The sequence below is a fragment of the Bacillus sp. FSL R12-0074 genome (assembly GCF_038005725.1).
GTDB classification, from domain to species: domain Bacteria; phylum Bacillota; class Bacilli; order Bacillales; family Bacillaceae_G; genus Bacillus_A; species Bacillus_A mycoides.
The window spans coordinates 3693809-3809151 of record NZ_JBBOTR010000001.1; the positions used below are offsets into that span (position 1 = coordinate 3693809).

General features: G+C 36.5%; 118 protein-coding genes, 2 pseudogenes and 1 riboswitch (2 of these 121 running past the window's edge). Of the genes and pseudogenes, 11 read left to right on the plus strand and 109 right to left on the minus strand.

The features are described 5' to 3' along the window. The 18 genes and pseudogenes from NSS97_RS19060 to spoVFB form a co-directional block, all read right to left on the minus strand. Positions 1 to 66, minus strand: the 5' portion of a protein-coding gene (locus tag NSS97_RS19060) for a DUF3388 domain-containing protein (RefSeq protein ID WP_000574107.1). The gene continues 720 nt to the left of window position 1, outside the view; the window shows 66 of its 786 coding nt (coding positions 1–66); it begins with the start codon at positions 64 to 66; its stop codon lies off the left edge, out of view. 139 nt (positions 67 to 205) lie between these two features. Then, the gene (locus NSS97_RS19065) at positions 206 to 454 is read right to left on the minus strand and encodes a DUF3243 domain-containing protein (protein ID WP_000114449.1); all 249 of its coding nucleotides are present in this window, start codon (positions 452 to 454) and stop codon (positions 206 to 208) included. Positions 455 to 530: 76 nt separating this feature from the next. After that, positions 531 to 1244, minus strand: coding sequence for an elongation factor P 5-aminopentanone reductase (ymfI, locus tag NSS97_RS19070; protein ID WP_002014593.1), 714 nt, complete (start codon positions 1242 to 1244; stop codon positions 531 to 533). A 117-nt stretch (positions 1245 to 1361) separates the two neighbouring features. Then, on the minus strand, positions 1362 to 2648 hold the full coding sequence (yfmH, locus tag NSS97_RS19075) for an EF-P 5-aminopentanol modification-associated protein YfmH (RefSeq protein WP_044442924.1): 1287 nt from the start codon (positions 2646 to 2648) through the stop codon (positions 1362 to 1364). Further along, complete coding sequence (gene yfmF / locus NSS97_RS19080) at positions 2649 to 3923, minus strand: EF-P 5-aminopentanol modification-associated protein YfmF (protein ID WP_044442922.1); 1275 nt, start codon at positions 3921 to 3923, stop codon at positions 2649 to 2651. Positions 3924 to 4133: 210 nt separating this feature from the next. Then, positions 4134 to 5093, minus strand: coding sequence for an ABC transporter permease (locus NSS97_RS19085; protein WP_002066758.1), 960 nt, complete (start codon positions 5091 to 5093; stop codon positions 4134 to 4136). Next, a complete protein-coding gene (locus NSS97_RS19090) occupies positions 5094 to 6152 on the minus strand; it encodes an ABC transporter permease (RefSeq protein ID WP_044442920.1) in 1059 nt (352 codons plus the stop codon). Continuing rightward, entirely contained in the window at positions 6145 to 7677 is a 1533-nt protein-coding gene (locus NSS97_RS19095) for an ABC transporter ATP-binding protein (protein WP_002128712.1), read from the minus strand. The genes NSS97_RS19090 and NSS97_RS19095 overlap by 8 nt, the downstream gene beginning before the upstream one ends. A 108-nt stretch (positions 7678 to 7785) precedes the next feature. Next, complete coding sequence (locus NSS97_RS19100) at positions 7786 to 8862, minus strand: BMP family lipoprotein (protein WP_044442918.1); 1077 nt, start codon at positions 8860 to 8862, stop codon at positions 7786 to 7788. Between the two features lie 90 nt (positions 8863 to 8952). Further along, positions 8953 to 9678, minus strand: coding sequence for a GntR family transcriptional regulator (locus NSS97_RS19105; RefSeq protein WP_002088063.1), 726 nt, complete (start codon positions 9676 to 9678; stop codon positions 8953 to 8955). 234 nt (positions 9679 to 9912) lie between these two features. Continuing rightward, positions 9913 to 10014, minus strand: a riboswitch (purine riboswitch). A 203-nt stretch (positions 10015 to 10217) separates the two neighbouring features. After that, entirely contained in the window at positions 10218 to 12602 is a 2385-nt protein-coding gene (locus tag NSS97_RS19110; protein WP_002014584.1) for a DNA translocase FtsK, read from the minus strand. Between the two features lie 214 nt (positions 12603 to 12816). Next, complete coding sequence (locus tag NSS97_RS19115) at positions 12817 to 13020, minus strand: YlzJ-like family protein (protein WP_002088064.1); 204 nt, start codon at positions 13018 to 13020, stop codon at positions 12817 to 12819. Then, entirely contained in the window at positions 13017 to 13766 is a 750-nt protein-coding gene (tepA, locus tag NSS97_RS19120; protein WP_002014582.1) for a translocation-enhancing protein TepA, read from the minus strand. The genes NSS97_RS19115 and tepA overlap by 4 nt, the downstream gene beginning before the upstream one ends. Positions 13767 to 13868: 102 nt before the next feature. Next, positions 13869 to 15539 (minus strand): ribonuclease J, encoded by a 1671-nt coding sequence (locus tag NSS97_RS19125; protein ID WP_341113801.1) that lies wholly within the window; start codon positions 15537 to 15539, stop codon positions 13869 to 13871. Positions 15540 to 16147: 608 nt separating this feature from the next. Further along, complete coding sequence (gene dapA, locus NSS97_RS19130) at positions 16148 to 17026, minus strand: 4-hydroxy-tetrahydrodipicolinate synthase (protein WP_002014579.1); 879 nt, start codon at positions 17024 to 17026, stop codon at positions 16148 to 16150. A gap of 11 nt (positions 17027 to 17037) precedes the next feature. Next, the gene (dapG, locus tag NSS97_RS19135; protein WP_002137918.1) at positions 17038 to 18270 is read right to left on the minus strand and encodes an aspartate kinase; all 1233 of its coding nucleotides are present in this window, start codon (positions 18268 to 18270) and stop codon (positions 17038 to 17040) included. Positions 18271 to 18293: 23 nt separating this feature from the next. Beyond that, positions 18294 to 19340 carry an aspartate-semialdehyde dehydrogenase gene (gene asd / locus NSS97_RS19140; RefSeq protein ID WP_002014577.1) on the minus strand — a complete coding sequence of 349 codons (1047 nt, stop codon included), beginning with the start codon at positions 19338 to 19340 and terminating at the stop codon, positions 18294 to 18296. Between the two features lie 149 nt (positions 19341 to 19489). Then, positions 19490 to 19678, minus strand: a pseudogene (gene spoVFB, locus NSS97_RS19145) (dipicolinate synthase subunit B); the annotation flags it as partial. Between the two features lie 363 nt (positions 19679 to 20041). Here spoVFB and NSS97_RS19150 point away from each other — a divergent pair. Genes NSS97_RS19150 through NSS97_RS19165 form a run of 4 tightly spaced genes read left to right on the plus strand, consistent with a single transcriptional unit; the run spans position 20042 to position 22869 of the window. Continuing rightward, positions 20042 to 20317, plus strand: coding sequence for a TIGR04197 family type VII secretion effector (locus NSS97_RS19150; RefSeq protein ID WP_107886455.1), 276 nt, complete (start codon positions 20042 to 20044; stop codon positions 20315 to 20317). A 40-nt stretch (positions 20318 to 20357) separates the two neighbouring features. Next, positions 20358 to 20720 (plus strand): DUF3958 family protein, encoded by a 363-nt coding sequence (locus NSS97_RS19155; protein ID WP_000076133.1) that lies wholly within the window; start codon positions 20358 to 20360, stop codon positions 20718 to 20720. After that, positions 20717 to 22366, plus strand: coding sequence for a zincin-like metallopeptidase toxin domain-containing protein (locus NSS97_RS19160; protein WP_107886454.1), 1650 nt, complete (start codon positions 20717 to 20719; stop codon positions 22364 to 22366). Before NSS97_RS19155 ends, NSS97_RS19160 begins: the two co-directional genes overlap by 4 nt. Positions 22367 to 22380: 14 nt before the next feature. After that, a complete protein-coding gene (locus NSS97_RS19165) occupies positions 22381 to 22869 on the plus strand; it encodes a hypothetical protein (RefSeq protein WP_107886453.1) in 489 nt (162 codons plus the stop codon). 309 nt (positions 22870 to 23178) lie between these two features. Here NSS97_RS19165 and NSS97_RS19170 read toward each other — a convergent pair whose 3' ends face one another. From NSS97_RS19170 to NSS97_RS19265, 20 genes are all read right to left on the minus strand, one after another. Then, complete coding sequence (locus NSS97_RS19170) at positions 23179 to 24201, minus strand: GH25 family lysozyme (RefSeq protein ID WP_107886451.1); 1023 nt, start codon at positions 24199 to 24201, stop codon at positions 23179 to 23181. Between the two features lie 26 nt (positions 24202 to 24227). Further along, positions 24228 to 24626 carry a phage holin family protein gene (locus tag NSS97_RS19175; RefSeq protein ID WP_107886450.1) on the minus strand — a complete coding sequence of 133 codons (399 nt, stop codon included), beginning with the start codon at positions 24624 to 24626 and terminating at the stop codon, positions 24228 to 24230. Positions 24627 to 24642: 16 nt separating this feature from the next. Further along, a complete protein-coding gene (locus NSS97_RS19180; RefSeq protein ID WP_107886449.1) occupies positions 24643 to 25797 on the minus strand; it encodes a BppU family phage baseplate upper protein in 1155 nt (384 codons plus the stop codon). Then, positions 25794 to 28247 carry a phage tail spike protein gene (locus NSS97_RS19185; protein ID WP_107886448.1) on the minus strand — a complete coding sequence of 818 codons (2454 nt, stop codon included), beginning with the start codon at positions 28245 to 28247 and terminating at the stop codon, positions 25794 to 25796. The genes NSS97_RS19180 and NSS97_RS19185 overlap by 4 nt, the downstream gene beginning before the upstream one ends. Continuing rightward, positions 28244 to 28927: a phage tail protein gene (locus NSS97_RS19190; protein ID WP_107886447.1), complete on the minus strand. Its 684-nt coding sequence runs from the start codon at positions 28925 to 28927 to the stop codon at positions 28244 to 28246. Before NSS97_RS19190 ends, NSS97_RS19185 begins: the two co-directional genes overlap by 4 nt. 1 nt (position 28928) lies before the next feature. After that, positions 28929 to 32219: a phage tail tape measure protein gene (locus tag NSS97_RS19195; RefSeq protein ID WP_341113813.1), complete on the minus strand. Its 3291-nt coding sequence runs from the start codon at positions 32217 to 32219 to the stop codon at positions 28929 to 28931. A 16-nt stretch (positions 32220 to 32235) separates the two neighbouring features. Next, entirely contained in the window at positions 32236 to 32373 is a 138-nt protein-coding gene (locus NSS97_RS19200; protein ID WP_165927696.1) for a hypothetical protein, read from the minus strand. An 89-nt stretch (positions 32374 to 32462) separates the two neighbouring features. Next, complete coding sequence (locus tag NSS97_RS19205) at positions 32463 to 32849, minus strand: hypothetical protein (RefSeq protein WP_107886445.1); 387 nt, start codon at positions 32847 to 32849, stop codon at positions 32463 to 32465. Positions 32850 to 32860: 11 nt separating this feature from the next. Beyond that, positions 32861 to 33496 carry a major tail protein gene (locus NSS97_RS19210; protein WP_107886444.1) on the minus strand — a complete coding sequence of 212 codons (636 nt, stop codon included), beginning with the start codon at positions 33494 to 33496 and terminating at the stop codon, positions 32861 to 32863. A gap of 11 nt (positions 33497 to 33507) precedes the next feature. Then, a complete protein-coding gene (locus tag NSS97_RS19215) occupies positions 33508 to 33885 on the minus strand; it encodes an HK97 gp10 family phage protein (protein ID WP_107886443.1) in 378 nt (125 codons plus the stop codon). Continuing rightward, entirely contained in the window at positions 33885 to 34214 is a 330-nt protein-coding gene (locus NSS97_RS19220) for a hypothetical protein (protein ID WP_107886442.1), read from the minus strand. The genes NSS97_RS19215 and NSS97_RS19220 overlap by 1 nt, the downstream gene beginning before the upstream one ends. Next, positions 34204 to 34536, minus strand: coding sequence for a hypothetical protein (locus NSS97_RS19225; protein ID WP_131929457.1), 333 nt, complete (start codon positions 34534 to 34536; stop codon positions 34204 to 34206). Before NSS97_RS19225 ends, NSS97_RS19220 begins: the two co-directional genes overlap by 11 nt. Beyond that, positions 34514 to 34774 carry a head-tail connector protein gene (locus NSS97_RS19230; RefSeq protein WP_078175350.1) on the minus strand — a complete coding sequence of 87 codons (261 nt, stop codon included), beginning with the start codon at positions 34772 to 34774 and terminating at the stop codon, positions 34514 to 34516. The genes NSS97_RS19225 and NSS97_RS19230 overlap by 23 nt, the downstream gene beginning before the upstream one ends. 1 nt (position 34775) lies before the next feature. After that, entirely contained in the window at positions 34776 to 36077 is a 1302-nt protein-coding gene (locus NSS97_RS19235) for a phage major capsid protein (RefSeq protein WP_107886439.1), read from the minus strand. Between the two features lies 1 nt (position 36078). Beyond that, positions 36079 to 36660 carry an HK97 family phage prohead protease gene (locus tag NSS97_RS19240; RefSeq protein WP_131929455.1) on the minus strand — a complete coding sequence of 194 codons (582 nt, stop codon included), beginning with the start codon at positions 36658 to 36660 and terminating at the stop codon, positions 36079 to 36081. Further along, a complete protein-coding gene (locus NSS97_RS19245) occupies positions 36650 to 37834 on the minus strand; it encodes a phage portal protein (protein WP_078175353.1) in 1185 nt (394 codons plus the stop codon). The genes NSS97_RS19240 and NSS97_RS19245 overlap by 11 nt, the downstream gene beginning before the upstream one ends. 15 nt (positions 37835 to 37849) lie before the next feature. Further along, entirely contained in the window at positions 37850 to 39574 is a 1725-nt protein-coding gene (locus tag NSS97_RS19250; protein WP_341113822.1) for a terminase large subunit, read from the minus strand. Beyond that, on the minus strand, positions 39571 to 39996 hold the full coding sequence (locus tag NSS97_RS19255; RefSeq protein ID WP_131929453.1) for a P27 family phage terminase small subunit: 426 nt from the start codon (positions 39994 to 39996) through the stop codon (positions 39571 to 39573). The genes NSS97_RS19250 and NSS97_RS19255 overlap by 4 nt, the downstream gene beginning before the upstream one ends. Positions 39997 to 40078: 82 nt before the next feature. Then, a complete protein-coding gene (locus NSS97_RS19260) occupies positions 40079 to 40474 on the minus strand; it encodes an HNH endonuclease (protein ID WP_002192675.1) in 396 nt (131 codons plus the stop codon). Continuing rightward, positions 40471 to 40791 carry a hypothetical protein gene (locus NSS97_RS19265; protein ID WP_002192674.1) on the minus strand — a complete coding sequence of 107 codons (321 nt, stop codon included), beginning with the start codon at positions 40789 to 40791 and terminating at the stop codon, positions 40471 to 40473. Before NSS97_RS19265 ends, NSS97_RS19260 begins: the two co-directional genes overlap by 4 nt. Before the next feature lie 137 nt (positions 40792 to 40928). Here NSS97_RS19265 and NSS97_RS19270 point away from each other — a divergent pair, with 137 nt between their 5' ends. Beyond that, complete coding sequence (locus tag NSS97_RS19270; RefSeq protein WP_341113827.1) at positions 40929 to 41357, plus strand: hypothetical protein; 429 nt, start codon at positions 40929 to 40931, stop codon at positions 41355 to 41357. Between the two features lie 242 nt (positions 41358 to 41599). Here NSS97_RS19270 and NSS97_RS19275 read toward each other — a convergent pair whose 3' ends face one another. The 6 genes from NSS97_RS19275 to NSS97_RS19300 form a co-directional block, all read right to left on the minus strand. Continuing rightward, complete coding sequence (locus NSS97_RS19275) at positions 41600 to 41809, minus strand: hypothetical protein (protein WP_002192671.1); 210 nt, start codon at positions 41807 to 41809, stop codon at positions 41600 to 41602. 75 nt (positions 41810 to 41884) lie between these two features. Further along, positions 41885 to 42268, minus strand: coding sequence for a DUF3942 family protein (locus tag NSS97_RS19280; protein WP_002192670.1), 384 nt, complete (start codon positions 42266 to 42268; stop codon positions 41885 to 41887). Between the two features lie 462 nt (positions 42269 to 42730). Continuing rightward, a complete protein-coding gene (locus NSS97_RS19285) occupies positions 42731 to 43684 on the minus strand; it encodes a nucleoside 2-deoxyribosyltransferase (RefSeq protein WP_002192669.1) in 954 nt (317 codons plus the stop codon). Positions 43685 to 43878: 194 nt separating this feature from the next. Then, positions 43879 to 44421, minus strand: coding sequence for a site-specific integrase (locus NSS97_RS19290; protein WP_070146852.1), 543 nt, complete (start codon positions 44419 to 44421; stop codon positions 43879 to 43881). Then, positions 44418 to 44903, minus strand: coding sequence for an ArpU family phage packaging/lysis transcriptional regulator (locus NSS97_RS19295; RefSeq protein ID WP_002192665.1), 486 nt, complete (start codon positions 44901 to 44903; stop codon positions 44418 to 44420). The genes NSS97_RS19290 and NSS97_RS19295 overlap by 4 nt, the downstream gene beginning before the upstream one ends. A gap of 260 nt (positions 44904 to 45163) precedes the next feature. Next, the gene (locus tag NSS97_RS19300; protein ID WP_078175358.1) at positions 45164 to 45922 is read right to left on the minus strand and encodes a phage antirepressor KilAC domain-containing protein; all 759 of its coding nucleotides are present in this window, start codon (positions 45920 to 45922) and stop codon (positions 45164 to 45166) included. Between the two features lie 1385 nt (positions 45923 to 47307). Between NSS97_RS19300 and NSS97_RS19305 the strand changes: the two genes are divergently transcribed. Further along, the gene (locus NSS97_RS19305) at positions 47308 to 47667 is read left to right on the plus strand and encodes an FtsB family cell division protein (RefSeq protein WP_002142892.1); all 360 of its coding nucleotides are present in this window, start codon (positions 47308 to 47310) and stop codon (positions 47665 to 47667) included. Between the two features lie 335 nt (positions 47668 to 48002). Here the strand turns inward: NSS97_RS19305 and NSS97_RS19310 are convergent, their stop codons facing one another. The 10 genes from NSS97_RS19310 to NSS97_RS19355 form a co-directional block, all read right to left on the minus strand. Beyond that, a complete protein-coding gene (locus NSS97_RS19310) occupies positions 48003 to 48194 on the minus strand; it encodes a DUF3954 domain-containing protein (protein ID WP_002192662.1) in 192 nt (63 codons plus the stop codon). A gap of 69 nt (positions 48195 to 48263) precedes the next feature. Next, on the minus strand, positions 48264 to 48626 hold the full coding sequence (locus NSS97_RS19315; RefSeq protein WP_002192661.1) for a hypothetical protein: 363 nt from the start codon (positions 48624 to 48626) through the stop codon (positions 48264 to 48266). Then, complete coding sequence (locus tag NSS97_RS19320; protein WP_002128777.1) at positions 48601 to 48789, minus strand: hypothetical protein; 189 nt, start codon at positions 48787 to 48789, stop codon at positions 48601 to 48603. The genes NSS97_RS19315 and NSS97_RS19320 overlap by 26 nt, the downstream gene beginning before the upstream one ends. Positions 48790 to 48791: 2 nt before the next feature. Next, complete coding sequence (gene dnaB / locus NSS97_RS19325; protein WP_002192660.1) at positions 48792 to 50114, minus strand: replicative DNA helicase; 1323 nt, start codon at positions 50112 to 50114, stop codon at positions 48792 to 48794. Beyond that, entirely contained in the window at positions 50111 to 51061 is a 951-nt protein-coding gene (locus NSS97_RS19330; RefSeq protein ID WP_002192659.1) for a DnaD domain-containing protein, read from the minus strand. The genes dnaB and NSS97_RS19330 overlap by 4 nt, the downstream gene beginning before the upstream one ends. A gap of 278 nt (positions 51062 to 51339) precedes the next feature. Beyond that, positions 51340 to 51624, minus strand: coding sequence for a hypothetical protein (locus NSS97_RS19335; protein WP_002192657.1), 285 nt, complete (start codon positions 51622 to 51624; stop codon positions 51340 to 51342). A gap of 183 nt (positions 51625 to 51807) precedes the next feature. After that, the gene (locus NSS97_RS19340; RefSeq protein WP_107886435.1) at positions 51808 to 52029 is read right to left on the minus strand and encodes an RNA polymerase subunit sigma; all 222 of its coding nucleotides are present in this window, start codon (positions 52027 to 52029) and stop codon (positions 51808 to 51810) included. Positions 52030 to 52043: 14 nt separating this feature from the next. Continuing rightward, the gene (locus tag NSS97_RS19345) at positions 52044 to 52631 is read right to left on the minus strand and encodes a sporulation sigma factor-processing peptidase (RefSeq protein ID WP_107886434.1); all 588 of its coding nucleotides are present in this window, start codon (positions 52629 to 52631) and stop codon (positions 52044 to 52046) included. Positions 52632 to 52721: 90 nt separating this feature from the next. After that, the gene (locus NSS97_RS19350) at positions 52722 to 52970 is read right to left on the minus strand and encodes a hypothetical protein (RefSeq protein ID WP_107886433.1); all 249 of its coding nucleotides are present in this window, start codon (positions 52968 to 52970) and stop codon (positions 52722 to 52724) included. Positions 52971 to 53002: 32 nt separating this feature from the next. Next, positions 53003 to 53194 (minus strand): helix-turn-helix transcriptional regulator, encoded by a 192-nt coding sequence (locus tag NSS97_RS19355; RefSeq protein ID WP_107886432.1) that lies wholly within the window; start codon positions 53192 to 53194, stop codon positions 53003 to 53005. Between the two features lie 171 nt (positions 53195 to 53365). On the opposite strand from NSS97_RS19355, the gene NSS97_RS19360 reads away from it, so the two are divergent. The 5 genes from NSS97_RS19360 to NSS97_RS19380 all read left to right on the plus strand — a co-directional run bounded on the left by NSS97_RS19360 (position 53366) and on the right by NSS97_RS19380 (position 56905). Beyond that, positions 53366 to 53803 (plus strand): helix-turn-helix domain-containing protein, encoded by a 438-nt coding sequence (locus tag NSS97_RS19360; RefSeq protein WP_002088140.1) that lies wholly within the window; start codon positions 53366 to 53368, stop codon positions 53801 to 53803. A 12-nt stretch (positions 53804 to 53815) separates the two neighbouring features. Then, positions 53816 to 54244: an ImmA/IrrE family metallo-endopeptidase gene (locus tag NSS97_RS19365; protein WP_341113846.1), complete on the plus strand. Its 429-nt coding sequence runs from the start codon at positions 53816 to 53818 to the stop codon at positions 54242 to 54244. Positions 54245 to 54431: 187 nt separating this feature from the next. Further along, on the plus strand, positions 54432 to 54617 hold the full coding sequence (locus tag NSS97_RS19370) for a hypothetical protein (RefSeq protein ID WP_341113847.1): 186 nt from the start codon (positions 54432 to 54434) through the stop codon (positions 54615 to 54617). 32 nt (positions 54618 to 54649) lie between these two features. Beyond that, a complete protein-coding gene (locus NSS97_RS19375; protein WP_341113849.1) occupies positions 54650 to 55243 on the plus strand; it encodes a hypothetical protein in 594 nt (197 codons plus the stop codon). 114 nt (positions 55244 to 55357) lie between these two features. Next, positions 55358 to 56905, plus strand: coding sequence for a recombinase family protein (locus NSS97_RS19380; protein ID WP_107886429.1), 1548 nt, complete (start codon positions 55358 to 55360; stop codon positions 56903 to 56905). Between the two features lie 32 nt (positions 56906 to 56937). Here NSS97_RS19380 and dpaB read toward each other — a convergent pair. The 55 genes and pseudogenes from dpaB to NSS97_RS19655 all read right to left on the minus strand — a co-directional run. Then, positions 56938 to 57363: pseudogene (dpaB, locus tag NSS97_RS19385) on the minus strand (dipicolinate synthase subunit B); the annotation flags it as partial. After that, a complete protein-coding gene (gene dpaA, locus NSS97_RS19390; RefSeq protein ID WP_002128797.1) occupies positions 57360 to 58262 on the minus strand; it encodes a dipicolinic acid synthetase subunit A in 903 nt (300 codons plus the stop codon). The pseudogene dpaB and the gene dpaA, both read right to left, overlap by 4 nt. Before the next feature lie 172 nt (positions 58263 to 58434). Then, positions 58435 to 58683, minus strand: coding sequence for a YlmC/YmxH family sporulation protein (locus NSS97_RS19395; RefSeq protein WP_002014571.1), 249 nt, complete (start codon positions 58681 to 58683; stop codon positions 58435 to 58437). Between the two features lie 135 nt (positions 58684 to 58818). Continuing rightward, positions 58819 to 60060, minus strand: coding sequence for an insulinase family protein (locus NSS97_RS19400; RefSeq protein ID WP_107886428.1), 1242 nt, complete (start codon positions 60058 to 60060; stop codon positions 58819 to 58821). Between the two features lie 86 nt (positions 60061 to 60146). Continuing rightward, complete coding sequence (locus tag NSS97_RS19405) at positions 60147 to 61046, minus strand: polysaccharide deacetylase family protein (protein ID WP_002033683.1); 900 nt, start codon at positions 61044 to 61046, stop codon at positions 60147 to 60149. Between the two features lie 154 nt (positions 61047 to 61200). Beyond that, positions 61201 to 63354: a polyribonucleotide nucleotidyltransferase gene (pnp, locus tag NSS97_RS19410; RefSeq protein ID WP_002033682.1), complete on the minus strand. Its 2154-nt coding sequence runs from the start codon at positions 63352 to 63354 to the stop codon at positions 61201 to 61203. A 161-nt stretch (positions 63355 to 63515) separates the two neighbouring features. Beyond that, positions 63516 to 63785, minus strand: a complete 270-nt coding sequence (rpsO, locus tag NSS97_RS19415) for a 30S ribosomal protein S15 (RefSeq protein WP_001229392.1) — start codon at positions 63783 to 63785, stop codon at positions 63516 to 63518. 100 nt (positions 63786 to 63885) lie between these two features. Continuing rightward, entirely contained in the window at positions 63886 to 64857 is a 972-nt protein-coding gene (gene ribF / locus NSS97_RS19420; protein WP_002128800.1) for a bifunctional riboflavin kinase/FAD synthetase, read from the minus strand. Positions 64858 to 64900: 43 nt separating this feature from the next. Then, positions 64901 to 65824 carry a tRNA pseudouridine(55) synthase TruB gene (truB, locus tag NSS97_RS19425; protein ID WP_002033681.1) on the minus strand — a complete coding sequence of 308 codons (924 nt, stop codon included), beginning with the start codon at positions 65822 to 65824 and terminating at the stop codon, positions 64901 to 64903. A gap of 90 nt (positions 65825 to 65914) precedes the next feature. Further along, the gene (gene rbfA / locus NSS97_RS19430; protein ID WP_000776437.1) at positions 65915 to 66271 is read right to left on the minus strand and encodes a 30S ribosome-binding factor RbfA; all 357 of its coding nucleotides are present in this window, start codon (positions 66269 to 66271) and stop codon (positions 65915 to 65917) included. A gap of 15 nt (positions 66272 to 66286) precedes the next feature. After that, positions 66287 to 66568 (minus strand): DUF503 domain-containing protein, encoded by a 282-nt coding sequence (locus NSS97_RS19435; RefSeq protein WP_002088157.1) that lies wholly within the window; start codon positions 66566 to 66568, stop codon positions 66287 to 66289. Next, positions 66565 to 68631 carry a translation initiation factor IF-2 gene (gene infB / locus NSS97_RS19440; protein WP_002014558.1) on the minus strand — a complete coding sequence of 689 codons (2067 nt, stop codon included), beginning with the start codon at positions 68629 to 68631 and terminating at the stop codon, positions 66565 to 66567. The genes NSS97_RS19435 and infB overlap by 4 nt, the downstream gene beginning before the upstream one ends. A gap of 4 nt (positions 68632 to 68635) precedes the next feature. Beyond that, positions 68636 to 68947, minus strand: a complete 312-nt coding sequence (locus NSS97_RS19445; protein ID WP_002111365.1) for a YlxQ family RNA-binding protein — start codon at positions 68945 to 68947, stop codon at positions 68636 to 68638. Then, positions 68948 to 69220: an RNase P modulator RnpM gene (gene rnpM / locus NSS97_RS19450; protein ID WP_002088161.1), complete on the minus strand. Its 273-nt coding sequence runs from the start codon at positions 69218 to 69220 to the stop codon at positions 68948 to 68950. A gap of 11 nt (positions 69221 to 69231) precedes the next feature. Next, positions 69232 to 70338: a transcription termination factor NusA gene (gene nusA / locus NSS97_RS19455; protein WP_002014554.1), complete on the minus strand. Its 1107-nt coding sequence runs from the start codon at positions 70336 to 70338 to the stop codon at positions 69232 to 69234. Between the two features lie 17 nt (positions 70339 to 70355). Continuing rightward, complete coding sequence (gene rimP, locus NSS97_RS19460; RefSeq protein WP_002088165.1) at positions 70356 to 70826, minus strand: ribosome maturation factor RimP; 471 nt, start codon at positions 70824 to 70826, stop codon at positions 70356 to 70358. A 333-nt stretch (positions 70827 to 71159) separates the two neighbouring features. Continuing rightward, entirely contained in the window at positions 71160 to 75461 is a 4302-nt protein-coding gene (locus tag NSS97_RS19465) for a PolC-type DNA polymerase III (protein WP_341113852.1), read from the minus strand. 124 nt (positions 75462 to 75585) lie between these two features. Continuing rightward, complete coding sequence (locus NSS97_RS19470; protein WP_002142912.1) at positions 75586 to 77286, minus strand: proline--tRNA ligase; 1701 nt, start codon at positions 77284 to 77286, stop codon at positions 75586 to 75588. Positions 77287 to 77395: 109 nt separating this feature from the next. Further along, entirely contained in the window at positions 77396 to 78652 is a 1257-nt protein-coding gene (rseP, locus tag NSS97_RS19475) for an RIP metalloprotease RseP (RefSeq protein ID WP_002088169.1), read from the minus strand. Between the two features lie 17 nt (positions 78653 to 78669). Then, on the minus strand, positions 78670 to 79812 hold the full coding sequence (gene dxr / locus NSS97_RS19480) for a 1-deoxy-D-xylulose-5-phosphate reductoisomerase (protein WP_341113854.1): 1143 nt from the start codon (positions 79810 to 79812) through the stop codon (positions 78670 to 78672). A gap of 23 nt (positions 79813 to 79835) precedes the next feature. Beyond that, a complete protein-coding gene (gene cdsA, locus NSS97_RS19485; protein ID WP_002088171.1) occupies positions 79836 to 80627 on the minus strand; it encodes a phosphatidate cytidylyltransferase in 792 nt (263 codons plus the stop codon). A gap of 17 nt (positions 80628 to 80644) precedes the next feature. After that, entirely contained in the window at positions 80645 to 81421 is a 777-nt protein-coding gene (locus tag NSS97_RS19490; RefSeq protein ID WP_002014545.1) for an isoprenyl transferase, read from the minus strand. Between the two features lie 85 nt (positions 81422 to 81506). Beyond that, a complete protein-coding gene (gene frr / locus NSS97_RS19495) occupies positions 81507 to 82064 on the minus strand; it encodes a ribosome recycling factor (protein ID WP_000531506.1) in 558 nt (185 codons plus the stop codon). A 3-nt stretch (positions 82065 to 82067) separates the two neighbouring features. Further along, positions 82068 to 82790: a UMP kinase gene (gene pyrH / locus NSS97_RS19500; protein ID WP_002014544.1), complete on the minus strand. Its 723-nt coding sequence runs from the start codon at positions 82788 to 82790 to the stop codon at positions 82068 to 82070. Positions 82791 to 82856: 66 nt separating this feature from the next. Then, a complete protein-coding gene (tsf, locus tag NSS97_RS19505; RefSeq protein ID WP_002088177.1) occupies positions 82857 to 83744 on the minus strand; it encodes a translation elongation factor Ts in 888 nt (295 codons plus the stop codon). Between the two features lie 103 nt (positions 83745 to 83847). Continuing rightward, entirely contained in the window at positions 83848 to 84549 is a 702-nt protein-coding gene (gene rpsB / locus NSS97_RS19510; RefSeq protein ID WP_002088178.1) for a 30S ribosomal protein S2, read from the minus strand. Between the two features lie 354 nt (positions 84550 to 84903). Further along, positions 84904 to 85683, minus strand: a complete 780-nt coding sequence (codY, locus tag NSS97_RS19515; protein ID WP_002014541.1) for a GTP-sensing pleiotropic transcriptional regulator CodY — start codon at positions 85681 to 85683, stop codon at positions 84904 to 84906. A gap of 77 nt (positions 85684 to 85760) precedes the next feature. Next, positions 85761 to 87152 (minus strand): ATP-dependent protease ATPase subunit HslU, encoded by a 1392-nt coding sequence (hslU, locus tag NSS97_RS19520; RefSeq protein WP_002014539.1) that lies wholly within the window; start codon positions 87150 to 87152, stop codon positions 85761 to 85763. Positions 87153 to 87174: 22 nt separating this feature from the next. After that, positions 87175 to 87717, minus strand: a complete 543-nt coding sequence (hslV, locus tag NSS97_RS19525) for an ATP-dependent protease proteolytic subunit HslV (protein ID WP_002014538.1) — start codon at positions 87715 to 87717, stop codon at positions 87175 to 87177. A 42-nt stretch (positions 87718 to 87759) separates the two neighbouring features. Further along, a complete protein-coding gene (gene xerC / locus NSS97_RS19530) occupies positions 87760 to 88659 on the minus strand; it encodes a tyrosine recombinase XerC (protein ID WP_078175468.1) in 900 nt (299 codons plus the stop codon). A gap of 71 nt (positions 88660 to 88730) precedes the next feature. Next, the gene (gene trmFO / locus NSS97_RS19535; RefSeq protein ID WP_044442894.1) at positions 88731 to 90035 is read right to left on the minus strand and encodes an FADH(2)-oxidizing methylenetetrahydrofolate--tRNA-(uracil(54)-C(5))-methyltransferase TrmFO; all 1305 of its coding nucleotides are present in this window, start codon (positions 90033 to 90035) and stop codon (positions 88731 to 88733) included. A gap of 48 nt (positions 90036 to 90083) precedes the next feature. Continuing rightward, positions 90084 to 92162 carry a type I DNA topoisomerase gene (topA, locus tag NSS97_RS19540; RefSeq protein WP_002088184.1) on the minus strand — a complete coding sequence of 693 codons (2079 nt, stop codon included), beginning with the start codon at positions 92160 to 92162 and terminating at the stop codon, positions 90084 to 90086. Between the two features lie 144 nt (positions 92163 to 92306). Beyond that, positions 92307 to 93176 (minus strand): DNA-processing protein DprA, encoded by an 870-nt coding sequence (gene dprA / locus NSS97_RS19545; RefSeq protein WP_107886426.1) that lies wholly within the window; start codon positions 93174 to 93176, stop codon positions 92307 to 92309. Positions 93177 to 93264: 88 nt separating this feature from the next. Beyond that, the gene (gene sucD, locus NSS97_RS19550; RefSeq protein WP_000115186.1) at positions 93265 to 94167 is read right to left on the minus strand and encodes a succinate--CoA ligase subunit alpha; all 903 of its coding nucleotides are present in this window, start codon (positions 94165 to 94167) and stop codon (positions 93265 to 93267) included. 19 nt (positions 94168 to 94186) lie between these two features. Further along, positions 94187 to 95347 (minus strand): ADP-forming succinate--CoA ligase subunit beta, encoded by a 1161-nt coding sequence (sucC, locus tag NSS97_RS19555; protein ID WP_002014529.1) that lies wholly within the window; start codon positions 95345 to 95347, stop codon positions 94187 to 94189. Positions 95348 to 95540: 193 nt separating this feature from the next. After that, a complete protein-coding gene (locus NSS97_RS19560; protein WP_044442890.1) occupies positions 95541 to 96314 on the minus strand; it encodes a ribonuclease HII in 774 nt (257 codons plus the stop codon). 55 nt (positions 96315 to 96369) lie between these two features. After that, positions 96370 to 97260, minus strand: a complete 891-nt coding sequence (gene ylqF / locus NSS97_RS19565; RefSeq protein ID WP_341113860.1) for a ribosome biogenesis GTPase YlqF — start codon at positions 97258 to 97260, stop codon at positions 96370 to 96372. Between the two features lie 20 nt (positions 97261 to 97280). Further along, positions 97281 to 97832, minus strand: a complete 552-nt coding sequence (gene lepB, locus NSS97_RS19570) for a signal peptidase I (protein ID WP_002066791.1) — start codon at positions 97830 to 97832, stop codon at positions 97281 to 97283. A 100-nt stretch (positions 97833 to 97932) separates the two neighbouring features. Next, positions 97933 to 98277 (minus strand): 50S ribosomal protein L19, encoded by a 345-nt coding sequence (rplS, locus tag NSS97_RS19575; protein WP_002014524.1) that lies wholly within the window; start codon positions 98275 to 98277, stop codon positions 97933 to 97935. A 146-nt stretch (positions 98278 to 98423) separates the two neighbouring features. Further along, positions 98424 to 99158 carry a tRNA (guanosine(37)-N1)-methyltransferase TrmD gene (gene trmD, locus NSS97_RS19580; protein WP_002014522.1) on the minus strand — a complete coding sequence of 245 codons (735 nt, stop codon included), beginning with the start codon at positions 99156 to 99158 and terminating at the stop codon, positions 98424 to 98426. Then, on the minus strand, positions 99158 to 99673 hold the full coding sequence (gene rimM, locus NSS97_RS19585) for a ribosome maturation factor RimM (RefSeq protein ID WP_002014521.1): 516 nt from the start codon (positions 99671 to 99673) through the stop codon (positions 99158 to 99160). The genes trmD and rimM overlap by 1 nt, the downstream gene beginning before the upstream one ends. Before the next feature lie 121 nt (positions 99674 to 99794). Next, positions 99795 to 100022 carry a KH domain-containing protein gene (locus NSS97_RS19590; protein WP_002088196.1) on the minus strand — a complete coding sequence of 76 codons (228 nt, stop codon included), beginning with the start codon at positions 100020 to 100022 and terminating at the stop codon, positions 99795 to 99797. Positions 100023 to 100036: 14 nt separating this feature from the next. Beyond that, positions 100037 to 100309, minus strand: coding sequence for a 30S ribosomal protein S16 (rpsP, locus tag NSS97_RS19595; protein ID WP_000268751.1), 273 nt, complete (start codon positions 100307 to 100309; stop codon positions 100037 to 100039). Positions 100310 to 100409: 100 nt separating this feature from the next. Beyond that, entirely contained in the window at positions 100410 to 101759 is a 1350-nt protein-coding gene (ffh, locus tag NSS97_RS19600) for a signal recognition particle protein (protein ID WP_002014519.1), read from the minus strand. Between the two features lie 12 nt (positions 101760 to 101771). Then, entirely contained in the window at positions 101772 to 102104 is a 333-nt protein-coding gene (locus tag NSS97_RS19605; RefSeq protein ID WP_000891061.1) for a putative DNA-binding protein, read from the minus strand. Between the two features lie 132 nt (positions 102105 to 102236). Next, complete coding sequence (gene ftsY, locus NSS97_RS19610; protein ID WP_002088200.1) at positions 102237 to 103226, minus strand: signal recognition particle-docking protein FtsY; 990 nt, start codon at positions 103224 to 103226, stop codon at positions 102237 to 102239. A gap of 14 nt (positions 103227 to 103240) precedes the next feature. Then, positions 103241 to 106810 (minus strand): chromosome segregation protein SMC, encoded by a 3570-nt coding sequence (gene smc, locus NSS97_RS19615; RefSeq protein ID WP_002014517.1) that lies wholly within the window; start codon positions 106808 to 106810, stop codon positions 103241 to 103243. Between the two features lie 148 nt (positions 106811 to 106958). Continuing rightward, on the minus strand, positions 106959 to 107696 hold the full coding sequence (gene rncS, locus NSS97_RS19620; protein WP_002033792.1) for a ribonuclease III: 738 nt from the start codon (positions 107694 to 107696) through the stop codon (positions 106959 to 106961). A gap of 58 nt (positions 107697 to 107754) precedes the next feature. Continuing rightward, the gene (gene acpP / locus NSS97_RS19625) at positions 107755 to 107988 is read right to left on the minus strand and encodes an acyl carrier protein (protein ID WP_002014515.1); all 234 of its coding nucleotides are present in this window, start codon (positions 107986 to 107988) and stop codon (positions 107755 to 107757) included. Positions 107989 to 108057: 69 nt separating this feature from the next. Beyond that, the gene (gene fabG, locus NSS97_RS19630; protein ID WP_002014514.1) at positions 108058 to 108798 is read right to left on the minus strand and encodes a 3-oxoacyl-[acyl-carrier-protein] reductase; all 741 of its coding nucleotides are present in this window, start codon (positions 108796 to 108798) and stop codon (positions 108058 to 108060) included. Continuing rightward, positions 108798 to 109742, minus strand: coding sequence for an ACP S-malonyltransferase (gene fabD, locus NSS97_RS19635; RefSeq protein ID WP_002128825.1), 945 nt, complete (start codon positions 109740 to 109742; stop codon positions 108798 to 108800). Before fabD ends, fabG begins: the two co-directional genes overlap by 1 nt. 14 nt (positions 109743 to 109756) lie before the next feature. Next, entirely contained in the window at positions 109757 to 110749 is a 993-nt protein-coding gene (plsX, locus tag NSS97_RS19640; RefSeq protein WP_002128828.1) for a phosphate acyltransferase PlsX, read from the minus strand. Further along, entirely contained in the window at positions 110746 to 111339 is a 594-nt protein-coding gene (gene fapR, locus NSS97_RS19645; RefSeq protein WP_000747354.1) for a transcription factor FapR, read from the minus strand. The genes plsX and fapR overlap by 4 nt, the downstream gene beginning before the upstream one ends. An 88-nt stretch (positions 111340 to 111427) precedes the next feature. Next, a complete protein-coding gene (gene recG / locus NSS97_RS19650) occupies positions 111428 to 113476 on the minus strand; it encodes an ATP-dependent DNA helicase RecG (protein ID WP_016100712.1) in 2049 nt (682 codons plus the stop codon). A gap of 424 nt (positions 113477 to 113900) precedes the next feature. Beyond that, positions 113901 to 115343, minus strand: the 3' portion of a protein-coding gene (locus NSS97_RS19655; protein ID WP_002066784.1) for a DAK2 domain-containing protein. Its footprint extends 234 nt past the window's final position; the window shows 1443 of its 1677 coding nt (coding positions 235–1677); its start codon lies beyond the right edge, outside the window; the stop codon is at positions 113901 to 113903.

Here is a 115343-nt window from a genome sequence, read left to right on the forward strand (position 1 = left end):
AGAAACGTCACCAAGTAAGCCAGGTCGGTTTTTATGTATTTCATATTCAAAATACCATTCAATCATCCAAGATCACTCCCCTACGCTTACTTTACACCTACGTACTATATTATATGATTTCGCCTTAATAGGGAAGCTAAATGTATAATCTATTCCTCCTAATTACTATACAAAAAAAGTAGAGAGGAGAAGCTCCTCTCTACTTTTACTTATGTTGTACAAACTTCACCATTAAATTTGCAATTGTATGTTGCTCTTGTTCATCAGCAACTTTCCAAAGCTCAGACAATAATTTTTCTTGATCGTTGCGCGCTTCTACTTCATTTGCTAAATAATCACCAACACGAAATGCCATATCTGATACGGCACCACCATCAAGCCCTTTTCCCCCCGCTTGTTCTAAACGTTCTCCTAAAAAGCTCTTCCACTGATCAAAATTATCTAACACTGACATGTTTAAGCACCTCACTATTTTAGTAATAGAATCATGCTTAATTTGTACAATTTCTTGTTTTTTATGTAAGAATTTTTTAGCAATGCCAACCGCCATTCACTCCGATAATTTGCCCCGTAATATAAGAAGCTCCTGGCGAAACGAGGAAGGAGACTGTTTTTGCTACCTCTTCGGGTAGTCCTATTCTACCTAATGGAATATCTTCAGCAATTTCATTTTTATCATCTTCTGAAAATACATTTAACATTTCTGTTTCGATCGCACCTGGCGCTACCGCATTAACGCGCAATCCACTTAGAGAAACTTCTTTCGCTAAAGCCTTCACATATGAATTTTGTGCACCTTTCACCATTGAGTACAGCACCTCACAAGACGCTCCTATTTGCCCCCAAATGGATGAAATAACAACAACATTACCACTTCTCCGCCCGATCATCGGTGGAAGCGCCATCGATAAAAGTCTATATACACTCTTCACTTGAAGCTCCACCATATAATCTAATTCTTCATTCGTAACATCTGTTACTAATCCAAATATACTCTTTCCAGCTGCGTATACAATAACATCAATAGGATGTTCGATTTGTCCCCACAATTTCTCTGCTCCATCGATAGAAGCTAAATTTGCTTGCACAGGAATCACTGCATCAAACTCCTTTTGTAACCCCCTTATCTTCTCTTCGCTTTTATTGTAATGAATATAGACTGTATAACCATCCTCGATTAACTGCTTCGAAATAGCAGAGCCAATCCCTCCGCTTCCTCCAGTTACTAATGCATACTTTTTCATAAATTCCCTCTCTTATCTTTTTATGTATAAATAAATAATACCCTCATCTTACCATTTGGCAATAACCAAACGTTAGATGAGGGATATAGATACTGCGTTTTTTATTCACATATTACTTCATTTTTTTGGTAACACTTGGCAGACACTCATTTTCTCTTCAATTAATAATGTTTTTGCTGCTTGTTGTAGGTCTTGAACAGTTAATCCTTCTAACACTGTAAGAGCATCAAATAAACTAGATTCATTAAACGCATATCGTGTAAACTGATTTGCAATATATTCAGGTGAATTCAACGATCGTAAAAATCCACCAATTTTCTTTTTCTTCACCCTTTCCAGCGCAGTCTCATCTAACTGATCATAATTCGTTTGTAGTAAAATACCTTTTAATCGCTCTGCCAATTCATCAGGGTGCTTCGTATCTCCACCAACCATTGCAAAACCGAAGTTATTTTCTTCTGTATAGTCATACGAGAACGAATCATCAATAAGACCTTCATTATATAAAGATTCGTAATGAACTGACCCTTTTCCAAATAAATAATCTAAAAGTAATGTAAGTGCAATTTCTTGTTTTAACAGAGCTTGCCCTTTTTCTTTTAAATTCGTTGCCTTAATACCAACTAAACATTTTGGAGTTTGAACAGGCATTGAAATAATCTTTTTCTTTTCATTTACTTCTTCTGGTTCCTCTTCAAAAGAGCGAACGATTTCTGGTTGATTTTCGTAATCTTTTTTCGCTTGATTTTCACGAACTAAATCCATTGTTTTTTCAGGATCAATCGCTCCAACAACAAATAATAACATGTTGCTCGGATGGTAAAAAGTCTCATAACATTCATACAGTAGGTCTTTTGTAATCTTACTAATAGAATCAATCGTCCCTGCAATATCAATTTTAATTGGATGTTTCACAAACAAACTATCGATTAACCCAAAGTATAAACGCCAGTCTGGGTTATCTTGGTACATTTGAATTTCTTGACCGATAATACCTTTTTCTTTTTCAACCGTTTTTTCAGAGAAATACGGTTCTTGTACAAAGTCTAACAACGTATTTAAATTTCTCTCTACATTTGATGTACAGGAAAAGAGATAAGCGGTTCTTGTAAAAGATGTAAAAGCGTTCGCTGAAGCACCTTGTTTACTAAACAATTGAAACGCGTCATGATCCTCTTTTTCAAACAATTTATGCTCAAGGAAATGAGCAATTCCATCTGGTACACGAGTCATGTCTTCTTTTCCAAGCGGTACAAATGTATTATCAACAGAACCGTACTTCGTCGTAAATGTTGCAAATGTTTTGTTGAAGCCTTGTTTCGGTAAGATATATACGTCTAATCCATTCGGAAGTTTTTCATAATATAGCGTCTCTTTTAATTGCTCATACACAATTTTCTCCATTTATTCTCCCTCCGTTCCATGTAAAAAGTAAATTGTATCTAGTTCAATATTATTAGCAACTTTCACAATCTCTTCTTTCGTCACGCTTTCTATGCCCGTTAGCCATTCTTCAACTGGACGCGTACGCTCTGAAATCACCCCGTGATAAAGCATTTCAACAAAACCACGTGGTGTATCAATTGCCTCTAAGATTTGATTTTGAATTACACTTTTCGTTTGCTGAATCTCTTCCTCTGAAAAATCACCACTTTGCATTGCTTTCATCTGTTCTTTAATAATTTCAACAGCTTTTTCAAAGTTCTTCGCTTCAATTCCAGACATAACAAAGAGCAAACCTTTATGACTTTCAAATCTCGATGCTGCATAGTACGCTAAACTATTTTTTTCACGGACATTTACGAATAACTTCGAATGAGAAAACCCTCCAAATAATCCGTTAAACAATTGTAATGCAAAATAATCTTCATCTTTATACGTAATGAATGTGCGATAGCCGATATTTAATTTACTTTGCTTTAGTTCTTGTTTTTCAACAATTTCTTTTTCTTCATTATTTCGTTTATGAAGAAGTACATTTCTCTCTTTCATAGCGCGAGGTGAAATCGAAAAATACTTATTTACAAGCTCCACAGCATCTTCTGAAATATCACCAATGATATATAAATCCATCTCATCTTCAGCTAACACTTTTTGATAATATTGATACAAACTTTCATTTGTAATAGAAGCAACACTTTCTTTTTTCCCATTTGCACTTAAGCGATATGGTTCTACTTTGCACATTTCTGCAATTAAACGCTCGTTTGCATAACGCATTTTATCATCATAAGTAGCTTCAATTCGTTGCAAGAGTGCTCGTTTCTCACTTTCTACAATAGAAGCTAAAAAACCGTCCCCTTCTGTTGCTGGATGTAAAACAATATCAGATAACATAGAAAGCGCTTTTTCAAATAACGGTGGTGCATCGCGTAAATATGATTCATTTGCAATGTCTACATAAATAGAGATGATATGGTCTTCCCCTTTTTTACTTACATCTACCGCTAAAGAAGATCCATATAATTCTTCTAAATATTGACGAAGACGAATTACAGAAGGCAGTTTTTCTGTCGCACTTTGCAATACGTATGGCAATAAGGCACGCTCTGTCACCGTCTCCTCATTTAAAGGTGCTTTAAAACGAAATACAAAGGTATTTGTTTTATATTTATCAGTCGGAATAATATGTACTCGCAAGCCACCTAATTCATGCAGTTGCTGTTCCATTAGTTTCATTAATAGCCCTCCTTTACGTATGTAGGAATATTCCTCTTCAATATACAGTTTTTAGAAATAAAAAATCAACTTTTCTTCCTTATTATGCTTACATTTGAGTCTTTCTAAAAACTTTAATATGTAAGGAACATAGTAAAATTCCGTATTAAATATATTCTATGTAAAAAAGCCCGCACTAATGTGCGAGCTTTTTTTATACTTTCTAAATACTCATCGTTTTCCTTTTTCATAAGGCGTTCCTAATGCTTTCGGAGCTTCAGATCGGCCTACAAAACCAACGAGTGCTAATATTGTAAATACATACGGTAATATCGTTAAGAATACACTTGGAATTTCTTTTAATATAGGAATTGTACCACCTGTTATCCCAAGTGATTGAGCAAATCCGAAGAACAGCGCTGCTCCAAGAGCACCAAGTGGATTCCATTTACCAAAGATCATAGCTGCTAGTGCTAAGAAACCTTGTCCAGTAATTGTAGCACCTGAGAAGTTACCAGAAATCGACATTGCGAAGACCGCACCACCCACTCCTGCAAACATTCCAGATATACAAACTGCAATATAACGCATTTTATATACATTAATCCCCATCGTATCTGCTGCCATTGGATGTTCACCAACAGCACGAAGACGAAGACCGAACGGTGTTTTATAAATAATGTACCAAACAACAAATGCTAAAATAATGGCAATATACGATGTTAACGGTACATTTGAGAAAAAGATTTTCCCGATTACCGGAATATCCGAAAGTCCTGGAACATCGATTTTTTCAATTCGGTATTGAATAAAATCAGTCTGTCCTTTACCAAAGATTTTCTTAATCGCAAATACTGTTAAACCGAGAGCCAAAAAGTTAATCGCTACCCCGCTTACTACTTGATCCGCGCGGAATGTAATGGACGCTACTGCGTGAAGAAGTGCAAATAACCCACTACCAATAGCTGCAAATAATAGTGCAATCCAAGGAGTCATTGCTCCCCACGTATCACCCATTAATAACGTTGTAACGATACCAGTAAATGCACCAAATAACATTAAACCTTCTAAGGCTATATTTACAACCCCAGAACGTTCACTGAACACTCCACCTAACGCCGTAAAAATAAGTGGCGCTGCCGTATATAACGTACCAGTCACAAGAATGGCTAAAATATCTATAAAGCTCATTTATTTCTCCTCCTTGCTCATGCGTGTAAGTGCCCAGCGTAAAACATAACTGCAAGCAACAAAGAAAATAATACATGCGATAATAACATTAATTAACTCAGAAGGTACATCTGCTTCAAAATTCATTTGCGGGGCTGCACTTTTCAAACCACCGAACAGTAAAGCCGATAATAATATACCAAACGGATTATTTCCTCCAAGAAGAGCTACCGCAATCCCATCGAATCCAATACCAGTAAACGATGTCATTGCCGTCATACTTTGGAATGTTCCTAGACCTTCCATTGCCCCACCAATTCCAGCAAAAGCGCCAGCAATTGTCATTGATAATACAACATTACGAGAGACTTTCATCCCTGCATATTGCGATGCATTTTGGTTAAAACCAACCGATTTCAACTCATATCCTAACGTAGTTCTATCTAATACGAACCACATTACAATAGCAATTAAAATAGCTACAACAATTCCCCAGTGCAAACGAGATCCATCTGTCAGTGAAGATAGCCAATCAGAAGCTAATGAAGCACTCGCTTGTACATCATAAGATTTCTCATTACCTTCATGTATAAAACGTTTAATAAGATCATACGTAACATAAAGTGCAATGTAGTTCATCATAATTGTGACAATTACTTCATTTACTTTAAGCTTTCCTTTTAAATATCCAGGTATAAATCCCCATAAACCACCGGCAATCGCGGCTACTAAAATAGATAACGGAATATGCAAAAATGCTGGTAACGATACTGCATATCCAAACCAGACAGCGGCAAGCCATCCAACTAATAATTGTCCTTCTACCCCAATATTAAAGAGACCTGTACGAAACGCAAATGCAACAGACAGACCAGCTAACACGAGTGGAATCATCGTACGTAGCGTCTCACCGATAGCCTGCGGATTTCCAACCATTCCTTCCCAAAGCGCTGCATACCCAACAATTGGATCATATCCACTAACTAACATTACAATGGCACCAACAAGTAAACCAAAAATAACGGATAATACAGGAACTAAAATGTTAATTGTTCGCTCCGTTAAAAATTTTTTAGCCATTTGTATTCACCTTCTCTTTCTCCGTTCCGCCAGCCATCAACAAACCAAGCTGTTGTTCATTTGTTTCTTTCGCATCGACAATTGCTACAATTTTACCTTCATATATAACAGCAACTCGATCACTTACATTTAAAATTTCATCCAGTTCTAGCGATAGAAGTAATACTGCTTTCCCATTATCTCTCTGCTCGATTAATTTTTTATGAATAAATTCAATCGCACCTACATCTAAACCACGTGTTGGCTGTGCTGCAATTAATAAATCTGGATTACGATCTACTTCACGTGCAATGATAGCTTTCTGCTGATTTCCACCTGATAGAGCACGCGCTAATGTTTGTTCGCTAGGCGTACGTACATCAAACTGTTCAATAAGCGCCTTTGCTTTCTCTGTGATTTTGCTAAAATTTAAAATCCCCTTCTTTGAAAATGGATTTTTATAGTATGTTTGCAAAACTATATTGTCTTTAACAGAAAAATCAAGAACTAGCCCGTGTTTATGACGGTCTTCTGGAATATGACCAATTCCTTCCTCTGTAATTCTTCGAACAGGCCAATTCGTTATTTCTTTTCCTTTAATTGCAATAGAACCTGACTCAACTTTTCGTAAACCAGTAATCGCCTCTATTAATTCACTTTGACCATTTCCATCAATCCCTGCAATACCAACGATTTCTCCTGCACGAACAGTTAAGTCAAGGCCTTTTACAGCAGGTAATTGGCGTGCATCATGAACGACAAGATTCGCAACAGACAGAACCTCCTCTTTCGGTTTGGCCCCTATTTTTTCTGTTTTAAAATTCACTTGACGTCCGACCATTAATTCTGCAAGTTTATGTTCATCCATTTTCGCAACGTCAACTGTACCAATTCCTTTACCTTTACGAATAATTGTGCAACGATCGCAAACTTCCATAATTTCTTTTAATTTATGTGTAATAAGAATGATAGATTTTCCTTCTTGCACAAGCTTTTTCATAATTTGAATCAACTCATGAATTTCTTGAGGAGTTAACACTGCAGTCGGTTCATCGAATATTAAAATCTCCGCACCACGATAAAGCGTCTTTAATATTTCAACCCTTTGCTGCATCCCAACCGAAATATCTTCAATCTTTGCATTTGGATCAACAGCTAAACCGTACTGTTCAGATAATTGTTTAATTTCTTTTGCAGCCTCTTCAACAGCTATTTTCCCTTTTCTCTTCGGCTCATTTCCAAGAATGATATTCTCTGTAACTGTAAAATTATGAACAAGCATAAAGTGCTGATGGACCATCCCAATTCCAAGGTCATTTGCTATATTCGGATTTGTAATTTTTACAGGGGTTCCTTTAATTTTAATTTCGCCCTGTTCTGGTTGATACAAACCGAACAGTACATTCATCAACGTTGATTTCCCTGCACCATTTTCTCCAAGTAAAGCGTGTATCTCTCCCTGTTTTACTTGCAGCGTAATATCGTCATTCGCTACAATACCTGGGAATACTTTTGTAATATTGTTCATCTCAATTACGTATTCCATTTTGTTCCTCCTTCTAGCAGGGAACACTCCCCAATTACACTCTATTAAAAGTATTTTTATATATACAAAGGTTAGTTCTAAGAACTAACCTTTGCTATTTCTCTATCATTATTTCTTTAGAGAAGCTTCATATGCTTTATATTCTTCGTCAGTTGCAGGTACTTTAATTTCACCAGCAGTGATTTTCTTCTCAAACTCTTCTATTTTTGTTAAAATTTCTGGGTTTACTTTTTTCACATTATCAGTTGTTTTCGCGATACCAACGCCATCATCTTTTAAGCCGAACTCTTCTACTTTACCGCCTTTTAACTTACCATCTTTCGCTTCTTGCGCTACTTTTGCTACTGCAACATCAACACGTTTTACCATTGAAGTTAAAGTTACGTTTTCAGGCATGCCTTCTTGATTTTGGTCACGGTCAACACCGATTACCCAAACATTTTCACCTTTTTTCTTACGGTTTTTCGCTTCTGTGAATACACCGTTACCAGTTGCACCTGAAGCATGGTAAATTACGTCAACGCCTTGACCGTACATTGCTGAAGCTAATACAGATCCTTTTTCTGGCTTATCAAATGCATCAGCATATTGTGATACAATTTCGATATTTGGATTTACTGCTTTTGCACCAGCTTTAAAACCTGATTCGAATTTTGTAATTAATGGACTCTTCACACCACCAACAAAACCAACTTTATTTGATTTTGTTGTCATCGCTGCTACAGCTCCAACTAGGAATGAACCTTCATGGTCTTTAAATGTAATACTTGTTACGTTTGGCTTCTTTACAACAGTATCTACAATCGCAAATTGCTCTTTTGGATACTGTTCAGCCACCTTTTCAATTGATTTTTCCATTAAGTATCCAATACCAAATGTTGTGTTATAATTATCTTTCGCAAATTTCGTTAAATTTGGAATGTAATCAGCATCTTTACTTGATTGAAGGTAACGATATCCTTCATTTTTCTTTAAATCGTTGTCTTTACCGAATTTTGTTAAACCTTCCCAAGCTGATTGGTTAAATGATTTGTCATCAACGCCCCCAACATCTGTAACCATACCAACCTTAAACTCTTTATCCCCTTTTTTGTCACTGTCCGCTTTATCCGAGTTACCACATGCACCTAACACTGTACTTGCTGCTAACGTTAACGATAATAAAAGACCTGTTTTTTTCTTCATACTAGAAACCCCTCCTGAAATGTTTTGTCTAATGATTCATACGCTGCTGTCCCTTACTTCTTGCTGTCACCTCCCTAAAAAGGAACTTCCCTACATACGTTTTCTTAATACGTGGAAGCTAAACTTATCAGCTCTAAAGTAATTAATAGAATATAAGATTGGCTCATCATTTTGATCATAGTGCATTTGTTTTAAAACTAGCAGTGCCGTTTCAGGTTCACATTCTAAAATCGGTGAAATTTTCGGGTGATAACCAATCGGTTCAATGTGAGCAACTGCGTATGTGATACGCTTGTGCGTATTATTATGTATTACTGTAAGCAGCGATTCCTCATTGTATCCCGATAAATCTGGTAATATCTCTTTTGCCAGTTTATCAATGCAATATACAACTGGTTCCCCATCCGCTGTACGAACACGTTCAATCATTACTGCGCTAAAAGCATCTTCACAATTAAATTTCTCTTTTTCTTCTTCTGTTAAAGTTGTTGTAGATGATGATAAAAAGATTGTTCCTGGTGTTTTCCCCACACTAGAAATCATATCTGTAATACTAGAAAGTTGCTCTATTCCAGAAGAAAATAACGGCTTCGCATTTACAAATGTCCCTACACCATGTCTACGAATAACAACATTTTCTTCTTCTAAAATACGTAGTGCTTCCCTTAAAGTTGCCCTACTTACACCAAGTTCTTTCGCTAGATCAAACTCTGAAGGTAACTTTTGTTTTTCTTTGTAAGCCCCATCTTTAATTTTTCCTTTGATGTGATCAATCACCCGCAAATATAGGTGACGACTATCGGATTTTACTGACATAAGACTCCCCCCGCATTTCAATTATTCGACCTCTGATGTAAGACTTCTTTTCTCTTTTTTCAACTTACAACATAGTATAAATTACTAAATACTAAAAATAAGCGTAATTGTCGAATAAATATTAATAATTTTTCAAGATGAAATTTTCACACTTTATTCCATAAAAAAAACTTTGTACCATAAACATTTCTCATATAGAGAAAAAGTTCGGCACAAAGATTCCTTACATCCTTTGTTACACACTTTTCCCCTCATAGTCTAGCAATTCATGGTTGCCAGGTAGAAACTTATGGACCTTATCTCCAAGATTATATGAGGCAGTGATTCTTTTCGAAGTAATCTTACCACTTGCTCCCATATGTGTCAACAGAATTCAACATTTTTCTACATTAAATATCGAACGTTTTGAAAACCAAAACGATAAGCATTCGTATTCTAAAGGACCATTAAAGATGTAAGCCCTTTCTTCGTCAATGACTATAGTATATAACAAAAACAGCATATAAAAAAGCCTAATTGTAAAAACAATTAGGCTTTTTTTAAGAACTTTTTTCTTGCACATCTTTAATGAGTACTCCCCTTGGTTTACTACCTTCATAAGGACCTACTACACCATTCATTTCCATGGCATCAATTAAACGAGCTGCTCGCGTATATCCTACTCTAAATCTACGTTGTAACATAGAAACAGATGCTGTTTGCATTTCTACTACAAGCTGAACCGCTTCATCGTATAATTCATCTTCTACTTCCTGCTTTGTTTCAGGAACATCTTGTGGAATCATATCCTCTTGATATTGCGCTTTTTGCTGGGCAATAACAGATTCTACGACTCTCTCAACTTCATCATCTGATAAAAACGCCCCTTGTACACGAACAGGTTTCGATGCACCAATTGGTATGAATAACATATCTCCACGACCTAGCAACTTTTCTGCACCACCACCGTCAAGAATCGTTCGAGAATCTATTTGGGAAGATACAGCAAATGCAATACGCGATGGAATATTCGCTTTAATAACACCTGTGATAACATCAACTGACGGGCGCTGAGTTGCAATAATTAAATGAATACCAGCAGCACGTGCCATTTGCGCTAAACGCATAATCGCATCTTCTACATCCGAAGAAGCAACCATCATTAAATCAGCTAACTCGTCCACAATTACTACAATATATGGTAATTCAGGTTGTTTCGCTTCCGATTGGCTATTATGTTCTTTAATATAATCATTATATCCTTCAATGTTACGCGTACCGCTATGCGCGAATAATTCATAACGACGCTCCATTTCACTCACAACTTTCTTCAAAGCCTGTGATGCTTTTTTCGGATCAGTTACGACTGGTGTTAATAAGTGCGGAACACCGTTATATACATTTAACTCTACCATTTTCGGATCAATCATCATTAATTTTACTTCATGCGGTTTTGCACGCATTAAAATACTTACAATAATTCCATTAATACATACACTCTTTCCACTACCAGTCGCACCAGCTACTAATAAATGGGGCATTTTATTTAAACGTGCCAATACAGCCTCTCCTGTAACATCACGTCCAAGACCGATTAATAACTTCTCTTCTGGGTGGTTATTCGCCTTTGAATCAAGAACTTCTCTCAGCGTTACCATAGAAACTTCTGAATTCGGAACCTCAATCCCTACAGCTGATTTCCCGGGAATAGGTGCTTCAATACGAATGTCTTTCGCTGCTAAAGCAAGCGCTAAATCATCACTTAAACTAACAATTTTACTTACCTTTACTCCCATATCAGGATACACTTCATATTTCGTAACTGCAGGACCTCTATGTACTTTTGTTACTTTCGCTTTCACACCAAAACTTTGGAATGTACGTTCCAATTTACGAGCATTTTCATAAATTTCCGCATTTTCATTTGTAACTTGCTTATTTTGGGGAAACTTTAATATATCCAGCGAAGGAAGCTTATAATCTTTATTTTCCACATTAGAAAATTGCATAGGAGGTGCTTTCGTTTCACCTTCTAGCGATTCAACGATTTTTTCTCCTCGTTTCTTGTGAGGTTGTTCTTCTGGCGCAGGCGGAACTGCCTCTTCAATAAACGGAGGAGTGATTAAATCATTTTCTTCTATCTGCTTTTCCGTCTCTTCACGTACTGGATAATTCTCAGTAAAATTCGAAATAATTGGTGGACCAATTTCTATTTCTTCTACTGGCTCAATAGCTTCTTCTTGTTCAGCAACACGTTCACGCCTCTTGCTTCTTGTTGTTTTTTTCTTTTCAGTTTGCTCGGCGACCCTTTGAGATTTCCAATCTTTATAATCCCCTTGCATTACTTGAAACTGACTTCTAAGAATTCTCCCTACCGGAGCAAGTACTTCTCCAATATGTTTATTTGTTATACAAAGTATTCCAAGAATAACTAAAATAATTCCAATGATATATGCCCCTACTTCGTCAAATAAGAAGTAGCACGTTGCGAACATCAGTGCACCGAACATACCACCACCTAAATGAACACTATCCGGGCCCTTTTTCATTTCAAGGAAGAAGTAATCTTTTGTACTAACAATTACAGAAGTATTTTGCACAGCTCCATCTTTCGTAAGCAGGTTAAATAATGTAATATGACTAAACATTAATATTGCTAGTACAATTAAATAAACACCTATTAGCCGTTTATTTAAAAGGTTGGGCCATCCCCGCTTTATTACAAACGCAACAGATAAAGCTATTACACCTAACACACCAATTATGTACCACTCACCAAAGAAGAAGCGAAAAAATAACACAAACGATTTCCCTACAACACCTAGCTGTAAAATCGTAATAATCGAAAGTGCAAAAAGAGTCAACCCGACGATTTCATAATACAAAGTTGGCTTTATCGTACGTCTTGCCTTAGCCTTCGTCCCTCTTTGCTTTTGTTTTGCCATTTCTTCACCTCGTGTTCTAAAAATTAAGTACAACTTTCTTATAAAAAAGCTCTACTTACATGTCTTTCTCTCTATTTTTCAGGTCTTTATATCTTCTATTTTTACACTTCTTGTAAAATGTTAAATAAACAGAAGAAAGCAGCCTACTCATGGCTGCTCAACCGTCTTGTTTTTTATATTATACCATAGCTCCTAAACAAAATCCTTCTTTTTGCTAAAAGGTAATTTTCTGTCCAGGCTCAAACTCTAGGTAGTGAGACGGATTCGTACTTAATACACGTACAATAGAGTAACATTGATTATCCTCCTCAGAAACCACTAATTCCACGCCATTTATATTCACAACTTTTTGGCTTTCGCATTGTGAATAATCGGCCGGATACACAAGTTGCTCTGGCATAATTGTATATAAAATCATTGTAGCATTGTCCCTTCTGTACTATTATCCTTGCGTTCATCAATTAATTCGTTTAATTTTCGAAGTGCGCTACCAATACCACCGACACCATCTATAAGACCATATTTCACTGCATCTCCACCTATTACATTCGTCCCAATATCTCGCGTCAAATTCCCTTTTGCAAACATAAGCTCTTTAAAACGATCTTCCGTTACTTTCGAATGCTTTGTCACAAATCGAATGACTCTTTCTTGCATTTTATCCAAATACTCAAATGTTTGTGGCACACCTATAACAAGACCTGTTAAACGAATCGGATGAATTGTCATCGTCGCTGTTTCGGCAATAAATGAATAATCAGTTGAGACCGCAATCGGTACACCGATTGAATGCCCTCCTCCTAAAACAAGAGATACAGTTGGTTTTGAAAGCGAAGCCACCATTTCAGAAATCGCTAATCCAGCTTCAACGTCACCCCCAACTGTATTTAATATTAACAGTAAACCTTCAATTTTTGGATTTTGTTCAATCGCGACAATTTGCGGAATGATGTGTTCATATTTTGTTGTTTTATTTTGTGGTGGCAACTGAATATGACCTTCCACCTGCCCAACAATTGTTAAGCAATGAATACGCGATTCATTCATTTGTGGTACATTTGTCTGTCCAAGTTGCTGAATTTTCTCCACTATAGAAGCCTCTTTTGGAACTTCTTTCGGCTCAGCTTCTTTTTCTTCATTTGTATAACGATCACGTTCTGTCATATCGCATCCCCTTTCACTCGTATATAACTATTATTTCTTAAGTTATGAATTTCATTCGATAGGGTTAAAAAAGAAAAAGATCACCTGTAAAGGTGACCTTCTTTATACTTCCATAATAATCGGTAAAATCATTGGCTTTCTCTTCGTTTCTTCGTACAAGAACTGCCCTAATAATTCACGAATATTTTGTTTCAACATAGACCATTCAATTGTATATTCTTTAATTGATTGTTCAACAATCATACGTACAATATCTGTGGATCGTTCGATTAATGCTTCTGATTCACGAACATATACAAAGCCACGTGAAATAATTTCTGGACCAGAGATTATTTTCTTTTCATCCTTACCAAGTGTTACAACAACAACTAAAATTCCATCTTGAGATAACATCTTTCTATCTCGAAGAACGATGTTACCGACGTCACCTACACCTAATCCATCAATTAAAACATTACCAGCTTGCACTTTACCAGCTAATTTTGCTTCATCGTCACCAAAAGCAATTACATCGCCTTTTTCTACGATAAAGATATTCTCTCTCGCAATACCTACATCTTCCGCTAAATACGCATGTGCTTTTTGCATACGGAACTCACCATGTACGGGTACAAAATACTTCGGCTTCATTAAATTTATCATCAGCTTTAATTCTTCTTGGCTACCATGACCTGAAACGTGAACTTTTCTTTCACCGTAATAAATAACCTCAGCACCAGATCTAAATAACAAGTCAATAATTTTTGATACAGATACTTCATTTCCTGGAATTGGAGAAGCTGCAATAATAACAGTATCACCTTTACGAATTGAAATTTGTTTATGAGCTTGTTTCGCCATTCTAGAAAGGGCTGCCATCGGTTCCCCTTGACTACCAGTCGTTAAGATAGCTACCTTTTTTTCCGGGAAATTGTCTATTTCTTGTAATGAAATAACCATACCTTCTGGAACATCTAAATAACCAAGACGTCTTGCAATATCTACCACTTTCACCATGCTACGTCCTACTACCGCTACTTTCCTTCCAGTTTCAGCAGCTGCATCAAACACTTGTTGAATACGATGTACATTGGAGGCAAATGAAGCAACAATAATACGCCCTTCTGAACTATAGAATACTTTAGAAATCTCTATACCAACTTCTTTTTCCGAACCTGTATACCCAGGACGTTCAGCGTTTGTACTATCAGATAACAAGCAAAGTACGCCTTCATTTCCAATTTGCGCCATTTTCCCAAGATCTGCTCCACTATTTCCGATTGGAGTTTGATCAAATTTAAAGTCTCCTGTATATACTACAGCACCTTTTGATGTATGGAAACAAACACCCACAGAATCCGGAATACTATGTGTCGTTCCGAAGAATGACACATTTGTTGAATTAAACTCTACTGTTGAATTCGAGTCAATTGTTTTTAAGTCTACACGGCCTAACATTCCTGCTTCGCCAATCTTTTCTTGTATAAGTCCTACCGTTAATTTCGTCGCATATACTGGAATAGATAATTTACGAAGCACATAAACAATTCCACCAATATGATCTTCATGACCATGGGTAATAAATAGTCCTTTTACTCGCTCTTGATTTTCTACTAAATATGTAATGTCAGGAATAACAATATCAATCCCAAACATTTCATCTCCCGGGAACATCAATCCGGCATCTACAATAAAGATTTCAGAATCAATTTCAACACAGTACATGTTTTTTCCGATTTCACCTACTCCGCCAAGAGCAAATACTTTAACAGACTCATTCTCTTTTCTCTTCATGTTGTTGCCTGGTTTAAAAATCTTGCAAACACTGATTTCACTAAAATTGCAGAGACACCAGGGGAAACTCTACAACCACCATATATTCACCGTCCAAGACGAATGTCCTTACCGTTATGCGATATCATGTCCTTGTTAATTTTTTAAACCAGGTTTCACCTCTCTTTCATTATATAAATCAAATATCTTATTCGATATGATATGAAAATTTCATTAAATCGTAATTTTTACCAATTTTGCTAAGCATACCCGTACTAAGCTACTTAGCCATATTATAACTGATACAAGAAATAGAACACAAGTTAAATTATGCGAAAGACAAGAGAAGACACTAAAATGAGATTATAATTTAAGAGGGCAAAATTCATATCAGTTTTACTATTTTCCCTACGTAATAAGAGTTTGATGGAAAAATATTTATGTAAATTCTTTACATAAACATGAAACGATATTCACTAAAAAAACCTTATCTCTGTAATCAGTTTCTTACTAATTCTCCCCCCTGCCATCCCCTTCTTATTACAGCCTATTAACTATAGCTAATTTTCATCACTTACATATAGTTAGTCAAAATAAAAATGACCTAGTTTCACACTAGGTCATTTTTATTAACGAGGAATAGATTGCATTACGGATTGTAACGTTATTCTTTCTTCTTCCGTTAATGGAAGAAGTGGCAAACGTACAGAACCTACATCTAATCCCACCATTTGTAATGCTGTTTTTACTGGTGTTGGGCTCGGCGCCATAAATAGTGCATCCGTTACTTTTACTAGTAATTGATGTAATTTCTGCGCTTTTTTGAACTCTCCAGCTTGGAATGCAGCAATCATTTCTTGCATTTCATTCCCGATAACATGAGATGCTACAGAAACAATACCTTTTGCTCCAATTGCCATAGCTGGTAATGTTAAACCATCATCACCGCTGTATACTGCAAAGTCATCCGCTGTTTTTTCAATGATTTCTGTCATTGTTAATACATCGCCGCCTGCATCTTTAATCGCAACAATGTTTTCTATTTCTGATAAACGAACAACTGTATCAACGGAGATTTGTACAATAGATCGTCCTGGAACATTATATAGCATTACCGGAAGCGGAGTGCTTTCAGCGATTGTTTTAAAGTGCTGGTACATCCCTTCTTGACTCGGTTTATTATAATACGGTGCCACTAGCATAACTGCATCAACACCAACTTCAGTTGCCTTTTTTGTTAAATCGACAGAAGCATGCGTATTATTGCTACCTGTTCCAGCGATGACGGGCACCCTTTTATCGACAACAGATACGACATGGCGATATAACGCTACTTTTTCTTCTGATGTTAATGTAGGAGATTCTCCAGTCGTCCCTCCTACCACGATTGCTGTTGTACCGTTATCAATTAAATAATTTACCAATTTCGTTGTCTTTGCAAAATCGATATTACCATTTTTATCAAACGGTGTTACCATCGCGGTTGCAATTGTCCCAAAATCTATCATGATCTCACTCCTTATTGTTCCAGTTGCTTTTCTTTTGAAAGCTCAAATGCACTATGTAATGCATTCACAGCCTCCACTAAATCGGCTTCTTTTACAAGAACCCAAATTGTCGTATGACTATCTGCTGATTGCAGAATTTGAATACCTTTTTCCGCTAAAGCTGTGACAATTTTCGCTGTAACTCCTGGAATACCTGCCATTCCAGCACCAACGATAGAAACCTTCGCACAATGCTCTGTCACCACTGGATCATATCCAAGTTGCTTTAAAACCTCAACTGCGCGCGCTGATACACTATCCTTTACTGTGTAAGCTACACCGGTAGGAGAAATGTTAATTAAGTCCACACTAATCCCTTCATTAGCCATTTCTTTAAACACGTGTTGTTGTAAATCATATGCAGTTTCTTTTGCAAGCACTTTAATTTGCGTTACGTTTGACACATGGGCAATCCCTGTAACAGGACGTTCTTCTACATCCTGCCCTTTTGTAGCACCATCATATGCCGCAATAAGCGTACCTTCACTATCAGAATACGTAGAACGTACACGAAGTGGTACTTTTGCATGCATCGCAATTTCAACCGCACGCGGATGAACAACTTTCGCACCCTGATAAGCCATATTACAAATCTCGTTATATGTTACAGTTTGAAGATGACGTGCATCTTTTACGATACGAGGATCCGCAGTCATAACACCTTCAACATCTGTGAAGATATCGATATATTCAGCATGAAGCGCAACACCTAATGCTGAAGCTGAGGTATCACTACCTCCGCGTCCAAGTGTTGTCGTATCTCCATTTTTCGTTTGACCTTGGAATCCAGTCACGACGATAACATCTACATTTTGTAACTCTTCATGTATACGATCGCAATTCATTTCAATAATCTTAGCATTCGTAAAGTCATTATTCGTTACAAAACCAGCTTGCGCACCATTTAATGCTGCTGCTTTTATACCATTCTCATTCAACATGTTAGAGAAAACAATTGCTGAGATTAATTCTCCGCATGATAATAATAAATCTTGCTCACGTTTAGAAATATTAGATTCCTCTTGATTTACAAGACTTAATAACGTATCAGTTGCATACGGTTCACCTTTACGGCCCATTGCTGATACGACAGTAACTACTTTATAACCAGCAGCTAACGATTTTTTTATATGGTGAAGCGCATGCTTGCGCCCATTGTCATCACGTACTGATGTACCACCAAATTTTTGAACTATAATTTTCATATTTTGCACCTTCTCTTAGCCGTTTACACTAATTGTAATTTTACTAAGCGCTCTGCAATTTGAACAGAATTCCATGCAGCGCCTTTTAATAAGTTATCAGATACGACCCAAAGGTGGAATCCTTTATCATTATTTAAATCTTTACGGATTCTTCCAACGAATACTTCATTTTTACCTACTGCAGTAGCTGGCATTGGATATAACTGCTCTGCCGGATTATCTTGCAGTACAATACCTTCTGCATTTGCAAGTAAGTTTTTCATTTCTTCTACTGTTACGCCTTCTTTATCTACTTCAATGTACACAGACTCGGAATGACCCGATACAACTGGTAAACGTACACATGTCGCAGCTACTTCTAATTCAGGCATATGCATAATTTTTTTCGTTTCATTAATCATTTTCATTTCTTCGAATGTAAATCCATTATCTTGGAATTTATCAATCTGTGGAATAGCATTAAAAGCGATTTGGAAATGCTTTTCGTCACCTGATACAGGTAAAACATTCGCCTTTACTTCTTCGCCATTTAAGATTGCTTGTGATTGTTCATGAAGTTCTTCAATAGCTGCCGCACCAGCACCTGATACAGCTTGATATGTGGAAACGATTACTCGTTTTAAACCATATTGCTGGCGAACTGGCTCAAGAGCTACTACCATTTGAATTGTAGAACAGTTTGGATTTGCAATAATACCATTATGTTCTTTTAAATCATTTTCATTTACTTCAGGTACAACAAGTGGCACGTTTTCTGTCATACGGAATGCACTTGTATTATCAACAACAATTGCACCGCGCTTTGCTGCTTCTGGCGCTAATTGTTTCGATACAGATCCACCTGCACTAAATAGTGCAATATCTACTCCTTCAAAACTTTCAGGAGTTGCCTCTTGAACTGTAAATTCTTCGCCTTTAAATACAAGTTTCTTACCTGCAGATCGTTTAGATGAAAGTAACGTTAACTTCCCAATTGGAAATTCTCGTTTCTCTAAAGTATTTAACATTTGTTCACCAACTGCGCCGGTTGCTCCAACTACAGCGACATGAAAAGTTTTTTGCTTTTCCATCACTATGCCCCTTTCTAGATACCAATCCTTCTATAACTTAGAATTAGAAGGAGCTTACAATGCCCCCTCTAATCTTAATAACGTTAATTTTATCATATTCTACAGTAAGAATGATGGTTTCAACAAAAATTGTACGTTTTTTTCGTTTTTTAATTCATATATCTGAATTTTTCTACAACAACAGGTTGTAACTGTTTTCCTTGTAGCGCTTCCAATACTGTATCTTCAAGTAACTCCATACGAGCTACCATTGAGTTCGGTTTTTTCTCTGGTGCATCTTGGCCAAATGGTACGAAGTAGATGTCTTTTGTAGCCATTAGGCGCATGAGGTTTACACCAACATGATGACACCAATGAAAATATGCAGTTTTTTTATTATCTTCTATTATATATGTAAACAACATGAGAAATTAAATTTGTTTAATTCTCTAAATTGTATACATAGATCATTAGCATCAATTTATTACTTTCCCATTCGTGTTTTACCTCTATGTTATACTACATTACCTTTTGAGAACTATAACAAACACATATGTTGTAAAATATATTTTTTTGAGGAAACTTTAACCATTTATTGTTATAATTATATTTGCAATATTTTTCCAGGAGGGTTCCTATAAAGAACAATAGGATAATGGACATACATACTAGGCACTCCCCTTCTTTAATACGTTCATAGAAATATAGAAAGGGTTTATACGATGGGAAAATTCCAAAGTAATTTACAAACAGCAACACAAATTGCTACGAAAATGAGATCGGCCTCTGACAGGATTCAAAGTGCAACAAGTCATTCTATAACAAAGGCGACGCGTACAACACTATCTGTTAACTCCAAAGCACAGGAAGCGAACCAACAAGTTTTAGATTTGACGAAACAATTTTCTGTCGCCTTTCAACAAGCGGTTGATAATATTCATTCGGTAGCTAACGAGTTTGAGAGAATGGATAAAGAACTTCAAAATATTTTTCGCTAATGTGATAACCTACGTAAAGTAAAACGGTAGGAGGAAAAAGATGAGTCAAGATATTGAAAAACAAATGAATCAATTAAATCAAAAATTACGAAGTGTATTTGAAGAACAGAATCGGAATCAATCTGCGATTCAAACACAGGAACAAGTAGAAGAGGATTTTCATGTATGGAAAAATCAAAACCATCGTTTGTTTGACCGTATTTTAGGAACTTGGCATAGAGATAGAGAAATGTCATTGTTTTTTATGAATATGAGTCAAGATGCACAATATATTGAGCGAAAACTTACTTTCGAATTGGAAAATCAAAAAGAAACATTGCTTAAGGAAAAACGAAATCTGAGTGACTTAGAAAATGACCTTTACTATCAAAAACAGAATCTAGCAAAGGAGGTCAATTCATGAGTTTGAATATGTATCTAGGGGAAGTACATACGCAAACACAAAGCATGAACGCTGTATGTACCGCTACCATTCAAGGTATGGAACAAGCTATTCAGTCCATTGATGCTTTTGCAATTGATACTGTTCTACAAGGACAAACATATAGCAGTGCAAAAGCATTCTTTGCACAAACCTTTCGTCCATTAGCACAAGGAATCATTTACTTGTGTGAAGAACTAATCCGTCAGAATGATGCCTTTCCAAGTCAATTTCAATCACAAGTAGCTTCAACAGATGTCATCGAACAAGAAATACTAGAACAAATTCAAGGGATTGACCGAATGAAAGCAAGTATGGAAGCCATCAGTCAAACCATGCCAGTTCCGGGGATGGATGCTATGGCGAATCTTTTTACTGTCATGAGGCATAAACTTCAAGAAAAGTTAAATCACCTATATGAATTTAATCAAACATCCAGTAATAACTACAGCACGGCCCTTCAACTAGCATCTAGTATTGCTACTGGTCTTGCCGAAGTTCAAAGTGGAAAAGGATTTAGTCCTGCAAGTGGCACGTTTAGTACACAAGGATTGAATATGGAGTGGACAACTTCTATCCAAGCGATTACAGAAGAAAAAAAACATCATTCTGAAGAAACCAGTATTATAGAAGAATCGTTGTTCGATAAACTTAAAGATACTGTTGAAAATAACGTAGAAGCGATGGATCAGTTGTACGAAAAATTTATTCGCCAGATAGAAAATACTCCTATTATCGGGCAATATCATAACTACAAAAAAGGGCAAAATGAAGCTGTGTTAGATGAACTTAAAGGAATATTAAACACAATTTCACATCCAATAGATAGTGTTGAGGGCGCTGTGTATGCTCTTTCTCACATCGACGAAACATTTGCTGCTGTAGAACAAGCTATTTCTGATTCGTGGGATCAAGATGTTGTAAATGGAGATTGGAATAGCAGAGCTAAATGGGTTGGAAATGTAGAGATGCAAGTTAAATTAGCAATTGCCGAATTATTTGTAGGAACAAAAGGTGCAGATAAAATTTCAACATTAGGTAAAGTATCAAAGTCAGGCAAAACCTCAAAACTTAGTGAAAGTGTAAACTTTATACAAGGTACTAAAAACGTAATAACTTTAGATAAGTATAAGCAAAGCGTTGACATGTTGAATAATATTCTAATGCCCAAAAATCAGTTTGCTGAAGGTGCAGGTGTAGTTAATAAAGCAGCAAACGGAGCTGACTTGGATTTTAGAAAGGTAAATATTCAAACCAATAAAATTGGAGAAACTTTAGCTACTAGAAAGGAAATTCGAGCGTATAAAAAGGAATGGGGAGAATCAGGTATAAAAGTTAATATAGATAAAAAAGGGGTAATTCTTCCTGAAGGTGTAGAAGCAGCATTTGATTTTGTTAATGGGGATATATATCTAAAGAAAAAACCATCCGTCATAAATATGCATCATGAGGGTTTTCATGCAGAACAATGGTTAGATATAGGAAAAGAGCAGTATATGAATCTTAGTAGGTTGGAAAGAGAAGAATATGTATTTGAACAAGTAATGAAAAATAAACATTTATTTGATAAAGCTTCTATTGACCATTCAATAGACTATATCGAAAGATTAAGATTGAAATATAAATAAAAGGAGAAATTTATATGTCTTTAGATAAGTATAAAAATATGTCTGATGAAGAGTTTAAACAATTGTCTACTGAAGAATTTCAAAATTATGTAAGATTAAAGCAAGAAGATTTTTCAAGACATTATAGGAAAATAAATGAAATTACTGTAGATGTGATGTTAAAACCTCAAGAAGCAATAGAAATTGCTAAACAATATCATAAAGAAAATAAATTAGATGGAACAGTTAATGAAGATATCAACCATCTTTTCTTTGATGAGGCTTATACATTTAAAATTGAGAAAGAAAATAGAAATAACGATGATTCAAGACCAGCTTGGAGAATATTAGTTGATTTACCAAAAAACCCCTTCCTTATGGAGGATTATACACTGATTGTGTCTGATAGGGATAAAAAAGTAATGGGTATGCTTGATCCAAATGGCCATCCAGTATTTAAAGGAAATGAATTTACAGATGAAGATATCGAATACATTATGAGTGATGAGGATTCTAGAGATTAATTAAGGTAATAACTTAGTGGATAGTTTTATAAATAGAATATTAGAAAAAACTTATAAGGAACTATTACAAACGAAAGCAAAAATGTCAGCTGTACTTTTTAAACCGTCTTTCGCTAGAACTGTATTTGATTCATGGGACTACTCATTACCTCTAGCTGATTTATTAATTAAAATAGATTATGAATATAACAAATTAAAATAATAATTGACCGCCTATTACAGGCGGTCTTTTTTCACATACACATAGGCTTCATTTACTGTTACATAATACATTTTACCTTTGTTGTTGTGTACTTTTGAAACCACCTATTATTTAATAATTACATGTTCCTCATGAATCCAACGATTACCACCAATATCTATTGCGTCGCCAACTCTTCCCCAAATACGATAAGGAGTAGAACCGTCAATATTTCCAACATGGTTAATACATTCTGGCTCACTATGAACTGCAATCCCCCAACCTACAGGATATTTAGAATGCGCATAGAACCATTTCACATCAAAATGTTTTAGGTAAGCCCACTGCTTTTCATTCCCAAGGCAGATCATGTCTTTTTCTCCACCACCCCAGTATCCTTTCTGGATTAAGTAAGGGATTTTTTGTGTAATACGTCCAGCAAAAATAGGATCAGCGGGATTTTCATATAGATTCACACCATAACCAGCATCGTATTTCGATGTTGCATGTCCAATTCCCTCTTTTTGAATAGGCTGAATTGGATCAATTGGATTTAGTTCATTACCACCAATAAACCAAGATAATGACTTGTCTCCATTTAGAACATTTAAGTCAACTTTTCCTACACCATCAAGCCAACCGCCTGTTTCTCCGTCTGCATATTGCCATAGATCACACGCATAGGCAGGTTTATTACTTCCATAACGAGGAATCCATAAAAAGTCTGCTTTCACCTTATTTAAACCATATTGATTGTACATATGATGTGATACATAAAATCCGACTTTCCAGCCTGCCGCTTTACATGTATCAATAAAAGCTTGAGAAGCAGCTGCTAGATTGTCGGGGCCACAACTTTTTAATGTATCATCCTCACAATCTAGCACTAAGAATTTAGCATTTGAATTTGTTCTTTTCATAAAATCGTTCGCTTCCACAATTGCATCATTAACAGAAACATAGCATCCATACGCATAGGCAGCATGTGGAATACCACGTTTCTCTAATTGCGCTACATGTTGTTTATATAATCCATCTACTGTATCTGATCCATATTGAACACGGCAAATCGCTAAACTAACTTGAGGAGCTAATACATCCCAATTAATACTGTCATTCCATTTTGAAATATCGATAATATGTTTTTTCATTATTGAACATCTCCCTTTTTATCTTCTTATTTTTGTTTACTACCTAAAATTTCAACCGCGTTTGTCAAAGCTTGTGGAAGTGGGATTCCCATACGACCAGCATTTTCTAAAAGTGATAATAATTCATTACCGATAAAGAAAAAGATTGTCGCTTCACGAATTGCGCTATTTGTGCCCAAAACCGCATCTGCTTGAGTAGCTGCTGCAACCAAAAGAAAAAGCACCACCTTTTTGGCGATGCCTTTGAAACCTACTTTACTTTTTAATTCCCCGTTGAATCCTGCTGCAATCATTCCAGTTAAATAATCAATAACTGCCATCGTCACTAAGATTTTCAATGTTGCATCCCATCCTCCTAAGAAATATCCACAGAAGCCACCAAAGGTAGCTATAAACGTTTTTATGAATACGTCAATACGTTCCACTTGTTTGCCTCCTTTTTTATACTAAATAATTGATTGAAAAATGAATAGTTTTGTCAGTAGTGATGTTGTATATTTTTACATTACCGCCAGTTTCTACGTTAAATTCACATATAGAATAAGGTGGACCAGCAATAATAACAACATCTGTTATTTGTTGAGCAGGTCGCAATCCAGCTGGAACATTGAATACAACTTGCCCTTCTTTTATATTCTTTAAAGAGCCTATAACGGAAACTTGGTCGCCACTTCGTTTCGCTCTAGTAACTTGTCTTCCTTCAACGTTTGAAGCGTTAGTGATTGACATCTGAATCCAATCTATATCGGTAGATCGTTTAAATCCTTGTACAGTAAAATCCCACCCTACAAAATCCTCTCTTGTGACATGATTTGTCCACCCTGTCCACCCGTTATTTCCGTTTAGATAATTTGTATAAAATCCACCTACACTATCTTTAGCGATTACAAAGCCAATATTATTCTGATTAAAATAAGAAATTCCCCTCCAAGGTTTGCTCGATGGAATTGTGTTTTGCACGCCTGTAGCACAATAAATTGTATTCATCCCAGCACCTTTTGCAGCTATTTCGTCGAGAATGTTCTTTGTGGTATCACTAACAGAAATAGTTTGCCCACCTGATTCAGTTGTGATTTTTGGTACTTGAACACCTTTCTCATTAATTAATGTTGTTAACTCTACAAATTTGTTGTTTGTATCTGTAATTTTCTTATTTGTATCATCAATTTCTTTTCGATATCCTGCCACTTGTTCTATAGCTTTTTCAAAATCAGAAATATAGTTTTCTATTTTAATATTTCCTTCTTTTACATCTCGCTTTAGCACAATTCGGATATCAGGGGTACTCGTTCGTTCAGCGTTTTTTTCCATAACAAAATAAGCAGTCCAATCAGCCGAAGTTGAAACTGCTTGAGATGTAAAAGTATATGAAAACACACCATTTTTCGCATCAATTAATTGAGCATCATCACGAATGAATGCCCCTGTATGATTTGTCGCTTCATATTTGATTGCATATCCTGTTAAATCAACGCTTCTCCCTTTTTGCTTTAGATACACAATGAGTTTCAAACCATTTTTATCATTCTGCCGAGAACGAATTGTTTTTGTAAATACTGGATCATCCAAATCTACAATAATTTCTTCCTCCCTCATCTACTACAACACTCCTTTCTATAACGTTTTTCTTTTACGTGTCTAATTGGTCCTCTGTTGCGTTTCGTTCTGTTTCTATGTTTTACATTACCTTTCGTTTGTATCGGCTCTAACTCTCGAATTCTATCATCTGTTTTTGTTACATATTCCTGAAATCCTCTTGTAAGTTTTGAAATCATACCATATATGCCTACACCTGTTTCTTTTGCTTCGTTAGAAATAACAATACCAAAATGAGTGGGAATATCATTTGTTGTTAAAAGTGGCTCTCCTTCTTCACGATTCATCCTCATTTCATAAAGTTTGGCAACATCTGTTTTGAGGTTATATTGTTTTATATCCCAATTCATTACCTCATCTAATACATTAAATTTAATGTCTCGGATATTGGTTTTATATTTTCTTTTTGAAGAGACTTTAAAGTCCCCTGCAATAATGCCACCATAAAATGAACCTGTACCACTTTTCACTTGAAGATATCCATTTTCATAATCCGAATTACGCAACATACAATATTGCATGATAAGATCTGTGTCTCCGCCAGAAGAAGCGTCAATAGACATAAGCCTTTTACCATTTTTATGATAATAAAATCTTTGACCAGCGGTGAAATGCATATTCCCATTTGTAGCTTCAGCAATAAAATCATTTTTTGCTTTTGCTGCAAAGTTTGTACCTGCTTTTATATCGAAGTATGATAATTGGGATTCCATTTGCAAATATTCCTCTGCTTTTACGTTTATATCGCCATTTTGACCAAATTTAATAATGGCAGGAAAATATAAGTCTGTATTACTTCCACCAATATAACCTCGTGTAATTCCTATCCCTGCTGCTTTAGGATAAATATTTGAATACTGATAAAGTGCAAGGGCTCCTTGTGAAGCTGTATTGTCATTGTCTCCACCTATAAGTAAAGTGGGTTGTAATTCATTCCTCGAATTTTTGTAATATCCTAAAAACATACGAGTTATATCATTTTCCATAATTCGCATGAATTGTTTAGATATACTTACATAGTTTTTGGTATCATCCGATCTTAAAGTAGTACCACTAATCTCTCCGCCTTTAACTAAATTACCTCTAAGTGTTCCAGCTGTTATAAAATCAGCGACAATTCGCCCATCATATGTAATGGCAGTTTCATATGGGCCATTTACTCCCCAAGGGGAATATCCTAATCCATTGATGTTCCACTGCCAAACCTTTGAAGCGGTCATTTCGGATTTTGTGTCCATTATCAAAATACGATCAGGATAAACCCTAACATGTCCCCCGAATCCAGAGTTAATAAGATTCGTCGCATTTTCTTTTGCTGCATCTAATATAGAACCAGGCATATCCTTTAATTCATCATGCATTTGATCCACTTTACCTGACATATCAGTGAAATTTTCTTTAAAGTTACCGATTGTTAAATTTATATATTCCTTCTTTATTGGATCATATTTATAAGAAATAACTTTAGCCTGAATATCGATATTGTCTTCCACATGCTTGACAGTAACGATATCCCCCATATATACACGTTGTAAAATAGCATAATCCTTATACTCTTCTGTTTGAGATAGTTCTTGAAATTCAACTTTATATGTCGCTTTAGGTTGGTCAACCCTTTGAACTTCAAACATATCATATGCTGCCCTACGCAAAAGTTTATAAGCTTCCTCTAAAGGAACTGCATCATCATCATTTGCGTTCTCACCAAGAGCTGCTTTTATATCTTTGAATTCCACGACTCTTATCTTTGGATGAGGATACTTATTTATAAGTGGACTGTTTACATACTTTTCTGGTAAAAATAATCCGTCAAATCCTTGTGGCATAATTTTAGTAATCGGGCTCTTCCAATCCACATCACCCTCATAGCCTAGTAAATCCTTTTTGTGTTGAATAACAACACCACGATCCATACCACGACTTTTGAGCATTTTAACATCAAAATTATCTCGTTTTAATTCTCCGCCCCACCGATTGATAAAAGAATTATCTAAGCTCGTATCTAACATTGCTTCAACTGGATTTTTCCTTACAATACGTGCACTTGCTATTGTTGGAATATCAGAGTAAAAAGTAAAAGGATGTTTATATTGGCATCCTGTTGATAAACGGCTCATTGCAGCATTACCGTTTGTGGTTTGAATGAAGATATCTTCTATTAAATTCTCTGTTAGATCATAAAAGATGTGATAACACTGTACAGTTAGCTCTCCCATACTCGGTTTAGGGTTCACAACACGGAATAACTGGTCACCATCTGGCGTGGGAACCTTAACGATACTCATACCATCGATATCTATTCCATATGGAGCGAATAACGGATAACTAAATGTAAATGCAAATAAACCGTTGAGCTCTTCCTCAACAGTTGCATTGTAAATATTCTTATCCAGAATACCGATTCCATTATGTGTGAAATCAGTCTCATTTGGTTTATATAACGTAATCATACATATCGCCACCTTGGCTCAACTATAATTTTAGTAACTGTTTCAGACCATGAAATTGAATTTATCTCATCTGCAAAAAGTGGAAATTCACCTATCATTTTAGAATTCATTGACGTTGTTCCAGCGTATGCTTCTAGAATCTCTGAATCGATGGTAACGGAATTACCCACTCCTTTTATTCGAAACGATATATCATTAATAGTAACCGTTATATCACCACTACCGTAAATCTCTAATTTCGGATCTGATTCTACTGTTCCAGGATTCAAAATACTTTCTTGTTTTGTTAATACAATTGGCACTGTTGTAACATATTCAAAAGGATCAAGTGTAAATTCCACTTCAAACTCTCCATGTTCTTCAATATCATTAACGATATCCCCGATTTTTACATGTTTTATTTTCCGGTACACTTCATCATCAGTAAAAAACAGTGTTTTCCCATTAATAAATAACGACTTCGCACGTCTTATTAATGGTTTTATGTTTTCATTTTCAAGTACGTTGAATTTGACTTTAAAAGGGACATTTTTATACGCCCCTTTCTTTGTAAGCGAACCATGTCTACCAGGAACAATTATATGCTCTACCTCTTGTTCGGCGGTTGGAATAACTGGACGACCTACCATATATACTCCGAAACTACTTACTAATTCATTGTCAATTCCCATGTCCAGCAATTTAATTCCTCCCTATCCCTATTTTTGCATTACGTCCCCGTTGAGCAAGAACACTATCAATCTCTTCACCCATCAGTTTAATATCCCTATCATTTCTTACAATTGGATTATTAATATTGATAATTGTCGGCTCCTTTGACATAGTTGCTGCAATACCTTCACCGATTGCACCTAATGTCTTTGCATTTAAAGGTAAAGCTGCTTCTGGTCCTGCTTCTCCTGCTCCTTGGAGACGATTACCATTCATACCGAAAATAGTAGGACGTGTAAAAATACCACCTTTTGCACGCCACTGTACATCGAAACCAGTTGGATACTTAATTTCTTTTCCCATAATGGTCTTTGTGTCTGTTGTTAAACTAAAATGCGGAAGTTTAGGCATTTCAGGTTTAGGGATTTTTAGCTTCAAATTATCAAAGAATCCTTTGATTTTTTCCACAAATTTTTCTACCTGATTCACGGCATCTTTTATTGGATCAATAATAAATCGCTTCGCTGCTTCAAACTTTTCTTGTGCTGCATTCTTCACAGAATCAAATTTTTCTTTGGCTGAGTTATATAAATCGGTAAATTTTTGCTTGGCTTGATTATACGTTTCAGTTACTGGATCAATCACATATTTCTTCACCAAATTCCAAGCTGAAAGCGTGTAAAATTTGATTTTTTCCCAGTTTTGCAATATCCAATTTGCTAAATCATTAAGCTTTTCCTTCGCTGTATTATACGCTTCTTGAATCGGTTGTATAATATATTGCTTGCATAAAGCCCAGGCAATTTGTGTTGCCAACTTCACTATTTCCCATTTTTCACTTAACCAACTAACCAATTCGCCAATTTGCTTACTCATCCAGTCATACATTTCTTTCATGGGGTCAATAATATATTTAGATATTAAAGCCCAAGCAATTTGCGCACCTGCCTGTATTAACAACCACCCTGCTTCTAAAATGGTGGAAACCGCTGAAATAATAGGATCTAAGACTGTGAGAATGGTATTCCACGTTTCCTGCCAGGCTTGAGTCAATGCCCCCCACAATTCAGATGCAGTCGTGACAAGATTCGACCACCAAGAAGACGCTGTTTCGACAATTCCAGACCATAAATCACTAAAAAATTGAGCAAATGGATCAAAGAAACTATGTGCCATTTCTAAAAATGAAGACCAGGCTTCAGAAAAATAAGAAACTGTGGAAGACCATCCATCAATACAAACCTGGACTAATCCAGACCACAATTCACCAAACCAGGTGGAAAATTGAGACCACTTTTCAGAAAGCCAATCGGTTATAGCGCCCCAATTCTGAAACACTAAAATAATTCCTGTTATAACCGCTGCAAGACCTACGATAATACCGATTATAGGTAGCAAAGCAACATCTAACGCCATAAATGAAATTGCTAATGCTGCTACAATAGGTGTTAATATAAGGAAAGCAACACTTAACACTCCGAGTACCCCAGCAAATAGCTGGACTGGTTCTGGTAATTTTGTAAACCAATCTATTAATGATTTAATCCCTTCAACTATTGGTGGTAAAACATCTTTAGCAAGTTCAGCCATCTTCTTTCCAAGTGGTTCTAAAGCTGCTTGCGTTTCCCTTAATGCTTTCTGAAATTGTTGCCCCAAAGATTCTTCTTGAAGCTTTTTCATTTCATCCATACGACCATTTACATCCCCAAGACCACCATGAACGTTATTTAAGCCTAGTACTGCTGCCGCTCCCATGTCTTCCCATTTCACGCCAAATAAAGCGACACCAATTTGGTTCGCTTTTACTTTGTCATCCATCTTTTGAAGATCACCTAACACCGCATTAAACACATCTGCTGTAGTTCCTTTTCCTTCATTAAAGGATTTCCATACTTTCTGAGTTTCTTCAGATAAATCACCAAATCCCTCAGATACACCTTTAGATCCATCTTGTACACGAATACCGAATTCTTTCACAAGGTCATTAATATAATCGAGATTGTATGAACCATTTTTAGTCCCATTCGCAAGAATGGTAAACATTTCATCAGCACTAAATCCAGCTTGTTTAAATAGTGGTGCATATTCTGAAAGGTTATCAAATAACTCATCTGAATAATTTAGACCTTCTTGAGCACCTGCAGCAAGTAAATCAAATGTTTCTTGTGTTGATAGTCCAAATTGTGACATTAATTGCCCTGCACCACGAGTAGCCTCGTTTAAATCCACATCATAAAGCTTTGCAAGTGTTAAAACATTCTCTGATGCACCTTGTAATTCTTCATATGGAACGTCACGCATATTTTGATAGACTTTTATCAGTGCATTATCTACCTCTTCAAGATTTTCACCAAATCCTTTTTTCCAAGTATCGACTGCAATTTTTTGAAGGTTTTCTGCACCTTTTCCAGTCAATCCTAATGAAGCTTGAATTTTTCTTTGCGACCCATCAAATTCTATAGCGATACCTACAACTGCTTTACCAAGTTCAATCAATTTCTCTGACATTCCTTGAAGAACTTCACTAGCTTGCAAGAGGTTGTTTAAATCCATCTTCTTGTTTAACTCAGCCATACCGTCCGCTGCTTGATCACCACTCCGACCAACACTTTGTAACGAGTTCTCAAATTGCTTCAATGTAGTTTTAGCTTGATTTAATTTCGTTTCAAGTTGCTGTACTTCTGTAGAATTCTCACCATACACACGCTTCGCTGTATTTAATTGCTGTTCTAAATTGTGGACGACTCTATCCGTCATTTCCATTTGCTGACGTAGTTGTTTTTGTGCTAATTCCAACTTATCCGCTTCACTAGCATTTTGACCTAATTCAGCATTTTGAAGTTTAAAAGAACTTGTTAATCGTTTTTGTTCCGCTTCAAGTTTCTTAGAATTCTCTTGTAAATCAAGTAAAGTTCCACGTGCTTCTCTCGCTTCAACTGCCTGCTCTGAAAGACCATCATTCACTCTTTTCATTGCATTATTAAGAGAAGTTTCGGCACGTTCTGCATCAAGCAATTTGCCATACATCTTATTAAGTTGTTCGACTGTTGTATTGGTATCCTTGGACATCGCTTGATATTCGGAACGCAACATAGCTGTACGTTTCTTAGCTGCTTCCATTTGAATTTCAAGTTTCTTCTTTTCAGCAAGAAGTTTATCCGTCATAGTAGCATCTTGACCCATTGCGGCAATATGATTTTTATATTCCTTTGCTGCATTATTCATAACCATATTGATTTGTTTCAGTGTCTGAGCATACTGAACTTGACCATCCATTTTGAAATTAAGAACGACGTTTCTTTCTTTATTATTCCCTGGCATTTTCTCACCTCATTTCTTAATAGAATGGTGTTTGATCTAATGTGTAGATTTGTTTTGGTTTCTTTTCATTAAGTGCATCCGGATTGTTATATCGAAGATGCATAATGAATTGTTTTAAAAAATGTGCAGGTGTGATTTTCCAAAAGTCATCCATACTTAAACCCAGCAACGTATTACCAACATAAAAGTAAAAATCCCAGTCTAATTCAGACTGAGATTCATCATTTTTAGTCAGTATGTTTTTTACTTTTTTTCTTGCTTCAACTTCTCCATATCAGAATGTTGGAAGTTTTGACCGTTGAAAATTTCGAATACTACTTGAAAAACACCTGGTACATCATAAAGTGGGATTGCATTTTTAATTTCAGTTGGCGTACACTCTGTACCCCCACTTCGCACCATTGCATAAATTAAAGAACGCATTAACCTGGCTTCATGTTCTCCTAAACTGAATTCTCTTTTTGCCACCATATCATTCATTTCTTGTTCAAATTCATGATATGACTTCCCATAGGATTCTTCCACATATGGGAATGATTCAAACGTAAAAATAACAGGGATATCGACACCCTGTATTTTGATTTTATTTAAATTTATTTCAACATTAACTAAATCACTTAAACGTGCCATGATTACCCTCCTTATTTATCTGTCGAAGTAGTTCCGCTAAGTTGTGCCAATTGAGATTCATCACAAATAACTTGTTTTAAGAAGTCTTCAATTTTAATTCCTGCTGCAGTAGCATCACCAGTATCTAATTCAGCCATCGTAACATCATTAAATAATAATGGATCAGCTGTAATTTTGTATGCAATATCATCCACAGTCATTTCTTCATTTTGTGTTTTCCAAGATTCTTCTATTGGAGACACTGTACATTTCGGATACCAACGTAAAATCTTAGTTCCATCATTTAATGGAAAGACAACACCAGTTGCGAATTTAGGATATTCCTTTGCTTTTGCGGTTTCAAAAGAGACACCTTTTTTACGCACTTTAGCGAAGATTTTATCCTTTACTTCACGGTTTAATCCAGCAAGGTTCAACGCTAACTCAAATGCTGTGTTTTTTTGAATATTAATGATTTTTTTATTTGATGCCCATTTAACAAAGTTTGAAGATGTCGTCGAAATTGTTAAATCTGAAATGTTTGTTTGCTGATAAATTATTTCTTCATAAGTTGGCAAAGCATTAGATGTTTCATTTCCTTTCATCATACATAAATACAAATCTTCGATACCTACAGTATATTGAATTTCTTTATTTTCAATTGGCATGTATATCATCCTCACATTCTATCAATTATTCTTTGAAGCAAAATGTCTGCTACTTTGTCACCTTCTGCATCAAACGTATTTTGGGAAAAGTGCAAACCTTTCACACGACCTTTTCCATTTGCCTTTTTATGGCCATGTTCAGCTAAAAACCAATACCAGGCCTTGTCTTCAAATTCCACAGCGATATGATCACTTTTCACAACTACTTTCAAGCTATTTCTTAAGTGAGTTTGCTTGTTTTTATTCGACATTTTGATTCTTGGCTTTAATTTACCCACAAAATACTTAGCTGCTTCTTCTAATACATCCATGCTTACTTCTTTATTCACCCGTAGTAACGTATTGATATCTTCTAAGGCTTCAGCGAAACCATTGTTATTAGAAGCCATTACTGGATACACCTTACATTTGTTATAAACTGTGTGATTGTATCGTCATTTTCGTCATAACCCATTCCCTCAAATTGAGAATAAGAAACACCAGCCTCATTAAAAACAGCCTTTAAAGGTTCGTAATCTTTTTCTGTACCTTTTGTAATGACTGCAATTTGATACAATGGCATAGACTTTAAAACTCTATTAGAAGCCCGTTTATGCTGTTCATTCACAAATTCATACACAATGTAAGGATATTTTGCTGTTGTAGGAGCTTCATCACGATAAACTGGGATACCAGACTTTTTCATGATGTCTCGCAATTCTTGAAAGCTAATTTGCATAAGATAATGACACCTCCATCATCCGGTCTTCTTCCCGTACATAAACACGCTCAATATTGTAAATACGACCACCAACTTTCACACGATAATCCTTTTGATTGCTTTCAATATTTCTATCAATACGAACTTCAATTTTCTTTACAATTTCATTGGTATCTTTCGTTGTAAATTTGTCAGTAGCGGTAACTCCAATATTGTTATAACGAATTTTACGTTCTAATGGATATCCCATAACAACACGGTCTGTTTCTGGATCAATCGTCTCTCCTAATTTGAGTAGATCTCCCATCCATTTGAGTTTATTCGTCTGTCTCTTCGCCATCATAAACCTCCTGGACAAAGAACGGTGTCATTGCATCGAGTGCCTGACTTAATTCTTTTTCAGCTACACGATATTCATAGAAAATACCAGCACACATAATAACCAAGTACTCAACTTCTCTTCCACATGCTTTTTTTACATACCGTTGACCTTGTTTAATATAAGAAGAGAGCATAGACTCATCCATGCCCTCTTCCCAATGAATATGAGATTTTAATTTCTCAATTAAATCATCCATATTAAGCTCCAGTAGAAGCTTTTAAAACATACTTATAAACTGGAACTTCAAATGGTGAATGAATTAGTTGTGCATCTAGTAAGTTCCAGATACGGAAACCTACACGGTTTGTACGTGAGAATAACTCAACTAATTTTTGTACTTCTAACGATCCAATGACATCTTGAATGTAGAATTTAGAGAAGTCACCAAAATAGAATACTGGCGTATCTGGTGAATCAGGAATGTCAATTGCATCCTCTTCTTCAACTGGGAAGCCTAATAATGTATAACCAATTCCACCTTCCGCTTGATTAAATGGACGAAGTAATGGGAAACCGTCAGTTGTTTTCATTGTTTCAATTTTTGTTAGTGCTGCCGTATTTAATACCCATCGTGCTTTTTTACGTACTTCTTTAACAGGTGTATTTTTCATCTTTACCAATGCATCATAAAGATTTTTTTCATCTGTTTTAAATTCAACAGCTTTCTTTGCTAATGCACCATCATTTATGTTATTAGCTTCATCGCCATTAACCATATATTGAGTTTCTTTACGAACATAAGCTTTCTTTAATTCATCCATCACGATTTGCTCAATTGGTAAACCAGTGCGTGCTAATAATTTTTTCGTTACAGTTGCAAGCGCATCAAACTCTGTTGGAGATAGTTCGATTTCATCGAATTCAATATCCGTTTCCGGAATTTCATTATTTGTTCGCTCATTTTTATGCCCTTGTGCTTCCGCCTTTTTAACTAAAACAGGATACTTAATATTTTCTTTTGTTTTTACTCCTGTTCCTAATCGACGTAAGAAGTTTTCTTCTTGAGCGTACGTAATAATTTCTTTACTTAAGAAATCTGGAATTGTAACAGAACCATTACCAGTCACTAATCCTAATGCACGGGCTTCCTTTTCATCAATATTACCTACAATGTAGTTAGCAAATACGGAACGAATTTCCGTTTCTTTGTTTACACGATAACCTTTAGTAGAAAGAGCTGCTGCGATAGATGCTGAAATAGCGGAACGTTGTTCTTCTGATAGTTCAGTTTTTGCATCGGGATTTTCTTTTGCTGCTGGATCTTCTTTTTTATCTGGATCATCGTCTTTCTTTTTGTCTGGATCTTCTTTTTCTTCCGCTTCTAGTTTCGCTAATTCATCAGAAATAGTTTGTACTTCTTTTGTTAATTGCTCTACTTCTGCTTTTACGGCTGCTAATTCTTCTGAACGAACTTCATTTTTTTCTACTTTCCCTTGTAATTCTGCTAATCGAGATTTCGTTCTTGTTAAAGATGCGTTTAAGATTTCTTTTAAATTCATGTTAATTTTCCTCCAAGACCTTTTTTATTTGTTTAATAATGTTGTTTCTTTCTTCGGTATCATCTTCCACAACTGTTTTTACGGCTGCTTCTTCACTTCTCATTTCAATCATGGCTGTATTTTCGCCCCTGGTTTCAATTGAAGTGGCAACATATGCTGGTGTCATATCCAAAATAGAAACTTCTAAAAGTTCTAATTCTTCAATAGATCGTTTTTGAACACCAGATTCACCTTCTTCCCATGAATCCTTTTCAGAAACAAAACCAAATGACCAACCACGCAATTCTTTATTCCTTGCCTTCTCAATCACTTGTTCATCTGTAACCGTAGCAATAGCTCTTAAACCAATGTTATCTTCATACAATTCCAGATTTCCGTTTTCAATAGAACCAAGATTTCTATTCTTATCGTGGTTAAAAAGTAAGTCCACATTCTTTGCTTTCTTTAACGCTTTTTCAAACGTCTTAGGAACAATTCTCTCTTTGAAATACCCCCTCGGAGAAGGCAACATTCGACTTTCTCTATCCACAACATTTACATAACCATCAAGTATGACTTGATTCCCTCGAACCTCAATTTTCATTCTCTTCACCTCCTCCCACTGAACCATCTACCGCTTCTTTCTTGCCAATTTCGGTTAAATCATTTGAAATATAAATAGCTTGTGATTCCTTTGTATTTTGTTTAGGGAATCCAAGCATATCGGCAACGTTGTCAGGTGAAGTAATCGCTGTACGCACCAGGTTGTAACCAATATTCGTCTTGTTGCTATAAGTAACAAAATCAAGGATATTAATCTTGAATTTAATTCGTTTCCCTGAATTTTGGCCATAAAAAAGAAGACTCAAATGGTCTTCAAAATTTTTCATTATTGGTCTAACTGCTTTGTTGTGGATATACATCATTGCTTTCTCAATATCTTCTTTGATCAACTCTGTGTATGTATCCACATTTATACCTAAAAACTTACCCAAATCCTTTTTGTATACATTTAGGTATGCTAGGGTTTTTTCGTCGTCTAGCGGGCTTTTAAGCGTGTCAATTGAATACCCTTTTCCAAGTGGAATCATTTTTACAGACCTTGCTTCATCAATTGATTCCAATTGATCTAAAATTGCATTGATTAACTTTGACTGTGCACCATTCTGTGGATTGATATGAGCATCCAAATTTAACAAGAATGCTAATAGTCCACCCTTTTTATATTTGTCAGTTAAAGTTTTCTCAGCTGACATAACGCCCTCGAGTGTATCTCTTCCCAAATCAAGAAGACCTTTTCCTCTTAAATGATCTGCGCCAATATTTTTCACATGACGAATCATAAAAGATGGAATTTCGTGACCACCAATATTAAAATGCTCTACTAAATTATCATCTAGCTCTGTAAAAACATTTGAAGCTAAATGTATTTGAGTACCGTTTAATATAGGGAATGTTTCTCCCTCGAGTAAATAGGTATTTGTCATTAATTTGATAAATTCAGATTGTGTTAAATAATCATTAGGATTCCTTAAAATGCGAAGTGCAATATCAGCTTTAATTTCATTACCGAATTCATCTTCCACAACAATATCAGCCAATACCATTTGATTACTAATATCTTGTAGCAATTCGTAAACATCACTAGATTGCAAGATGTTTGAATCTGTAACATACACTCCGCCGTAACGAATACTTTTTCCTAAAACATCATCAAGATAGCCACGCTTTTCAGCCTTTTTAAATAAATAATTTGAAAACCTATCCCGTAAACCCATTTTTTCACCTTCTTTCTATCTGTAAATTTCACCAATCAAATCATCCATTCCCTCTTCGCTCACATCATCCATAACCATCATGGTTTCTTTATGAGCAACTAAAAAAGCAACAAATCCATCAATCTTCTTTTTGGACTGTCGCTTACTTGGTGCTTTCATTCCGTTAATATTTGTAACTACTACAACATTAAGAGCGCAATAAACAAATAAAGGATTATCGGTAATCAAACGCTTTTCATAAATTAGTATTTCTGAATCATCAAGCATTGCATTCATAACGTTTGGATACTGATTTACTGCAATACATTCTAAACCGAGATTTTCAAGCTTCTCTATTAGCTTTTGAGACATCGCTGGGTCATAGTTTATTTGTTGCACATCGTATAAATCCATACATTCAACGATATATTCCATAACTTGATCCTGGTCAATCATCTTTCCATCACAAAACGTAGCAAAACCTCGTTCAACCATATCGGTATACGGCACATTATCTTCTTTTTCTTTATAATCAATGTTTTCGTTAGGAAGGAAATACATCTGTTTCACTTTCAAAATTGACGTTCCTTCATCATCATGCGAAGGGAAGTTTAAACTTACACATGTTAAATCTGTTGTTTTAGATAAGTCTAATCCTAAATAACAAGTCTCTCCTGTAAGATCACCCAAATCTTCCACAAGAACATGCTGTACTTGATCATGTTCAAAATAATTATCAGCACCATTTACGAAAACATTTAAATGCTTAGAAAGAAATTCGGCTTTTGAATGTGCGGACTGCTTCGCCTTTTTGAATTCAATCTCAAGTTGTTCCATTGTAACGGAAACACCAACATTCGGGTTAACCATTTCCCAAACTTTACGATCTTCCCAATCATAATTTTTATTCGGCTCCCAAATCGCAACAAACAAAGAATCATCATCGTCATTTTCAAGAACAAGTTTTGCATATTTATAAACACGCATACCGACAGATGAAGCACCTTTACCAGCCGTTGAAATATTAAGCATCATTGGTTGCTCACGAGAAATCTGTGCTGACTTCAAGTTGTCGTACATATCCATATTTTCTTGTGCATGAAGTTCATCATTCAACACAAAATAAGGGTTCTTCCCTTCAAGACCCTTAGTGTTTTTCGTTAATACTTTGAATTTATTTTGATATGCAATTCCATTAATGCTATATCGATACATAGCACCGCTAACTGTACCATTAATACCTTTATAAATTTGCGTTGGACTTGCTAAAGGTTCAGAGTTTTCTATGGCTTGTGCAATTGGCTCGGCTGCGTTTTGTGCTTGTTCATAATCTGAAGCTGCACAATAACAATCTGCTCCAAGCTCAAGTTCACCATACATAGCATAGAGCAATGCACCTGCTGCGATAATTGTTTTTCCGTTCTTCTTTGGTACTTGAACATAGGATTCACGAATAACACGAACTGTTTTCCCTTTTTCGTTTTTATGATACCAACCGTACATATTCGCAAAAACAAACATTTCCCAAAGCTCTAATTCCATCAATTGACCCGCAAGTGGCCCTTTAACATGACGAATAAAAGACTGAACGAAATCCAACATTTCATTTGCTCGATCTACATCAAACCAAATATCTTTACGCTTTTTCCACTTCTTATAACGCTCTGCTGCAAGAATGATCGATTTCGGGTATTTCTTTTTATTACGCATGACGTTATTTGCATACTTATCAGCATAGTTAACGCCTGATGTAATAATCATTTAGATTTCCGCCATTTATTCCGATGAGCTGCCAATTCATCTTTTGGTTCACTAGATTGGTTATTCTCTGCACTTTTAGGCGTTTTTTGTACACTTTTCCCTTTATTCGTCATTCCTAGAGCATCTAGCATTTTATTCTTTTTATCATTCCAAGTTTCAACTTGTTGAGCAAGTGGGTGTTTCATTTCATTTGTTGCTCCTGCCTTGTTCTTATGCGTTTTTATAGCTGCAAAACCATCTAATTTCCATTCATCAAACATAGATTTATAAATAATAAAAGCATCTAAATAATTATCAATTAATGGTTCTAAAGAAGGTGTGAAAAGTTCTTCTGCAGTCAATAATTTTATGATTCTATTTCGCTCTTCATCCCTTGCAACATCTAGCATTTCCAGCTTTTTCTTCTTTGACATTCGAGCCATTTTCACACCCCCTTCATTTTTAAAAAATGGTGCAACTATTGATGTGCCCCCTACGCTACCTATCCTCCCCAGAGGAGAAATTTTAATTTTTGATAGGGGGGCTTCCGAAATAACTTGGAAAAACTTTTTTTGGTTTATCTTCATTTTCTTCGATTGTATGACAAACTGGACAAAGTAATCTCAAGTTATTCTCTTCTAATTTAAGAGTTGGATCTTCTTTGATTGGTATTACATGATGAACATGAGCACGCCTACCAAAGACGAACCTTCCACATCGTTGACAGCAGCCGTTCTCTCTTTCGTATACCTTTGACCTAACATACTTCCATGCATCAGTACGATAAAATGGTTTGTTCTCATGATGATAGATATTCTTCTTGTCCTTCTTTTTCCTTGGTGGCTTATTGCGTTTATGCTCTTCACAATATCTTCCCTTACTTATCTTGTTACGGCAGCCGTTAAAGTCACAGTACTTCATGATAGTAATTCAATGATGTCTTCTTTCTTTTTAACATCGGCTGGAATCTCAATGTCTAACTCATCAGCATACTCACGTAACTCTTTCACAGTCTTGTTACTCAAGATAAGTTCAGTACCTGATTCACCAATTACTTGTCCCTCATTGTTTGCAGTGTAATATCCACCTGTTGCTAATTCTTTATCAGCAATCATACTCTCAGGATTAACAGTTACTTCGAATCCTGGTTCTTCACCAGTCGGAACAAATAGACTCTTCTTCTTTTCATTATCCCAATACTCTGTACCTGATATTGTTTTTCTGATTTCAGTAATCATTTACATTCACTCTCCTGTTTATTTTAAATAGCCTTTTCATATCTTACAAAATAACCCTATTTTTGAAAATTAATTAAATCCATAAAGATTTTATATACTCATAGTGCAATAATAAAAGATAGAAAGGAGGTGACATCGTGCATGCTATTAACAATTTATTCATGCGTTCAGTTCACTTCTTTTATGAACATTTTATCTTATACTTAATCGCCCTAGCTCTTAATGCAACATTCAGTGTTATGCTCATGGATTTTACTCATGATATCCCTACTAGTAAAGGAGCAATTGGCTACCTATTTACTAATCCTGAATATATTATCACCTCAATCCCACTTTCATCCAGTATTGGATTGGTATGGATAATACTTTCGTTTTTACCACTTGCGATTGCTTATGATAGTACAGATAAACTTGCTAAATTGGTTAGAATTTTTCTGGTGGCTATTGGAGTTGCTTTAACAATTACAGGATTCATGTTTATTTGCCGAGCAATCAGCTTTTTCGGTCTCTTAATTATTGGTGGTCTTATGGTATTCTTTGCCCTAAAAGCGATATCAGAAGATTAATAATCATCTTATTCAAAAATACTCAAAAGTAATTTATTCCTTATAATACCTTTTGGGTATTTCTTTTTATCTACCGCCTATGTAATTTTCACATAATAAAGATTTATAGATTAACAATTTGTTCTAGCTCTTATTAATCTAATTCCTTAACTTCCTTCGCTTTGATGAATTGAATCATAAGCAGTAAACAAATTGTCACTCCTACACAATATCCAATGAAGCAACCTAACCAAAACATTCAATCACTCCTTACTTTCCTTAGCTACCTTCAAGAACTCTTTCAATCCATCCACGACTTCTTTGTTATTCTCTACAAGCTCACCTTTAACGTAGATATCTCCATTACTTTTCAAGGATACAATCTCTTGCTCACCAACTTTTAAAATGATACTGTCATGCGTTGTATCTCTTGCCAACTTATTCAATTCTCCATCATGCAACGTTAGATTCATCTCTACACCACCTATGTAATTTGTGCATAATAAAAAGCACTCTATAGGGAATGCTTTAATACATAACTATTAAACTTATAATCCTAACTTTTCACCAAAAATTTCTTTTAAATATTCTTCTAAAATATTCGTGTCAAATTTTCTTTCCGACTTTGTACTATACGGTTCTCCATCTCTAACAATAATTTGTTCTATCATTCCAGAATTTCTTTTAATGTCTAAAGTATTACTTTCTATATTTACACTGATTTCAAAGCACGTATCATCTATAGTGATTGATACCGTTTCCCCAGACATAATAATAAATTGATATTTTGGATTCTTCACAGTTCCAATTTCTTGTTTAATCTCATAGAAAAAATCAAAAAGCTCTTTATGTGCATCTATAATAATTTTTTCATCCAAATCTTCTCCTAGATATACCTTTGCTCGTTTTGCAAATTCAGTTTTAAAACTCATGCTCTCAACAACCCTTCTACAATTAATATTGGAATTATAAACCAATATAATTGTAGCATAAGTAGAATGTGGCTTCCTATTAAAACTATTAATAAAAGAGCAACCATGCATCAGTTGCCCTTTCGTCAAAATCTTATGTTATTACTATAATTACGGTAAATGAATTTTTACACCTCTTTCAATCGCCGATAATACACCACTCTCCTGTAGTTGCTTACCTTTATCTCAGAGTCAGCGATTGAAAGAAGAGCAAAAACTCTTCCTAATAACGGTATCATTCAATCAGTACCATCTGCTGGTTTCGGATTTTATCTGCCATCATTATAGATCGTTTAGACAAAATATAAAGGAATCTTTGTGAGTTGTGTTTTCCGCCACTTCTCACAATACAAATATATCACGTTAACTCCAAAACAACCGGCACATTTACTGCCAAAAAGCGGTCACGACTCTGCCATGTTTTTAATTAATTGTTGCTTTAATTCTGTTTAATAATTTTTGGTATAATTCGTTTTCTGTTGACCACTTAATATGACTAAATTGTCTAGTATCAAAATGAATATCTTTAAAATCGTCATCTTTACATGTCCATATAACAGTCTTACCTAGTCCCATCGCATAACCAGCTTCGAAATAAACTCCACCTCTGTGTCCGGTAAAATCTGCAATTACAAATTTACTTTGTCTTATTTTGACTATAATTTCATCAGTTATGTCATTATTATGTTCCGCTTCTTCAATTCTGATAGGCTGGTATCCTGCCTCTTTTATAGCTTTTGTGATTGCATTCTTATATGGACTATCCATTTTTGGACTAAACGACATCGCGACAAATGCCTGCTTAGTATCCGCTTCTCTTCCTTTTTCTAATTCTGCAATACGATTCCACCCTTTCGCTGTAACTGTAATATGTGCAGGGAAATCTGCTGCCGATAGCTTAGATATCTCAATCAGTTCGTCCTGAAATAGTTGGTTCGCTATATATTTCATTTCCAACAAGTGAACACTCTGTACAAAAAATAGAGATTTATCTGATTCACGAATATATACTGGGTCACCTGGAAATTTGGACAATTTAGCTAAGTTTATTAATGACTCATCCAACCTATCAGAAGCACTATCTGGATATTCACTTAATAGATCCTCTAAAAGATAAATAGGATACGGAAATTCTGAAAGATTTTTATCTGGTCGATTAAGAAAAATCATTATTTTTCCCATCCCTCTAATGGCTCTCTTTCTTAAAATTGCAGAAAGTTTTCTCTTCTGCTCTACATTTAATTCAAATCTCGCTTCTTCAGCCATGGAAAATGTACCACAATTCTCACATTTATATTGCTCTACACGTCCTCCTCCCACTCCCACTAATCGTTGTTCCTCAATAGAGTTTTGACAAACCGGACATCTTTCACTCATCACAATCACTACTTTCTTTTTTATAGCATAATCTTAACATATAAATAATTGACTTACCCATATCTTATATTTTGTGTAACTGCCCCTATCGCTGAATCGCTTGATATTCATAGCTTCATAATACTTTCCCTTTTGAGTTACACAACGCATAAAAAATGGGTAATTATAAAAACAAAAAAATAAAAAGGACGTTGCTATATTTTAAATCGCGTCATAGCTTTATCCATTGCATCTTGGTTTACACCAATATATCTTAATGTAACTTTCTCTGATGAATGATTGAATATCTCCATCAATAAAGCGATATTCTTTGTTTGCATGTACATATGGTAACCGAATGTTTTTCGTAATGTATGAGTGCCTATTTCCTTCAATCCAAACTCTTCTGCCGTGCTTCTGAGTATCTTATAAGCCATGCTGCGTCCAATTGGTCTATTCGTACCTTCACGACTTTTAATTACATACTCACTGTCATCTCGTTCTTCAATGTACCAACGTAATTCTCTTTTTAACGCTGGAGTTAATTGAATCCGTTTCTGCTTGCCTGTCTTTTTTTCTCTCATTGAGATATGGTTACCTTTCAAATCGCCTATCCTCAATTTGAGAATGTCACTAATACGTAAGCCTGTATTAATTCCCGTTACAAATAAAATATAATTACGTTCATTGTTTTCCTTCAAATACTCTTTAATCTGCCGTATTTGTTCTAGATCTCGAATAGGCTGGACAAAATTCATTGTTCGTTCCCTCCATTACACTCTTCTGTTTCATATACTTCTAATCTAAGAGCAAAAGCTAAGTTGTAAAATGCTCTGGATTTCCAGCGGCGATATGTACGTTCAGCCATTCCAATCTCGTTATAAACCATATAATCACATACGTCTTCTTCCTCTAAATAACGTTTATTAATAATATCCTTCTGAATATTTCCTGCACGTCCATTCCCTAAGCGATTTAAAAATTGATCAATACGGAATGACATGTTTTTAAGATATTGCTCACGTTTACTACGTTCTATATTCTCTAATGCTACATCTTCTAATGGATTCCCTACGGTATTTGTAGGGCCATGATATCGCACCCCATATGAAGGAGTTACTTTCATTTCTTCCCGAACCATTCCGAACTGTTTATAAATACGTACTTCTTCAAGTAATCTTTCTAGCTTTGATTGAGTAGCTGCACGATCTATTTTAGATAAGAAAGTTAATTGATCCATATATAAACGCTCCTTGTCTATTTTTTAAATAAAAAAGCGGACACCAAACTACAGAGCAATACTGCTAATGCTCTTATAGTTCGGTGTCCGCTGGTTCTTCCAGTAGGACTATATATTCTATATGATTATTCAACTCATCCAAACGAAAAAGTAACGACCTTTTCATTTGTTCAAAATTACTTTATAATGTAAGTGCTAATTAAAAGGATTATTCCTTTATTATTCACATCTTCTTATCGTCTAATTAAGAAGATGTTTTTTTATGCACAAAACGCTTCTTTTAGTTTGTCTAAAAGATATAATTGTCCTTTTCCTGTTAAAAGTGTTGTGGTCCTCGTTAAATCACCATCAATTGTATGAACAATACTTTCTTTTAATTGGAAAAATCCTCTGTCAATATAAACCTGCTGCGGATTATTTTTCTCTCTCCCTCTTTTAATCAGGTACCCTTGCTCTCTAAGCCAATTAAACAATCTATTTCTGCCAATTCTTATGCCTGTATTAGCAAGAATCTTAGAAAACTCTCCAATGGTAATACTGTCACTAGAATGAGCAATTGATTTTGCGAAATTAGTATACGGTCTATCAACTTGAATTTGATTTTCTAAATGAATTCTTCTTTCACGCTCTTCTTTTAAATTAGTTGCTAGTTTAATAAGTGTATCTGGATCTAACAGTACCTCTTCAATCTTTTCAGCTGTTAAAAATCCGCCATGCTTACGAATTGAAGGTACCACTTCGATTGATAACCAATCTTGGAATGCTTCTGCAGCATCGTTACTCGCTTTAAACGCTAACTTGTAAACAAGTGATTCTGGTATTAAATCGCCTTTCCCAACATCTTGGGAAAGATATTTTTGTAAGTAGTTATTCACTGTTGTCCATCTAATATACGTTTTATCGCCTTTCACTTGGGTAAACCCCAAACTTTTAGCGACTTGTTCTACATCAAATAATACCTCTCCATTCTCAAGTTTAACCCCAACTTCAAATAAATTATTTTTAAATGTCTTTAGCATATCCCTTATCCTCCCTTTTCTGATTTTCAATCCTTAATACTTTTTGGTTGAACCATAAAATACTTAAATATAAATATTAAAAACGCAAAAAAGCGGACACCAAACTACAGAGCAATATTACTAATGCTCTTCATAGTTCAGTGTCCGCTGGTTCTTCCAGTAGGACTAAATGTGTAATTGGAATTATTATATCATCTTTTCATATTTTAGTAACTTTTTATTAACAAAGGATTATTTTGTTGAATTCTCTTCGTATTCGTGGATGCAAGCATCACACATCTCTGATACTTCATCGATCCAATCTGTTTCTTCTAAACAATTACTGCAGTGTTTCATTTCCCTCTTCCTCCCTTGAATAAAATTCAATATTTCGTCAATACTGTACAATATTTCGTCAATACTGTAGATAAGCCAGTCTCCAATTCCCCTGGAGTCGAGCAGTTAGTGAAAACTCACTGCTCTTTTTGTTTGTCTGAATAAAATTATAAATCCCGGTCATTCTATAGATAGGCTGTTAAACAGCTATAATCGATTTGTAGAAACCAAACTCTTTCCCTCTTTCCTTGGAGGCGAGCAGTTAGCTTTTGCTAGCTGCTTTTGTAATTTATCTGAATAAAATCCCAAAACTTCCACATAATATCTACAAGCTGTTCAATTCCTGAATAGCAACCTTTTTCTTTTGTTAACAAGTTGCAATGGATCAGTTAGCTTTTGCTAGCTGTTCTTTTGTTTTCACCATTTAAGCAGGGTTTGAATATATTAAATTCTACCTTTCTTTATAACGTGAGCTGGCCACTTACGCTATTTTTACAAAGGGCACTAATTGATAGTGCTCTTTTTAGTTTTGCCTGAATAAATCCCCAATTTCTGTCCATACTTTGAATACGCCAATCTGTAACAATTGATTTCTCCTTTAAAGCGGGGCAGATAGCTTTTGCTAGCTGCTCTTTTGTTTGAGATTAAAATAGCGTTTTGGTTTAAAATGATGCCCTATTCATTTGGACACATTTACCAGTATTTTTACCAAAAAATTCATGATATCGTTAATTAGTCGAGTACGTCATTACTTGACGATTACCCTTAGGAACCCCGCAGACAATCGGGGTTTCTTTTATTTAAATAACGATTTTGTTACACTTTTGTAACCCCTATGGTTAAATGCGTGTGTTAGAATTTATAAGAATTTGCAAATTTCCCTTTGCAAACCCATATATCTTCTGCCCTTGTGACCCCATAATACAAGGGCAGTTTTTAATAAAAAATAAGGATTTTATTTAAATTTCATAAAACCTATCTTTGCCTAAATAGGTTCAAAATTATCTATTTAGCATATATAATACTTTTAAGCAATTTAAATTCTATACATAAGTAATGGAGGCATTAAAATGGGGAGTGTCCCAAATTTACCATCACAACAATCAATCTCCAAAAAACAAATTAATCCTAACAAGAACCTACAAACGAATAAAAAGCTAAGACGTCGTCTTTTATTAGCGCTTGCTTTTATGCTACCTATGGTTATTTCCATTCAAATTTCCATTTATAAGCAAGAACAAATGATTCAAGAAAAACAAATTACACTTAATAAAGAAAAGAAAAGATTATCTGAATTAGAAATTACAGGACGTTATTTTGAAAACGATATTAAAACTTTAACAGAGAGTGAAGAAGGTATTTTAAAGTTCGCAAGGAAATTGTATGGATTCTCCAGACCTGATGAAACTATATTTCAAATAACTGAATAGCTTTTCAATACATAAGCGATTATCATTAATCATGGAACGATTTAATGATAATCGCTTTTTAACAAAATTCTATTAAATAACGCTTTTATATAAAATTCGTACACATTTTTGACACATCGAACATCACAATTACTTGAAAATTCGTGATAATATTAATTTGTCGAATACGCCAAATTTCGACACAGTACGACAATAGCCTCTCCCCTCCGAAATCCTTGCCCCCGCAGGGATTTCTCCTTATATTCATTAATTGTTCACTGAGTCTTCATCCTGAACAAAATTCAAGGTTTATTATTACCCCAATTTCCAACTTGTTTAAAAAAATAAAAGCTAGGCTAAATCAACTCTGATTCTCGTTTTTCAATACGAATTACTTTTTTATTCTTGTATATCAAGGACTGCTCACCATGACCACTTATCGGCGGCTCTATTTGACGAACTTGTCCATCTTTCACGATATAAACCATATTTTCAGCTAAAGAAATTTCCGCTCTCATTTCTGCAATATCTTCTTTAATAATCGCCACATTCACCACTCCCATGATATAATTACTTTGTCGAAAGTAGTCGGGAGTATTCTCGGCTTTTTTATTTGCTTATAAATACTGCACAACATTCTCCGGAACAAACGATTGTTCCAAGGATAGATGAAGCCGTATTGGAATCGGCTCTTTGCTATCCCTTGCTCGCTTACATATCTCTTCAGCTTCTTCCCAATCAAACTGTTTATCCTCCACTCGCTTATAACGCCAAATCCCAATTGTGTAATCCTCAAATAATTCGTAACGATCATCTGGCGCTGTCGTTGGTTTTAATTCGTCAATCGCCTTTGCTTGGCGTGGTATTTGTACAACAACGTCAGCAAAACGTAGTTTAGAATTTAACCGATGAACATGAGCCTTCTTAGGATCAAATGACACAACTCGTTCAACATCAAAAATTGTTAGCTGCTTTGTCATCGCTTGTTCCCTCCAATACCTGCAAGCTTGCAATTAAGATTCCTTCAAGCTGCGTTAATGTTAGTTGATCTAATGTTTGCCCATTAATTTCCGATAGTCCTAATCCCAATAATTTACGAATGATTGCTAGTTTTCTACGCTCTACTTCCTGACGTAACAACATGATTAGGCCTCCTGTTGGTGACTGAACTTCCGCTCTAAATTTACAAACTTACTAAACTCTTTAATGAATGCTAGTTCAACAACACCAACTGGACCGTTTCTCTGTTTCGCTAAAATGATTTCTGTTATGTTTTTATTTTCTGTTTCACGGTCGTAATAATCTTCACGATATAAGAATGCAATCAAGTCCGCATCTTGCTCAATTTGACCATTTTCACGTAAGTCTGAGAGTAACGGCCTTTTATCTTGTCTACTTTCAACAGCACGGCTTAACTGTGATAATGCAACCACACATACATTTAGCTCTCTTGCCATAAGTTTTAGCTTACGACTAATCTCACCAATCTCTTGCATACGATTTCCTTTGTGCTTTGGGTCACCTACAATAAGCTGCAAGTAATCAATTGCGACTAACACCTTTTTGTCTGGGTATTTGCGCTTTAGTTTCCTAGTCTTTGCGTAAATCTCTTGCATCGTTACATTGGCTTTATCGTATATTTCTAGTGGTAAATCATTTATCAAGCCCATAGCCTGACTAATCTTTTCCCAATCCTTTAAATTACATAGCTTTTTAGGGTTTTTTAATTTCGTAGCATCTATATTTCCAGTACTTGAGATCATACGCTTAAGTAACTGTTCTTCTCCCATCTCTAGCGAAAAGACTCCTGTTGCTGTATGAGCACTCGCTGCATGGAAAGCAATGTTTAATACAAATGCTGTTTTCCCCATCGAAGGACGGGCACCGACAATAATTAAATCGCCTTCTTGTAGTCCAGCTGTCATTCTGTTCAAATCATCGTAGCCAGTATTTATTCCCGTTAAATCTCCAACATCAACTTGCATTTTTTTATATAAATCAACGAGTGTTTCCTTTAGGTTAAAATCATCTGAATAACCTGTTTCTTCAATTGCGCTTAATTCATCAATCGATGTACTAATAGCGCTCATATCTCTTTCTTGCTGAAGACGATTATATAAATTACCAGCAACCTCTTGAGCATGTCTCATTTTCCAAGCTTCGATAATTAAACCTTCGTGATACGAAAAGTTTTTCGTCGTTGGAACAACTTCGGTTAAGTTTACAAAGAACGCAATACCACCAATTTGATTCATAAAACTGTCTTCGAATTTCCCCATGAGAGCAACAAGATCTATTGGGACTTCTGCATCCTCTAGTTCTCTCATCGCTTTAAAAATCGCTTGATGTGTTGGATTAGAAAACTGCTTTGGCTTTAGTTGGCAATCTTTAATTAAATCGCCTTCTTGGATAATGCTACCTAAAACACTTTGTTCGGCTTCTGCGTTACGAATCATATCGTTACTCATTGAACAGCCCACCCATTTTGTTGATTAAATGCTGCAAGTTCTGCATCCGTTGGAATGTTCTGTTCCCATGCTTGTTGCTGCTGTATTACGTTCTTAGTAGATTCTGATAAGCCTTTTTGTTGATAAGGAGCTTGCGTCGGCTGTTGCACCTTTGCTAATCGTTGAGTACGGAATGCTTTATCAGCTGCTTCAACATCTGCTACTGTTTTCAATCCTTTAAGATGCCAATCTCGTAAAATTGTATTTACGTAATTCATGTTTCTCGTATTCTTCTCTAAAGCAATTTCCATAGCTTTCACAACGAGCTCTGCATTTAAATCATCTATCCAAGCGTGAATACCATCTGCGATAAAAGGTGTAATGAATCCGAAGTTTTGCTCGTAAAAAGAAATTGGATTAACCTCAACAACTTCTTCCGCGTTTGCGCGTTCTTCTTGTTGTTGTTCTTTTTCTTTTTCTTCTTCTTTTTCTTCTTCCTTGCTAGGGTCTTGGAAGCCCCTTATAAGCCCCTCCAAACGTGCTGATAAATACTCCTTAATTCTTGGAATCTTAAAGTCTTGTTGCATTTCTAATTCCAAGCAAGTTTCATAGAAATCAACTAAAAAATCCTTATCCTTCACAGATTGAATTTCTTTTAAAACGCACTTTTCAATGTTCACATTTTTAATCGGATTGAATTTCAACCAGTTGATTAAGAACAATTCTTTTGTTTTTTGGTTGTAATTAATTTTCCCGTACTCTGCAAAGCGTTCTAATAACTTCATAACAGTTTCGCGGTTGTACCCTGTATCAGTTTCAATGATACGAAGTGGAAGCTCATAGATTCCTGATTGAGACGTCTTACTGTTTGTCATCAAATATAAGTAGAAATACTTTTCCTCCGGTGTAAGATCTAAAACAAATGAATCCTGCCAAAATGAAACATGTACTGGTCTATAAACTGCCATATTATTCATCCTCCCGTTTACATATCGCAAATCCGTCCTCTACACGTAATAAGCGATAATTCTCGTATCCTGTTTTGAGATATTGTTTTACTAAATAATTTAGGTGTTGCTCTGTTACCGCTTGCTGAAATACCTTAGGATTCAGCAACACTCTATGTAAGGTTTTGTCTAGAATCATGCAACACGCTCCGTTGTTATACGAATGCTAATTTGATATAATTAATCCTAAGATCTTTTGCAAAACCATTTATCTATCACTCTGCCAAGTGATAGATTTTTTATTTTCTACGTGTTACTAATGAGGCGTTAACTCCTCTTGCTCTTAAATCTTTAATCACTACACGATAACTCATCGATGCCTCATGTTCTTCTTTTGCATCACGAAGCATTTTAAATTCTTTCATACATCGTTCCAGTTCTTCTTCCCAATGATTTGATTCTTCGGCTGATTTTGCATAAAACATGTTATGAATACATGCAACCATACAGTTATGAAGTTTATTCGCAAATGAAAAGTCTCCTGGGAGAACTAGATCATGAAGACGATCGTATTTATGTGTCATGAATTATCCCTCCTTTCTATTTGAGTTGATGCTGTACACATCGTTACAACCAGAAAGGAGAATCATTTAAGGGGATGGGAGGAACAATCCCTTTCTGGTCATAACGACAAGCACAGTGACTTGTCCATATAATAAATAAAATGGTATAATTACTTTGTAGAATTTATTGCGAGCTACTGTTGTCTAGGCGGTAGCTTTTTCTTTTGCCCATTTATGTTTTAAAGTAAATGATGCCTCAATAATTTTGATTCGAATTCCCACTAACTTTTTCTCTTGTTGTAATTCTCCCGACTTTTTATCATCACCAAATGTTTTAGCTATTTTTATTTCACCAATTAACATTGCATCACAACGAATTAGTTCCTTATATTCTCTTAAACTTGGATTCTTGTAATCTACTGTCATTTACATTTCCTCCTTTACAAAACTTTTGTTAAAGTCATTAAGCTATCCACCGATTGAATAATAACGTTTTCTGACATAGCCTTTTGCAACCAACTTCTTTGTATTTGTTCCATAATGCCAAAATGAACTTGTTCAAGAGCTTGTACTACACATTGAGTAGCTTGAATTGTATCGAATATTTCCTTTGCATGAACTGTGTATTCATGTTTCTTTTTTTCATCAAGCTTCCATGACCTTGTTGCAACTTGTAAGTTCATGATTTCCTTCGCTGCTAAAATTCCCTCTTCAGCTTGTTTAATGTAATTCATCAATTGTAAATTCACATCTTGAGTTAAACGTGGATCTGTAGGTGGTAAACCAACACCATAAATATGTTTAATCGCTTGTTGGTTCAACTTTGCTCCTGTTGCATGGCACCAATCCATCGCAAGCTCAAATTCTGGTTTAGAAAGTCCAGATTCAATACGAGTTAAGCGTTCATGCGTAATACCAAGGTACTTAGATAATCCCTTCTTTGTTTTTAGCTGAACATTATCACAACATTCTCTAGCATTCTGTAATAATTCCCCTATTGCTGAATTGCAGTATATGCTTGTTCCCATATCTGTTCGCCTCCATATTTAGTTTTCAAATGGTTACAATGAATTTAGTACATATGTAACTTGTCTATTTCTCATATAAAAAGAGAGGAACTATTCCTCAATGTTTTCTTTCACTTGCATTTCTTTGATGATGGCCCAACCAGCCTTGTAATATGCTTGAAGGAGTTTATCAATATCCTTTTGCGATTTTGGCTCAGGAGCCACAACATGAACTTTCGTTTTTCCAAATTCATAAGTCGCCGCATATTCTTCTTGTTGACTCATGGTGTCACCTCTTGAAGAGCTTTTTATATGTTTATGCGATGGATCTGTTGGTACTGCCATGTTAGTTGCTGTCATTTTTTCACCTCCAGAAACATTTCGTTTCCTTTTTAACTAAAAAAAAGATCATCAATTGTAGTTTTATAAAAATCAGCTATTCTTTTAGCCAATTCTAATGAAGGCGTCCTATCACCACGTTCAATTGCCCCTAGCATTTGAGGAGTAATTTTCAAATGCTTTGCTACGACTAATCTTGATTGATTACTTCTAAATTCAATCATTTTATTTCTTTTTTTATCCAACATTCCACCTCCAAAGAAACAATTCGTTTCCTCATACCTCTAATATAAAGAAACGAATTGTTTCTGTCAATATTTATTAGAAACTTTTTGTTTCCTTTGTGGATTTAGAAACTAAACGTTTCTATAATTAATAAAAAGCGCCTATTCTTATTTAGAAAGAAGGAAGAATTTATGCTTGGAAAAAAGATTTCGGAACTTAGAAAAAAACAAAAACTAAGTCAATATGAACTTGCTGATCGCTTGGGCTTTTCAAGAGGAAAATTGGCTAATTATGAGCAAGGTCAGCGTGAACCAGATTATGATACTTTAAAGAAAATCGCAGACTTTTTTGAGGTATCAACCGATTATTTGTTAGATAGGACACAAACGAAAGAAATGGTTTCTAATAATCCATCTAAATTATCGATTAAGGAAGAACGTGATATCGCACGTGATTTAGAGAAAACATTAGAAGAGCTAGAAAACAGTGATGAAGCGTTAATGTTTGATGGAGAACCAATAGACGACCATACAAAAGAAATGATTCGTATTTCTCTGGAGAACTCAATGCGCATGGCAAAACAATTAGCAAAACAAAAATTCACTCCAAATAAGTATAAAAAAGATTGAACGGAGCGAGAAATGGAAATTAAAGAATACGCACTCAAAATCGCAGAAAAACATGAAACAACAAATCCATTTGAAATTGCTAGACGAAAAAATATTATAGTGTTGTTTGAAGACCTTGGGAATACTCTTGGTTTTTACAACACATATAAACGCTTTAAATTCATTCATATCAATAATCAAATTGAAGAAACAACTCAACAATTTGTTTGTGCTCATGAATTAGGACATGCATTACTTCACCCTAAAGCAAATACTCCTTTCTTGCGTAACCAAACTTTCTTTTCCGTGGATCGCTTAGAAGTTGAGGCAAATACATTTGCTGTGGAATTATTACTTACTGATGAAATAGTTTCTGAATATAAAAATACCAATCTATCTATTCAAGAGGTTGCGGAAATCCATCGGATTCCAAGAGGATTTGCTCGTTTAAAAACGTATTAATATAAATTGAAAGGTTAGGAGTTACATAGATGAAAATCTTTGAATTCATATCTTGGATTTAAAATTGAAGATCAGTCTTTGAGTAAAAAGTTTAATAATCCATATGTATATGATAAGAAAAAACGTAAGTATTTCTTTGAGAGATTCGTTACAACCTACTAAAATAAAAAAGGAAGGAAACAAGAACATGGATATAAGTTTATTAAATAATACTGATTTTTTCAAAGCTCTTCCAGCTGTTAATTTATTAATAAATTTATCACTGACTATATTATTTGGTTCAGCTGTTTTTACGTTTAGACACTTCTTCTTAGTGGCAACAACCTCTCATGTAGATCGTCTCTTTCTTGACAGCACGCAACAAAAAAAATAGACCTTTCTAACTTTTTTGTTGGAGCATTATTTATGTGTTATACGTATGGTATTATAAGTGCAACTTTCCATTTTAATTCTTATAATACTTTAATGCATAACAAAGATATATTGCGTTTCTTTCTCTTAACTTCCTTAGTTATTTTAATTTTTATTTACCCTACTTTTAGTACGGTAATTTATAAAAAGTTAAGAAAATGTAATCCTAATAAAATTATAAGAATTAGAAAATTAATCAATTACTTAACATTCTTATTCGTTTTACAAGTTTTAAGCGGGGGAATCTTTTGGTCATTTTGTTTTAGTGGTATTGTACTAAATTCAAAAGACCCACAATTATATTTTATAATTGTAATATTATTCATTATGTTAATTTTCTTACATACTAACTCATTAATGAAAATTTACAGATTATCTCGCCCTAAATACCAAACAAAAGAAATAACTAAAAAACAATTAAACGAGCTTCAAGACAGTGTACCGTTAATCCATATACATATAATTGATGATAAAAGAACTCTATGCATTCAAGCTGATAAAAAGCTTAAAGATCATTTTTATGTATGTGATTTTTCTTCAGAAGTATACCTAGAGTATACAATACACGAACGCTTTACTTTAAATTAATCATTAACATAGCAATAGAGCTCCTATCCAGGAGCTTTTCTTATACCGTTAATTCCATTTACTTCTTCTCTCTCTATTTCTCGTATAATAAACTAATAACAAGGAGGTCTAACCATGAAAACCGCAATCTACCTAAGAAAATCCCGTGCCGATCTTGAAGCCGAAGCACGTGGTGAAGGCGAAACTTTAGCAAAGCACCGCACTACCCTGCTGAAAATAGCGAAGGAAATGAACTTAAATATTTTATCTGTCCGTGAGGAAATTGTTTCTGGCGAGAGCTTAGTGAAACGTCCTGAGATGTTAGCGCTGCTTGAAGAAATTGAAGATAATAAATATGATATTGTTCTTTGTATGGATATGGATCGTTTAGGTCGTGGTGGTATGAAAGAGCAAGGAATAATTTTAGAGACGTTTAAACGCTCTAATACGAAGATTATGACGCCTAGGAAGACTTATGACCTTAATGATGAATGGGATGAAGAATATAGCGAATTTGAAGCATTTATGGCACGTAAAGAATTAAAGATTATTACACGTCGTATGCAACGCGGTCGTATCGCAAGCGTGGAGGCTGGTAATTACCTCGGTACCCATGCGCCTTATGGTTATGATATCCAACGTTTAAATAAGCGAGAACGTACGTTAACGATTAATTCAGAAGAAGCTTCTGTCGTAAGAATGATATTTGATTGGTATGCAAACGAGGATATGGGCGCTAACGCAATCAGAAGTAAGTTAAATGATCTTGGCTATAAAAGTAAGTTAGGGAATGAATGGAACCCTTATAGCATCTTGGATATATTGAAGAATAATGTGTACATCGGAAAAGTAACGTGGCAAAAACGAAAAGAAGTAAAACGTCCTGACGCTGTGAAACGTAGTTGTGCAAGACAAGATAAATCAGATTGGATTATTGCTGATGGAAAACATGAGCCTATCATACCTGAAAGCTTGTTTGAGCAAGTGCAAGAAAAATTAAACTCAAGGTATCACATTCCATACAATACAAACGGGATAAAGAATCCATTGGCTGGTATTATTAAATGCGCTAAATGTGGTTACAGTATGGTCCAACGTTATCCCAAGAACCGAAAAGAAACGATGGATTGTAAACACCGTGGTTGTGAAAACAAATCAAGCTATACTGAATTAATTGAGAAGCGTTTACTCGAGGCTTTAAAAGAATGGTACATCAATTATAAAGCTGATTTTGAAAAACATAAGCAAGATGACAAGTTAAAAGAAACACAAATTATTCAAATGAATGAAGCTGCATTACGAAAACTTGAAAAAGAATTAGTGGATGTCCAAAAACAAAAAAATAATTTGCATGATTTGTTAGAGCGTGGTGTTTACACTGTCGATATGTTTTTAGAACGTTCAAATGTAGTTTCTAATCGTATTACTGAAATTACTTCCACGATGGAAAACTTAAAAAAAGAAATTAAAACAGAAATTAAAAAGGAAAAAGTGAAGAAAGATACAATACCACAAGTGGAGCATGTTCTTGATCTGTACTTTAAAACAGATGATCCCAAAAAGAAAAACAGCCTCCTAAAGTCGGTTTTAGAAAAGGCTGTTTATAAGAAAGAAAAGTGGCAAAGGCTCGATGACTTCGAACTTGTGCTTTACCCTAAGCTCCCTCAAGATGGCGACATATAAGCGTTTATGCTTTGTCGTCACCTTGTTGGTGTAATTAGATTTACTCCATTAAGCCCTAAAGCATCATTCGTCGAAACAGCCAATACGACAGGCTTCCCATTTCTAAGCGTCGCTTTTGCTGCCATTAATACTGGAGAGTCTGTCATTGCATTTGCAAATTTACTCATCGAATTCCCTGTTAGTGGTGCAATCACCATGCAATCTAGTGGAATTTTCGGTCCTAGTGGCTCTGCGCCAACGATTGAATTAATTGCCTTAAAACCGGTTATTTCTTCGATCTTTTTAATCCATTCTTCCCCTTCGCCAAATCTAGTATTTGTTGATTGGACAGTATAAGAAACAACGGGACGTACTTCTGCACCTTCTGCAATTAACTTCTCTAAATGTGGCATAACTTCTTCATACGTACAATGTGACCCTGTAAATCCGAAACCAATTCGTTTTCCCTTCAAACTCATTTCTCATCATCCTCCTTTGCGATTGCATCTGCTATTAATAACTGAGAAAGAACATTCGCTAATATTTGTCCTGCTGTTTTCGGTGCAACAATCCCAGGAAGACCAGGTGCTAATAGTGCCTTCACTCCACGCTTCTCCGCATAGCGAAAGTCCGTGCCACCTGGCTTAGAAGCTAAATCAATAACTAGCGTATGAGCTGGCATTTTTGAAATAACATTCGCTGTCACAACGAGATGCGGAATTGTATTAATAACAATATCGATATTACCTACTTCTTTCTCTATGTCTTGCATATGAAAAGGAGAAAACATCATTTCTGTAATACGAGCAATATGTTCCGAACGTCTCGCTCCAACTTTGACATGTGCTCCTAATGATTGAAAGGCTCTTGCAACACTCATACCAGTTCTACCAAATCCTAAAACCATTACATTCGATCCATGAATTGTGTAATCAGTATGTTGAATAACCATCATTAGTGTACCTTCTACGGTCGGAATAGAGTTATAGATTGCAACATCATCACGATCAAATAATTTTACAAGTTTGCGATTTGTAGTAGCTACGAGATTTTCCAAGTAAGGTGTACCAATACCTGAATATATAGTGAAGTTTTCTGGCGTCTTTTCAATTTGTTCTTTCGTTATGGAAACTTTTTCATTTGAAAAAATAGTATCTACTTCTCCTCTGGCATTCGTCCCTGCAACCGGCAAAATAATTGCATCTAAAGAAGTGAAATTTAAATCTTGTATACTTTCCTTTGCTGCCCCTGTGAAGCCATGATCTAACTGTTCAAACCCTATTAATGAAAGTTTCGCGTCCAGTTCGACTAGCTTGCGAATTACTTCTAGCTGCCGTGCATCTCCTCCTATGACAGCAATATGCATCTCAGTCAACATTCCCTAATTCACCTTCTTTTTCTTTCATTTATAAGAAAAATGCCTACTTTTTCTTTTTCCTCCACATCATATGTAATGTACGAGTTTGAGGTGATTGAAAAACAAAAAGCACACGTGATTTATCTTCTTTATATAAAGATAAAAAAAAGACAACCAAAATGGTCATCTTTCACTATGATCTTGAATGGTTCGTAAGATCGCAAAGTATCATATCATTTCCAACCTTCTTTATTTTGCTCCATTCTACTCTCACTTCTTGCTGTTCTCTTTTAAAACCTCCCCATTTCCCAGCAGGTATAATAAGCGCTTGTATTTTTCCATCTCTCTCATCAATTTCTAAATCTGCATGACCTAAAACTCCCATTTTTTCTGCTCTTTCTAAATCCACAATCTCTTTGCCACTTAATTCACTTAAACGCATTAAATCTCCCCCTATCCTACTTTTTATGAAGGTTATCCTATAATAAGTACCTATTCTGCATATATAAAAAAAATAACCGCATCTCATATAAAAGAGATACGGTTATTTCCGAAAGCGAATGAATTACAAGATCGATTAAAGTTTCATTCCTTTTGGCAGTTTTCCATCTGGACTAATAAGTGCCGCAGAGAATTCATCGGTAAACATATTGCGAATTAACTCGTCTACATTTTGCTTTGTTACAGTGTTTACACTTTCAATAATCTCATCAAGAGAACGATGTTTACGAAGAAGCAATTCGTTTTTACCATTACGACTCATACGACTATTCGTACTTTCTAAACTTAACATTAAGTTTCCTTTTAATTGTTCTTTACTATTAACAAGCTCTTTTTCTGTAATACCTGTATTTTTCAACGTATTTAACGTTTCTTGCATTGTTTCATACAGTGTATCTAATTGTTTACTACCTGTTCCACCGTAAAGTGTTAACATTCCTGTATCTTCATAAGAAGAGTGATAAGAGAATACTGAGTACGCCAATCCACGTTGCTCACGTACTTCTTGGAATAAACGGCTACTCATACTACCGCCTAAAACATTATTTAATACAATTAAGTTATAAATATCTTCGTGTCCCATTTGCAAGCCTTTATATCCTAAACATAAATGAGCTTGTTCTGTTTCCTTCTTACGTGCTACTTTATTGAAATGGAAAATTGGGCTATGTACTTGTTCACGATTTGTTGTCCCATCGTAACTACCGAAATATTGCTCTACAGTTTGTAAAAATGCTTCATCAATATTCCCTGCAATTGATACAACAACATTTTCAGGTGTGTAATGATCTTTCATATATTGACGTAACGTATCACCTGTAAATGTTTCAAGCGTTTCTTCTGTTCCTAAAATAGGATATCCAAGCGGATGCGTTTCATATGTTGCTTTCGTTAACATATCATGCACAATATCATCTGGCGCATCTTCGTACATTTTTATTTCTTCACATACAACATTCTTCTCTTTTTTCAGTTCTTCCTCATCAAATGTTGAATTAAAGAACATATCTGCTAAAACATCTAATGCATATTTAGCATGCTCATCTAGCACTTTCGCATAGTAACATGTATATTCTTTTGAAGTAAAAGCATTTACTTGTCCACCAATGCTATCAAATGATTCTGCAATCTCTCTTGCACTTCGCGTTTCTGTCCCTTTAAAGAACATATGTTCCAAAAAGTGCGAAACCCCATTATTTTTTTCATTTTCATTTCTTGAACCTGCGTGGATCCATATACCAATCGCAACCGAGCGTACAGTTGGTATATTCTCCATAACAATTCTTACACCATTTTTACACGTATATTTTTTAATCAAAAACTTTCCTCCTAATGCCAGTTTCTCTAAATAATTGCTATTATTTAATGATAACAAGTTTAGAGATGAATGTCATGCAAATGTATTTAATCCACACGTTTTTCATCTAGTAATTCTGTAATATTCCCCACTTTATATCCTTGTTCCTTTAAATTTTTAATCATAGTATCTAGTGCTTCTGTTGTAGATGAAGTAGGATGCATTAGCACAATAGCACCTGGATGTATTTTTCGCATTACTCTCTGCAATAGCACACCCGGTTCTGGCCGCTTCCAATCAATTGTATCTACAGTCCACATAATCGTCCCCATTTGGAAATCATCCGCTATTTTTACTACCTCATCCCGGAAGCTTCCACTTGGCGGAGCAAACCATCTCACTTTCTGATTTGTAGCTGCTTCTATCATTCGATTCGTTTTTTGTAATTGATCTCGTATTTCATCTGTAGACAGCGTTTTCATATTAGGGTGTGTGTAAGAATGATTTCCTACTTCTTGATTTGCATCGACAATCATTTTGGCAAATCGTAAGTTTTCTTTCACCCAGCGTCCTTCTAAAAAGAAAGTCGCCTTCACATCATGTTTTTTCAATATCTCTAATATACGTGGCAAATACTCATTACCCCAGGCCACATTAATTGTTAATCCCACCATCTTTTTATTTGGATGTCCTCGATAAATGGGAGCTGGTGGTAAATCTTCTAAGTGAACACTCGGTGATACTTCCTTAAATTCAAGTTGTTTTTGATCAAACTTCTTGATTTTCTTCATATTATTATAGGACGCTTCTATATCCACTTGTTTTCCATTATACCCAGGCGTCGCCTTCCAAATCTTATCAATCATCGCATTTTGCGGCATAATCTCGTACTGTTTTACATGCTTTTGAATCTCTTCATGCAAGTTATCCTGCGCAAAAACGGAATAAGAGCCACAACCCATATATAAAGAAAATATAAATATGTACGCTAATATACGAGCTTTCATATAAACCCTCCCATTAACTATAAAAAAGAAACCATTTTCTTCTTATCTTTGTTAATTTGAGCGTTATGATGAAAACTATACCTATACTCACATAAAAATCTAAATAAATCACATTTTTTACATAACAAAAAAAGCCAGCTAAACTGGCTTTCACTTATTGTTGCTCTTGTGCGTTTTCTTCTTTAGCTGCTTCTTCTTTAGCTGCTTCTTTTTCTTGCTCTTCTTTTAGCAATACTTTTCTAGATAAGTTTACACGACCTTGTTTGTCAATCTCGATAACTTTAACTGAAATCTCATCACCGATTTTCACAACGTCTTCTACCTTACCTACACGCTCAAGTGCAAGTTCAGAAATGTGAACAAGTCCATCTTTACCGCTAAATAATTCAACGAACGCACCGAATTTTTCAACGCGTTTAACTTTTCCTAAGTAGATTTCGCCTACTTGTACTTCGCGAACGATATCTTCGATAATTTTCTTCGCTTTTTCATTCATCTCTTGATTAATTGATGAAATGAATACTGTACCATCTTGCTCGATGTCAATTTTAACACCAGTTTCTTCAATGATTTTATTGATCTGTTTACCACTTGGTCCAATAACATCACGAATTTTATCTGGGTTAATTGCCATTGTAATAATCTTCGGAGCATACGCAGATAACTCAATGCGAGGTTCAGCGATAACAGATAACATGTGATTTAGAATGTGCATACGACCAACTTTCGCTTGTTGTAATGCTTCTTCTAAAATCTCACGAGATAAACCATCGATTTTAATGTCCATTTGTAGTGCAGTTACACCTTTTGCAGTACCTGCTACTTTAAAGTCCATATCACCTAAATGGTCTTCCATTCCTTGAATATCTGTTAAAATTGTGTAATGCTCACCAGATTTCACTAGACCCATTGCAATACCAGCAACTGGTGCTTTAAGTGGTACACCCGCATCCATCATCGCTAATGTACTACCGCAAATACTCGCTTGTGAAGTAGAACCATTTGACTCTAATACTTCAGATACAAGACGAACTGTATATGGGAAATCCTTTTCAGATGGAAGTACAGGTTCAAGAGCACGTTCTCCTAGTGCTCCGTGACCAATTTCACGACGACCTGGTCCACGCATTGGTCTTGTTTCACCAACACTAAATGAAGGGAAATTATAATGGTGCATAAAGCGTTTTGACTCTTCTACACCTAGACCATCTAAAATTTGCACATCGCCTAATGCACCTAATGTACAAATACTTAATGCTTGCGTTTGTCCACGTGTGAATAGACCAGAACCATGTGTACGAGATAAAATGCCAACCTCTGATGCTAAAGGACGAATTTCGTCACCTTTACGACCATCTGGGCGGATTTTTTCAACTGTAATAAGACGACGTACTTCTTCTTTTACAATTTTATATAAAATCTCACTTACTTGTCCTAATGTATCAGCATCAGCTTCCTCAGCTTCGTAATGCTCAATTACACGCTTTTTCACTACGCTAATTGCATCTTCACGTGCATGTTTTTCGTGCACTTGAATTGCAGAATGCATATCTGTCTCAGCCATTTCACGTACAGCTTGGTTCAAATCAGCATCCACTTCATAAAGTTTCACTGCTGTTTTCTCTTTACCGACAGCTTGTACAATCTCTTCTTGGAATGCAATTAGACGTTTAATTTCATCGTGTCCAAACATAATTGCTTCTAACATTGTTTCTTCAGGTACTTGATCCGCTCCTGCTTCAACCATGTTAATTGCATCTTTCGTACCAGCTACAACAAGGTGCATATCACTTTGTTCTTGCTGTTCTACTGTTGGATTAATAACGAACTCGCCATTAATACGACCAACTGTCGCACCTGCGATTGGACCTTCAAATGGAATATCTGAAATAGATAATGCTAATGAAGAACCAAGCATAGCTGCCATCTCAGAAGAACAGTCTTGATCAACACTCATTACGATGCTGACAACTTGTACTTCATTACGGAAACCATCTGCGAAAAGTGGACGGATTGGACGGTCAATTAAACGACTTGCTAAAATTGCTTTTTCACTTGGACGGCCTTCGCGCTTAATAAAACCGCCTGGGATTTTTCCAACTGCATATAAACGCTCTTCATAGTTTACTGTAAGCGGGAAGAAATCTACATTTTTTGGCTCTTTTGATGCAGTTGCTGTAGATAGAACTGCTGTGTCGCCGTATCTTACTAATACTGCTCCGTTTGCTTGTTTTGCAAGCTGACTTGTTTCAATTGTTAGCTGACGACCAGCTAAATCTATCGAGAAGACTTGCTTTTCCTGACTCATTTAAGTACCCCTCTCAATTTAAAATATTCAATTCTTCTATGTAAATGGATAGTATATCACAATATTCTTTCCTCTAGTATTGCCGAAAATTAAGTAAGCTATAAAGAGTAGAAGATATATTTTTACCTAACAAAAAAGCGGGAATATTCCCGCTTCTTTGACTATCGACGTAAGCCAAGCTTTGTGATTAATTCACGGTAACGTGTGATATCGCTATTACGAAGGTAAGTAAGTAAGTTACGACGTTTACCAACCATCTTTAATAGACCACGACGTGAATGATGATCCTTCTTGTGAGTACGTAAGTGCTCGTTTAGAGTGTTAATTTGCTCCGTTAGGACAGCAATTTGAACCTCTGGAGAACCAGTATCAGTCTCATGAGTTCTAAATTGTGCAATGATTTCATTTTTACGCTCTTGTGTTAAAGCCATCCTATTTCACCTCCTAATAATTAAACCCCCAGTTACCTAGCAAGCATCGGTGAGTCGCAATGCCAAGTAATGGTTGTCATAAAGTACATAACATAGAATACTACTTTTCATTTGAAAAAGCAAGTATATTCTTTACGCTCGCAAAATATTCTTGGGCAACCTTTTTATCTTGAGCGATTTGAGCAACTAACTCATCAATTCCATTAAACTTTTTTTCTTCTCTTATACGCATGTGCCATTCCACTGTAACACTTTGATCGTATATGTCTTTATTAAATTCAAATAGATGCACTTCAATAGATAATTGACGCTCATTCTCTTTGAAAGTTGGTTTATATCCGATATTACATACACCATCATGCCATTCATCATGAACCTTCAATCTTACCGCATATACACCTACAGGTGGCAACAAATATTCATCACTTAAACCTACATTTGCAGTTGGAAAACCAATTTGACGTCCACGCTTATCACCGTGTACAACTGTTCCTTCTACCGTGTAAGCTCTCCCTAAAATAGATGGAATTTGTTCCATTTCACCGTTTCGAATTAACTTTCGTAATGAAGTAGAACTTACTTTTTCTTCTTGATATTCAACTTTTTCGATCACGGTCTGTGTAAACTCCCCTCTTGCATGAAATGGTAAAGTCTCCATCTTCCCTTTTCCTAAACGTCCATATGAATAATCAAAGCCTGCTACTACATGCTTTACATTTAAACCAATAATATACTCATCGACAAACTGCTGTGGTAATAATCCAGCAAATGGCTCATCGAATTTCACCACATATAAGATATCAATTCCTAAACTTGCGATGATTTCTTCTTTAAGGCGCATCGGTGTAATATACTCCACATGCGCTTCTTTTTTTCCTAATACAACAGATGGGTGTGGATGGAACGTCATGACAGCACTTTTACATCCTCTTTCATCCGCTATTTTTTTCGCTGTTCGAATCACACGTTGATGTCCTAAATGAATGCCATCAAAATATCCTAATGCCATTACAGTAGGTGGTAATTCTATTTTATTTTGTTCATGTGGATGAGTTAAATGAATAAGTTTCACGCTTGAATTCACCTTTTTCTGTAATAATCCTTCCAATAATTCATTATAGCTTTAGTTCTTGATTATTCACAAGTACTTTCATTGGCTTTAGCATTCCAGGGTGTTTTGGGTGATGCTCATAAATTGCTAAGCAACGATCATTTTTATCAAATACTGTAATAAATGGTGCTGTTGTTTCTAATTCATTCTTTAAGAACATACCGTTCTTTATTTTTTCAGCTTGCTTTTCATCTACAACCATTTTTGGAAACTTACTTAGCGCCTCATCAATTGAGATGAAAATAGACTCTACTGTTCCATTTTGCACGTTTTCTTCAATTTCTTCAAATGATATGCAATCTTCTAGTAAAAATTCACCAGATGCTGTTCTTACAAGGTGAGACATATGTGATGGAAATCCAAGTTTTTCACCTATCATTACTGCTAGTGTTCTTACATATGTTCCTTTACTACACGTTACACGGAAACGAAATGAAATATTTTCCCCTTCAAAAACTTCACGTTCATCAAGTAATACAAATTCATGAATTGTAATTGTACGAACTGGACGTTCAACTTCTTGTCCTGCCCTTGCATATTCGTATAGTTTTTTCCCGTTAACTTTTACAGCTGAGAACATCGGCGGCATTTGTTCAATTGTCCCTGTTAATTCCGCTAGTACCTCTTCTACTTCTTTACGTGTAATGACACGATTTACATCTTGTTTCTCCACAACTTCACCAGAAGCATCTTCTGTTGTTGTTGAAAATCCTAATGTCACTTCACCTTCGTATGTTTTTGTTTCACTTGTTAAAAATTGCGCAATTTTTGTTGCACGCCCAACGCAAATAGGTAATACTCCTGTTACATCTGGATCCAGTGTCCCTGTATGACCAATTCGTTTCTCACGCAATATCTTTCTTAATTTGAACACACAATCATGTGATGTCATTCCCTTTGGCTTATGTAATAATACTACACCTTCCATATACTCACCTCATCATTATTCTTTTGTAGTAATTGCAATTATGCAAAACTTATTTTACATTGAAAAAATGGATAGACAAATGTCTATCCATTATTCTTCACGTTTACCATCTTTATTAATTTCATGTAAAAGTGTATCAATTCGATGACCATATCCGATAGACTCATCAAACTCAAAGGTAATTTCTGGTGTTTTACGAAGACGAATACGTTGGCCAATTTCTGAACGAATAAAGCCTTTTGCCTTCGCTAAACCTTTTAATGTATTTTCTTTCTGTTCTTCGTCACCTAAAACAGAAATGTATACTTTAGCAATTTGTAAATCTCCACTCACTTGTACATCTGTTACTGTAACAAATCCAATACGTGGGTCTTTAATTTTACGACTGATAATGTCGCCTAATTCTTTTTTCATTTGCTCGCCCACACGGTTCGCACGTAATTTCATAACTCTTCACCTCATTCAATACCATTCCAAATGTGTTATCGTACGTTCAATTTCAGGAAATGAATCGATATACTCAAGTACACGATTCATTTCTTTTTCACAGACAACACGATTTGAGGATACGGAAACAATTGCAATTTCTGTACGTTGCCATACATCTTGATGCCCAACTTCAGAAACAGCTACATTATAGCGCTGTTTCACACGAGTTAACACACGTTGCAAAATTGCTCGTTTCTCTTTTAAAGAATGCACATCGTAAATCATACACTCGAATGAGAGTGAAGCGATAATCATCGCTTCACTTCTTCCATAACGTATGCTTCAATGATGTCCCCTTCTTTAAGATCATTATATCTCTCAATTGTAATACCACACTCATAGTTTTGTGCAACTTCTTTTACGTCGTCTTTGAAACGTTTTAACGTATCAAGTTTTCCTTCGAAGACTACTACGCCATCACGGATAATACGAACGCCACTATCACGTGTAATTTTACCGTCTATTACGTAACAACCTGCGATTGTTCCAACTTTTGTTACTTTGAATGTTTGACGAACTTCCGCTTGACCGATTACTTTTTCTTCGAATTCTGGATCCAGCATACCTTGCATTGCTGATTCAATTTCTTCGATTACTTTATAGATAATACGGTGTAAACGAACATCAACTTTCTCTAATTCAGCTGTACGCTTCGCATTCACATCAGGGCGTACGTTAAATCCAATTACAATTGCATTAGATGCAGAAGCTAAAATAATATCAGATTCTGTAATCGCACCTACTCCTGTATGGATAATTTTTACTTTTACGCCTTCAACATCAATTTTACGAAGTGATGCTGCCATTGCTTCTACAGAACCTTGTACGTCTGCTTTCACAATTAAGTTAATTTCTTTTACATCGCCCTCTTGGATTTGTTGGAATAAATCTTCCAGGCTGAATTTAGATTTCTCACCACGTTGTGCAACTAACGCTTCTTGTGCACGTGATTCACCAATTTGACGAGCTTTCTTCTCATCAGCGAATGCCATGAAACGATCTCCCGCTTGTGGCACTTCATTTAAACCTGTAATTTCAACAGGAGTTGATGGACCAGCAACTTTTACACGACGACCAATATCACTTACCATTGCACGAACACGACCGAATGATGTTCCAACAACAATTGGATCTCCAACTCGAAGTGTACCGTTTTGAACAAGTAATGTCGCGATAGTTCCTTTACCTTTATCAAGCTGTGCTTCAATTACAGTACCAGCTGCATAGCGATTTGGATTTGCTTTATATTCTTCTACTTCACTCACAAGAAGGATCATTTCTAGTAAGTTGTCAATTCCCTCGCCTTGAATCGCAGAAATTGGTACGAAAATCGTGTCTCCGCCCCAAGCTTCTGGAACTAATTCATATTCTGTTAATTCTTGCATTACACGATCAGGATTTGCCGCTGGTTTATCCATTTTATTCACAGCAACAATAATTGGTACTCCAGCTGCTTTCGCATGGCTAATCGCTTCAACTGTTTGTGGCATAACACCGTCATCAGCTGCAACAACAAGAATTGTGATATCTGTTACTTGTGCACCACGAGCACGCATTGTTGTAAATGCCGCGTGACCTGGTGTATCTAAGAACGTAATTTTCTTATCATTTACATCAACTTGGTATGCACCGATATGCTGAGTAATTCCACCAGCTTCGCCAGCAGTTACTTTTGAATTACGGATAGAGTCAAGCAATGTTGTTTTACCATGGTCAACGTGTCCCATAATTGTAACAACAGCTGGACGTTCTTTTAAGTTTTCTTCATCATCTTGCTCATCGATGAATGTTTCAAATTCAGTTTCACTTACAACTACTTCTTCTTCTACTTCAATACCGTAATCAGTAGCAATTAACTCAATTGTATCTTTATCTAAGTCTTGGTTAATTGTCGCCATAATTCCTAGCATGAAGAGCTTTTTAATAATTTCAGATGGCTCTTTGCTTAACTTTTTAGCAAGGTCACCTACTGTAAGGCTTCCAGAGAAAGTGATTTTATCTGGTGTTTCTACTATTGGTGTTTGTTGTCTTCCAGCAAAGTTATCTTGACGTTTATCTTCATTTGCTTTGCCTTTTTTCTTATTCTTATTGCTGTTCTTTTTACTGCGAACAACTTTCTCTTCTACTTCAAACTCATCTGCAACAGAAGGTTTTTCCGCTCCAGCGCTATATTGATTATCTAATTTGTTTACTACTTCATCTTCTAACATTGTCATATGATTCGAAACCTCGATATTCATCTCTTTTAGTTTTGTCATAAGATCTTTACTTGAGATATTATTTTTTTTTGCATATTCATGTACTCGAATTTTACTCATACCTTCACCCCCGGTAATTTGTATCGAGCATGCTACGTAGCTTTTTCGCAAAGCCTTCATCTAAAATAGCTACAACGACTCGCTCGTCTCTCCCAATCGCATGCCCTAATTGTTGTCGATTTTCGACTTTTCTCATTGGTATGTTGTAGTACGTGGTTTTATCAATGATACGTTTTGTAGTGTTCGCTGACGCATCTTCAGAAAGCAATACTAGCTTTGCTTTGCCACTTCGTACTTCTTTTAAAACGAGTTCTTCACCCGAAATAATTTTTCGAGCGCGGTTTGCTAGTCCTAAAAATGATTTCCAATCAGACACTTATTTCGACTCCTTCTCAACAAGCTCAAGAAGCTCTTCGTACAGAGAACTGTCGATTTTCGCTTTTAGATGATGTTCCAAAATATTTTTCTTTTGGGCTTGAATAATGCTTTCTTTATCTTTTGATAAATATGCACCTCGTCCTGATTTTTTTCCTGATAAATCAATAGACACTTCGCCCTCTTTGGAACGAACAATGCGAACTAGCTCTCGTTTTGATTTCATCTCTTGCGTCGCAATACATTTTCGTAACGGAACTTTTCGATTGCTCATACTCATCACCTCTATTCGATTTCGTCTTCAGCTGAATCGAATCCGAATGCGATTACGCTATCTTCTTCTGTCACAATACCAAGTTGTTTCGCATCAGACTCACTTTTAATATCAATTTTCCAGCCTGTTAATTTAGCTGCAAGACGCGCATTTTGTCCACGCTTACCAATCGCTAATGAAAGCTGGTGGTCTGGAACAACAACAGTTGTTGCTTTCTCTGCTTCATCTACAAGTACTTTAACAACCTGTGATGGACTTAAAGCATTTGCAACATATTCAACTGGGTCATTCGACCAGCGAACGATGTCAATCTTTTCACCTTTTAGTTCATCTACAACACGTTGTACACGTTGTCCTTTCGGTCCTACACAAGAACCTACTGGATCAACATCGATATTCTCTGCATATACAGAAATTTTAGAACGGTCGCCTGCTTCACGTGCTACAGAGCGAATTTCTACAGTTCCATCATAAATTTCTGGAACTTCCATTTCGAATAAACGTTTTAAAAGACCAGGATGTGTACGTGATACGTAAATTTGTGGTCCTTTTGTTGTCTTTTCTACTTTTGTAATAAATACGCGAATACGATCATGTGGTTTATATTGCTCATTTGGCATTTGCTCACTTACAGGTAATAAAGCTTCTACTTTACCTAAGCTTACATAGATGAAACGAGCATCTTGGCGCTGTACAATACCAACCATAATGTCTTCTTCACGATCACTAAATTCTGAATAAATTACACCACGTTCCGCCTCACGAACTCGTTGTGTTACAACTTGTTTTGCAGTTTGCGCTGCAATACGACCAAAATCTTTTGGCGTTACTTCAATTTCTAGTACGTCACCATCTTGGTAGTTTGGATTAATTTGTCTTGCCTCTTCTACAGAGATTTCAAGACGTGGATCAAACACATTATCTACAACGTCCTTACGTGCTAAAACTTGAATTGTTCCCACTTCTGGGTTAAAGCTCACACGAACGTTTTGTGCTTGGTTAAAATTGCGTTTATAAGCAGAGATTAATGCTGCTTCAATCGCATCAATAATAATATCTTTGCTAATACCTTTTTCTGATTCTAATACGAGCAAAGCATCTAACAACTCAGTGCTCATGAAGATCCCCCTTCTTACTAAAACGTAACAGCAAGTCGCGCATTTGCAACTTTATCCATTGGAATTTGGATTTCTTTTTTACGTGTTTTAATTGTTAATAGTAGTGTAATTGTATTACCGTCGTAGGAAAGTAGCTTTCCTTCAAACATCTTCTCACCATCAATCGGCTTATATGTTTTAATTGCCACTTGTTTTCCTACCGCTTGCTGGAAGTCTTTCTCTTTCTTTAATGGACGTTCCGCTCCAGGAGATGATACATCCAAAAAGTAAAGATGAGGAATTGGATCCTCTTTATCTAAAGCTTCGCTTAAACGTTCACTTACCGCACCGCATTCTTCAATTTCGACTCCCTTTTCAGAATCGATGAATACGCGTAAGAACCAGTCTTGTCCTTCTTGCACATACTCTACATCTACAAGTTCAAGATTTAACTCTTCAACGATTGGCTGCGCAAATGCTTCTACAATTTCTGTGACTTTCTTATCCATAAACAGCCTCCTTCCTGCCGCCATGTACCATCTACAAGAAAAGATCCCGTTCATAAAGACGGTCTATCTTATTCTTTCTCGTTAGCTAACAAAAGCCCCTGCCGTTAAGCAGGGAATATCTGTCTTAGTATTACCAAATTTAAGAAGTAAAACTTGTAACAAAATATGTATATACGACAGAAATATCTTTACTATCTACATAAGCAAAATGTAGATAGTAACACGAAAGAGTGGGTTTCCCCACTCTCTTTTTCACAAAATATACATGACATGGTTATCTCGGTTTATAGTATACCATAGCAAATGTTGATTTGCAAAGATTTTTCCTACCTATTAGAACAGTGACAATTGGTTTTGATCCGGTAAATCTCCTAGACAACCTTGACCATCTAAATACTCAATAATCGTTTTAGAAACCTTACTGCGCTGCTGTAAGTCTTCTTTTGATAAGAAATCACCATTTTTACGAGCTTCAACAATACTGAAAGCTGCGTTTGTACCAAGACCAGGAACTGCATTAAATGGAGGAATTAAAGTATCCCCATCAATTATAAATTCGGTTGCATGCGAGCGGTATAAATCGACCTTTTGGAATGAATAACCACGCTCACACATTTCAAGTGTCATTTCTAGTACCGTTAATAAACTCTTCTCTTTCGGTGCTGCATCCAATCCTTTTTGTGCAATTTCATCAATTTTTACACGTATGGATGCTGAACCTTTCGCCATCGCCTCTACATCAAAGTCATCTGCACGAACTGTAAAATATGCCGCATAGAATAAAAGTGCGAAATGTACTTTAAAGTATGCAATACGTACAGCCATAAGTACGTAAGCAGCCGCATGGGCTTTAGGGAACATGTACTTAATCTTCTTACATGAATCAATATACCAACCTGGTACATTGTTATTTCTCATTTCCTCTTCCCATTCTTCTGGTACACCTTTACCTTTACGCACCGACTCCATGATTTTGAAGGCTAATGATGGATCCAAGCCTTGATAAATTAAATATACCATGATGTCATCACGACAACCGATAACTTCACTCAGTGTACACGTACCGTTATAAATTAATTCATTCGCATTACCTAACCATACATCTGTACCATGGGACAGTCCAGAAATTTGGACAAGCTCTGAAAACGTCGTTGGTTTCGTTTCTTCTAACATTTGTCTTACGAATTTCGTACCAAACTCTGGTATACCAAGTGTACCTGTTTTACAGTTAATTTGTTCTTCCGTTACCCCTAAAGACTCTGGACCAGAGAAAATTTTCATTACTTCTGGATCATCCGTTGGGATTGTTTTCGGGTCAATACCACTTAAATCTTGAAGCATACGAATAACAGTCGGATCATCGTGTCCTAATATATCAAGTTTCAATAAATTATCATGAATTGAGTGGAAGTCAAAGTGCGTTGTTCTCCACTCAGCACCTATTGAATCAGCCGGAAACTGAATTGGTGAAAAGTCAAAAATATCCATGTAATCTGGTACAACGATAATACCACCTGGATGCTGTCCGGTCGTACGCTTTACACCTGTACATCCCGCAACTAAGCGATCAATCTCTGCATTTCGAATTGTTAAGTTATGATCATTAGCATAGCCTTTCACATACCCATAAGCGGTTTTTTCCGCAACCGTACCAATTGTTCCTGCGCGGTATACATAATCTTCACCGAACAGTAATTTCGTATAGTTATGGGCGCGTGGTTGGTATTCTCCGGAGAAATTCAAATCGATATCCGGTACCTTATCCCCTTTAAATCCAAGGAACGTTTCGAAAGGAATGTCATGCCCATCTTTCACATATGGAACATTACATGTTGGGCATTCTTTATCTGGTAAATCAAAACCAGAACCTACAGAACCGTCATTAAAGAACTCTGATTGTTTACACTTTGGACATACATAGTGCGGTGGTAATGGGTTTACTTCTGTAATTTCCATCATCGTTGCAACAAATGATGAACCTACCGATCCACGCGAACCTACTAGATAACCGTCCACTAACGATTTTTTCACAAGCTTATGTGAAATTAAATAAATAACAGCGAATCCATGTCCAATAATACTTTTCAATTCTTTTTCCAAACGAGCTTCTACAATTTCCGGTAGTTCATCTCCATAGATACTTCTTGCCATTATATAGCTCATATCACGTGTTTCATCATCAGCACCTTCAATTTTCGGTGTGTATAAATCATCTTTTACTGGACGAACATCACCAATTAATGATGCGATCTTGTGTGTATTTGTCACAACAATTTCTTTCGCTTTGTCTTCACCTAAGAATGAAAAACAATCTAGCATTTCATTTGTTGTACGGAAATGTACAGGCGGTAATGAATGGCGATTTAACGGATTAGCTCCTCCCTGCGAACTGACTAAAATTTTCCGATATATCGCGTCCTCTGGATCTAAATAATGCACATTCCCAGTAGCAACAACTGGCTTATCTAACGTCTCACCTAGTTTTACTAAGTTAGAAATTATTGTTTTTAACTGTCCTTCATCTCGAACGAGTTCACGTTCCACTAAATGACGTAACACTTCTGGAGGCATAACCTCAATGTAATCGTAAAACTGTGCAATTTCTTCTACTTCTTCAGGCGCTTTTTGCATCATAGCTTCAAACACTTCACCTTTGTCACAAGCTGTTCCCACTAAAATGCCTTCGCGATATTTTTTTAATAGTGATCGTGGTACACGTGGTACACGATAAAAGTAATTCAAGTGAGAATATGAAACAAGTTTATATAAGTTTTTCAATCCAACATCTGATGTGGCAAGTAACGTCATATGACTTGGACGCCCACGTTTATACGCATCCCCTTGTCCCATACTATCGTTTAGTTGATCGTGATATTCAAATCCTTTTTCAATCACATCTTTTAACATCTTCACAAGTAAATATCCCGTTGCTTCTGTATCATAAATCGCACGGTGATGTTGCGTTAATTCAATATCAAGCTTTTTACACATCGTATTTAATCGATGATTTTTCATTTCTGGGAATAAGAACCGTGCAAGTTCTAACGTATCAATAACTGGATTTTTCGTTTTTTCTATCCCAGCCTTTTTAAAACCTACGTTAATAAAGCCCATATCGAAGCTTGCGTTATGAGCAACAAGTGTATGGTCACCCATCCATTCCTCAAACTTTTTAAACACTTCGTCCACTTCTGGTGCATCAGTTAACAGATCATCTGTAATACCTGTTAATTCAATAATCGTCGCCGATAATGGTTGATGAGGATTTGCGAAAGATTCAAAGCGATCAATAATTTCTCCACCTTTTATCTTTACAGCAGCTAACTCAATGACTGTATCATATACAGCAGATAACCCTGTTGTCTCAACGTCAAAGACAACATATGTTTCTTCTGCAAGTAGACGATGTGCTTCGTTATATGCTATCGGCACACCATCATTAACTAAATTTGCTTCTACACCATATAGAACTTTAACTCCAGCCTTTTTACCAGCAGAATATGCTTCTGGGAACGACTGTGCAACAGCATGGTCTGTAACTGCAATAGCCTCATGCCCCCACTTTCCAGCTTGGGCAACGAGCTTAGAAACAGAAGTAACAGCATCCATTTGACTCATTGGAGTATGAAGATGAAGTTCTACTCTTTTTTCCCCTTCTTTTGCTTTATCTTTACGAGAAGGTCCCGTTATTTCATTTATATCATTTGCGATCATAACTAAATCACGCACGAATGTATCATTTTGAACTGAACCACGCGCTTTTACCCAAGTTCCTTTTTTCAAGGATTGTAACATCGGGATATCTTCTTTATCACGTGAGAACATCTTAATCATAATAGAGTCCGTATAGTCAGTTATCTTTAAAGTTAATAACGTACGTCCACTACGAAGTTCTTTCGTCTCTACATGGAAAACATACCCTTGAACGGTTTTTCTTCTTTCTTCATCTTGAATTTCACGCAGCGGCGTAATCTCTTCATCTGGCTTAATAAGATAACCAAGCACAACTGGTCCTTCGTGAACAACATCACTTTCTTCAGCTTGCCTTTTAGCCATCTCTTCCATAGCCTGTATAACTCGTTGACGATCTTCTTCCTGTGTTTGCTCACGAAACTTTTGCATTTCTTCTGCATTTTGCTTTATATGTGTGTCTAACTGAAAACGCGGGAATCCAAAAGCTTCGTATTGATCACCTACTGGTTTCGCAACGTTTTTCTTTAAAGTAGTAGATTCCAGCTCATTATTCACATTTAATAGCAACTTCACGCCATTGACCTGCGGAAGTTGCTTCTTTAAGTACGCGAACATAGGTGAAAATGTAATTCGTTCTGTACAAAGCGGCCAATATGCCTTCACTTCTTCTTCTGTAAATTGTTTATTCTCTGCTTCTAATGCAAATGTTGTTCTTGCAATATGAGAAAATGATTGCTTAAGCTTTGTTTCTAGCAACTCATATAATTCTGTCGGCAAAATACGTGGCACTTGTAAGTCAAAATGCCAACTTTTATTCGCTTTATCAATAACTAGCTTTTCAATACCACCGCCATGTAAATATTGATTTATAAGGTCTTCTGGTATTTGCAACTGTTGGAGCAAAATTTGAAATCGCTCTTGTTGTTCATTTGTTAATGACATAAGCACTCTCCTTCCATTTGCTATTATAAATTGAAACGTACTACAAAGAAAGATTTCTTCCTTCTTCTTTTACAAAATACGTTTACAAAGAAAGAGAAGGTACCTCATTACGAGGTACCTCTTCTTATTTTAAAATATTAGCAATATATGTTTGAAGTTCTTCTACTTTCACTTCTTCAGACTCGCCTGTAGCACGTACTTTCACTTCTACAATACCTTCATCTGCTTTTTTACCAACTGTAACACGAACTGGAAGGCCGAATAAATCTGCATCTGCAAATTTAACACCTGCACGTTCTGCACGATCATCTAGTAATACTTCGTATCCTTGCTCTTGTAATGAGTTATAGATATTTTCACCCATTTCACGTTGTGCATCAGATTTCATATTTACTGGAATTACATGCACATGGAACGGTGCAACAGATTTTGGCCAAACTAAACCATTCTCATCATTAAACTGCTCTGCGATTGCTGCCACTGTACGAGATACACCGATACCGTAACAACCCATAATAAGTGGTTTTGTTTTTCCGTTTTCATCTAGGAACGTTGCGTTCATTGCTTCACTATAACGAGTTCCTAATTTGAATACATGACCAACTTCAATTCCACGTGCGAAAAGAATTGTTCCATTTCCATCTGGAGATTGGTCTCCTTCTTGGATGAAGCGTAAATCTGTATATTGACTTACTTTAAAGTCACGTTCTGGATTTACATTTACATAATGGAACCCTTCTTCGTTCGCTCCTGAACATCCGTTGACAATTGATGCTACAGCATGGTCAGCGATAATTTCGATATCCCCTGTAACACCAATCGGTCCTAAAGAACCCACTTCACAGTTTAATAACTCTTTTATTTCTTCATGTGAAGCAAGCTCAACGACTGAAGCTCCGTATACATTCTTCACTTTTACATCATTGACTTCATGATCGCCACGAACAAGTACTACTACTAATTTCGCATCTACTTTAAACACCATAGATTTAATGCATTTTTCCGCTGCGATATTTAAGAATGCAGATACTTCTTCAATAGCTTTTTGATCTGGAGTTGCTACTTTTTCAAGTGCTTTTTCGGCTTCATCACTCTTCGTATACGTAGCAACAACAGGAGCCATTTCAATATTTGCCGCATAATCAGATGTATCAGAATACGCAATTGTATCTTCACCTACATCAGATAACACCATAAATTCGTGTGTATCTTTTCCACCCATTGCTCCAGAATCAGCGATAACTGCACGGAAATTCAAACCACAACGAGCAAAGATATTAGAATACGCTTTGTATAAACCGCTATATACTTCATCCAAACTTTCTTGTGTTGCATGGAAAGAATACGCATCTTTCATTAAAAATTCTCTTCCGCGTAATAAACCGAAACGTGGTCTTTGCTCATCACGGAATTTTGTTTGAATTTGATATAATGTTAATGGTAGTTTTTTGTATGATTTAATTTCATCACGTACAAGATCTGTAATTACTTCCTCATGAGTTGCCCCTAGCGCAAACTCGCGAGCATTACGATCTTTCATACGCATTAATTCTGATCCGTAAGAATACCAACGACCTGACTCTTGCCATAATTCAGAAGCTTGCATAGCTGGCATTAATAGTTCTACTGCCCCTGCGCGCTCCATTTCTTCACGAACAATACGTTCTACTTTGTGTAACACTTTTAAACCAAATGGTAGAAAACTATAAATACCAGAAGCATTTTGACGCATAAACCCTGCGCGAAGTAATAATTGATGACTCTTAATTTCAGCATCTGCTGGAACTTCACGTAATGTAGGACTGAATACCATACTTTGTTTCATTTATTCGCACCTCTTCATTTTACTCTTACACGCAATAAAACCCCTCACCTCGAGTTAGGTGAGGGATTTTATTCTATGAGCTCTATTTCATTATAAACTTCTTCTTATTTTACAAGAAAAACTTACGGATGTCATTCCATGTTACAACTAACATAAGCAACATTAATAATGCAAACCCAATAAAGTGAACCATTCCTTCTTTTTGACGATCAATTGGTTTTCCTCGTAACGCTTCAATTAAGAAGAAGAACAAACGTCCACCGTCTAAAGCTGGGACTGGTAATAAATTAAATAAACCAAGGTTAATACTTAAAACTGCCGCTAAACTTAGTACACGCGTAAATCCATAATCTACAACTTGATCTGTTAGATTATAAATTCCTACTGGACCTGACAACTCATTAATAGAAAATTGACCCGTTACTAATTTCACAAGAGAATCAAAAATTAGTTTCGTCCATTCGTATGTTTGTTCAAACCCTGATTTAATAGAACCCATCACTGTTTTCTCTACAGGAGAATAAACACCAATTCTACCAACTTCGTCTTTTCCTTCTTTATCAAGCGTTGGTGTTACTTTCACATTAAATTGCTCACTATCACGCTTTACATGTAACGTAATTTCTTTATTTGGGTTTTCACGTACAATCGTTACAACATCTTTCCATGTACTAGTGTTCTTCCCATTGATTGCTTGAATTGTATCGTTTTCTTTTAATCCAGCTTGTTCTGCAGCACTATTCTCCATTACTTTTCCAACCATTGGTTTGTCAACAGGAACTCCTTGTACAAATCCAAGAATCACAAAAATAACAAATGCTAGAATAAAGTTCATTGCAGGACCTGCAAAGATTGTTAGAGCACGTTGGCCCAATTTTTTAGAGCCAAATTGTCTATTGTACGGAGCGATTTGAATTTCTTCTCCCGCAGAAATGATACGAGCTTTTTCATTCACTCGGAATGTTTGCAGCTCTTCCTCGTACTCTTCATAACCCAAAATTGTAAGATTATGCTCTAAATCAGCTTGTTCGACTTCAATGACACGAACATTTGGATATTTTTCATGTCCGTCAAAAACTAATTTCACAACTTCGTCTTTTTCATTTAATACAAGTCCAACCTTTTTTCCAGGTTTTAACTCAACTGTGTCCGCATCCTCGCCAGCCATTCTTACATAGCCACCAAGGGGCAGTAATCGAATCGTATACACCGTTTCATTCTTTTCAAATGAGAATATTTTCGGACCAAAACCAATCGCAAACTCGCGGCACAAAATACCTGCTCTTTTTGCGAAATATAGATGCCCTAGCTCATGGAAAAATACGAGTGCACCGAAAATTAATATAAAGGCAATCGCTGTATTCAATTCCATAACCACCTTTGCTAAATTTGTTCCATCACAAACCGTCTTGTGGCTGCGTCAATTTCCTGAATTTCCTCTAAGCTCGGACGTTCAATGACAGTGTGATGGTGCATTGCTTTTTCAATGAGGTCTTCCACTGTTAAGAAACCAATTCTCTTTTGTAAAAAAGCTTCAACAGCTACTTCATTTGCCGCGTTCATTACAGCCGGCATACTTCCACCTGTCTTTCCAGCTTCATACGCAAAACGTAGACAACGGAAACGCTCTTGATTCATTTTCTCAAAATGCAATGTTCCCATTTCCCATAAATTTAACTGTTTCGTGTCTGAAAGAGGCAATCTATCAGGATATGTAAGCGCGTATTGAATCGGTACTCGCATATCAGGTGAGCCAAGCTGTGCCATTACACTACGATCTTCAAATTCAACCATAGAATGAATAATACTTTCTTTATGTAGAACAACATCGATTTGCTCATAAGGGATACCAAAAAGCCAGTGTGCTTCAATTACTTCTAGCCCCTTATTCATCATTGTAGCAGAATCAATTGTAATTTTCGAACCCATTGACCAGTTTGGATGACGAAGTGCATCTTCTACGGTCACTTGATGCAATTCATCTCTCGTTTTATCACGAAAACTTCCGCCTGAAGCAGTTATAATTAAGCGAGAGATTCTTTTTTCATTTTCACCATTCAAGCATTGAAAAATAGCTGAATGTTCACTGTCTACTGGAAGTAACGATACATTATGTTTTCGTGCTGCTTCCATTACAAGATGCCCTGCAGTTACTAACGTTTCTTTATTTGCAATTCCAATTGTTTTTTTCGCCTCAATTGCGCGGAGTGTCGGTAACAACCCTACGCTACCTACAACAGCATTCACTACAATTTCTGTATCTGGGTGCAGCGCTACTTCTAATAAGCCTTCGCTACCATATACTACTTTTGTATTACCAGAAACAGCTTGTAATTTTAAAACATCTTCCTCTCTTTGCACAGAGACAATTTGCGGGGAAAATTCTTGAATTACCTTTACTGCATAATCAACATTTTTCCCTACAGAAAAAGCAACGAGACGGAATTGGTCTGGGTGCGAGCGTAACACATCTAATGTTTGTGTACCAATTGATCCGCTTGCACCTAGTAAACTAATGTTTTTCATGACTCCAACCCCTCGTTCATTTATTAATTGTATTGTAATAAGAAGTATAGAATTGGTAACACAAATAACCAACTATCTGTTCGATCTAAAATACCACCATGTCCAGGTAAAATTGTACCTGAATCCTTTACACCATAATGGCGTTTAAATGCAGATTGCACTAAATCACCAATTTGTCCAAAAATAGAAATGATAATCGTCAGAACGATTAAAACTCCTACATTCGCTTCAACTGGGAAGAACATATTGTAAACAAGTGCAACAACAATTCCACAAACAATACCGCCTAATGAACCTTCAATCGTTTTATTCGGACTAATTTCTGGCCATAATTTTCTTTTTCCAAATGCTTTCCCTATGAAATATGCACCTGAATCAGTTGCCCATATGACAAATAGTGCACAGAACACATATTTGATTCCTAATATTCTCGTTTCATTTAAATATAAGAATCCCATTCCAACATATGTCGTTGCCATAAGTAAAAATGAAGCATTGTCAAAAGTAAATGTATTCTTAGAAAGGACTGTATATGATAAAAGTAATAAAACAATCACAAATGTGATTTCTAATTTACCTAACCCAATCCACGTAAACAGTTCTGATGCACTACTCGGAATTAAAATAATCCACAATAATACTGCAGCTAAAACTGTTGGTACCGAAATAAGCGTAAGCTTGTTCATACGAATTAATTCATATAAACCTATAGAAGCAAGTGCATACACTAAAACTGTAAAAGGCACGCCACCGTAAATTACGATGGGAATGAATAGCGCGGCAGCAATCACTCCAGTAATAATTCTCTGTTTCACTACCAAACCCTCTCTTTCTACACGCCTCCGAATCTGCGCCCTCTATGTTGAAAGTCTGTAATCGCATTTAGCAAATGTTCCTCGGTAAAATCTGGCCAATACACATCTGTAAACCAAAATTCCGAATAAGCAATTTGCCATAACATGAAATTACTAATACGTAGCTCTCCGCTTGTACGGATTAACAACTCTGGATCAGGTAAAGAACTCGTCATTAAGTAAGAAGAAATCTTTTCTTCACTTATTTCTTCCGAACGAATTTTTCCTTCCTCACTATCTTTCATCATATGTTGCACAGCAGAAACGATTTCATCTCGACTTCCATAGTTTAACGCGAAATTAAGAATTAATCCCGTATTCTCTTTCGTATCTTCCATGGCTTTTTCCATCGCTCTGCGCGTATGCGTAGGAAGACGATCTTTTTGCCCTATTACTCGGACTTGTACGTTTTCTTCAATCAACTCTGGTAAAAATGCACCTAAAAATTCTTCTGGAAGCTTCATCAAATAATCAACTTCTTTTTTCGGTCTTTTCCAGTTCTCAGTCGAAAAAGCATAAAGAGTTAATACTTTCACATCAAGCTTACTTGCAAATTTTGTGATTTTCTTCACAACTTGCATACCTTCATGATGACCAGCAATGCGAGGCATGGCTCTTCTCTTTGCCCATCTTCCATTACCATCCATAATAATAGCAATATGTTCTGGGATATATCCTTTTTTCACTTTTTCAATGAGATGATCAAACGATGTGACCTTTTTACTTTTAAAAAAAGGAAACTTTTTAAACATCATTCATACCCTCCAACAAGCAGACGTATGCCTAAAAGTGTAAAAAGACCCCCTTAAGAAGAGGGTCATATTTGCGAAATTATCGCTATTACACTTCCATAATTTCTTTTTCTTTGTTTTTTGCGATTTCGTCAACTTTTGCAATATATTTATCTGTTTCTTTTTGGATATCTTCAGTATATCCTCTTAAATCATCTTCTGTAATGTCGCCAGCTTTTTCAAGCTTCTTAAGGTCATCATTACTGTCACGACGTACGTTACGAACAGCAACTTTTGCTTCCTCAGCATATTTCTTCACAACTTTTACAAGATCGCGACGACGCTCTTCTGTTAATGCAGGGAATGCAATACGAATTACAGTTCCATCATTAGAAGGGTTTAAGCCTAAATCTGCTTTTAAAATTGCTTTTTCAATATCACCGATAGAAGTTTTATCATAAGGTTGAATTACAAGCAAACGTGCTTCTGGAACTGTAATGTTCGCTAATTGCACAACTGGTGTTGGTGCACCATAGTAATCAACTTGTACCTTATCTAATACAGACGAGCTTGCACGACCAGCGCGAACTGTTGCTAATTCACGAGAATAAGCAGCAACTGCTTTTTCCATTTTTTCATTTGAAGACTTCAATACTTGTTGTCCCATAATTTATTTCCCCCTTACAACTGTTCCAATATTTTCGCCTAAAACGGCACGTTTAATGTTACCTTTTTCCATAACCGAGAATACAATTAATGAAATATCATTATCCATACATAAAGAAGAAGCTGTAGAATCCATTACACCTAAACCTGCTTTTAATACATCTAAGTAAGTAAGTGTTTCGTATTTCGTAGCTGTTGGGTCAATAGATGGATCTGCACTATATACGCCATCCACATTATTTTTCGCCATTAAAATAACGTCCGCTTCGATTTCAGCTGCACGTAATGCTGCTGTTGTATCTGTAGAGAAGTATGGGTTACCTGTACCTGCAGCAAAGATAACAACACGTTTTTTCTCTAAGTGACGGATTGCTTTACGACGAATGTAAGGCTCTGCCACTTGACGCATCTCAATTGAAGTTTGTACGCGAGTTTGAATTCCAATATTCTCTAAGCTATCTTGAAGAGCTAATGAATTCATAACTGTTGCTAACATGCCCATGTAATCTGCTCCTGCACGATCCATGCCCATTTCGCTTCCAATTTTCCCACGCCAAATGTTACCGCCACCAACAACAACAGCAACCTCTACATCAAGTTCTGCAATTTCTTTCACTTGTTCCGCAACTGACTTAATAACAGCTGGGTTAATTCCAAATCCTTGCTCGCCAGCTAAAGCTTCTCCGCTCAGCTTTAAAACGACACGATTATATTTCGGTTTACTCATAATGAACCTCCAATTGCTTACATCTTTATTTTAAAAAAGGGAACACAATGTGTTCCCTAATCTGTATTAGTTGTTACCTTTTACTTGGTTCATTACTTCTTCAGCAAAGTTGTCTTCGCGTTTTTCGATACCTTCACCAACAGCGTAGCGAACGAATCCTTTTAATGTTCCGCCTTTAGACTCAACGAATTGACGAACTTTCATGTCAGGATTCTTAACGAATGTTTGGTCAAGTAAGCAAATCTCTTCAAAGAATTTGCCAAGACGGCCTTCTACCATTTTCGCAACGATTTTTTCAGGCTTGCCTTCGTTTAAAGCTTGTTGTGTTAATACTTGACGCTCATGCTCAACTTCTTCAGCTGTTACAGCATCGCGGTCGATGTATTTAGGGTTAACTGCTGCGATGTGCATTGCTACATCTTTAGCAGCTGCTTCGTCAGTAGAACCTTCAAGAACTGTTAATACACCAATACGTCCACCCATGTGTAGGTAAGCGCCGAATGCATCAGCATCAGTTTTTGATACGATTTCGAAACGACGAAGTGTAAGTTTTTCACCAATTTTAGCGATTGCTTCGTTGATGTGCTCTTCTACTGTTTTGCCGCCTTCGATTGTTTGAGCCATAGCTTCTTCAACGTTAGCAGGTTTGTTAGCTAATAAGTGAGCAGCTAATTCTTTAATTAACGCTTGGAAACCTTCGTTTTTCGCAACGAAATCAGTCTCAGAGTTTAATTCTAAGATTAAACCTTCGTTACCGTTTGTTTCGATGAAAGTTAAACCTTCAGCAGCGATGCGGTCTGCTTTTTTAGCAGCTTTCGCAATACCTTTTTCACGTAAGAAGTCAATTGCTTTCTCCATGTCGCCGTTAGTTTCTGTTAAAGCTTTTTTGCAGTCCATCATACCTGCGCCAGTTTTTTCGCGAAGTTCTTTTACCATTTGTGCAGTGATTGCCATATTTTTCATCCTCCTAAAATATGTATTTATACCTTTTATAAAGGTGTTTATACCTTAAAAAAGGTGATAAAAGGCCGAACCCCTTATCACCTTTCCAAATTTGTTACGCAGTAACAGTTTCTTCACCTTGTTTTGTTTCAAGGATCGCGTCTGCCATTTTAGATGTAAGAAGTTTTACAGCACGAATTGCATCATCGTTTGCTGGAATAACGTGATCGATTTCGTCCGGATCACAGTTTGTATCAACGATACCGATGATTGGAATGTGTAATTTGCGTGCTTCAGCAACTGCAATACGCTCTTTACGAGGGTCTACTATGAATAATGCACTTGGAAGACCTTTCATATCTTTAATACCGCCTAAGAATTTCTCAAGACGCTCTAACTCTTTTTTAAGTTGAACAACTTCTTTCTTAGGAAGTACTTCGAAAGTACCATCTTCTTGCATTCTTTCGATATCTTTAAGACGCTTGATACGCTTTTGGATTGTTTGGAAGTTTGTTAAAGTTCCACCTAACCAACGTTGGTTAACGAAGTACATACCAGCACGAGTTGCTTCTTCTTTAATAGCTTCTTGTGCTTGTTTTTTAGTACCTACGAATAAAATGTCTCCACCTTCAGCAGCGATGTCACGCATCGTTCTGTAAGCTTCCTCAACTTTTTTCACAGTTTTTTGTAAGTCGATGATGTAGATACCGTTACGCTCTGTGAAGATGTAACGCTTCATTTTTGGGTTCCAACGACGAGTTTGATGTCCGAAATGAACACCAGCTTCAAGCAATTGTTTCATAGAAATTACTGACATAATTTAGTTCCTCCTAAATGGTTTTTTTGATATCCTCCGTTTACTTCATCTCTAAGCGAAACTACGAACGTAGCACCAACACTTAAATCAGTAAACGTGTGTACTTTGTACTGACACCACTGCTTACTATATCATACTGAAATATTACAATCAAGTCGAAAATGCGAACAATGTAAAACTTTCTTTTTTTCACGCTCAAATCCTAGTATTACCAACCTTCAATTCCTTTAAGCAAGGAATTGAAGGTTAATTAATAGTTTTCTAATGAATGTTGTCATGACGCCTTACGTAAGCAAAATCATTCACTTAAAAAAACAAAAAACTCTCCTCGCTTGAGGAGAGTTTTTTTATAAATTAGTTTGTTTTTAATTTAGCAAGTTCCTGTAGAAACTTGTCGTTTAGCACTTTAATGTATGTTCCTTTCATACCTAAAGAGCGAGACTCAATAACACCAGCACTTTCTAATTTACGTAGTGCATTTACGATTACCGAACGAGTAATTCCTACGCGATCAGCAATTTTACTTGCAACAAGTAAACCTTCTGTTCCATTTAATTCTTCGAAGATATGCTCGATTGCTTCTAACTCACTGTAAGATAATGAGCTAATCGCCATTTGAACAACAGCTTTACTACGTGCTTCCTCTTCGATTTCTTCTGCTTTTTCACGTAAGATTTCCATACCTACAACAGTTGAGCTGTATTCAGCAAGAATTAAATCATCGTCTAAGAACTCTTGACCAAGACGAGCTAATACTAGTGTACCTAGACGCTCACCGCCACCAACGATTGGTACGATTGTAGTTAAACCTTGACCGAATAATTCTCTATTTTCTACTGGGAATGCTGTGTAGTCACTATCCACACCTAAATTTGAAGATGTTTCTGTAACATTGAATAAACTTTGCGTATACTCTTCTGGGAATTGACGCTCTGCAAGCATGTGCTTCATACGTTCGTTTTCGATTTGTTGGTGAATCGCATATCCTAATAATTTACCGCGACGACTTACAACGAACACGTTCGCTTCAATTACTTCACACATTGTGTCAGACATCTCTCTAAAGTTTACAGGCTTTCCTGCTGCGCTCTGTAATAACGCATTTAATTTTCTCGTTTTTGCTAATAATTCCATTTCAAAATTTCCTCCTACATGTTACTTACATATTTTTTCATCACTTGGAAACTAGGGCGAGTCACCTGATGACACTATTACAAAATAAACTGGCTCACATCTTTATTTTTAGCTATTGTCGCTAATTTTTCCTCAACATATTGAGGTGTTATCGTTATTTTCTCTAACGTAATTTCAGATGCCTCAAACGATAAATCTTCAAGGAGCTTCTCCATAACAGTATGAAGTCTTCTCGCTCCAATATTATCTGTATCCTGATTAACTTGATAAGCAATCTCAGCAATCTTACGAATAGCTTCGTCTGAAAATTCAATTTCTATACCTTCAGTCGCTAATAACGCCGTGTACTGTTTAATTAGCGCATTGTCAGGCTCGATTAATATTTTAACAAAATCATCCGCCGATAATTTTGTTAATTCTACTCGAATCGGAAATCTCCCTTGCAATTCCGGAATTAAATCCGACGGTTTAGACATATGGAACGCTCCAGCTGCAACAAATAAAATATAATCCGTTTTTACTGATCCGTATTTCGTTGCTACATTCGATCCTTCTACAATCGGTAAAATGTCACGTTGCACACCTTCACGCGATACATCTACGCTATTCGACTGCTTACCAGCAATTTTGTCAATTTCATCGATAAAAATAATCCCGAGCTGTTCAGCACGATAAACAGCCTCTTGTGTAACTTCATCCATATCAATTAAGCGCTGTGCCTCTTCATTTGTCAAGAGTTTTCTTGCTTCTTTTACAGAAAGTTTACGTTTTTTCGTTTTTTTCGGCATGATACTTCCTAGTGCATCTTGGAAATTCATTCCCATTTGCTCCATGCCAGTTCCTTGCAACATATCAAACATAGAAGACTGTTGTTCCGTCACTTCGATCGATATCACTTCATCTTCAAGAAGGCCTGCCGCAAGCTTTCTTTCCACATCTTGACGTTTCTTTTCGATTTCATCATCTTCCTGTGCATCAGATGTTTGGTTTGAATTTTGATTACCACCAAAAAGCATTTCTAATGGATTTTTAAATCCAGATTGTTTCTCCGGACTCGGCACTAAAATTTCAACAAGACGTTGATTCGCTTGCTCTTCTGCTTTATCTTGAACTTTAACTACCATTTCCTCTTTCACAATACGAACAGATGTTTCAACAAGGTCGCGGACCATCGACTCTACATCTCGACCCACATATCCAACTTCTGTAAATTTCGTCGCTTCAACCTTAATAAAAGGTGCTCCAACGAGTTTCGCCATTCGCCGTGCTACCTCTGTTTTACCAACACCTGTCGGTCCAATCATTAAAATGTTTTTAGGTGCAATTTCATCACGTAAATTTTCAACTAATTTACTGCGACGGTATCGATTTCGTAGAGCTACAGCAACCGCTTTCTTTGCATCTTTTTGACCGATGATGTATTGATCTAATTTTTCCACAATTTGACGCGGAGTAAAATGTAAATGCATATAAAATGCCTCCCTTACGATTCTACAATTCTTCAACAATTATGTTGTGGTTCGTATAAACACAAATATCGCCTGCAATTTCTAAACTGGCCTTCGCAATTTGTTTCGCTGTTAAATGTTCACTTGCATGTTGCTTTAAAGCACGACCGGCAGCAAGTGCATAATGTCCGCCTGAACCAATTGCTAAAATACCATCATCTGGTTCAATCACTTCTCCTGTACCTGAAACAAGGAGCATCGTTGTTTTATCCATGACAATGAGCATTGCTTCTAGCTGACGTAGCATTTTATCACCACGCCATTGTTTCGCCATCTCAACTGCAGCGCGCTGCAAGTTGCCATTATACTCTTCTAATTTCCCTTCAAACATTTCAAAAAGAGTAAATGCATCAGCAACTGATCCTGCAAAACCAGCTAAAACTTTCCCTTGGAAAAGTTTGCGAACTTTGCGAGCTGTATGTTTCATTACAACAGCATTCCCCATCGTTACCTGACCATCTCCAGCCATTGCACATTCTCCATTATGATGAACTGCAAATATCGTTGTAGCGTGGAAATTTCCCATAGAAAAAACTCCTTTATATGTTTTTATAGCCTTAAAAGCAATTTATGCCCGCGGGTGATGCTTCATGTACACAGAACGCAATCTTTCTTTAGAGACATGCGTATAAATTTGTGTGGTTGACAAATTCTCATGACCTAATAACTCCTGCACAGTACGTAAATCCGCTCCTTCATCCAACATATGTGTAGCAAATGTATGCCTTAACATATGGGGACTTATCCGCATTGTAAGTGAAGCTTTCTTAATGAGTTCGTTCAAAACATAACGTACACCCTGATCTGTTAACGGCTTACCTTTCGCATTTAAAAATACCATATGAGATTGTTCTTCAGTCTTTTGAGCTAACTGTTTTCTCCCGTTCTCTATATAAGTAATTAAAGCATCTTGTGCATAGCTTCCGAACGGAATATATCTTTGTTTTTTCCCTTTTCCCATCACTAAAATTGTTCCCACTGCAAAGTCAATGTCGGTAAGTTGCAAATTAACGCATTCGCTTACACGAATCCCAGTTGCATACATCAACTCTAATAAAGCTTGATTCCTTTGACCTAATGGTGCCCCTGTATCAGAAACTTCAAACAATTCCTCTAACTCTTCAGCATATAAAAACTTTGGGATTGACAATTCTTTCTTGGGAAGTGACGCAAGTGCAAACGGATTATCTTTTTGATAACCTTCACGCATCAAAAAACGATATAAACTTCGTAAGCTTGATACTTTCCTTGCGACAGATTTACGGGCTAACTTCTGATCGTGCAACGTCGTCAAGTATAAACGAACATCCGCGTATGTAACATCTAAAAAAGAGGATATGCCTTCTCGCTCCATAAATTGCACAAAATGTTCTAAATCATTTTGATAACTTGCAATTGTATATTTTGAATAATTTCTTTCAATTTGTAAATATCCAACGAATAATTGTAACAATTTCTTCACATTCACATCCATATAATTCACCTCAATAAAGGCTACTAAATCGTATCACAACTTAGTAGCCTTTGCAAGAAATTTAATTAAATATTTACAAAATTTTGAATTGTTTCCAAAGCGCGTGTAGCATATGCTTCATTTCGCTCTTGTTTCTTTTTAATTTTCTTATCTAACGGTGTAAATAAACCGAAGTTTGCATTCATTGGCTGGAAGTTTTTCGCATTTGTCGCAGTAATATAATTTGCCATACTTCCCATTGCAGTTACAGGTGGTAATACAACTGGCTCTTCACCTTGTACAAGTCGAGCAGCGTTAATACCCGCTAATAATCCTGATGCTGCTGATTCAACATAACCCTCTACACCAGTCATTTGACCAGCGAAGAATAAATCATCACGTTGTTTATATTGATATGTTGGACGAAGTAAATTAGGCGAATTAATAAACGTATTACGATGCATTACACCATAACGTACAATCTCTGCGTTTTCTAGTCCTGGAATTAGCTGTAACACTTCTTTTTGTGGCCCCCACTTTAAATGTGTTTGGAAGCCTACAATATTGTATAATGTTCCTGCTGCATCATCTTGACGTAACTGAACAACCGCATACGGTGTTTTCCCTGTTTTCGGATCTTCTAACCCAACAGGCTTCATCGGTCCAAATACTAACGTCTGTCTTCCTCTACTTGCCATAACTTCTACTGGCATACAACCTTCAAAGAAAATTTCTTTTTCAAATTCTTTTAAAGGCACTGTCTCAGCAGCAATTAAAGCCTCATAAAAACGATCAAACTCTTCTTCTGTCATTGGACAGTTTAAATATGCCGCTTCACCTTTATCATAACGGGATTTTAAATATACTTTATTCATGTCAATGCTGTCTTTCTCAACGATTGGCGCTGCAGCATCATAGAAATAAAAATAATCTTCACCTGTTAGTTTTTTTAATTGTGCAGAAAGATCCGGAGACGTAAGTGGACCTGTCGCAATAACAGTTGGTCCCTCTGGAATTTCAGTGATTTCCTCATTCATTACAGTTACGTTCGGATGATTTTTCACATATTCAGTCACTTTCGCCGCGAATTCATGACGGTCTACAGCTAAGGCACCTCCTGCTGGTACAGAGCACTCATCAGCTGCACGAATAATGACAGAATCCATTAGACGCATTTCTTCTTTAATAACACCAACAGCATTTGTCAATGTGTTTGCGCGAAGTGAGTTACTACATACTAATTCAGCAAATTTATCTGTATGATGAGCTGGTGTTTGCCTTACTGGTCTCATTTCATATAATTTTACTTGGACACCACGCTTTGCAATTTGGTAAGCTGCTTCGCTTCCTGCAAGACCTGCGCCAATGACGTTTACTACTTGTGTTGTCATATATATCACCTTTCCTTTTCTTCCCGAAAAAAATGTGAGCAGTTACGCTCACATTTGTTGTTCTTCTTCATAATCACACGAAATACATTGTACTTGCACGCCTTTTTTTAACTTTTTCTCTACGAGCATACCTTCACACTTCGGACATTTACGACCAATCGGCTTATCCCAAGATACAAAGTCACATTCTGGATACGTACCGCATCCGTAGAAAAGGCGTTTCTTTTTATTACTACGGCGTTCAATAATTTGCCCTTTATCACACTTCGGACAAGTAACACCGATTTCTTTTACAATCGGTTTTGTATTACGACATTCCGGGAAATTTGAACAAGCCATAAACTTCCCATATTTACCCATTTTAAAGACCATCGGGTGACTACATAATTCACAGTCTTCCCCAGCTGGTTCATCTTTAATTTCCACTTCACGCATTTCTTTTTCCGCTTTTTCTAAGCGCGGTTCAAATCCTACGTAGAAATCATCAACAATTTTCACCCAATTTGCATTTCCTTCTTCTACTTCATCAAGGCTTTGCTCCATATTGGCAGTAAATTCAATGTTAATAATTTCTGGGAAAAACTCTAAAATAAGTTCGATTACTATTCCACCAAGCTCAGTCGGAACGAAGCGTTTATTATCTAAAGCAACGTATCCTCGTTTTTGGATTGTTTCAAGTGTCGGTACATAAGTAGACGGTCTCCCAATCCCAAGCTCTTCAAGTGTTCTTACTAGACGAGCCTCTGTGTAACGCGGCGGAGGCTGTGTGTAATGTTGCTTTGGTTCTATATCTTTTGAAAATACAGTTTCACCTACTTCTAACGGTGGCAACATCTTATCCTTTTCTTCCGCACCATCATCTTTCGACTCTACGTACACTTTCATAAATCCTGGGAACTTTACAACTGATCCACTTGCACGGAACTGAACATTGTTATTAATGAGTTTCGCTGTAACAGTATCCATTATAGCAGATGCCATTTGACTTGCAACAAATCGCTCCCAAATCAGTTTATACAAACGGAGTTGATCACGACTTAAGAAACTTTTTAGTTCCTCTGGCTTTCTCATTACCGAAGTAGGACGAATCGCCTCATGCGCATCTTGTGCTTTCGACTTTTTCGTTTCTTTCCTCTTCTCTGTTCCTATGTATTCCGCACCAAACGCCTCAGTAATGTAATCACGAGCCTCTGTTTGAGCTGTTTCTGAGATACGTGTTGAATCAGTTCTCATATACGTAATAAGACCTACAGTCCCTTGTTTTCCAAGATCTATCCCTTCATACAGCTGCTGTGCAAGCATCATTGTTTTCTTTGCTCGCATATTTAACTTACGCGCTGCCTCTTGTTGCAAGGAAGATGTTGTAAACGGTAATGCAGGGTTACGCTTTCGCTCTTTTCGCGTTACATTTTCAACCGAAAACGCATTGTCTTTCATCTTTTCGATTATTTCGTTCACTTGTGCTTCGTTCGTTAATTGAACTTTTTCACCATCTACACCGTAAAAGCTTGCTTCAAATGTGTCTTTCCCTTTCACAAATTCTGTTTTAATTGTCCAGAATTCTTCAGGTTCAAAACTTTGAATTTCTTTTTCACGTTCGATGATTAAACGAACTGCTACAGATTGTACGCGTCCTGCACTTAATCCTTTTTTTACTTTCTTCCATAATAAAGGACTAATATTGTAACCAACAAGACGATCGAGTATACGCCTTGCCTGTTGTGCATCTACTAAATCCATATTAATTGCACGAGGATATTTAAATGATTCTTTTATTGCATCTTTTGTAATCTCATTAAATACAACTCGGCAATCTGATTCAACGTCCACATTTAACGTATTTGCTAAATGCCAAGCAATTGCTTCTCCTTCACGATCCGGATCGGCCGCGAGATAGACTTTCTTTGCTTTTTTTGCCGCTGATTTTAAATCTTTTAAAACGGGACCCTTACCACGAATGGTAATATACTTCGGAGTGAAGTTATTCTTTACTTCTATCCCCATTTGGCTTTTAGGTAAATCGCGGACATGTCCCATGGACGCGACGACTTTGTATTTTTTCCCTAAATATTTTTCAATGGTCTTCGCCTTAGAAGGCGACTCCACGATTACGAGGTAATCTGACATGCTAGTGCCTCCTTAAGAGGTGGATTCAAGTCTTCATCAATCTTATTGATTTCTCTTGTTTTTGTCAATCAAGAATGAATATACCATACAGCGACAATCTACCATTTGTCAATAATTGTTTAATAAAAACATAAAAATATATGGTTAATTTAAAATTTCTTCAAGGATATCCTCCGCATTTCTTACTAGCTTGGCGCCTTGTTGAATTAGATGATTCGTTCCTGCTGCACTCTCTATAAATATAGGTCCAGGAAGCGCAAACACCTCTCTATTTTGTTCTAGCGCAAGGTCTGCAGTAATAAGGGATCCACTTCTCATTTTTGCTTCTACAACTAAAACACCTTTACTTATACCGCTAATAATTCGATTTCTTTTTGGGAAATACCATTTTTTCGGCACATAATGGGGCGGATACTCTGTCAATAACAATATATAATCTTTCCACGTGTCATATAAACCTCTATTCTCCTTTGGATACATATAAGATAATCCGTGTCCTAATATTGCAATGGTCGGGCAATGCTGCCTTACTGTAACTTCATGAGCAATTGTATCTATCCCTCTTGCAAACCCACTAACAATAAGCCATTCTTTTTCAAGTAAAGGTTGTAAAATAAACTTCATACTCTCCTTTCCATATAAAGACGGTTCTCTCGTTCCAACAATCGCTAATTTATTTACTTTATTTAGAAAATCTCTTTCTCCTTTTCCGTATAAAACAAAAGGGGGATCTTGTATTTCTCGCAGTAATTGTGGATAGTCCTTATCCCATATTGTTATATAAAATATTCTCTTTTTTTCTAACTGGGATACATATTGTTGGAGATTTGAAATTTGAAGAAAATTTACTAGTTCTAAAGATTTTTTCGAGGATATTCCAGCGTAATATTCAAATTGTTTCGGACTAAAAGTGTATATTCCCTTCAGTTCTGGATCAACATATAGTAGTCTCTCCATCGCCTTCCAATGATCCGCCAACATGTAATGAAGGTGCAATAAACGTTCTCTTTTCATCTCAATTCTCCTTACCCATAATTTTTATTATGTAAACAAAAAATGTGTAAAAAGACACCCTCTAATAAGAAGGTGTCTTTCAAAAAGATTAGTAGTTTTTACAAGTCTCAAATAATCCCTTTTCTTTTAAAACAGAGATTAATGTTTCACCCATAACAGCTGGTGTTTCCGCTACTTTAATACCACAAGCTTCCATTGTTTTAATCTTTTCAGCAGCAGTTCCTTTGCCGCCAGAAATGATCGCCCCAGCATGACCCATACGTTTGCCTTCAGGCGCTGTTTGACCACCAATGAAGCCTACAACTGGTTTTGTCATATTAGCTTGTACCCATTCTGCTGCTTCTTCTTCTGCCGTACCGCCGATTTCACCAATCATAATTACAGCATGCGTTTCTTCATCTTCATTAAATGCTTTTAACGCATCAATAAAGTCCGTACCGTTAACAGGGTCTCCCCCGATACCTACAGCAGTAGATTGGCCAATACCTTCTTGCGTTAACTGATGTACAGCTTCATACGTTAATGTACCAGAGCGAGATACGATACCAACATGACCTTTTTTGTGAATATATCCTGGCATAATACCAATTTTACATTCGTCAGGTGTAATGACACCAGGGCAGTTTGGTCCAAGTAAACGTGTATGTTTACCCGCCATATATCTCTTTACATTTACCATATCTAATACAGGGATTCCTTCAGTAATACATACTACTAAATCAATCTTTGCATCAACTGCTTCCATAATTGCATCAGCCGCAAAAGCGGGTGGAACGTATACAACTGAAGCGTTTGCGCCTGTTGCTTTCACAGCATCTTCTACTGTATCAAATACTGGTACGCCTTCAATATCAGTGCCACCTTTACCTGGTGTTACACCACCTACAATTTTCGTACCGTATTCAATCATTTGCTTTGTATGGAATAACCCTTGAGAACCTGTAATACCTTGAACAATAACTTTTGTATCTTTATTAACTAATACGCTCATTTTTCTCCCCCGCTTTCTATTAGCCCACTAGTGAAACAATTTTTTGTGCACCGTCTGCCATAGATTCTGCTGCAACAATATTTAAACCAGACTCATTTAAAATTTTCTTTCCTAGCTCTACGTTTGTACCTTCAAGACGTACAACTAAAGGCAACTCAAGACCTACCTGCTTCGTCGCTTCAATAACACCTTCTGCGATAACATCACACTTCATAATGCCACCAAAAATGTTAACGAAGATACCCTTTACATTTTTGTCAGAAAGGATAATTTTGAATGCTTCTGTAACTTTTTCAGCTGTTGCGCCGCCACCAACATCTAAGAAGTTAGCCGGGTCACCATGGTAATGTTTAATGATATCCATTGTAGCCATTGCTAAACCTGCACCATTAACCATACAACCGATATTTCCATCTAAAGGAATGTAGTTTAAGTCATATTTAGAAGCTTCAATTTCTTTTGAATCTTCTTCTTCAAGATCACGAAGTTCTAAAATGTCTTTATTGCGATATAACGCATTAGAATCAAAGTTTAATTTTGCATCTAACGCCATAACTTTACCGTCACCTGTTGTAACAAGTGGATTAATCTCAGCGATAGAGCAATCTTTTTCGATAAACGCACTGTATAAGCCCATCATAAACTTCACAGCTTGTCCTACAAGTTCTTTTGGAATATTGATGTTAAACGCGATTCTACGCGCTTGGAAACCTTGTAAACCTACTGCTGGATCAATATATTCTTTAAAGATTTTTTCAGGCGTTTTTTCTGCTACTTCTTCAATTTCTGTTCCACCTTCTTCAGATGCCATTAAAACAACTTGAGAAGTTGCACGATCTAATACAAGACCTACATAATATTCTTTTTTAATATCGCAACCTTCTTCGATAAGTAAGCGTTTTACTTCCTTACCTTCAGGACCTGTTTGATGCGTCACAAGTGTAGTTCCTAAAATGCTTTCTGCATATGTACGAACTTCTTCTAAATTTTTCGCAACTTTTACACCGCCAGCTTTGCCGCGTCCACCAGCGTGAATTTGCGCTTTAACTACACATACTTCCGTTCCTAATTCTTTCGCTGCTTCTACAGCTTCTTCTACTGTAAATGCAACCTTCCCGTTCGGAACGCTAACCCCATAGCTTCTAAGGACTGCCTTACCTTGGTACTCATGGATATTCATGGTCCCATCCTCCCCTGTTTTCCTGTTTTACTCGAAAAGTTTTTTAATGTTTAAAAAACATTACATTGCCATTGTATAAGATGATTGGCACGCTGTCTACAATAAAGTGTCAGAAAACTGAAATCGCTTTATTCTTTTTCGAAAATAATAATGTTTATATACCAAAATAAAAAATAAGCTGTGAATATACAGCTTATTTTTGAATCATATCTTTAATTGGCGCGAATGATTTTCGATGTTCTTCTAATACTCCATGTACTTCAATCGCTTCTAAATGCTGTTTCGTCCCATATCCCATATGTTGTTCGAATCCATATGCAGGATACTTTCCTCCTAACTCTTTCATCATGCGATCTCTCGTCACTTTCGCAATAATAGATGCAGCTGAAATAGAGACACTTTTCGCATCACCTTTAATGATTGATGTTTGCGGAATTGATGTAGGAAGCTTCATCGCATCGATTAATAAATATTCTGGTGTACATGATAAATTAGCAACGGCATCTAACATCGCTTGCTTCGTCGCTTGATAAATATTTATTTCATCAATAACTTGTGGTGATATAATTCCAACTCCAATCGCAATTGCATGATCTTTAATTTCATCATAAAAACGCTCACGTTTCGCTTCACTTAATTTTTTCGAGTCATTTAATCCTGGAATATAAAAATCTTCCGGAAGGACGACTGCCGCCGTCACAACCGGTCCCGCTAACGGCCCACGACCCACTTCATCAATACCAGCAATGCATGTGAGCCCTTTTTCACGTAACTCATTTTCGTACTTTGACATTTCTAGAAATTTTTCTCTTTCTTTTTGCGCTAACTCTTTTTGTTTATACCACTTCAAAATTAGTTTTTGAACACCTTTTCGCTCATCTTTCACTAACATTTGAAAACGCTCGTCTTCTTCATTCATAATTTCTTGCAGCAAACATTCCGCTTCATGAATAGTCATTTTTTGCATCTATTTACACTCCTTTTAAACGTAACCAAAAAGAAAAGACGTACAAACGCACGTCTTATACTTCTTCTACTTTTTCCGCATCTTCTACCTGCTCTGCAAACTCTTCTGGTGTTTCAAATGTCATTTTTCCAAATCTTCCACCACGAAGCTCACGAAGTATAAGCTCAGATGTTTTATCATAATCAATCATTCCGCCGCCCATTAAGCAACCTCTATTTTTTCCAATTGCATCAAATAACTCCACAATTTCTTCTGGAATGTCATTTAAATTATATCGCTCTTTTAAACGTTCTGGATAATGTTTTTCCATAAAACGTAACGCATAAATAGCTACATCCTGTAGATTTAATATAGAATCTTTAATTGCACCAGTCGTCGCTAAACGAAGACCAACTAATTCATCTTCAAATTTAGGCCACAAAATACCTGGTGTATCTAATAATTCCATTTCTTTCCCAACTTTAATCCACTGCTGGGCCGTTGTCACACCAGGACGATCTCCTGTTTTTGCTATATTCTTCTTCGCTAATTTATTAATTAGTGTAGATTTACCAACGTTTGGAATACCTACAATTAAAGCACGAATTGCTCTTGGTCTAATGCCTTTAGCAACCATTTTATCGAATTTTTCTTTGACAAGAACTTTACAAGCTGCTGCAATTTCTTTCATACCTTGTCCAGCTTGCGCATTAATTGAAATTGCCTTTTGACTTCTTTCATCAAAATATGCAATCCACTGCTTTGTAAGACGATCATCCGCCATATCCGCTTTATTTAAAACAACAAGCCTTGGTTTATGTGTAATAATTTCATCAATCATTGGATTACGAGAAGATAAAGGTAATCGAGCATCTACAAGCTCAATTACAACATCAATTAACTTTAATTTTTCTGTTACTTGGCGTCTAGCCTTTGCCATATGTCCTGGGAACCATTGAATTACCATGTTGCCACCTTCTTTTTCTTTTATTTCACAATACGTGCATCTTTTAACGGCCAATATAGCATATTTGCTTTACCAATCACTTGGTCCATTGAAATTGTACCAATCGAACGGCTATCTTTACTAAAACGACGATTATCGCCTAAAACAAATAATTGACCTTCTGGAACAGTTTTCTTTCCTGTCATTTCTTCAAGAGTAAAATCATATGTAAGCGGTCCGTCAGCAAGTTGTTTTTTCTGCTTATCTAAATACGGCTCCTCATAAGGTTTCCCGTTAACATATAGTTTATCATTACGGTATTCGATTTCGTCGCCTGGCAGGCCAATAATACGCTTAATATAATCTTTTTCTTCCGTCGCTCGGAATACAATAATATCAAAGCGTTTCGGATCACCTATGTGATAGCCAATTTTATTAACAATCATTCGATCACGGTCATGTAAAGTCGGCGACATCGATACACCATCTACGAGAATTGGGGCAAAGAAAAACTGTCTAATTACGCCCGCTAATACAACAGCAATCAAAATTGCTTTGATCCATTCCCAAAGTGAGCTCTTCTCTTTCTTCATGCTTTCCCCTCCACTGTTATGTAAGCTGCTCGTATTATACCAAAATTTCATATAGATTGGAAAAAGGGAGCTTGTGTATTTACAAGCTCCCATACATGTCTTATCGAATTTCTTTAATACGTGCTTTTTTACCGCGAAGGTTACGTAAGTAGTATAACTTAGCACGACGTACTTTACCACGGCGAAGTACTTCGATGTTCGCGATTCTTGGCGTGTGAACTGGGAATGTACGCTCAACACCTACACCGTAAGAAATCTTACGAACTGTGAATGTTTCACTGATTCCGCCACCACGACGTTTAATTACAACACCTTCGAAAAGCTGAATTCTTTCACGAGTTCCCTCAACTACTTTTACGTGTACACGTAAAGTGTCTCCAGGACGGAATGAAGGAAGGTCAGTTTTCAATTGGCCTTTTGTGATTTCTGTGATTAATTGTTGCATATTAAATTCTCTCCTTTAAACAGATGCTCTTATAAAGTCTTATTAAATTACAGCGGAACATCGTTAATACGGCTACTGATTTCAGTAGCACAAATGTTATAATAGCATATTGCTAGGACTGTTGCAATAGAAAATATATCAAGCCCTTATCGGTCTTCTTTAATCTGTTCCAGCCATTTCTCTTCTTGCTTAGATAATTCTCGTTCTTCCAGTAAATCCGGTCTACGTGTGTACGTACGACGTAGTGACTCTTTATGGCGCCATTCATCAATGTTTTTATGATTTCCTGACATTAGTACATCCGGTACCTTCATACCACGAAAATCAGCAGGACGTGTATAATGTGGGTGTTCTAACAAACCTGTGCTAAAAGAGTCTTCCACTTGTGACGTTTGATTCCCAAGCACTCCTGGCAAAAGACGTACAACACTGTCAGTGACTACCATAGAAGCCAATTCTCCACCCGTTAATACGTAATCCCCAATAGAAATCTCATCTGTTACAAGATGCTCACGAATTCGTTCATCGTATCCTTCATAATGGCCACATACAAAAATAACATGCTCTTCTCCAGCAAGCTCTTCTGCCTTCTTCTGCGTGAAACGCTCTCCTTGTGGACACATTAAGACGATTCTCGGCTTACGGTCTGTTTCCTTCGTTAACTCTTCTACTGCGTCAAAGATAGGCTGCGGGGTTAATACCATACCAGCGCCCCCACCATACGGATAATCATCTACACTATTATGCTTACTAGTTGTATACTCACGAAAATTGACAACACGAAGCTCTACCGCTTCTTTTTCTTGTGCTTTCTTTAAAATTGAAGAACCAAATACACCCGTAAACATATCTGGAAACAATGTTAAAATGTCAATTTTCATTATAGTAGCCCTTCCATTACATGAATGGTTACTAATTTATTTTCAATGTTAACTTGAAGTACAACGTCATCAATATAAGGAATTAACAAATCTTGACCCTTTGGACGTTTAATCACCCAAACGTCATTCGCACCAGGAGATAGAATCTCTTTGATTGTCCCTAACGCTTCTCCTTCTTCCGTTACAACGTTGCAACCAATAATTTCATGGTAGTAGTATTCACCTTCAGCTAGTTCGCCTAACTGCTCTTCTGGTACTTTTATTAAAGAACCTTTTAACTTCTCTACTTCATCTACATTGTTGTATCCTTCAAGTGTTAATAAATCAAATGTCTTATGTTGACGATGAGAAGTTACCTTCACTGTAAGATAGTCTGTACCTTTCTCATCCCATATGTATAACGTGTTCCCTACTTTATATCGCTCTTCTGGAAAATCAGTACGAGAAATAACACGAATTTCTCCTTTTACGCCATGAGTATTTACAATTTTCCCTACATTAAACCATTTTGTCATAAATAGTATGTCACCCCTGGTTTCTATATAAATTAAGCATTTCCATTTTATATATGGAACATGCAATTTCTCTTTAAATGTTAAAAAAGGGAGAGGAAATAACTCCTCGCCCTTTTTACGTTTATTGAATTTCCAGTGTGACGTTCTCATCATTATGATGTCCCACTGAATACAAGAGCATTCGAATCGCTTTCGCAACTTTCCCTTGCTTTCCAATGACTTTTCCAACATCCTCAGGATGTACAGTTAATCGATACTTTATTTCTCCGTTGCAAAGTTCCTGTGTAACTTTTACATCTCCAGGATGATCCACAAGAGGTTTAACAATTGTCTCGACTAACATTTTCATTGTCATTGCCTCAATTACTTACCTTGTTTAGATAAGTGGAATTTCTCCATGATACCTTGGGTAGAGAAAAGGTTACGAACTGTATCAGATGGTTTAGCACCATTTCCTAACCATTTTAATGCTGCTTCTTCGTTGATCTTAACTTCCGCTGGTTGAGCAACCGGATTGTAAGTACCGATTTCCTCAATGAAACGTCCGTCACGAGGAGAACGAGAATCTGCAACAACTACACGATAGAAAGGAGTTTTTTTAGCTCCCATACGTTTTAAACGAATTTTAACTGCCATTTATAAAGCACCTCCGAATTTATTTCACACAGATAATTATATTAGCAAAAAGACTATTGCTTTGTAAAGTATTTTTTCTTAACAGAGCCATCTTTTTTCCTTACATGAATGGAAACTTCAATCCACCTAGTCCTTTTTTCTTACCTTTTTGCATTCCCGTCATCGTCTTCATCATTTTTTTCATATCATCAAATTGCTTGATTAGACGATTGATTTCTTGTACCGTTGTACCGCTACCTTTGGCAATGCGCTTTTTACGACTAGCATTGATTATTTCCGGTTGTTCTCGTTCTACTTTAGTCATAGAACGAATAATTGCCTCAATATGCCCAATTTGTTTTTCATCAACTTGTGCATTTTTCAGCCCTTTAATTTTATTTGCACCAGGAAGCATTCCTAACAATTCGTCAAGCGGTCCAAGTTGACGCACTTGTCCAAGTTGTTCTAGGAAATCGTCAAGCGTAAACGAAAGCGTACGCATTTTTTGCTCAAGTTCTTTTGCTTTCTCTTCATCAACTGTAGCTTGCGCTTTTTCAATTAATGTTAAGACGTCGCCCATCCCTAAAATACGGGATGCCATACGTTCTGGATGGAACGCTTCAATTGCATCTAGTTTTTCACCCATACCAGCAAATTTAATTGGTGTATTTGTTACAGCCTTAATAGATAATGCCGCACCACCGCGCGTATCACCATCTAATTTCGTTAATACAACACCTGTTAATCCTAACTGTTCATGGAAACTTTGTGCTACATTTACCGCGTCTTGTCCTGTCATCGCATCGACAACAAGGAAAATTTCATCCGGTTTCGCAACTTCTTTGACTTTCGCTAATTCACCCATTAGTTCTTCATCAATATGCAGGCGACCCGCTGTATCGATTAAAACGTAATCGTGATGATCTTCTTTTGCTTTCGCAATCGCTTGTTTCGCAATTTCAACCGGACTTACTTGATCTCCTAAGGAGAAAACAGGCATGTCCAATTGCTTCCCTAATGTTTCAAGCTGTTTAATCGCTGCTGGACGGTAAATATCCGCTGCAACAAGCATCGGTTTACGATTATGCTTTTTACGAAGCAAATTTGCAAGCTTACCTGTCGTCGTTGTTTTACCCGCACCTTGCAGACCAACCATCATTATAACAGTAGGTGGCTTATTAGCAACAGCAATTTTGCTTTGCTCTCCGCCCATAAGTTCTGTAAGTTCTTCCTGTACGATTTTAATTACTTGTTGTCCAGGTGTCAAACTTTTCATTACATCTTGTCCGACAGCACGCTCAGACACACGCTTTATAAAATCTTTTACTACTTTAAAGTTAACATCCGCTTCTAAAAGAGCTAGACGAACTTCTCTCATCATTTCTTTTACATCGGCTTCAGAAACTTTTCCTTTGCCGCGGATTTTTTGCATTGTCTGTTGAAGTCGGTCGGCTAATCCTTCAAATGCCATATTGCCGCCCTCCTAATCTAATTTTTCGATAGCTTCAACAACTTGTTTCATTTCTTCATTTACATGCTCTTCTTCGCTGATTAGCTGTTTTAGCTTTGCAACAAGTCGCTGTCGCTCTTGAAACTTTTGAAGTAATACTAATTTATCTTCATATTCTTCAAGCATCGCTTCAGTCCGTTTAATGTTATCATACACGGCTTGGCGACTTACATCAAATTCTTCCGCAATTTCACCAAGAGATAAATCATCTAGATAATAAAGCGACATATAACTTCTTTGTTTTTGCGTTAACAACGATTGATAAAAATCAAATAAATAGTTCATTCTCGTTGTTTTCTCGAGCATGTTGGATCATCCTTTGTTAAGTGATTTCCCTTTACATGACTTAGTTTACATGGAGTATAAAAGAGTGTCAAGTTTTTTTCTTAACATCACATATTTTTATAAAAAAAGAAGCAGAAATACCGCTTCTTTCACTTACACTTCTTCTGTTTCTACTACGTTCGCAAACAAACCATAAACATATTGTTCTGGATCAAACTGTTGCAGATCATCCATTTGCTCTCCTAGCCCAACAAATTTCACCGGAACATCCATTTCGTTACGAATCGCTAAGACGATACCACCTTTAGCAGTTCCATCTAACTTCGTTAAAACAATACCAGTAACATTCGTTGCTTCACGGAATGTTTTCGCTTGGCTTAAACCATTTTGCCCTGTTGTTGCATCAATAACAAGTAATACTTCATGAGGAGCCCCTGGTACTTCACGCTCAATTACACGCTTCACTTTCTCTAACTCATTCATTAAGTTTACTTTATTTTGTAAGCGTCCCGCTGTATCACATAGCAATACATCCACTTTACGGGCCTTTGCCGCTTGTACAGCATCATACATAACAGCCGCTGGATCAGATCCTGACCCTTGTTTAATTACTTCTACACCAACACGATCGCCCCATACTTCTAATTGCTCAATCGCCCCAGCACGGAATGTATCTCCTGCCGCCAATAGGACAGACTTACCTTCTGATTTAAATTTATGTGCAAGCTTACCAATCGTCGTCGTTTTCCCCACACCATTCACACCAACAAATAAAACTACTGTTAATTGATCCTCTTGTATATTAACTTCATTACTAAAATCGCTGTCACCTTTGTAAATTCCCACTAGCTTTTCAGAAATAACAGCCTGTACTTCTTTCGGATCTTGAATGTTACGACGTTGCACTTCTTCTTTCAACTGATCAATTAATTCCATCACTGTCGAAACTCCGACATCCGCACTAATTAAAATTTCTTCTAATTCTTCAAAGAAATCTTCGTCTATTTTGCGGTAACGGTACACTAAGTCATTTACTTTATCAGCAAATGAATTTCTCGTTTTTTCTAATCCTTGTTTAAACTTCTCTGTTACCGTATCCGTTTGTTTTGAAATTTTTTCTTTTAATTTTTTTAAAAAGCTCATACTTCCCATCCTTCCTATCTACTTGCAACAAGTTCTTCGCCATCATCTAAACGAACAGAAACAAGCTTCGACACCCCTGATTCTTGCATTGTTACACCGTACAATACATCAGACTCTTCCATTGTACCTTTTCGGTGTGTAATTACAATAAACTGCGTTTCATCACTAAATTTCTTTAAATACTGCGCAAAACGAGCAACGTTTGCCTCATCAAGAGCTGCTTCCACTTCATCTAGAACACAGAATGGAACTGGGCGTACTTTTAAAATACCAAATAAGAGCGCAATTGCCGTTAAAGCACGCTCTCCCCCTGAAAGTAAACCTAAATTTTGTAGTTTCTTCCCTGGTGGTTGCGCTACAATATCAATACCCGTATTTAGTAAATCTTCTGGGTTTGTCATTACTAAATCCGCTCTTCCACCTCCGAATAATTCAGAGAATACAGATTGAAACTCTGTTCGAATCCCTTCGAATGTAGTAGAAAAGCGTTTTTTCATCTCTTCATCCATTTCCGTAATAAGTTGATGCAATGTCGATTTCGCTTCTTCTAGGTCATCTCTTTGCTCTAATAAGAATGTATGGCGCTCTGCTACACGTTCATACTCATCAATTGCCCCTAAATTTACTGCGCCTAACTCTTCAATGGATAGTTTAATTAGTTTCACCTTTTTACGTGCATCTTCTGCAGGCATCATCATTGTATACTTAAGTTTTGCTGCTTCAAATGAAATAGTATATGTTTCACGTAAATGTTGCAATCTATTTTCCAGCTCTACATCAAGTCGGTTAATTTTCACTTCTTGATCTTTCAGCATCTCAAGAATATATTTATGTTTACCTATTGTTTCTTTCACACCGCGCTCTAAATGCTCGACTCTTTCTTGCAATGATACGCGTTGTTCACGACGAGAACGAATTAACTCCGAAGTTTGATTACGATCATACGCTTTCTTCTCAATCATATTCGTAATTTGTTCTTCGCCACTTGAATTAGATGTCATCTCTTGCTTTAAGAACGCTAAATCTTCTTTCGTTTTTACAAGCGTCGCATCAGTCTCTTCTTTTTCCTTCGTCAATCGTTCGACTTTTTCTTTTTGATTAGACAAACGTTGTTGTTGTTCAGCAGCTTGTACTTTTAGCTCCGTCATTTCCTTCTGAACTTTTTCTTTTGAAGAATATTGTTCACTTTTTTGTTTCGTTAAAACGACGATTTTGCTATCTAATTCCCCAATCTCAGCTTGAAGAGTCGCTAAAATCTTTTCTAACTCTTCTTTGCGCCCTTGCATTTTTACTTGATCTTGTAAAAATCCTTCAATCTCTAAATCGTAAATCGATAAACGATCATTAATACGATGTTCATCTAATTCTAAACGATTAATTTCTTCTCTTAGCTTCTGTTCATCTACACGTTCGGTCTCTACACCTTGGCGTAGCTCTCGTATTTGTACTTCTTTTTCTTGAATCTCTTGCTTTACTGCTTTAACAAAGTTTTCTAGCTTCGTTGTTTTTTCTTCCATGTCAGTTAGTTTTTTAGTCCACTCTTCAAGTTCACGTTGACGTCCCAATAAAGAGGATTTCGCCTGTTTTACAGCTCCACCCGTCATAGAACCACCCGGGTTCACTACGTCACCTTCGAGTGTTACAATACGATAGCGGTATTGCAGTTGTTTCGCTAACTCATTTGCTCCGCGTAAATCTTTCGCAACAACAACTGTACCTAATAAACTTGAAACTACATTCTCATATTTATTATTGTACTGCACAAGTTCTGCCGCTACACCGACAAACGATGGATGCTGATTCACAATGCGTAATTGATCAAATGATAGCGATCGGCTTTTAATAACAGCTTGAGGTAAAAACGTTGCACGGCCATGTTTATTTTGCTTTAAAAATGCAATTGCATTACGAGCATGCTCTTCTGTTTGTACTACGATATGTTGCATCGCTGCCCCAAGGGCGATTTCCATTGCGATTTCATATTCTTTCGGCACAGTCAGAAGTTCTGCAACAGCTCCCTCAATACCTTGTAGTCTATTTTCTCTAGCCTTTAATACTTCACGTACCCCTTGATAGAAGCCAGAGTAGTCCTCTTGCATCTCTTCTAACATTTCTTTCCGAGAGCGCGCCTGTTGCACAAATTGATACGCTTGATACAGTTTCGTTTCATTTTCACTATACTGTGACTTACATTTCCCAAGTGCCGTTTCTGTCTTCTGTATGTTAGAAATAATGCCAGCTATTTTCTCTCTCGCTTGCTCATAACTGTCTACAAGTTTCGCCTTTTTCGCTGTAATTTCCACACGCATCTGTACATACTTTTCATTTTCTTCATCAAGTCGTTCGTTTTTAGAGTTTTGCTGTTTTGATTGTTCTTCAATCATAGATAATTCATTACGAAGACTTGCTTGTTGATTCAAAAGTTCAATATAGTCACCTTTTAAATTCTCAATTTGTTCCTCTAAATTCTCAGCAAAAGTCGCAAGTAATTGCTCGTTATCATGCAATTTCTTCTCCAATTCTTTTACTTGATTCACAAATTGCATTAAAGCTTCTGTACTTGTTTCAATTTCGCCATCATAACTTGTAGTTTTCTCTGTTAACTCAACAATTAGCTTTTCAAGCTGCGCACAATGTGTCGTTGCATTTTGCTTTCTTTCCTTTAACAGCTCGCGTTGCCCTTCTAGTTTTTCTAGTTCTTTACTAGACAGAAGTAGAACTTCTTGTAAGGAATTTACAGATTCATCAACGGCTTGTAATTGCCCGCGTAATTCCTCAAGCTCTTCTTCACTTTTTTGTAAGTTCGCCGACATTTTAGCTTCTTCATCTTTATTATGCCCAAATTGATTTCGAAGCGCTTCCCACTTTTCATGTAATTCTTCAATTTCATGTACAATAAGCGCAGCTTCTACTTTCTCTAATTCTTCTTTTTTCTCAAGATAATCTTTCGCAATAGAAGCTTGTCTTTCTAGTGGTTCTACTTGACTACTTAATTCGTGAATAATATCTTGTACACGATTTAAGTTTTCTTGTGTTTCCGCCAATTTCCCTTCAGCTTTCTTTTTACGAAGTTTATATTTCAGCACACCCGCAGCTTCTTCAAATACACCACGACGTTCTTCTGATTTACTACTCAAAATCTCTTCGACTTTCCCCTGGCTAATAATCGAAAAAGCTTCCCTTCCCATACCAGAGTCCATAAATAAATCAATAATATCTTTTAATCTACAAGATTGTTTATTAATATAAAAATCACTATCACCCGAACGAGATACACGACGCGTTACACACACCTCGTTATACTCAATCGGTAAGCGTTGGTCTTCATTATTTAAAGTTAATGTAACTTCAGCAACATTAACCGCTCTTCTCGTATCACTGCCGGCAAAAATAATATCCTCCATCTTTGCACCGCGTAATGACTTTGCAGATTGTTCACCAAGTACCCAGCGAATTGCATCAGTAATATTACTTTTCCCGCTCCCGTTAGGTCCTACTACAGAAGTTACACCTGGAACAAAATCGACAGATACACGCTCAGCAAAAGACTTAAATCCTGCTATTTCTAATCTTTTTAAAAACACGAAAGGCCTTCCTCCTATTCTCCGTTGTTGTAAACGTTGTCTATACGAAAACAAACTACTATACGGATTTCCCACTCCTTTTATTTATAAATAAAAGGAAAGTTTCATTCTATGCATAAGGAATCCCCCTCATTCAAAGGGGGATTCCTCATGATTGTTCTTTTAATTTTTTCAATGCTTCTGCAGCAGCTTGTTGCTCTGCCTCTTTTTTTGACTTACCACTTCCAAGACCTAATGCCTCATTATTTAAAGTTACACGGGACACAAATTCTCGGTTGTGGGCCGGTCCTTTTTCTTGCAAAATTTGATACTCAACATTGCCACTACCATCACGCTGAATCAATTCTTGCAATTGACTCTTATAATCCATCACATGAGAAAAAGCACCTTCATTAATTTTTGGATATACAACTTCTTTTAAGTATCCCCAAACTGTTTCTAGCCCTTGATCAAGATAAAGGGCACCAATAAACGCTTCAAAGACATCCGCTAATAAAGCTGGTCGTTCACGTCCACCCGTCATTTCCTCACCTTTCCCTAATAAAACAAGGCTACCAAATGACATTTCGTTTGCAAAACGAACAAGAGATGGCTCACATACAATAGCTGCACGTAGTTTTGTTAACTCTCCTTCGCTCATTGTCGGATATTTTTGAAACAGATACTGTGATACAGTGAGTTCCAATACAGCATCGCCAAGAAACTCAAGACGCTCATTGTCCTCATGCGGTTTTTTTCGATGCTCATTCACATACGATGAATGCGTAAACGCTTGAATCAATAATTTTTCATCTGTAAACGTAATACCTATCTCTTCTTGAAATACTTTAAAAGCTTCACGATATTTTGCTTCGTATTTTTTTTCTCTATGTTTTCGGTACGGCATAGGTCCCTCCAGATATAAGCCGAGAAGCCCCGTTAAAAAACGGGACTTCACTTAAGCATTATAGATGACTCTCTATGTAAGTCACAGCATCGCCAACAGTAGCAATCTTTTCAGCATCTTCATCAGAAATTTCCATTTCGAATTCATCTTCTAATTGCATTACAAGTTCTACTACATCTAGGGAGTCTGCGCCTAAATCTTCTTTGAAGCTTGCAGCTGGTACTACTTCAGTTTCTTCTACTCCTAAACGATCAACGACAATTTTGGTTACACGCTCTAAAACATCTGCCATTCTATTCACCTCCCCTCAAATATTATATAAAATATTGTCCAAAAAAACTAGGTGAAATCGATTCTTTTATTACATTACCATACCGCCATCAACATTTAACGTTTGACCTGTAACATATTTACTTTGATCAGAAGCAAAAAACGTTACAGTATTTGCGATATCTTGTGCTTCTCCAAACTGAGCTGCAGGAATTAATTTTAACATTTCGGCTTTTATATTTTCATCTAATACATCCGTCATATCAGTCGCAATAAACCCTGGAGCAATTGCATTTACAGTAATATTTCGGCTCGCTAATTCTTTTGCTGATGTTTTTGTTAATCCAATTACACCAGCTTTAGCAGCAACATAATTTGCTTGTCCTGGGTTTCCTGTTACACCAACAACAGAAGCGATATTAATAATACGTCCATGACGTTGACGCATCATATAGCGCGATACTGCTTTCGTACATAAGAAAACACCTTTTAAGTTTGTATTAATAACTGTATCCCATTCTTCTTCTTTCATACGCATTAATAAATTATCTTTTGTTACACCAGCGTTATTTACAAGAATATCAACTTGTCCAAACGTATCTACAGTTTGTTTCACCATTGCAGTAACATCATCAGCATTTGCAACATCTGCTCTTACTGCAATGGCATCTGAACCTAATTTCTTTATTTCATCAACTACTTCATTCGCCTTTTGCTCATTACCAGCATAATTTACTACAACATTTGCCCCTTGTTTCGCTAAATCAATAGCAATCGCACGACCAATCCCACGTGAAGCACCAGTTACTAATGCTACTTTCCCTTTTAACATCAGCTTTCTCCTCTCAAATTTGAAATGGTATCTTTTAATGTCTCTTCATCATATACCGCATATGCTTTCACTGAAGAATCAATCGACTTCATAAGACCAGCAAGTACTTTTCCAGGTCCGATTTCAATAAATGTATCTACCCCTTGATTCACCATATACTCAATAGATGGGTACCATAATACAGGCGAATAGAGCTGTTCAATTAGCTTTGCTTGAATATCTGTACCACGCGTAATAACATCTGCCGTAACATTTGCAATAACAGGAATATTCGTGTCTTGAATTGTAATTTCATTTAAAACACTTTGGAATTTCTCAGCAGCTGGTTTCATAAGCGAGGAATGAAACGGTCCACTTACTTTGAGCGGAATTGCTCTTTTAGCACCATTTTCTTTCGCTCTTTGAGAAGCAAGTTCTACTCCTTGCTTTGTTCCAGAAATAACAATTTGCTTCGTACTATTCATATTAGCAATTTGTACTGCATATCCTTCACTTGTTACTTCTTCTGTAACTCGTTTCAGCATATCCGGATCCGCACCTAAAATAGCTGCCATTGCACCTTCCCCGCCTGGAACAGCTTCTTCCATATATTCCCCGCGTTTCCTTACAGCATATACAGCGTCTTCGAATGTTAATGCACCAGCAGCTACAAGAGCGCTATATTCACCTAAACTATGTCCTGCGACAAAATCAGGTGTAATATCATACTCCTTCAAAGCTGTTAAAATTGCAAAGCTCGTTGTTAATAGTGCCGGCTGCGCATTTGTCGTTAATGTTAACTTTTCTTGCGGTCCTTCAAAAATCACTTCTGAAAGAGAATCATGCAAAACCTCATCCGCTTTTGCAAACACTTTCGCAACCTCTTTATTATTCTCCGCTAACTGTCTACCCATTCCAACTGCCTGTGAACCTTGGCCCGGAAAAAGAAATGCTATTTTTCCCATTTCAAATCCTCCTCTTATTGAAGCGGCTCCTTCTCCATTACACTTGAAATTGTAGGAATTACTTCTTTCGCTACCATTTCTCTCGTTTGACGAATCGCACTAAATATCGATTGGTCATTAGAAGAACCGTGAGCCTTAATGACAGGAGCTTTCAATCCAAACAACGCCGCTCCCCCATACTCCGAATAATCCATTTTATCTTTCAATACCATAAGTTTTGGTTTTAATACCGCTGCTGCTAATTTGCTCGTAAACGAACTCATTAATTGTTCTTTTAACATAGAGAATAACGCAAGTGCTGTTCCTTCTAATGATTTTAGCGCTACATTACCCGTAAAACCATCACATACAACAACATCTGCTACACCTTGCAATAAATCTCTTGATTCAACGTTTCCAACGAAATTAATTGGTGCATCCTTGAGCATAGCAAAGACTTGTTTTGAAAGCTCGTTTCCTTTACCATCCTCTGTTCCAACGTTTAAAAGTCCAACGCGTGGATTTTTAATTCCTCTTACCTTCTCTGCGTAAACAGAGCCCATTACTGCATATTGATATAAATGAATTGGTTTTGCATCAACGTTGGCTCCAACATCTAACATAACAAAACCTTCTCCATCAACAGTTGGCATTGTAGGTGATAAAGCTGGTCGTTCAATTCCTTCCATACGACCAACAACAAACAATCCAGCTGCCATCAAAGCTCCTGTACTACCTGCTGATATACAAGCATCCGCTACGCCGTCTTTTACTTGCTGCGCCGCTAGTACCATTGAAGCTTGTTTTTTTCGACGAACCGCTCTTACTGGTTCGTCTGTCGATTCAATTTTTTCGTCCGTATGAAGTATAGTAATTCGCTCTTCACTCGTTAAATATTGACGAATTCCCTCTTCTTTCCCTACTAACGTAATATGTAAATCTGAGTATTCCTTAATAGCTTTCATTGCTCCTAATACTACAGCCTTTGGTGCATGATCGCCGCCCATTGCATCTATTGCGATTTTCATAAGTTGTTACCTTCCTCACTATAATTACTAGATCGATACATTTCAAAAGTGCCTGTAAAGACAAGTTCTTCTCCAACAAAACTACGCACTTTGACAACCGTCCGTCCTTTATCATTCTCTACATCTTCAACACGTACTTTTGCAACAACACGCTCTCCTAATTTTACAGGACGAATATATCGAATGGTGGACTTTGCAGTTAAAGCTAATTCTTCATCAATAACCGCAACAGCTAGTGAGTTTGCTTGTGCAAACAAATGATGCCCACGAGCAATTTGATTTCTTTTAAATACATGTTCTACCTTTACTTCAAAGATAGAAATCGCATGTCTATCTAATTCTATATCAATAATTTCTCCGACAACCTCTTCTAACGGTAAAGATTTCACATCTTCTTCATGTTGTTTTGTAGCCACATGCTTAATTCGTTCTCTTAATTCAGGAATAGATAATTCCATACGATCAAGACGAACAGTTTGTATGCTCACTTGAAATTTTTCCGCTAAATCTTCATCCGTTATAAAAGGATTCGTTTCTATTGTTTGTTGTAATAATTCTTGTCTTTCTTTTTTACTTCTTCTTTTTTTCATACCGCACCATCCATTTTTATGACTAGGTACTAAAAGTAGTATATAATCATTAAAAGTAGAATGCAACAAAAACTTTTGCAGACTACTTTTAATCGAGCTTCTCTCCCTGGAACACACCTGTCCCATCAAGATAAGTACGCAGCGAAGCATACTGATCATTATGCCAAAACGCTTCTGAATCAACTAGTATCGCTGCATCTTGTCTTGCTGTTTCTAACGCCCGATAATCATGTACCATATCAGCAACCTTAAATTCTGGTAGACCACTTTGCTTACTTCCAAAGAAATCCCCAGGACCTCGTAACTCTAAATCTTTTTCTGACAATACAAATCCATCATTTGTTTCAGTCATAATGCGCATTCTTTCTTTTCCCGTTTCTGATTTCGGGTCCGCAATTAATAAACAATATGATTGTTCACTACCACGCCCAACACGCCCCCTTAGCTGATGGAGCTGTGATAAACCGAAACGTTCCGCGTCATAAATAACCATAACAGTCGCATTTGGTACATTCACGCCTACTTCAACAACTGTTGTCGACACAAGAATTTGCACTTTATTTTCACTAAACTGTCCCATTATCTCTTCTTTTTCTTGAGATGATAGTCTCCCATGCATTAATCCAACTTGGCATTTCCCTTGATAATGATGAGTCAGCATACTATGTAAGTCGATAGCATTTTGTACATCAAGCTTCTCAGACTCTTCAATAAGAGGGCAAATAACATATGCCTGTCTTCCTTTTTTTATCTCTTTCTCCACAAAGCCGAGGACACGATCTAACATATCATGTTTTGCCCAGTACGTTTCGATTACCTTTCTACCAGCTGGCATTTCGTCGATAATAGAAACGTCCATCTCTCCAAATGCAGTGATAGCTAACGTACGCGGGATTGGGGTCGCCGTCATAAACAATACATCTGGACTTTCACCTTTCTCACGTAAAACCCGGCGCTGCGCCACACCAAATCGATGCTGTTCATCAGTAATAACGAGACCTAACCTATGAAATATAACTTCGTCTTGAATTAAAGCGTGCGTCCCAACAAGGATGTCTACTTCTCCCTGTTCTAATCTCGACAAAATTTCTCGACGTCTCGCACCTTTAACAGAACTTGTTAGCAATTCAACCTTCATACCGAAATGCGAAAACGTCTCCGCGAGCGACTGATAATGTTGCTCGGCTAAAATTTCTGTAGGAACCATCAAAGCACCTTGATAATGAGCCAATTTCGCCGCATAAAGAGCAATCGCAGCAACAACTGTTTTCCCAGAACCTACATCCCCTTGCAATAATCGATTCATTCGGTACGGAGATATCATATCTTTCATTATTTCATCTACAACCCGGCGTTGTGCACCAGTTAATGGAAACGGAAGTGCATCAGTAAACTCTTGCAATTCTACTAATGAAATTTCCTTTTTCGTCCCTTTCGAGTTTTCCCTTTCCATTTTCCGTAATGTTTGCATTTTCAACTGAAACAAGAAAAACTCCTCATATACAAAACGGCGACGCGCTTGCTTTAAGTCTTCCTGTCCCACTGGAAAATGTAACCCTCTGAGCGCTTCATAGCGTGATAATAATTTATATCGACTTAACAAACCATCTGGTAACACTTCGACTATAGAATCTCCATACTCCTTAAATGCTTGTGCAACAAACCGGCGCATCTGTTTTACTGTCAGTTTTCCTTTCACTGAATATACAGGTTCTACTTCTTGTTGTCGTACAACCGGTCCAAAATTCAGTTCTGATACAGCAATTGTTTGGCGATGCTGATCCCATTTACCAGTAATCGTTACCGTTTCATCTAAATTTAACTTTTGTTTATAGTATGGTCTATTAAAACATACAGCTGTAATTAAATAACGACCGACGAGAACACGAACTGTAAGACGTGACTTCTTCTTCCCATAATATTGCAGTAAAGGAGCACTATGAATTTTCCCCTCAACCGTTACACGCTCGTCATGCTTTACTTCAGCAAGATCTTTCATCGCATAGTCTTCATAGCGGTACGGAAAATGTTCTAATAGATGAGAAACTGTATAAATTCCCATCTCGTGTAACAACTCAGATGTTTCTCCTCCGATTCCCTTTACATCCGTAACAGGAACTTGTACAACTTCATTCAAGATTCTCACGCTCCGTCACATTATTTTCTTTGATTCATTCTATTGATTATCCATTATTATCATTGACATCTGTAATCGCTCTCTTTCACCTTATATATTCTATCATAGGCATTCTAAGAGAAACTACTCTAATCCCTCTGTATAAAGTGAAACTATAATCAGTGGGCGTTTACGGGCAGTTAATCTCCCACTTAACTTCTTTGCTCCAGCCGAATATAGGGGGTGGAAGTTTTACTGCCCACAAATAGCGGGATAAAACAAAGTTGTACAATACGTAAGAAAAGAGCCTCACTATTAGCAGCAAGGCTCTTTTCTATCATCAATATGCTAGCCTTTTGAATAAAAACTAGTAATAAACTTCATATCACTATTTCTTATCCATTAGCAAGTAAGTAACCCATTTATTTTCAAATCGAATCTTTTCTTATTCTACAGAGAAGATGAAAGAATACACCGGTTGGTTCCCTGCATGTACTTCTACTTCTGCATCTTCAAAGTTCTCTTCTACAAACGCAACTAATTTAGCCACTTCTTCATCTGTTGCATCTTCACCTTGTAGAATCGTTACGATTTCAGAATCTTCATCAATTAGCGCTTCTAGTAATTGCTTTGCAGCTCCTACTTTCTCAGCATTTGTAGATACAATTTTCCCATCTGCAATACACATGAAATCATCTTTTTGAATCGCTACACCGTCAATTTCCGTATCACGAACAGCATACGTAATCTGACCTGTTTTCACATGAGCTAAAGCTTCTTTCATGTTTTCTTCATTCTCTTCTAGCGTTCCAACTGGATTAAATGCTAACATTGCAGCCATACCTTGAGGAACTGTTTTTGAACGAATAACAATAACTTCTTGTTCTACAACTGACGCTGCTTGTTCTGCTGCCATCACGATATTCCCGTTATTTGGTAAGATGATGATTTTTTCAGCATTCGCCTCTTCAATCGCCTTCACAATATCCTCCGTACTCGGATTCATCGTTTGGCCACCTTCGATAACTTTCGTTGCACCAATGCTCTCAAATAGAGTTTTAATACCCGATCCCATAGCTACAGTTACAATACCATACGGTTGTTTCTCTATTGGCTGATTCGTTTGTTCAGGTACCATGGTAGGTTCATCTAATAAAGCAGTATGCTGTTCACGCATATTTTCTACTTTGATCTTAATTAGACTACCGTAACGTTGTCCATAGTTCATAGGATCTCCAGGATGTTCCGCATGAATATGAACCTTTACAACCTCATCATCCGATACAACAAGTAGTGAATCTCCGTACACACTAATATCTTCACGGAATTTTTGTTCAGAGAAATTATGTTCCTTCATTTTTCCAGGCTCTAATTTCACCATGAACTCCGTACAATATCCATACTTAATATCTTCTGTACTCAATTGGCTTTGTACACTACGGTGATGTTCTGCACGTACCATGTCATTCATAGATGGTTGGGCAGGCATATTAGAAGAAATCGTTTCTCCTTTTAAGTCAGCTAAAAATCCTTCATATACAACAACAAGACCTTTACCACCGCTATCTACAACGCCAACTTGTTTTAATACAGGTAATAAATCTGGCGTACGATTTAACGATGCGTTTGCTTCTTTTACAACGTCTTCCATAAACAAAACAAAGTCGCGCTGTTTTTTCGCAACTGTCACTGCATATTTACCCGTTTCTCTTGCAACCGTTAAAATCGTTCCTTCAATTGGTTTCATAACCGCTTTGTAAGCTGCCTCTACTCCAGCTTCTAAAGCTGCAGCAAAATCAACTGTCGTTAATTCTTCTTTTTGTTCAATGGATTTAGAGAAACCACGGAATAACTGAGATAAAATAACCCCAGAGTTACCACGAGCTCC

Coding starts and splice junctions, on each gene's coding strand:
- NSS97_RS19210 (WP_107886444.1), bottom strand. CDS start 33,496: ATGCCAATTGAAAATAAAGAAATTCAATATACTGTAGGTATCGAAGAT.
- NSS97_RS19335 (WP_002192657.1), bottom strand. CDS start 51,624: ATGACACATAAATACGATCGTCTTCATGATCTAGTTCTCCCAGGAGAC.
- fapR (WP_000747354.1), bottom strand. CDS start 111,339: ATGAAAAAAAGAAGAAGTAAAAAAGAAAGACAAGAATTATTACAACAA.
- hslU (WP_002014539.1), bottom strand. CDS start 87,152: ATGCATTTACATTTTACTCCGCGTCAAATTGTGGAAAAATTAGATCAA.
- NSS97_RS19125 (WP_341113801.1), bottom strand. CDS start 15,539: ATGAAGAGAAAAGAGAATGAGTCTGTTAAAGTATTTGCTCTTGGCGGA.
- NSS97_RS19105 (WP_002088063.1), bottom strand. CDS start 9,678: ATGTCAGTAAAATCCGATAGTCGTCACCTATATTTGCGGGTGATTGAT.
- NSS97_RS19305 (WP_002142892.1), top strand. CDS start 47,308: ATGGGGAGTGTCCCAAATTTACCATCACAACAATCAATCTCCAAAAAA.
- NSS97_RS19180 (WP_107886449.1), bottom strand. CDS start 25,797: ATGAGGGAGGAAGAAATTATTGTAGATTTGGATGATCCAGTATTTACA.
- NSS97_RS19465 (WP_341113852.1), bottom strand. CDS start 75,461: ATGTCATTAACAAATGAACAACAAGAGCGATTTCAAATTTTGCTCCAA.
- truB (WP_002033681.1), bottom strand. CDS start 65,824: ATGGAAGGTGTAGTATTATTACATAAGCCAAAGGGAATGACATCACAT.
- pyrH (WP_002014544.1), bottom strand. CDS start 82,790: ATGAGTAAACCGAAATATAATCGTGTCGTTTTAAAGCTGAGCGGAGAA.
- NSS97_RS19085 (WP_002066758.1), bottom strand. CDS start 5,093: ATGAGCTTTATAGATATTTTAGCCATTCTTGTGACTGGTACGTTATAT.
- dapA (WP_002014579.1), bottom strand. CDS start 17,026: ATGATAGATTTTGGGACAATTGCAACCGCGATGGTAACACCGTTTGAT.
- NSS97_RS19320 (WP_002128777.1), bottom strand. CDS start 48,789: ATGTTGTTACGTCAGGAAGTAGAGCGTAGAAAACTAGCAATCATTCGT.
- tsf (WP_002088177.1), bottom strand. CDS start 83,744: ATGGCAATCACTGCACAAATGGTAAAAGAACTTCGCGAAAAAACTGGC.
- NSS97_RS19560 (WP_044442890.1), bottom strand. CDS start 96,314: ATGCAAAAAATGACTATTCATGAAGCGGAATGTTTGCTGCAAGAAATT.
- NSS97_RS19165 (WP_107886453.1), top strand. CDS start 22,381: ATGTCTTTAGATAAGTATAAAAATATGTCTGATGAAGAGTTTAAACAA.
- topA (WP_002088184.1), bottom strand. CDS start 92,162: ATGTCAGATTACCTCGTAATCGTGGAGTCGCCTTCTAAGGCGAAGACC.
- trmD (WP_002014522.1), bottom strand. CDS start 99,158: ATGAAAATTGACATTTTAACATTGTTTCCAGATATGTTTACGGGTGTA.
- rimM (WP_002014521.1), bottom strand. CDS start 99,673: ATGACAAAATGGTTTAATGTAGGGAAAATTGTAAATACTCATGGCGTA.
- ftsY (WP_002088200.1), bottom strand. CDS start 103,226: ATGAGCTTTTTAAAAAAATTAAAAGAAAAAATTTCAAAACAAACGGAT.
- NSS97_RS19235 (WP_107886439.1), bottom strand. CDS start 36,077: ATGAATTTAAAAGAAATCTTAAACGCATCTTTAACAAGAACGAAATCT.
- NSS97_RS19150 (WP_107886455.1), top strand. CDS start 20,042: ATGGGAAAATTCCAAAGTAATTTACAAACAGCAACACAAATTGCTACG.
- NSS97_RS19350 (WP_107886433.1), bottom strand. CDS start 52,970: ATGACAGCAACTAACATGGCAGTACCAACAGATCCATCGCATAAACAT.
- NSS97_RS19365 (WP_341113846.1), top strand. CDS start 53,816: ATGGAAATTAAAGAATACGCACTCAAAATCGCAGAAAAACATGAAACA.
- fabG (WP_002014514.1), bottom strand. CDS start 108,798: ATGTTAAAAGGGAAAGTAGCATTAGTAACTGGTGCTTCACGTGGGATT.
- NSS97_RS19250 (WP_341113822.1), bottom strand. CDS start 39,574: ATGATTATTACATCAGGCGTTAACTATGCTGATAAGTATGCAAATAAC.
- NSS97_RS19065 (WP_000114449.1), bottom strand. CDS start 454: ATGTCAGTGTTAGATAATTTTGATCAGTGGAAGAGCTTTTTAGGAGAA.
- NSS97_RS19240 (WP_131929455.1), bottom strand. CDS start 36,660: ATGAAAATTGAGGTTCGAGGGAATCAAGTCATACTTGATGGTTATGTA.
- NSS97_RS19275 (WP_002192671.1), bottom strand. CDS start 41,809: ATGAATCTAACGTTGCATGATGGAGAATTGAATAAGTTGGCAAGAGAT.
- dapG (WP_002137918.1), bottom strand. CDS start 18,270: ATGAAAATTATAGTTCAAAAATTTGGTGGTACATCAGTACGTGATGAC.
- NSS97_RS19200 (WP_165927696.1), bottom strand. CDS start 32,373: ATGGATGACTTTTGGAAAATCACACCTGCACATTTTTTAAAACAATTC.
- NSS97_RS19090 (WP_044442920.1), bottom strand. CDS start 6,152: ATGGCTAAAAAATTTTTAACGGAGCGAACAATTAACATTTTAGTTCCT.
- NSS97_RS19155 (WP_000076133.1), top strand. CDS start 20,358: ATGAGTCAAGATATTGAAAAACAAATGAATCAATTAAATCAAAAATTA.
- NSS97_RS19095 (WP_002128712.1), bottom strand. CDS start 7,677: ATGGAATACGTAATTGAGATGAACAATATTACAAAAGTATTCCCAGGT.
- asd (WP_002014577.1), bottom strand. CDS start 19,340: ATGGAAAAGCAAAAAACTTTTCATGTCGCTGTAGTTGGAGCAACCGGC.
- dxr (WP_341113854.1), bottom strand. CDS start 79,812: ATGAAAAACATTAGTTTACTAGGTGCAAGCGGATCAATTGGTACACAA.
- NSS97_RS19395 (WP_002014571.1), bottom strand. CDS start 58,683: ATGCGTTTAAGTGAATTAAGTGGCAAAGAGATTGTGGATTTAGAAAGA.
- NSS97_RS19295 (WP_002192665.1), bottom strand. CDS start 44,903: ATGGATCAATTAACTTTCTTATCTAAAATAGATCGTGCAGCTACTCAA.
- pnp (WP_002033682.1), bottom strand. CDS start 63,354: ATGAGTCAGGAAAAGCAAGTCTTCTCGATAGATTTAGCTGGTCGTCAG.
- NSS97_RS19360 (WP_002088140.1), top strand. CDS start 53,366: ATGCTTGGAAAAAAGATTTCGGAACTTAGAAAAAAACAAAAACTAAGT.
- yfmF (WP_044442922.1), bottom strand. CDS start 3,923: ATGAAACTAATGGAACAGCAACTGCATGAATTAGGTGGCTTGCGAGTA.
- NSS97_RS19470 (WP_002142912.1), bottom strand. CDS start 77,286: ATGAAACAAAGTATGGTATTCAGTCCTACATTACGTGAAGTTCCAGCA.
- acpP (WP_002014515.1), bottom strand. CDS start 107,988: ATGGCAGATGTTTTAGAGCGTGTAACCAAAATTGTCGTTGATCGTTTA.
- rnpM (WP_002088161.1), bottom strand. CDS start 69,220: ATGAGCAATCGAAAAGTTCCGTTACGAAAATGTATTGCGACGCAAGAG.
- NSS97_RS19195 (WP_341113813.1), bottom strand. CDS start 32,219: ATGCCAGGGAATAATAAAGAAAGAAACGTCGTTCTTAATTTCAAAATG.
- dprA (WP_107886426.1), bottom strand. CDS start 93,176: ATGAAAAGAGAACGTTTATTGCACCTTCATTACATGTTGGCGGATCAT.
- NSS97_RS19290 (WP_070146852.1), bottom strand. CDS start 44,421: ATGAATTTTGTCCAGCCTATTCGAGATCTAGAACAAATACGGCAGATT.
- NSS97_RS19280 (WP_002192670.1), bottom strand. CDS start 42,268: ATGAGTTTTAAAACTGAATTTGCAAAACGAGCAAAGGTATATCTAGGA.
- NSS97_RS19370 (WP_341113847.1), top strand. CDS start 54,432: ATGGATATAAGTTTATTAAATAATACTGATTTTTTCAAAGCTCTTCCA.
- rpsO (WP_001229392.1), bottom strand. CDS start 63,785: ATGGCTTTAACACAAGAGCGTAAAAATGAAATCATTGCACAATTTAGA.
- NSS97_RS19315 (WP_002192661.1), bottom strand. CDS start 48,626: ATGACAAAGCAGCTAACAATTTTTGATGTTGAACGAGTTGTGTCATTT.
- NSS97_RS19435 (WP_002088157.1), bottom strand. CDS start 66,568: ATGATTATCGCTTCACTCTCATTCGAGTGTATGATTTACGATGTGCAT.
- NSS97_RS19605 (WP_000891061.1), bottom strand. CDS start 102,104: ATGCTCGAGAAAACAACGAGAATGAACTATTTATTTGATTTTTATCAA.
- NSS97_RS19340 (WP_107886435.1), bottom strand. CDS start 52,029: ATGACAGTAGATTACAAGAATCCAAGTTTAAGAGAATATAAGGAACTA.
- ffh (WP_002014519.1), bottom strand. CDS start 101,759: ATGGCATTTGAAGGATTAGCCGACCGACTTCAACAGACAATGCAAAAA.
- NSS97_RS19285 (WP_002192669.1), bottom strand. CDS start 43,684: ATGAGTGAAAGATGTCCGGTTTGTCAAAACTCTATTGAGGAACAACGA.
- nusA (WP_002014554.1), bottom strand. CDS start 70,338: ATGAGCACTGAGTTGTTAGATGCTTTGCTCGTATTAGAATCAGAAAAA.
- NSS97_RS19405 (WP_002033683.1), bottom strand. CDS start 61,046: ATGAAAGCTCGTATATTAGCGTACATATTTATATTTTCTTTATATATG.
- sucC (WP_002014529.1), bottom strand. CDS start 95,347: ATGAATATCCATGAGTACCAAGGTAAGGCAGTCCTTAGAAGCTATGGG.
- rpsB (WP_002088178.1), bottom strand. CDS start 84,549: ATGTCAGTAATTTCTATGAAACAATTGCTTGAAGCTGGTGTTCATTTC.
- rimP (WP_002088165.1), bottom strand. CDS start 70,826: ATGGATAAGAAAGTCACAGAAATTGTAGAAGCATTTGCGCAGCCAATC.
- rpsP (WP_000268751.1), bottom strand. CDS start 100,309: ATGGCAGTTAAAATTCGTTTAAAACGTATGGGAGCTAAAAAAACTCCT.
- NSS97_RS19110 (WP_002014584.1), bottom strand. CDS start 12,602: ATGGCAAAACAAAAGCAAAGAGGGACGAAGGCTAAGGCAAGACGTACG.
- rbfA (WP_000776437.1), bottom strand. CDS start 66,271: ATGAAATTACGTGCGAACCGTGTGGGCGAGCAAATGAAAAAAGAATTA.
- plsX (WP_002128828.1), bottom strand. CDS start 110,749: ATGAAAATCGCAATAGATGCAATGGGCGGCGATCATGCACCAAAGGCT.
- NSS97_RS19375 (WP_341113849.1), top strand. CDS start 54,650: ATGTGTTATACGTATGGTATTATAAGTGCAACTTTCCATTTTAATTCT.
- trmFO (WP_044442894.1), bottom strand. CDS start 90,035: ATGACAACACAAGTAGTAAACGTCATTGGCGCAGGTCTTGCAGGAAGC.
- fabD (WP_002128825.1), bottom strand. CDS start 109,742: ATGGGAAAAATAGCATTTCTTTTTCCGGGCCAAGGTTCACAGGCAGTT.
- ymfI (WP_002014593.1), bottom strand. CDS start 1,244: ATGAAAAAGTATGCATTAGTAACTGGAGGAAGCGGAGGGATTGGCTCT.
- hslV (WP_002014538.1), bottom strand. CDS start 87,717: ATGGGAAATTTCCACGCTACAACGATATTTGCAGTTCATCATAATGGA.
- ylqF (WP_341113860.1), bottom strand. CDS start 97,260: ATGGTAATTCAATGGTTCCCAGGACATATGGCAAAGGCTAGACGCCAA.
- NSS97_RS19215 (WP_107886443.1), bottom strand. CDS start 33,885: ATGGCTTCTAATAACAATGGTTTCGCTGAAGCCTTAGAAGATATCAAT.
- tepA (WP_002014582.1), bottom strand. CDS start 13,766: ATGACAGAACGTGATCGTTATACAAATGAAGAAAAAGAAGCTGAGCCG.
- dnaB (WP_002192660.1), bottom strand. CDS start 50,114: ATGAGTAACGATATGATTCGTAACGCAGAAGCCGAACAAAGTGTTTTA.
- NSS97_RS19185 (WP_107886448.1), bottom strand. CDS start 28,247: ATGATTACGTTATATAAACCAAATGAGACTGATTTCACACATAATGGA.
- NSS97_RS19345 (WP_107886434.1), bottom strand. CDS start 52,631: ATGGGAACAAGCATATACTGCAATTCAGCAATAGGGGAATTATTACAG.
- dpaA (WP_002128797.1), bottom strand. CDS start 58,262: ATGTTGACTGAGATGCATATTGCTGTCATAGGAGGAGATGCACGGCAG.
- NSS97_RS19225 (WP_131929457.1), bottom strand. CDS start 34,536: ATGGCGAAGAGACAGACGAATAAACTCAAATGGATGGGAGATCTACTC.
- NSS97_RS19255 (WP_131929453.1), bottom strand. CDS start 39,996: ATGGCTCGAATGTCAAAGAAGAAAAAGCTGGAAATGCTAGATGTTGCA.
- NSS97_RS19205 (WP_107886445.1), bottom strand. CDS start 32,849: ATGGCACGTTTAAGTGATTTAGTTAATGTTGAAATAAATTTAAATAAA.
- NSS97_RS19230 (WP_078175350.1), bottom strand. CDS start 34,774: ATGGATGATTTAATTGAGAAATTAAAATCTCATATTCATTGGGAAGAG.
- NSS97_RS19300 (WP_078175358.1), bottom strand. CDS start 45,922: ATGCTAAAGACATTTAAAAATAATTTATTTGAAGTTGGGGTTAAACTT.
- NSS97_RS19220 (WP_107886442.1), bottom strand. CDS start 34,214: ATGCAAATTAGCTTTCAAGAATTGCGAGACATCATGAAAAAGTCTGGT.
- NSS97_RS19330 (WP_002192659.1), bottom strand. CDS start 51,061: ATGGCAGTTTATAGACCAGTACATGTTTCATTTTGGCAGGATTCATTT.
- NSS97_RS19265 (WP_002192674.1), bottom strand. CDS start 40,791: ATGATTACTGAAATCAGAAAAACAATATCAGGTACAGAGTATTGGGAT.
- NSS97_RS19115 (WP_002088064.1), bottom strand. CDS start 13,020: ATGATTTTATATACAATTATGCCAGAGCAACTTGTGTATCCGGCCGAT.
- NSS97_RS19100 (WP_044442918.1), bottom strand. CDS start 8,862: ATGAAGAAAAAAACAGGTCTTTTATTATCGTTAACGTTAGCAGCAAGT.
- codY (WP_002014541.1), bottom strand. CDS start 85,683: ATGGAATTATTAGCAAAAACGAGAAAATTAAATGCGTTATTACAGAGC.
- rncS (WP_002033792.1), bottom strand. CDS start 107,696: ATGCCGTACCGAAAACATAGAGAAAAAAAATACGAAGCAAAATATCGT.
- infB (WP_002014558.1), bottom strand. CDS start 68,631: ATGAGTAAAATTCGAGTACATGAATATGCAAAAAAAAATAATATCTCA.
- NSS97_RS19245 (WP_078175353.1), bottom strand. CDS start 37,834: ATGGGTTTACGGGATAGGTTTTCAAATTATTTATTTAAAAAGGCTGAA.
- lepB (WP_002066791.1), bottom strand. CDS start 97,832: ATGAAGAAAGAGAAGAGCTCACTTTGGGAATGGATCAAAGCAATTTTG.
- NSS97_RS19170 (WP_107886451.1), bottom strand. CDS start 24,201: ATGAAAAAACATATTATCGATATTTCAAAATGGAATGACAGTATTAAT.
- NSS97_RS19380 (WP_107886429.1), top strand. CDS start 55,358: ATGAAAACCGCAATCTACCTAAGAAAATCCCGTGCCGATCTTGAAGCC.
- sucD (WP_000115186.1), bottom strand. CDS start 94,167: ATGAGCGTATTAGTTAATAAAGATACAAAAGTTATTGTTCAAGGTATT.
- NSS97_RS19260 (WP_002192675.1), bottom strand. CDS start 40,474: ATGAAGTACTGTGACTTTAACGGCTGCCGTAACAAGATAAGTAAGGGA.
- NSS97_RS19490 (WP_002014545.1), bottom strand. CDS start 81,421: ATGATGTTTAAAAAGTTTCCTTTTTTTAAAAGTAAAAAGGTCACATCG.
- frr (WP_000531506.1), bottom strand. CDS start 82,064: ATGGGACAACAAGTATTGAAGTCTTCAAATGAAAAAATGGAAAAAGCA.
- rplS (WP_002014524.1), bottom strand. CDS start 98,277: ATGCAACAATTAATCACAGAAATCACAAAAGGCCAATTGAAAACTGAC.
- yfmH (WP_044442924.1), bottom strand. CDS start 2,648: ATGGAGAAAATTGTGTATGAGCAATTAAAAGAGACGCTATATTATGAA.
- NSS97_RS19160 (WP_107886454.1), top strand. CDS start 20,717: ATGAGTTTGAATATGTATCTAGGGGAAGTACATACGCAAACACAAAGC.
- NSS97_RS19590 (WP_002088196.1), bottom strand. CDS start 100,022: ATGAAAATGTTAGTCGAGACAATTGTTAAACCTCTTGTGGATCATCCT.